This window comes from Thalassobaculum salexigens DSM 19539, assembly GCF_000423805.1.
GTDB lineage: Bacteria > Pseudomonadota > Alphaproteobacteria > Thalassobaculales > Thalassobaculaceae > Thalassobaculum > Thalassobaculum litoreum.
Genome location: NZ_AUIR01000012.1, coordinates 511,751 through 614,184, shown reverse-complemented (window position 1 = coordinate 614,184; position 102,434 = coordinate 511,751). Strand labels below are relative to the sequence as shown.

Genomic DNA, 102,434 nt, shown 5'->3' with positions numbered 1-102,434 from the left:
TTGGCAAGAAGAGCGCGGTGTCGAGTGGCATTACATCGCGCCCGGCAAACCGATGCAGAACGGCCTGGTCGAAAGCTTCAACGGACGGCTGCGCGACGAGTGCCTGAACGAGCACCTGTTCTCCAGCCTGCGCCATGCCCGCCAGTTGATCGGCGCCTGGCGCGACGACTACAACCAACACCGCCCCCACACGAGCCTCGGCGGGCTCACACCGTGGGAATACCGCAACCGGTCAATCGAGGACCAAAACCGGAACAGAACTAACTTCTGAACGAGGACATATCGGGGAGCAGGTCAGAATTAACTTCTGAACGGGGACAAATCGGCGAGCACATCACAACGAGGCGATACCCTCGAGAGGTACGCTTCCGCGATGTGCTTAGCTGCTCGGTTCCATCCTGAACAGATGTTCTCGATCGCCGCTCACTCCGACCCAAGACGGACATGGCGTTTTTCTACCGGCTCGAAATCTGGAGCGCTCTTCGCCGGACTTGATCGGGCTTCGCTGCTGGTACGGACCAGAACGTGGCCCCCTTTTCGACAATATGGTAACGCAATAGGGTTATTGCCGCGTCGAGATTGCCTGCTTCCACGTGTGCAAGCAGGTCTCGATGTTCGGTGCGAGATTTTGCGACGTGCTCGGGTGATAGCCCCAGGCGGTTCCGGATGGCTGCTAGTCGGGCAGCGAAAGGCCGACGTGCGGTCTCCAGATAGGGATTGTCGGTGAGTTCGAACAGGACATCGTGGAACTGCCCGTCGGCCGCTGAATAGGCTCTTGTGTCCCCCATTTCAGCGGCGCTCTCCATCGTTATCACCAAGGCGCGCCAGTGCTCGACAAGGTGCCCATGGTTTCGGTCGAACGAGAGTCGGAGAGCGGCACCCTCCAGGATGGAACGGGCCTCGCTGATCTGCTCGAACTGGTGCCGGTCAATGGTGAAAACGTATGTCCCGCTTTGTGGTTCCGTGTGGACGAGTTCTTCCAGCTCGAGCCGTGCGAAGGCCTCGCGCACGGGGGTGCGCGAAACCTCGTAACGTTTGGCAATTTTAGCCTCCGACAGAGCCTGCCCCAGTTCGAACGCACCTTCTACGATCTCTTGTCTGAGACGGTTGGTGACAAGCGTGGCAAGTGACGCTGGAAATCGAGCCGATGACATACACCGATCCTAGCCAAGCTCGTGCCGTCCACCAAACATTGGCTTTGACTGGCCAAGACCAGGTAGGTCCCAAATACCCGCACCACCTGGATTGGACTCGGCTCCGATATTGGCGTCGATGACATAAGGCCGGTTGGCGGCAATAGCTTGGCGAATTGCGTCTGCGAGGTCTTCCGGTCGGTCGATCGACACGCCGTCAACGCCGCAGCTCCGTGCCATGGCGGCGAAGTCCGGGTTATAGGGCTGTCCGGTCTCCGGATGTTTGAAATCTGTCGCCAGTTCTCGCCCCTCCAGATAGCCGCGCTGCAGGCCGCGGATCGAGGCATAGGCGTAGTTGTTCCAAACCACCCAGACGGCAGGAATATTGTACTCGACCGCGGTGCCGAGCACAGTGTTGTGCATGAAGAATGCCCCGTCGCCAACCACGGCGACGCAGGGCCGTTCCGGTGCCGCGAGCTTGGCGCCGAGCACACCTGCCACGCCGAAGCCCATCGGCCCGAAGCCCATGCAGCCGATCAGACTGTCCGGCCGTTTCGGCTTGCAGTACTGGATCAGCCAGTTGTGGTGGATGCCGATATCGGAGACGAGGATGCCGTCATCCGGCATCGCGAGGTCAATCTCGCGGGCCGCGCGCTGAGGGTTGATCGGTGAGGCCGGATCCTTGAACCCAGGCTCGACGAATGCGTCCCATTCCTTGCGCCAGCCATCGATGGAGCTCAGCCAGGCTTTGCGTTGCGGCGTCGCGCCGGACTCGTACTTGTCCAGGGCGTCTAGAAGTTGGCCCAGGAACGTCGTGGTATCCGCCATCAACCCGAGTTCGACCGGATAGTTTCGGCCGATCTCCTCCGGGTCGATGTCGACGTGGATCAGCTTGGTTGGCGGAATATTGAACGAGTAGCCTGGGATCCAGCTTGAGCTTGTGCGGTCGTCGAACCGGACGCCCAGCGCCAGGATCAGATCGGCCTGCCGGGTTGCCTGGTTGGCCTGGTACATGCCGTTGCGGGCCACCAGACCCAGCGCCAGCTCGTGCTCGGCCGGCAACGCACCAAGGCCGGATGCAGAGGCTGCGACAGGGATGCGGTACTTTTCCGCCAGTTCGATCAGGCGCTTGGAGGCCTCACCGAAACGGCAGCCGGAGCCGACGAGGACAACCGGGCGCTCCGCTTCCATCAGCAGCTTGGCCGCCTTGTCGACGCCCTGGGGATCGGCGCCGACCTTGCAACTGATGCCCTCGACCCAAGCGCGGGGATCGGGCGTTTCAGCGCCGGTGCTCTCCTTGAAAATGTCGAACGGCACATCGAGGACGACTGGCCCCGGCCGTCCGGTGACCATGGTCTTCCACGCCTCACGGATGGTGTGCGGCATCTGTTCACCGCGGGTCGGTTGGAAGACACGCTTGCAATAGGCGCGCACTGTCGACGGGAAGTCAGCCTGATAGTGGCGGTACAATTCTTGAAAAGCGCCTCGGTTGAACTGCGACGTCGGCACGTTTCCGGTTACGGCCAGAAAGGGAACGCTGTCTAGGAAGGCGTTGCCGAGAGCGATCGGCATGTTCGCCGAGCCGGGACCACAGGAGGTGAAGGTCGCCGTTGGCTGGCCCGAAACCCGATAGTAGACGTCAGCCATAAAGCCGGAAACCGACTCGTGATGTGTGGAGATCGTCTTTATGTCCGACTGCCGCTCGTAGAGAGCGTCGATGAAGCCGATATTGCCGTGGCCGCAGAGCCCGAACGCGTACGGAACGTTGTTGCAGATCAGGTAGTCGACGATCATCTGGCCGCCATTCAGCGCATTAGTTTCGGACATTAGAACTCCCTCCATGGAATTGGTTGAATTCGCTGCTTTTCGTTAAGCTTTAGCAACAATTTTCAAGTGGTATGCTAGTATGTCAGTTATTCATGCAAGCGGTCTACCGTAGCGAATTGCCGTCAGGGGTGAGCGGACTTTCGTGTTGATGACATTGCCATCACCGCATTTCGTCCTCTCAAGCGGACAGTAGACGCCATATGCGGCTGCGGCGCGGGATGTCGAAGACCTTCGCGTTCCGCCGGGCAACTGGTTGAAGAAGCTGTGGGGAGACCGTGAAGGTCAGTACGGCATCCGCGTCGACGACCAATACCGGATCTGCTTCAACTGGTCCGATGGCGGAGCCGAGAATGTTGAGTTGGTCGACTGTCACTGAGGGGGGAAGCATGCGCTTGGAAGAGAGGCCAGCTCCGGCAATTCCTCTGGAGCACCTGAGCGTATCAGCCTACAGGCTGTCGAAGGATGTCCATGTGCCGAAAAGCCGGATCACCGTCATTCTCCGCGGGGAGCGGGCGATCTCCGCCGACACCGCCTTGCGGTTTGCGCGCTATGTCGGAACCTCGGTCGAGTTTTGGACGAATCTCCAAGCTCGATATGATCTCGGCAGTGCCGTTCGCGAGAAGAAAAGCGATGTCGAGGGCAGCATCACGCCCCTGGTCGCCGCCCACTGACGGTCGATCGCATGAACCAACGGCCCCGACCCTAAAGTTCGATCCGCTCGGAGAACATCAGGGCATCGTCCGCATCGATGCCGAGATTCCGCGCGGGGCTCTCCATCAGAGGAACGGACTGACCAAAGAGTGCGGAGGTTCAGGTCGGGGCACTCGATAAACCGAGCGAGAACGGCCGCCCTAGGCGTCTCCAAGGTCGAACGGCATCCGACGCGGCTGGATGCCGGTGAGCCTGCGCACCGCGTTGGCGACGGCGCCGCCGGTCATCGGCACGCCGATCTCGCCGCCGCCACTCGGCGGGGACCCCGACTCCACCAAGGCCACCTCGATCTCCGGAACGGCGTCGATCCGCAGGATCTCGTAGTCATAGAAGTTGTTCTGCTCGATCATCCCGTCGGTGAAGGTCGACCGCTCGCCCAGCAGGCTCGACAGCCCGAAAATGATGCCACCCTCGACCTGGCCCACATAGCTTAGCGGATGCACGACGATCCCCGGATCGACGGCGGCCCAGAACCGGTGCACGCGCAGGCGCCCCTCGGTGACCGAGACCTCCGCCACCCCGGCGCCGAGCGTCGCCTTGTATCCGGCAAAGGCCAGACCGTGGGCACGGCCCTCCGGTGGGTTGCCGAACCCGGACATCTTCACGACCTTGTTGAGCACCTCTAGGCCCCGCGGGCTGTCGCGCAGCAGGTCCCGGCGGAAGGACACCGGGTCGCTGCCGGCAGCGTCCGCCAGTTCGTCCATGAAGCATTCGCGGGCGAAGCAGTTGGGCGCCCAGCCGATGCCGCGCCAAGCCGACACCCGGGATCGGCGGTCCACCAGGACCTGTTCGGCGAGGAGATTGGGGATCGCGTAGTCGGCACTCTCCGTGCCCTCCATGACCAGAAGATCCCGCCGGGACTCCGGATCCCAACGGTTGGGAAACGCGAACTGCATGATCGACGGGCTGGCGACCCGGTGGCGAAGCGCCTCCAGGCGCCCGGTCTCGTCGAGCACCGCATCCAGGCGATGGACGGTCGCCGGGCGTAGCCACCCGTTCTTCACGTCGTCCTCGCGGGTCCAGATCAGCTTCACCGGACGGCCGACAGTCTTTGACAGCAGCAGCGCGTCCCGAAGCAGATCCCGCGCGAACACCGTGCGGCGGCCGAAGGCGCCGCCCATCTGCATGGCATGAAACCGGATCCGGTCCGGCGTGGTGTCCAGCACATGGCTGGCGACGGCGAGGGAAATCGTCTGGCTCTGCGATCCGACCCAGACATCAGCCCCTTTTCCGTCGGGATCCACCGAGGCCACGGCGTTCAGCGGCTCCATCTGGGCGTGATAGACATGCTCCGTCGTGTAGTGAGCGGTGACGGTTCGCCGACCCTCCGCACTCAACGCGCCGGCCGCGTCGCCGCGCGCCTCCCAGGTCACCGGCTCGGTCGAGACATCGTCGGTCGCCTGCGCCAGTTGGGCGAGTTCGTCTGCGCTGTCCGCCGACCGGAAGTCCGATCCTGTGGACCAGGAGACCCGCAGCCGGTCCCGCCCGGCCAGCGCCGCCTCGAAGGTATCGGCGACCACCCCAATGCTGTTGGCCAGGGGCACCACCGCGATGACACCGGGAACCGACAGGGCGTCGGCGTCGTTGTCGACCGTCGGCGCCTCGCCCTCCACAGGGGCCAGCAGCTGGGCCGCATACACCATGCCGTCGACGCGCACATCGATCGAATAGATCGCCTCACCCCGTGTCTTTCCCGGAATGTCGCGGCGCCCGACACCGGAGCCGATCAGCCGCCACGCCTCGCGGGGCTTGAGGTCGTCTTCGAAGACCTGCAGAACGTCCGTGCGGATCTCCTCCAGCGCCACGATCTCGCCGAACCGGAGCCGCCGGCCGCTCGCTTCATGTACCACCACGCCGGGCTCCGTCGACACCTCGTCGACCGGCAGGCCCCAGGCGGCGGCCGCGGTATGGATCAGCACCCGCCGCGCCGTCGCGCCGGCGATCCGCAGGGCGGTGAAGTATCCCTCCAGCGAGGTACTGCCGGCGGAGAACAGGTTTCCGCCGAAGGCCGGGTTGCCGTAGAGCCTCTGCGGATCCTGGCTCACCTGTTCGACCGTGACCCGGTCCCAGTCCGCGTCCAGTTCCTCGGCGACGATCAGGGGCAGCGAGGTGCTGACGCCCTGACCCATCTCGGCCGCGCCGAAGCGGATGATCACCCGGTCGTCGGGAAAGATGGTGACCCAGGCGTCGACCGCAACGCCGGGATCCGAGGACCCCGCCGCCAGGGCGTCCGTTCTGAGGACGGAGATGCCGCCGCCGGACAGAACGGCAAACGCCAGGCCGCCGGCACCGGCGAGAAAGCGACGCCGGCTCGGATGGATCGTGACGGTCATGGTCAGCCCTCCCGCGCAGCGCGTTCGATGGCGCGGATGATCCGCGGATAGGTACCGCACCGGCAGAGATTGGCGGACATTTCGCCGACGATCTCGTCCCGGCTCGGGGTCGGGTTGGCGGCCAGCAGTGCTGCCGCCCGCATGATCTGGCCGGACTGGCAGTAGCCGCATTGCGGCGTCTGCTCGGCGACCCACGCGCGCTGCACCGGATGCGATCCGTCGGGGGATAGGCCTTCGATCGTGGTGATCTGCTGGTGGGCGGCGTCTTCCACCGCCGTCAGACAGGAGAACGTGGCGACCCCGTCGAGATGGACGGTGCAGGCACCGCACATGCCAGCCCCGCACCCGAACCGGGTGCCGACCAGCCCCAGGTGGTCACGCAGCACCCAGAGCAGGGGGGTATCCGGTGCTGCCTCCACCTCCACGGCCCTGCCGTTGACGGTCAATCGGATCACGATACAGCCTCCTCGCATGCGGTCTTGGAACGGAACGAGCGGTTCTGAACCCAACTTGGGGCGGATCGATTGACAAGAAAATCCTCGCCTTTCTTACTTTGGTGTTTAGAAAAACTAACGAAATAGCTGGAGGCCGACCCGTGGATATTCGTCACAAGGATCTCGAAGCGTTTCTGGCCGTCGCCCGCGCCGGGAGCTTTCGCCAGGCGGCCACCGACCGCGGCGTGACACCCTCGGCGCTCAGCCAATCCCTGCGCGCGTTGGAGGAGCGGATGCAGGTCCGGCTGCTGAACCGGACCACCAGGAGCGTGGCGCTGACGGAGGCCGGCGACCTCTTGCAGGCCCGACTCACACCGGCCTTCGCCGACATCGAGGCCGCCGTCGACGAGGTCCTTTCGCTCGGCGGTCGCCCCGCCGGCCGGGTCCGGATCAACGCGCCGGCGCCGCCGATCGAGCACATCCTCATGCCGGTCGTTCCCGGCTTCCTCGCTACCTATCCGGAGATCTCCCTGGAGATCATCGAGGACGCGGGATATGTCGATATCGTCCGCGACGGATATGACGCCGGCATCCGGTTCGGCCTGGAGATGGCGCAGGACATGATCGCCGTTCCGCTCGCCGACGAGGTGGAGTACGCGGTCGTGGCCTCGCCGGGATACCTCGAGGTCCGAGGCGTGCCTGAGCATCCGGACGATCTCCTGGCACATGACTGCATCCGCCATCGGTTTCCCGGCGGCAGCATCTTCACGTGGCGCTTCGCCCGGGACGGCGTGGACGTGGCCTTGACCCCCAACGGCCGCCTCACGGTCAACCATGCCCATTACGCGCGCGCTGCGGCGGAAGCCGGATCCGGTCTGGCCCGCCTCGCGCTGCCGTATGTCGAACCGCAACTGACCGACGGCCGATTGATCCGCGTTCTCCAGGACTGGTCGCCGACGATCGGAAAGTGGCACCTCTACTACCCGAGCAGGCGGCAGGCCCCGCCGGCTTTCAAGGCGTTCCTGAGCTACATCCGGTCTGCGCAGCCGCGTTGATTGGCCTCGCCGCCCAGATCTTCACCGTCCTGCGCCCCGAGCGGGTCAGCCACGCGATCCTGATCGGCACCACCCCACTCGGCCCGCAGCCGCACCGATCTTTCTGCAACCGGCATTAAGGCCGTGAACACGCTTGAGGACGACCATATCCCGTTCTTTGAGCCTGCCTCCACGGCCAGCCGTGCCGCGGCAGACGAGTCCCATGCCCGTATCGCCGCGCGTCAGGCGGATCGCAGCCCGTCGGTTCTGGAGGCGACCGTTCTCGCACTGTGGAACGGCCCCATGATCGCTGACGGCAGACAATGTCCCTGTCTTCCGTCCCCGTCTTTCTCGGCGATTGGTGGCACGGATAATGATGGCTCAGTCGGCGAAAGACTCCGAGATTTCTCTCAGCTTGTCGGCCACCGTCATGAAGGCGTCCACCACGTCCGGGTCGAACTGGGTGCCGCGTCCGTCCTCGATCTGCCGCACCGCGACCTCATGGGGATAGGCGGGCTTATAGACCCGTTCGGAAATCAGCGCGTCGTAGACATCGGCCACCGTCATGATCCGTCCGGACAACGGAATCGCCTCACCGGCCAGGCCCTGGGGATAGCCGGCACCGTCCCAGCGCTCGTGGTGGGTCAGCGCGATCTCCCGGGCGTAGCGCAGGAACGACATGTCGGTGTTGTCCAGGCTGCGTTCGGCGGATTTCAGCGCCTCGTAGCCGAGCACCGTGTGGGTCTTCATCGTGGCGAACTCTTCATCCGTCAGACGGCCGGGCTTCAGCAGAATGGAATCCGGGATGCCAACCTTGCCGATGTCGTGCAGGGCGGCCGAGCGGTAGAGCAGGTCGACGGTCTCCGGCACCAGAATGTCCCGGAACCTCGGCATGGCGGCCATCGCGTCCGCCAGGATACCGACGTAGTGCTGGGTGCGCCGGATGTGATTGCCGGTCTCGTTGTCGCGGGTCTCGGCAAGCGACGCCATGGCGACGATGGCGGCGTCGCGGATCGCGCGCACGTCCCTGGTGCGGCGCTCGACCTCGTCCTCCAGGAACGCGTTCTGGTTCCGCAGCACGTCGCTCGCGTGCTTGAGCTGGAGATGGTTGCGGACCCGGGCGACGACGATCGGCGGGCTGATCGGTTTGGTGATGTAGTCGACCGCCCCGAGCTCAAGACCGATCTGCTCGTCCACCTGGTCGGTCCGTGCGGTCAGGAAGACCACGGGAATGTCCCTGCTGGCCGGGTCCGCTTTCAACTGGCGGCAGACCTCGTACCCGTCCATCACCGGCATCATCACGTCCAGCAGGATGAGATCCGGCTGCGGGTCGGACCGGGCGATCACCAGGGCGCGTTCGCCGCCATTGGCCACCCTGACCCGGTAGGTATCCTTCAGCAATCCGCTCATCAGGCTCAGGTTGTCGGGCGTGTCGTCGACGACAAGGACGGTGCGCCGGTTGTCACCGGTAGAGGTCATGAGGCGGCTCCCTCGCGTTGCGCCTCTGCGGCCTGACCGCAGAGGCGACGCGCGGCCTCGAAGTCGAAGGCCTGAACGGCCTTGGCCAGCGGCGCGTAGAAGCGGTCGCCGATGCCGGCGCGGATCGTCGGGCCGTCGGCGGTAAGCAGGTCGAGGGCCTCGGCGTCGTCTTCCTCCAGCAGCCGCTGCAGCCGCGCCAGAAGTGCGTCGATTTCGGCGGCGCCATGCGCGGAGGCCGATGTCTCTGCCGACGAGGACGGCCCGCACAGCGCCCGGATACCGTCGAGGACCGGTGGGATCAGGCTCCGCAGGGCGTCGATCAACGGCGCGATCTCGTGGGTCGGCCGGCTTGCCTGGATCGCTTTCTCGATCGCCTCGGCCCGACCCGCGATCCCGGCGGCACCGATATTGCCCGCGACGGCGCGGGCGGTATGTGCCTCGCGCTCGGCTGCGGCCATATTCCCGGACACGACCAGGCCGGCGATCCGGTCGGCCACGTCCGCCTGACCGTCGGCATAGCGTTCGAGCATCTCGAGATAGCGGTCCCGGCGACCGAGGACCCGGCGCAGTCCGGCTTCCGCGTCGACCTCGGCATGGACAAAGGGGATTGCCCCGGCGTCGTCCGCGGACTGGGCCGTGGGATCGGCGGTCGGTGCCGTGCCCAGCCAGCGGGTGAGTACGGCGTAGAGATCGTCCGGATCGATCGGCTTGGCCACGTGGTCGTTCATGCCGGCCTCAAGACAGCGCTCCCGGTCGCCGGACATGGCGTTGGCGGTCATGGCGATGATCGGCAGGTCGCTGTCGGGCATGCGGCGGCGGTATTCCCGGGCGGCCGTGTAGCCGTCCATCACCGGCATCTGCACATCCATCAGGACGGCGTCGAAGGAGGCCTCGGCGAGGGCATCGAGGGCGAGGGCGCCGTTCTCGACGGTGTCGACGCTGAGGCCGACGGCTTCCAGGAGGTCGATGGCAACATCGCGGTTCAGGTCGTTGTCCTCGACCACGAGCACCCGACGGCCCTCCATGGAGAGCCGTTCGGTTGGCGCGGTATCGCCCCGGACGGTTGCTGCCTCGTCCGCGATCCCGGCCCGGTGCCGCAGAACCCGGACGACGGAGTCGAACAGCTGCGACGGGTTCAGCGGTTTGATGAGGATGTCGTCGACATCGGCGATCTCTGCCTCTCGCAGGACATCCTCGCGTCCATACGCCGTCACCAGAACATAGGCCGGCGCCGGCCGGTCCGAGGCCAAGCCTTGCGACGCCAGGCCCTTCATGGTCCGGATCGTCTGGATGCCGTCCATGCCGGGCATGCGCCAGTCGACGAAGATCGCGTCGTAGCCGGGATGGGTGCGGACCTGCTCGAGGCCCTCCGGGCCGCTGGCCGAGGAATCGACTGTGAAGGTCATCGACCGCAGCATGTCGCAGAGCGCCTGGCGGGCCGAGGGATTGTCCTCGACGACGAGTGCCCGGCAGCCGCGCAAGGTGGGTTCGGGCAGGAGGATCGAGGCGTCCTTGCTGTTCTTCTTCAGCGGCACGTCCAGCCAGAAACGGCTGCCCTCGCCGAAGGTGCTGTCGACCCCGACCTGTCCGGCCATGAGTTCGGCGAGGCGTCGCGAGATGGCGAGGCCCAGGCCGGTGCCGCCGAACCGGCGGGTCGTCGACTCGTCGGCCTGCTGGAACGACTGGAACAGGCGGCTTTGCTGCTCCTCGGTGATGCCGATGCCGGTGTCGCGCACGGTGAAGCGCAGCCGCACCGTGTCGGCGGTATCCTCCAGCAGCGCGACGCTGACCTCGATCTCGCCCGCCTCGGTGAATTTCACCGCGTTGTTGGCGAAATTGATCAGGATCTGACTCAGGCGCAGCGGATCGCCGCAATAGTGCCGCGGGATGTCCAGCGGCACGTCGAACACCAGTTCGAGCCCCTGGGCCGAGGCCCGCTCGGAGACCACGGAGGCGATGCTTTCCAGTACCTCGTCCAGGTCGAACGCCGTCTGCTCCAGAGTCAGCTGCCCGGCCTCGATCTTGGAGAAATCCAGGATGTCGTTGATGATCTTCAGCAGATGGCGGCCGGACTGGTGGATCTTGCGGGCGTATTCCGCCTGCAGCCGGTCCAGATCGGTCTTCTGAAGCAGGTGGGCCATGCCGATGATCGGATTCAGCGGCGTGCGGATCTCGTGGCTCATATTGGCCAGGAACATCGACTTGGCCCGGCTCGCCGCATCCGCCTGCTCGCGGGCGCCGATGAGCTCCTCAAGGATCCGCTTGCGTTCGGTGATGTCCCGCATGATTCCCGTAAACAGGGTGCGTCCGTCCACATCGGCCCGGCTGATGGTCAACTCCAGGGGCACCGGGGAGCCATCGCGGCGGCGGCCTTCCACCTCGCGGCCGAAGCCGATGATCTTGGCCTCGCCGGTGCGCAGATAGGCGTCGATATGCGTGTCGTGATCCCGGGCGATCTCGTCGGGCATGAGCAGGGAGACGTTCCGGCCGATGACCTCCTCGGCGCTGTAGCCGAAGATGGCGGTGGCGCCGGGCGACCAGTGCACGATCGTGCCCGTCTCCTCGATCGTGATGATCGCTTCCTGCACGTTGTCGATGATGGTCTGCAGTCGGGTGTGGCCGGCCCGCGCCTCCTGCTCCAGCGCCGTGCGCCGGGCCATCTCCTCGCGCAGATGCACCGCCGTGTCGAATTGCCGGCCGGCGAAGGACGCGGCCAGGGTCGCGATTCCGAAGCATACGATCAGCAGCGCGATGACGATCGCCATGACGGTGGGATCGAAGGCACTGGTGACGGCCTGTTCGCCGGGCAGCGGGAAGAACAGGGCCGCCTGCATCGCGGTGTAGTGCATCCCGGCGACGCTACAGCCCATGATCGCGGCGGCCAGCGGGATGGCGAGAGGGCGCAGGACGGCGCTCCGGCGCAGCAGGAAGAGGGCCGTCAGTGAGATGAACGCGAGCACCACGGCCACGACCACGGAGACCGCAACCATGACGGCGTCGTAGGTCAGTACGGCCGGCAGCCGCATGGCCGCCATTCCCGAGTAGTGCATGGCACCGATGCCGGCACCCATCAGACCGGCACCGCCGATCAGGTCGGCGAGACCGGCAGAACTGCCCCGGCTGATCACCCACAGGGCGGTGCCGCTGGCGATCATGCCGGGAACCATGGAGCCCAGGGTGATGAGCGGGTCGTAGGTGATGCCGCAGGGCAGGGAAAACGCGAGCATGCCGACGAAGTGCATGCCCCAGATGCCGCCGCCCATGCAGCCTCCGCCCGCTACCAGCCAGGCGACACGACCGCCGGTGCTGGCCGCCGCGGAGACCCGCTCGGAGGTCGACAGCGCCACCGTGGCGGCGAGGATGGCGATGAAGACCGACAGCCCGACCAGCCCCGGGCTGTAGGTGCCCGGTAGAGCGGCGGCAGGATTGAAGATCGAGTCGGCCGGTAGGAGGAGCCGGTCTAGCTGCATTATGTCGTCAATCTGCCGTGGCCGGAGTGGCTGGATATCCCGATTTCCGGCCGCGAACAGAGGTTCACTCAGGTCGGATCGCTCGAGGTCAGGCAAGGCCTGACGACGATATTTTATGGAAGCGGACGTTAATTTTTTCTTTCGCGTCTGCGGTACGGCGATCCGGCGAGCCCTGTGCAGATGCAATTGCAGCTGCCGTTGGAGGCGCCGTCAGCGACAGGTACGGCACTGGAGCCACGGTAAGCCGGTCGGTCTTATCTGGTGGGCAGCCGCCCGGCAGACGGGCGGCTCCCTGTTTGAGTGTTCGGACGGGTCGGCCGGCCTCGCGGATCAGAGACCGGCGGCCTTCACCGCGTCACCGAACGCCTTGTGCTTGCCGGCGAGCCAGGCCCCGAACTTCTCGCCCAGCAGAACGTAGGGTTCGGTGCCGGTCTTGGTGATGTGCTCGACGAACGCCGGATCCTCGGACGTCTTGCGGCAGGTCTCGATCAGGACGTCGAGAACCGGCTGCGGCGTGCCCTTCGGCGCGCCGATCGCACGGAACGAGCCGATATCGATGTTATATCCGCTCTCCGAGGCCATCTTTACGCCGTCGATGCTGTTCGCCGGGTCATCGGTGAAGACCGTGATCGCTCTCAGGCGACCGTCGGAGATCCACGGCGCGACCTCCGCCTTGTCGGCGACGGCGACGTCGATGTGCTTGCCGTAGGTCGCGGTCAGCGCTGGGCCGGAGCCCTTGTTCGGCACATAGCGCACCTCGATGCCGGCCTGGTCGGCCAGCGAGGCGGCGATCAGGTGGGTGTTGCTGCCCGGACCGGCCGTGCCGATGGTGATCTTGCCCGGCTCGGCCTTCGCCTTGGCGATCAGGTCCTCCAGGCTGGTGATGCCGCTGTCCGGATGGACCGCGAGGGTCGCCGGCGGGGCAGTCAGCAGGCAGACCGGGGCGAAATCCTCATAGCTCACCGGATACTGGTCGATCGTGTGCGGGGCGGCCGCCAGGGTGGTCACGACCATCGTGATGACATGCCCGTCCGGCTTCGCCGCCGCACCGTAGGCAAAGCCCACCGCGCCGCTGCCGCCGGTGCGGTTGCTCACGAAGATCTCGGTGCCGAGATACGGCTCGGCATACTGGGCGAATATCCGCCCGACCTGGTCGGTGCCGCCCCCCTGGGAGAACGGGATCACCAGTTCCACCGGCTTCTGTGGGTAATCCGCCGCCTGCGCGGGCGCGGAACCGAGGCCGAGCGCAACGCCGGCCAGGGCAAGCGCCTTTCCGGCGCCGGTAAGGTGGGTCAATCGCATTGTCTTCTCCCTCTAGTTTTTCGTTTTGATACGGCTTCGAAGCTGCCGGGTCGCGCGGCGGGCGAGTGGCAGAACGAACGGGGCGATGGCGAGCAGCCAGATCACGCTGCTGATCGGGGTGAACAGACCGGTCCAGTCGTTTCCGATCAGGATCAGCGAGCGGGCGAGCTCGCCCTCCAGCATCGGGCCCAGAATCAGCCCGATGATGAGCGGGGCGCGCGGAATGCCGGTCTTGACCATCACGTAGCCGACCATGCCGGCGATGAACATGATCAGAACGTCGACCGGATTGGTCCGCATGGCGAAGGCGCCAATGGCGCACAACAGCAGGATCGCCGGGATCAGGATGCTCTCCGGGATCTGCAGCACGCGGGCGAACAGCTTCGAACCGCTGAGGCCGAAGACCAGCAGCAGGATATTGGCGACGAAGACGCCGGCGAAGATCTGGTAGACCAGCTCCGCGTTGTTGTGCAGCAGCAGCGGTCCAGGCTGCAGGCCGTGGGTCATGAAGGTGCCGAGCATGATCGCCGTTACCGCGCCGCCCGGGATGCCGAGGGTGAGCAGCGGGATCAGCGACCCGCCGGTGGCCGAGTTGTTGGCGGATTCCGCGCAGGCTATACCCTCTTCCGAGCCGGTGCCGAACCGCTCCGGATGGCGCGACAGCACCTTGCCCTGGCTGTAGCCGACGATGGCGGCCACGTCGCTGCCGGCGCCGGGAACGGCACCGACGATGGTGCCGATCACCGCGGAGCGGAGCTGCGCCGGCAGGAGCGAGAGGAGGATGCGGCGTCCCGGCAGGATCTTGTTGACCCGGATCGCCCGGCGCGGAGCGAGCCCGATCCGTTCGATGCTGAGCAGCGTCTCGGGAATGGCGAACAGGCCGATGGTGACCGGAATGAACGAGATCCCGCCCATCAACATCAGGTAGCCGAAATGGTAGCGCGACACGCCGTAGGTCTCGTCGATGCCGATCCCTGCGAGGAACAGTCCGATGAAGCCGGCGAACAGCCCCTTCAGGAAGGCGCCGCCGGACAGAGCCGCCATCGCGGTCATGGCGAAGACCACCAGGGCCAGATATTCCTGCGGCCCGAAGGCCAGCGCGAAATCGGCGATCGGATAGGACAGCAGCATCAGCGCCACGGCACTCAGCGTGCCGCCGAGGAACGACGACAGGGTGGCGATGCCCAGCGCGATGCCCGGCTTGCCCTGACGCGACATGGCGTAGCCGTCGAGCGTGGTGGCCACTGCGCCGGGTGTGCCCGGAATGCCTAGCAGAATGGCGGAAAGCGAGCCGCCATAGACCGCGCCGCAATAGACCCCGACCAGGCTGAGGATGCCGATCAGCGGATCCATCGTGAAGGTGAGGGGCGCCAGCAGCGCCACGCCCATGGTGGCGGAGATCCCGGGGATCGCGCCCGCCATGATCCCGAGCAGCACCGCGCCCGCCAGATAGATCAGGGTCTGCAGCTCCAGTACGGCGGAGAAACCATCGACCAGCAGGTTCATCGCAGGATCCCCTCGATCAGATCGGAAGCCGGCAGGAGGATGCTGAACACCTTGGTGAACAGCAGATACGTGCCGAGGGCGAGACCGGCGGCGCAGACCAGGGACAGCACCGCCCTACGGGTCGTCAGCTTCGGCCACAGGATCAGCATCAGCGCCGCCACATAGGCGAAGGCGGTGACGACAAAGCCGATCTCCACCATGACGAACGGGAACACGGCCAGGCCGACAATCGCGGCCACCAGGGCGGCGATCTTGCCCCGCGGCGCGTGCGGCGCTGTGGCGGCATCCTGAAGCCGGCCGAGATTGGCGCGCTGACTGTCCATGACCCGGTGCATGGTCTCGGCCGGTAGATAGGACCAGCCGCGCAGGCTGGCTTCATCCGCCGGCAGCTCCGCCATGGCATCCGCCAGCGCCTTCTCCAGCACCGTTCTCTTCGCCGCCGCCATGTCCGCCGGCACCATCAGCGCCGCCCAGTGCCCGGAGGCGACCGGATACTCCCAGCCCCCGAAGCGCGAGACCTCGTCGGCGCCGGGGTGCAGATGGGGCTGCGAGAAGATCGCGATGCAGCGCAGCGCGCCGGTGCCGAGCGCCTGACGGATCTGGGACAGCCGAAGCACGGCGGCGTCCAACCGACCCTCGGCCAGCGCCTCGGCCAGGACGCCTGCATCCTCGCTGTAGGAGGCGTCGAAGGCGAAACCCTGGGTCGCGGCGAGCCAGCGATCGAGCGCGTGGTCGACATCCTCGTGATGTCCGAAGCCGAGCCGCAGACGACCTTCCGTCCGATCGAGGTCGCTCGCGTCCTGCCAGGGACTGTCGGCGGCGACGACCAGGAGGTCGGGATCGAAGAACAGCCCGCCGATCGGCTCCAGCCGACCGTCGCACAGGGCGGAAGCGTGAAAATTCGGCAACGTGGTCAGGTCGGATCCGACGACGGTCAGGGCGCTGTCGGCCCCGCCCCGCCGAGCGCCGGCCCAGAGGGCGGAGAACCGGCCCTCCCCATCCTTGGTCACGACCCGCACGCGGATGCCGATCTGCCGGCCCATGGTGGCGGCGATCCGCTGCAGGCGGGTGTCGTCCAGCAGCCCGGGCACGAAGGGGGAGTAGATTAGAAGCTCGCGAACTCTGAGCGCCTTGACGATCAGAATCGTCGTAAGCCCGAGCAGACCGGCCAGCGCGAACACCGGATACGCGCCGGGCCCGATGGTGCCGTCGCGCCAGAGGTCGAGCGATAGGCCATGCCAGAGCAGGCCTGCGTCCAGGACCCACACCAGCCCGAGAAAGGCCAGTTCCAGCCCTGACCCGCCCCGGCTGGTATAGGAGGAGCGTTCGGCCGGCAGCGGACCGGTGTCGCCGGTAATTCTTGGATAGCGCCCGGGCGTGCACTGCCCCGCCACCGTGTCCATGACGGGAGGGTCATGCCACTCGGGTCTTCCCTCGGAAGGCCTGCTCTCCACCATATCAACCTGTCCCGATAAGATCGTGCCGCTCCGAACTGCCCGAGGGCGGCCCGCCGCAATCCGGCGACCCGCGCTGGGGCGAAACCGGATGCGGGCGCCCCCTCGGATGGGTCCGTGAGGTTCCGTCAGTCCCGATCAAGCGGCCTGGACGTACCCGGACGCGGGAACCGACCCGCGCCCGGTCCGGCCTCAGGAAACTGCGGCGACGGCCTGGACCATCGCGGCGCGGTCCGTGACGCCGGTATTGCCGCGGTCGACGAAACGGCCGGTCTCCTGCTCGCCCTCGAGCGAACAGCGGTGCAGTACCCGCGGCTTGGTCTGATCGAAATCGCCCAGAGCGACATGGCAGGTGCAGCGGTTGTCCCACATCACCACGTCGCCGAGGCTCCAGCGGTGGCGGTACACGAACTCCGGCGAGGAGGCGTGCCGGTTCAGCAGGTCCTTGAGCGCCTGGCTTTCCTCGTCGCTCATGCCGACAAAGCCACGGATACGCTCACCGACCATATAGGATTTCCGACCGGTTTCCGGATGCACCCGGATCACCGGATGGATGACCGGGGGATTGCGCTGCTTCATCTCGGCGATGACCTCGGGCTCGCGCTGCTCCAGTCCGCGGATCAACGTCACGTCGTGCACCGCTTCCAGACCTTCGAGCAGGTCCTTGATGCGCTGCCCCAGGGTCTCATAGGCCAGGTACAGATTGGCGAACATGGTATCGCCGCCGACCGGGGGCTTTTCCCGGCAGTGCAGGGTCGCGCCCTTGGCCGGCCGCAGCGTGTAGCTGAGGTCGGTGTGCCAGTTGCGGCCGGAATTGTGGGTACCGGACTTCTTGCCGCCGACCATCTTGTTCGAGAGCACCAGGATCTGGCTGTGATCGGGGTGCAGCGTCGAGGAGGCCTGACTGGTCTGTGGGTCCAGATCGCCGAAATCCTCGGAGAAGCGGATCTGCTCCGTCGGGCTGAGATCCTGCTCCGGGAAGACCAGCACGAGATGCTTCAGCCAGGCCGCGTGAACGGCCTCCCGATCCGCCGAAGACAGTGGCTTGCTGAGATTGACGCCGGTTACCTGGGCACCAGCGGCAAAGCCCATCGGGGTGATTTTCAGGTCACTCATTTCCATCCCTCAGGTTTGAACTTCTTGCTTTCTGAATCAGTAACCGACTGTCGATTGTCTGACAATAATGATTCTAAATCGGATCGTGGAGGGTGCTTTCGCCTTGCCGATAAGGCCGCTAGATGCCTAAAAGTGGTTGTGAACGAAGGCGCATGTCACCACCAGCGTGGGCACCTTCCGCGCGGGATGGTACGGGCGTCGCGCGGGACTGTCGCAACCGGGGACACCCGCTCAGGTGGAACGAGTGATGGACAGACAGGATCAGAATCAGGTGAGCGCGGTCCCGCTTGGAAAATCCGCCAAGTCCCTTCCGGCCCAGCTTGCCGATATCGTGCTGGCGGAGGTCATGACCGGAAAGCTGGCGCCCGGCGACCGGCTGAAGGAGGAGGCCCTGGCGCAGCGGCACGCCGTCAGTCGTGCGACCGTCCGCGAGGCGCTGATCGAACTCGAGAGACAGGGATATGTGGTCCGAATCCCGCGCTCGGGCGCCCGGGTGGCCGAGTACTCCCAGGCCGATGTCAGCTATATCTTCGAGATCCGGGCCGCTCTGCTGGGCGTTGCCGCCGGCCGATGCGCCCGCCTGAACGATCCGGCGATGCTGTCCGAACTGGGCCGGGCGGTGGAGGATCTGGAACGCACCGCTGCCGACGACAGCGCGGATCCCCAGACCTTTTCCAACCAGTCGATCCGCGCCCAGAATCTGCTGGTCCACTATTCGGGCAATCAGCGCCTTCCGGAACTGTACGAGCGTCTGGCGGGGATGGGGACGTGGCAGCTGATCCGCGGCCGGGCCGTCAGCTTCCTGACGGCTGAAGACCGGCGCCAGTCGGCGGCCGACTGGCGGCAACTGGTCGAGGCCGTCGCCCAGCGCAGCCAGCAACGGGCAGAGCGCGCGGCCCGCCAGCTTCTCACCCATTCGGCCGAGCGCGTGGGCTCCAACCTGTCCCGGCTCGGGCAGGAAGCGCCGCGCGACGACATCAGCGAAGACACCTAGAGCGGATCGTGCGGTGACGGGATCACTCCGTGATCGCGTCAACGTGCGTGAATCTGTTCCATCTCATTGTTTTAGAGACAAATTCATTGACCCAAAACAATCACCGAGCTCGTCGCGTGATCCGACTCAGAGCGGACGCTATCGTCTCTTTGCAAGCTTCATAAGGTGTAGAAGGTGGGCGACCTATCCTTGGATCTGGGGGAATTCGCAGTGCTCAGATCAATCCGGTCCGATCTACGAGGCGAGCGGAAACCGGAGGGGCGTGGGGCCACGATAAACTTCCGATGGCCTACTCTGACCGTCCTTGGTCATTGGGGGCGCGGTTCCTGCAAAAAATACCGACGCGCTGGTTCCCTGGCGCACAGTGTTGGTGCCGCTGGCACGGCAAACTAGCCATATGATTTTTTATCAACATACAGATCGCGTAACGCCTGACCGGGGCTTTCGGGCACGCGCGGACCGGCCGCTGGCTCTGTTGCGTCATTGTCCGGTCTATGAACCGACAAGGCTCTGCTGCCAGCCGGATCTCGCTGCTGCGGTGGGCGTGCGGAAACTCTGGGTGAAAGACGAATCCCAGCGCATGGGGCTCGGCAGTTTCAAGGCCCTCGGCGGCGCCTTCGCCGTCGTCCAGATGATCTCCGAAGCTGCCGGTGGTGCCGGCATTCGGACCCCTGCGGCGCGGGCGACTGCTGCCGCCATGACGTTCGTGACGGCGAGTGCGGGAAACCATGGCCTGTCGTTGGCCGCGGGCGCGCATCTGTTCGGCGCGTCGGCCTGTATCGTGCTCAGCGCGAGCGTGCCGGAAAGTTTCGCCGACCGGATACGCCGGGCGGGTGGAGATGTCTATCGGGCCGGCGACACCTACGAGGAGAGCGTGGCGACGGCGGAGTACCTGGCCCGTACGAACGGCTGGCTGCTGCTGGCGGACGGCTCCTGGCCGGGCTACACCGAGCGCCCGGCCCTGGTGATGGAGGGATACACGGTTATCGCCGAGGAGTGTCGCCAGTCATTCGAGCAGGAGAACGCCTGGCCGAGCCAAGTCGTGCTGCAAGCCGGCGTAGGTGGCATGGCGGCCGCACTGGCCGGTCACATCCGCGATGCCTGGGCCGTTCAGCCGAACATCACCGTCGTGGAACCCGATCGGGCCGCCTGCCTGCAGGAAAGCGCGCGCGCCGGAAAGTTGACGCGAGCGACGGGTGCGCTGTCGAACATGGGGCGGCTGGATTGTAAGGACGCTTCGCTGCTGGCCTATGAGAGTCTGCGCGGGGATGCCGACACCTTCGTGTCGATCTCGGATAATGAGGCGACGATAGCGGCGGACCGCCTGCGCGTGGTCGGTCACCCGACAACACCGAGCGGGGCCGCCGGCTTTGCCGCACTCGCCCATCTCGATCTCAGCGATCAAGACCGGTGCCTGATCATCCTTTCGGAGGGGCCGGAGGATCTTCTGTAGCGTCGGCGTCATCGCTGAAGGGAACCGCCATGCCGACCTTGGTGCGGTCCATGACCACGTTGGTCCGGAAGCGTTTGACGTTCTGATTGGCGAAGAACAGTCGGTGCGTCAGGTCTCGGTAGTCGTCCATGTCCTTTGCCAGCGCGATCAGCGCAAAGTCCGCGTCGCCCGTGATGTAGTAGCACTGCTGGATTTGCGGTTCCGCCCTGGCCTGGCGTCGAAAGGCGTCGAGCTGGTCGATCCGTTCCCGCTCCAGCTCGACCAGGATAATGAAGGTCATCTGATATCCGACGGTTGCGGGATTGATCTGGGCTGTCTCGCTCAGAATGGCGCCGGCATCGCGCAGGGATCGGATCCGGCGCTGAACCGTGGAGACGGACAGACCTGTCTCATAGGCGATGGACTCCAGCCGTTCACGGGCATTGTCCTGTAGCAACCTCAGGATCGTCCTGTCCAAAGGTGAAAGGTCCGAGTTGGGCATTTCCGGTCACCGAATGCTTGGTGTTGGCATTTTTTCCCGTCTCAATGCTTTTCTAGACCGTATGCATGCAGATTTCTTTGTTACCATAAAAAAATAGATGATCAACGGTTTCTCTACAGAAAATCGGTAAGGTCACGGAATACAGGGCGGCGCAAAAAGCGTTCATTAGAATATAAAACAATGTCGAGGGCGGTTCGTTCTTCCGTATCTCGAAGAAATATCACAAGGGAGGCTGGAGTTGTCTGTGTGTTCGCGGGTACGCGAGCGCAAGCGGTCAATGCTGACTTGCGGGGGCAAATGCAAAATATTATTGAGTTTCAGGACGTCTCTAAGTCTTTCGGCAGCTTGCAGGTGCTCGACGACCTGAACATGCATGTCGTGCCCGGCGAGAAACTGGCGCTGATCGGACCCAGTGGATCCGGCAAGACGACGATCCTGCGGATTCTGATGACCCTGGAGGATATCAGCGCCGGCGAGATCCTGCTCGACGGCGAACCCCTTTGGCATGAGATGCGCGGCGGCAAGCGGGTCAGGGCGAGCGAGCACCACCTGCGCAAGATGCGCGATGGCGTGGGCATGGTGTTCCAGCAGTTCAATCTGTTCCCCCACCTGACAGCGACGGAGAATATCGAGCAGCCGCAGGTTCTTACCCACCGGAAGTCGAAGGCAGCGGCCCGGGAGAAGGCGGCCGAGATGCTGTCGGTCGTCGGCCTCGTCGACAAGCGCGACCACTATCCCCACCAGCTTTCCGGCGGCCAGCAGCAGCGCGTGGCGATCGCGCGCGCGCTGGCGATGGACCCGAAGATCATGCTGTTCGACGAGGTGACGTCGGCGCTCGACCCGGAACTGGTCGAGGAGGTGCTGAATGTCCTGCGCAAGCTGGCGGAAGAGACGGACACCACAATGCTGACCGTCACTCACGAGATGAACTTCGCGCGCGACTTCGCCGACCGGGTCCTGTTCTTCGAAAAGGGCAAAATCGTCGAGGCGGGTTCGCCCGAGGACATCTTCACCAATCCCAAGGAGGAACGGACGCGCAGTTTCCTGCGCAAGTTCCTCACCGGGATCAACTAGCTGAACAACAAGAAGGCTCAACAGGGGGCACTGTCGATCATCAACGAATGGAGAAGTCGATGAAGCACGTCAGAACAGGGGGGCTGTTCGGAGCCACCGTCATCGCCGCGGCCGCACTCGCAGCCGCCGTCATGCCGGCCGGCGCCGGCACGCTGGACGAGATCCGCGAGCGCGGATACGCCATCGTCGCCGTCGCCAACGAACCGCCGTATAGCGACATCAAGCCGGACGGCTTTGTGACCGGAGCAGCTCCGGACGTTGCCCGGGCGGTGATGAAGAAACTCGGCGTTCCAGAACTGCGCTCGCAGCTCGTGCCCTACGGCTCGATGATCCCGGCCCTGCAGGCGCGGCGCGTCGATATGGCCACCTCGGGCCTCTACATCAAGCCGAAGCGCTGCGAGTCCATCATCTACTCCGAGCCCGATCTCTGCGGCGCCGAGGCCTTCGCCGTCGCCGCGGGCAACCCGCACAACCTGAAGACCTATGAGGATATCGCGGCGAACCCGGAGTTGTTCATGACCACCTGCGCCGGTTGCGCAGAGGAAGCCTACGCTCTGGAGCGAGGCGTGAAGCCGGAGCAGATCAAGGTATTCACCGATCCGCCCAGCGGCATCAAGATGCTGCAGCAGGGCCGCGTTCAGGTTTTCGCGCTGTCCGGTCTCGGCACTCAGGATCTTCTGAAGAAGACCAACGACCCGAACCTTGAGCTGGTGATGCCGGTCAAGGGCGTGCCGATGGGCTGCGCCGGTGCCGCGTTCAATTCCGCCGACGACGATTTCCGCGACATGTATGACAAGGCGCTGAAGGAGCTCAAGGAAAGCGGCGAGTTCGCATCCATCGTCGCGCCCTACGGCTTCTCGGCCGAGGCGACGCTCGCGGTGAAGCGCGACGACTTCTGCCCGGGCAACTGAGCCCCACTGCAGCCTGACAGACCCGGCGGCGATGCGTCGCCGCCGGGAGCCATACGGATGACCAGTCGGAGAGAGGCGCATGGATGCGGTCCTTGAATACGCACCGTTGCTATGGCGGGGCACGGTCACGACCGTCGAGTTGACCCTTGCCAGTGCTGCGCTCGCTCTCGTCATCTCCTTCGTCGTGGGACTGGCGCGGCTGTCGCCCTACCGTGCGGTGCGCTGGCTGGCGATCGTCTACCTGGAGTTCTTCCGGGGCACATCGGCCCTGGTGCAGCTGTTCTTTATGTATTTCGTTCTGCCGCTGTGGGGAATTTTCCTGCCGCCGATCCTGGCCGGCATCATCGCCTGCGGGTGCAACCTCGGCAGCTACGGCTCGGAGGTGGTGCGCGGCGCGCTGCAGTCGGTCGCCAAGCAGCAGCACGAGGCGGCGATCGCCCTCAACTACACGACCTATCAGCGCTATCGCTACGTCCTGATCCCTCAGGCCATACCGATGATGCTTCCGTCCTTCGGCAATCTGCTGATCGAACTGCTGAAACTGACGGCGGTCACGTCGCTGATCACCATCAACGACCTGACCTACATGTCCCAGATCATCCGGGCCCAGACGGCCCTGACGCTGGAGCCGTTCCTGGCGATCCTGGTCATCTACTTCCTGATTTCAACGGTTCTGATCGGCGGCATGAAATGGATTGAGCGCCGGACCTCAAAGGGCCGCAACACCATTGTCCGGCAGGGGGCCTGAGCATGGAGTGGAGCTGGTCCGTCGCCTATGACGTGATGCCGCGCCTCGCCGCCGGCCTGGTCGTCACCGTGCAAGCCACTCTGGTCGGCGCGCTGGTGGCCTATGTGCTGGGACTGGCGCTGGCCATTCTGAAGATGTCGCCTTGCCGGCTGGTGGCCTGGTCCTCCTACTGGTCGTCGGAGTTCGTGCGCCGCACGCCGCTGCTGGTGCAGCTGTACTTCCTGTTCTACGTGCTGCCGGATCTCGGCATTTTCCTGGAGCCATTCGCCGCCGGCGTGATCGGCCTCGGCCTGCATTTCAGCACGTACACTTCCGAGGTGTTCCGTGCCGGGATCGAGAACGTGCCCAAGGGGCAGTGGGAGGCGGCGCGCTCGCTGAACTACAGCACCATCCAGACTTGGCGCCACGTCGTCCTGCCGCAGGCCATCCCGCCGATGATCCCACCACTGGCGAACTACCTGATCACCATGTTCAAGGAGACGCCGCTGCTCGCTGCGATCACCGTGGTGGAACTGTTCAACGCGGCCAATATCTACTCCAACAGCCACTACAAGTATCTGGAGCCGATGACCCTGGTCGGAACGTTCTTCCTGCTGGTATCGATCCCGGCGGCGGCCCTGGCGATCAGGCTGGAGAACGCTTTCCGCCGAAAGGCGTGAGATCGAAGAACTGGGACGGCCCTGCGGTCGGGCATTGTCAAATCTTTGGCCGATGACCGTTGCTCAACAGTATCGACCCAAGGCGGACATTCGCTGGGGGACAACAAAGCACTGTTTGGTGTGATGTCAGAAAATCTGGCCGCGAGCCGCCGCTGGCCGGCCGGCATGGGGGATATTTGGTCATCCCGGCCGGCTTCCAGCTTGCTGGGTGGCCGTCTTCCGGCCCGATGCCGATCCAGCCGCGTTGATCGCCTGTCAACGCCGGGACGTCATCCTGTCTCGGCGACCGACGCCACGTCGAGGCGCACGGCGATGCCGTCCAGGTCGGGTGCGGCGGCCGGATAGCGCTTCATGACCAGGGGGTCGTGTCCGGGGACGATGTGATCCGGCGTCGGCGCGACCGCGCGCAGCAGGTCGAAACCTTCCAGCATCTCGCCGATATGGAACGCGGTGACGAACGGCCGGCCGGACTCCATGTTCTCGTAGAAGTGGGTGACGTCCGAGGCGACCACGACCCAGCCGCGCCGCGTGTTGACGCTGACGAACTGCAGCCCGGCCGAATGCCCGCCGGCGCGGTGCACGCGGATGCCCGGCGCGACCGTGGCGTCGCCGTCGTAGAAGGTCACTCGGCGCGCGAAGTTCAGCCGCACGATGCCGCAGACATCCTCCACCTCGAAGGAATGGGCGAGGCGCGGATAGCGCATGTAGCGCCCGGTGGCGTAGTGCATCTCGGTTTCCTGGAGATGGAACGCCGCGCTGGGAAACAGATCGAAATTGCCGACGTGATCGTAATGCAGGTGGGTCAGCACGACGTCGGAGACACGGGTCGGATCGACACCGAGGCGTCCGAGCGTCTCGATCGGACAGCGCAGGAAGGTGCGCTTGCGCTGGATCGCCACGTCCTCCTTGAAGCCGGTATCGATGACGATGGCACTGCCATCGGCAATCGCGACCCAGACGAAATAGTCCATCGGCATCGGCCCCTCATGCGGATCGCCGCCGATGAAGTGGTCGCGGCGTTGCGCATCGCGGGTGGCGTAGCGGATGGCGAAGAGCTCGTATTCCGGTGTGGCTGTGGTCGGCATGCGGATACAGTCCCTGGGTCGTCGGTGGAAACGGCGGCGAAAACGGCGGCGAAAACGGCGGCCGCGGCGGCGCGCTCAGGAGAGCATCGGGACGGGCGGCGGCTGTCAGTCGGCCTCATCGGTCGACAGCAGCTTCAGCGCCGCCTCGGCGGCCATGCGGACATGCTGCTGCCCGAGCTGGCAGGCGCGCTCGCCATCGCGCGCCATCAGGGCCTCCATCAGGCTCGACAGCTCGGCGATGCTCTTCTTGATGCGCCCGGGGGCGGTCATCGACGTCGCCCGCAGCAGGCTGATGCGCGAGTTGAGAATGTGCAGGCAGCTCCCCAGCGCCTCGTTCTGGGCGCCTTCGATCATGCAGGCATAGAACTGGTTCTTCGTGCGCAGGCGGTTCTGGGGATTGGCGCGCCGCGCCGCCGCCTGCAGATCCTTGAAGGCGTCCTTCAGGGCCTGGCGCTGGATGTCGGTCGCGTTCTCGGCGAACAGCCGGCACGCCAGCCCCTCCAGTTCGATTCGCACCTGGTAGACGCCCTCGGCCTGGGCGCGGGAGAGCCGGGCGACGAACGGACCGCGATGGGGTTCGACGGTTATGACCCCTTCGGACTCCAGCTGCCGCATGGCCTCGCGGACCAGGGTCCGGCTGACGCCGGTAAGCTCGCACAGCTCGCGTTCGGGGAGGCGGTCGCCGGCCTTGAACCGACCGGCCGCGATCGCGCTGCGAATGCTTTCGGTGACGCTGTAGCGCAGCGGGGCCGCGACCTTTTCGACGCGGAAAGCGGCATCGGAATCAGTCATAGTCGCATCTGCCGTTCGCTGCCCCGTCGCTGTGTCCGCCGCTATCCCCCCGGCGGGACCTGTCGTGTCGCCTTTGCCCGGCATCGCCGCACCGGACCATCGGTTTCAGATCATACAATAATACGGGAATGCGAGCCAGCGGCAGGTGCGCCACCGGCCTGACGGCTGGTCTATTAGCTCACGCCGGTGCAGGTCGGTCGTTCGACAATATTCTCATCATACAATATGGTGATGGGTGGCGCGGGTCGATCTGGCCGTGCATCATCGTTCTCTGTCCGACACCGATCCCAGCTGACGAGAGGAACCGCGATGAGCACGAGGCCGGAATTCCAGACCGAATTGTTCGAGAAGGGCGTCGCGATGCGGCGCGAAGTGCTGGGCGACGCGCATGTCGACCGCTCGCTCGCCGGGGTGACCGACCTGACGGCCACCCTCCAGAAAATGGTGACCGAGTGGGCCTGGGGCGACATCTGGCAGCGGCCGGTCCTGTCGAAGCAGGAGCGGAGCATGCTGAACATCGGCATGCTGACCGCCTTGAACCGGTCGCACGAGCTGCGCGCCCATGTCCGCGGGGCGCTGCGGAACGGCGTCACCGAGGAAAAGGTCGTGGAGATCATCCTGCAAACCGCGATCTATTGCGGGTTCCCGGCCGCGCTCGACAGCATGCGCACGGTCGCGGAGACGATTGAGGACTACCGCAAGGAAGTCGGCGCCGCGGATTGAGCCGCCGGCCAGCGCATCGCAGGGCGCCCGCCGTCAGCCATGGCGGTGGCCGCCGGCGCTTGGCGTTCCGGGGAGAGTCATCCGGTGCGACTCCTCGCGTCGTCTCATCCCTTATCCGGCAAGACTGTTCGCGTTATCCGTGCCGGGTGCCGTGCGGGTGGCGAAAACGCCGCGTCTCGATCGTCCCGGTTTGCGGTGGTTCCAGCCGGTCGTGCCGGTTCAGATTGTAGTATTGGCTGATTGACATACCCTAATCGCCTCTTACTATGGTTTTGGACCCGGTCCGCGAACCGGTTCCAGCCAAATCAAACCGCTCCAATAAAAAATCAACGCGTGGCGGTCGGGAGGAAGTCTAGGTCGTGGAGAAGGCTGATCTGGCCGGCGGCATTGCTCTTGCGCTCGTCGGCGTACTTCTGATTTTCGTCGTCATCCCCCTCGATACCGAGGAGGGGATGTATTTCGGCCTGCCTCCGACATTCTTCCCGACTCTTCTGTCTATCGGCCTGACGCTGCTCGCGATTGCTCTGGCGACAAAGGCCTGGTTCCGGCTCCGGGCCGGCGGCACGCTGCAGCAGGCGCCGATACGCCTGCGCAATCTGCTGATGTTCGCTATCGCCGCCGCGCTGGTGGTCGCCGGCGCCGTGGTCATCGATTTCTTCGGGATGATCGTCGGCGGCCCTCTGCTGATTGCGGCCTTCATGCTGTTCCTGGGCGAGCGCAGCGTGATCCGGGTCCTGGCGACCGCCACGCTGCCGGTCGCGGCGGTCTATCTGCTGGCGACCTACGTGCTCCGCGCGCCGCTCCCCTGAAGCGACCATGGCCCTGAGGCGAACATGATCGAATACATGTCCATCGCTGCGGGAGAGATCCTCACTCCGACGGTGATCGGATACATCATCCTCGGCGTGCTGATCGGCTATATCGTCGGCGCCCTGCCGGGCATGAACCGGACGACGGCGATCGCCCTGGCCATCCCGTTCACCTTCACGATGCCGCCGGCCGCGGCGCTGTCCTTCCTCATCGGCATCAACAAGGGAGGGGCGGCCGGCGCCGCCGTGTCGGCGATCCTGCTGAACGTGCCGGGCGAGCCGTCCGCCGTGGTCACGACCTACGACGGATACCCGATGACCAAGCAGGGCAAGGCGCAGAAGGCGCTGGTCATCGCCCTCGTGGCCTCGGTGGTCGGCGACCTGCTGGCCACCGTCGTCCTGATTCTGCTGGCGCAACCGGTCGCACGCTTCGCCATCGGTCTGGGGCCGATCGAGCTGGCGTCGATCCTGATCTTCTCGATCACCTTCATCGCCGCGGTCTCGGGCGATTCCTTCTACAAGGCGCTTATCGCCGGGATACTGGGGTTGCTGCTGTCGGCACCGGGGATCGATATCGAGACCGGGCTGCCGCGCATGACCTTCGGGTTGCTCGAGCTCTATGACGGCATCCCGCTGCTGGCGGTGGCGATCGGCACGCTGGCCCTGTCCGAGATCCTGGTGCAGATCGACGAGGGCTGGCGCGGCGACCACCGCTATCCGCAGGTCGCCGCCGACAAGGCCAAGGATTCCGAGCCGGTGTTCGGCATGAAGGATGCGGTGCAGGTCGCGCCGTCGATCCTGCGGGGCTCGCTGGTCGGCACGCTGGTCGGCATTCTGCCGGGCCTGGGCGCGACGCTGGCGTCGTTCCTCGCCTATACCTGGGTGCGGCAGAGCTCGAAGACGCCGGAGGCCTTCGGGAAAGGCGCGCCGGAGGGTGTCGCGGCATCGGAATCGGCCGACAACGCGACCGTGCCGGCGGCCCTCATCCCGGTCTTCGCGATCGGCGTGCCCGGCAGCCTGTCGACGGCGCTGCTGATGGGGGCGTTCATGATGCACGGACTGACCCCGGGGCCGTTCCTGTTCAAGGAGAGCGGCTCCGTGGTGTTCGGCATCTATCTCGGCATGCTGCTCGCCTCGGCGGCGCTGCTGCTGGTCGGGCTGTTCGGACAGCGCATCTTCAGCATGGTCATCCAGATCCGCAAAAGCGTGCTGCTGCCGGTCATCGTCTTCCTGTGCATCGTCGGCGCCTACATGGAAGCCGGCGGCATGTTCGGCGTCTATCTGATGCTGGTGTTCGGGTTCGTCGGCTACTTCATGAAGAAGTTCGACTACTCGTTCGTGACGTTCGTCGTCGGCTACGTGCTGGGCCCGATGGCGGAGCTGACGATCCGGCAGTCGCTGATCATCTCCGACTCCAACCCCGCCGCGCTGATCGATCACCCGATCGCGATTCTGTTCCTGCTGCTCGCCGTGTTCTCGATCTGGCGGTTCGCGATCGCCGGCGCGCGGTCGATGCAGATCGACCGGGCGGCCACGCCGACCGACGGACCGAGCGACACACCGCCAGAAGGGGGAGACCGCTAAGCGGCAGGCACGCAGCCGGTACCCGCGTCGCGATGTTCTGCGGTTGCCGGGCGAAGAGACTGGAAACGCATACCAATAAAAAACACGAATCAGATGGAGGAAAATGATGAAACGATATCTTCACACCGCGACACGGCTCCTGACGCGACGCATGGCGATGGCCGCTCTGGCCGGATCGGCCGTGGCCCTGGCGGCGGCGCCCGGCTCGACGGCACGGGCGGCGGAATGGCCGACGGAACCGATCACCATCGTGGTCGCCTATCCGGCCGGCGGCGGCACCGACATCTCGATCCGCGCGCTGACCGACGCCCTGGGCGAGAAGCTCGGCCAGCCGATCCTGGTCCAGAACGTGGGGGGTGCCGGCGGCGGCGTCGCGGCGACCAAGGTCGCCAAGGACAAGCCGGACGGCTACACGCTTCTGGCCACCAACTCGACGTCGATCACCCTGGCTCCGCTCGTGCAGAAGGCGCTGTACGACATGGACAGCTTCGAGCACGTGGCGATCATCGGCGAGTTCCAGAACGCCTTCTTCACCGGCACCAAGCAGCCCTACGACACGCTCGACGGCCTGATCGAGACGGTGAAATCCGAGAACCGGGCGATCAAGGGCGCGAGCCAGTTGGCGCTCGACCGGCTGGTGATGCAGTACATCGCCAAGGAGCGCGGCGTTGAATTCATCCCGGTGCCGGTCAGCGGCGGCAGCGGCTCGGTGCAGGCGGTGATGGCCGGCGACGTGGACGTGGCGTTCTCCGGCGGCTCTTGGGCGCCGATCGTCAAGGCGGGGGATGCGAAGGCCCTGTTCGCAGCCTCCTACGAGCGCCTCAAGCTGGCGCCCGACCTGATCTCCATGAAGGAGCTGGGCTTCCCGTTCGGCGTGACGTCCCACATCTCCCTGCATGCCCCGGCCGGCACGCCGAAGGAGATCGTCGACAAGATCGCAGCCGCGCTGGAGCCGGCGGTGCAGAGCGAGATGGTTCAGAATGTCGGCGAGAAGCGGTTCATGGACATGACCTACCGGGGCGGCGATGCCGCGGCGGCGGTCATGATGAAGGAGCGCGAAACCTACGAGGCGCTCGTGAAGACGGTCGGCGCGACCAACTGAGCTTCCGTTCCTGGCGGCTTGCGGGGCCGGTCCTTCGGGGCCGGCCTTCGCATGTCAGGCTTCTCCGATCGCGCCCGGTGGAGACAATACGATAGAGCGGAGCCACGCAAGCTGACGCGATCCCGTCACCCCACGATCTGCTCTACGTCTCGTCTGACGCGGAGGCGGGTTTCGCCCCTCCTTGGTTGTCCTCCGTGACCACCGCGAATTCCAGCGGCCCCAGGGGCAGGCCATGTTCCTGGCGTCGGGTCACCCCGCCGGGCACCCGCATCGGCCGCCAGCATTCGTCGAGAGGCAGGAACGCCTGATCGGTGGCGAAATTGGCGATGGCGCGCAGCTCGCTGCCGGCGTGGCAGCGGCGCCAGGTGATGATCGGTGCCCGCTCCCAACGCGAGATCTGCTCGTCGCCGAAGCGCAGTGTCGGCTGGTTCCGGCGCCAGGCGATCAGACGGCGCAGGAAGTTCAGGACCGAGTCCGCGTCCTCCTCCTGCCTGTCCACCGCGAAGGACAGATGCTCCTCGGGCACCCGGAGCCAGGGCTTGCCGTCCGAGAACCCCGCCTGCGGTGCGTCGGCCGACCAGGGGATGGGGGTGCGCGCGCCGTCGCGGCCCTCGAAGGTCGGCCAGAACGCCTTGGCCCAGGGGTCGACGATATCCTCATACTCCAGGTGCGGATGTGGCAGCCCGAGCTCATCGCCCTGATAGAGGATGCAGCCGCCCTTGAGCGTGAGCTGCATGAAGAGCAGCAGTTTGGCGGCCTGCTTGGGATAGGTGTCGACGGCGAAATAGGTGAGATTGCTCAGGGCGCGGGTCGAGTCGTGGTTCGTAAGTACGTTGTAGACCCAGCTCGCGCCCATCAGCTCTTCGCGCCGCCGAAGCTGCTCCGTCAGGGCCTCCACATCGGAGGGGCAGTTGATCAGGTTGAAATCGTACACCGCATGCAGGCGGCGTCCCTGGCCGGTCAGGTCCGGCGCGGCCAGGGGCGTATCGATATCGGCCAGCTCGCCGATCAGCACGCATTCCTGCTCGTCGGCGAACTGTCGGAACCGGGCGAGGATCTCCTCGGTGCCCTCGGCGTTGCGGTCGAAGAGGTGGTGCTGACGGGCGAACGGATTGGTCGGGCCGCCGCCGAACATCACATGCGATCCCTCGCGGCCGACCGGCGGGTTGTCGCGAAGATCCCTGTCCCAGGACAGGCACTGCACCGCGTCGATGCGGAACCCGTCGACGCCCTGTGAGCACCAGTACTCCATCTCCTGGATGATGTGGTCGAGGACCTCCTCGTTGTGGAGGTTCAGCGCCGGCTGTTCGGTCAGGAAGGGATGATAGTAGTACTGCGAGCGGCGCGGCTCCCAGGTCCAGGCGGTCCCGCCGAAGGACGACAGCCAGTTGTTCGGCGGACAGCCGTCCGCCCGCTGATCGGCCCAGACGTACCAATCGGCCTTCGGATTGTCCCGGCTCGACCGGCTCTCCTGGAACCAGGGGTGCTGGTCGGAGGTGTGGCACGGCACGAAATCCAGCAGCAGCCGCATGCCCCGGGCGTGCACCGCATCGCGCAGCCGCAGGAAGTCCTCCATGGTCCCGGCGCTCGGGTCGACGAGTCGGAAATCCTCGATGTCGTAGCCGTAGTCCTTCTGCGGCGACTTGTAGAACGGCGACAGCCAGACGGCGTCGACTCCCAGCGACGCGATGTGGTCGATCTTCTCCAGCACGCCGCCGAGATCGCCGATGCCGTCACCGTTGCTGTCGCGGAAGCTGCGGACATAGATCTCGTAGATCGTCGCCCCGCGCCACCATTTCTGCTCATAGTCGCTGGTTTCCGCTTTGCCGATCTTCCGAAGTTTCATCGCTCTCCTCATAACCCTTGGCGCAACGCCGTCTTCAAGTCACCGAAGACAGGGGAAAATCACACGATCCGATATGCACTTCTGATGGTGATATTCCCTATGCCGCCTTTGCGAAGAACGCGCCCCAGGCCGGCAGATGGATCTCCCGCTCCCGTCTCACGCCACCGAAGCCATGCCCATCCAGGGGCACGCCCACCTCGATTTCCGGCATCTCCAAAGCGATCTCGGCATCGGTGAAGTTGAAGGCGCAGGTGATCGTCTCCTCGCCGAGGGTGCGGCGGAACACCAGAACCCGCTCATCGGCCTCGACGAAATCCATGCCGCCCGCCTTCAGCGCCGGCTCTTCGCGGCGCCAGGTCAGGAACCGTCGGATCCGGTTGAGGGTCGATCCCGGCAGGGCATCCTGAAGGTCCACGGCCAGGTCGAGATGCGAAGGCACCACCGGCAGCCACGGCTCGACCTCGGAGAAGCCGCCATAGGGCGCCTGCGCCTGCCAGGGCATGGGCGTGCGGGCACCGTCGCGTCCCTTATAGGCGGGCCAGAACTCACGACCGTAGGGATCGGTGATCCGGTCGAACGGGACCTCGGCCTGCGGCAGACCCAATTCGCTGCCCTGGTACAGACAGCAGGCTCCGCGCATGCAGAACAGTGCCGCCAGCAGAACGGTCACCGCCTCCGGACAGGACTCCCGCCCGAGCCGGGTCACGGCGCGGGAGAAGTCGTGGTTGTCCAGCGCCCAGCACGGCCAGCCGCTCTCGGCGCCATGTCCGAGATCCTGCGCGACGCTGCGCAGCAGGGACGGCGGGATTTCGTGGGCGCCGAGCAGCCAGTAGCCATAGGCGAGCTGCAGGCGCCTGACCGCGGTGTACTCCCGGTGCGTGTTCACCGCGTCGCTCTGGTTCAACTCGCCCAGCAGCACACGATCGCCGTAACCGTCGCAGAGCGCCCGCAGCCTCTCCAGGAAGGTGACGGTCTCCGGCCGGACGATGTCGTGGACGTGAAGCTGCTTGGAATACGGGTTGAACTCGAACGCCTCGCCTTCCGGCACCTCGGGGTTGGGCGGATTGTCCCGCAGCTGCTGATCGTGGGCGTAGAAGGTGCAGACATCGAGGCGGAAGCCGTCCACGCCGAGATCGAGCCAGAACCGGCACACCGCCAGCATCGCTTCCTGAACCTCGGGGTTGTGGAAGTTCAGGTCGGGCTGCTCGCGCAGGAAATTGTGCAGATAATACTGCCCGCGCCGCGGTTCCCACTGCCAGGACGATCCGCCGAACACCGATAACCAGTTGTTCGGCGGGGTGCCGTCGTCGCGGCTGTCGGCCCAGACGTACCAGTCGGCCTTGGGGTTATCCCGGGACTCGCGGCTTTCCAGGAACCAGGGGTGATGGCTGGACGTGTGCGACAGCACCTGGTCCATGATCACCCGCAGGCCCCGGTCGTGGGCGCCGTTGAGCAACTCGCGGAAGTCCTGCAGATCGCCGAACAGCGGGTCCACCGCGAGATAGTCGGATACGTCGTAGCCGAAATCGAACATCGGGGATTTAACGAAGGGCGAGATCCAGATCGCGTCGACACCGAGCGAGGCGACATAGTCCAGCTTCCCGGTGATGCCCCGCAGGTCGCCGATCCCGTTGCGTGTCGTGTCCAGGAAGCTGCGCGGATAGATCTGGTAGATGATCGCGCCCTTCCACCAGTCTTCGGCACGTTCTCGTTCCGTCATCGGGTCCTCAATCGTGCAAGCGCATTCACTCGGCGCCGCGGATGTCCGCGACAGCCTCTTCGGACACCGCCTCGGCGTCGTTGCCGAAGGCGTTCCGCACATAGCTCAGCGTTGCGGCCAATTCGGCATCGCTGAGCTTCCAGTCGAAGGCCGGCATGGCGACCGGGGTCGGGTACCGGTCCGTCGGAACCGCCCGGGCGCCGTCGAGCACCAGCCGGATCAGGGTCGTCGGATTGCGGGCGTGAACGAGGGACGAACCGGCCAGGGTCGCGAACATTCCAGGCACCCCCTTGCCCTCCGGACCATGGCAGGCCGCGCACTGGGTGGCGTAGATCTCCGAGCCGAGCCGCATGACCGTGTCGTCCGGTCGGTTGCCGTCCTCGCGATCCGCCTCCTCGATACTCACGCGCCTGAGCCCCCGCGGCGAGGGCCAGAGCGGAGACCCCGAGAAGGAACGATCGACGCAGCATTTGCATGATCGGATCTCCCGGTTTTCATGAAAGGGAAACGGCACGGACGGAAGTCGGTTCCGGAAGAATCCGAAGAACGCGGCCACCCGTATGCAGCCGGGGGGCGATCCCCCGTTGTGCCTTCAGGGGCGGCGCATCATCGAAACTGAGGACTGTCTTGCTGTCCGATCCGGCTGCCCTGATCCTGATCTAAGGTGTGATCCCGCTGTGGCTGGCGGCCGGCTTCGCCGACTGGCTCTGCCACGGCTCCTCTTGTGCCGATGTGAACGGCGGCTGCGGCCATCGGCGGCCGGCTCTTGGAACCACGGCTCCGGCACGACGTTTCCCCGAAAATCGGACGGGACGCTTGCAGGTCGGGCGTCGCCGAGGGCTTCAATATCCGCCTGGGCCGCTACAGGCCGGTAAGGCTCTCCGACGGTCGTCAGCAAGACCGCAACGGCCTGTCCGAAACACATGCGCGGCCTCCGCGGTCCGCTGGAGCGCACCGGGGTCTGCCCCCGGGTCGGCTCTCACGGGCCTGCCTCAGGGCCGCGCGGAACAGAACGCGGAGAGGACAAATGGCTCTCAAATTGAGTGAACTGAAGGGATACGACATCGCCGCCACCGACGGATCGCTGGGAAAGGTCAGCAACCTGTTCTTCGACGATCATACCTGGTCGGTGCGCTACCTCGTCGTCGATACCGGATGGCTGTTCGGCCGCAAGGTGCTGATCTCTCCCCAGTCGATCGCCGGCGTGAATATCGGCGGCGCCAGTGTGGCGGTCGAGATGACCCGCCAGCAGGTGGAGGACGCGCCCGGCGTGGAGACCGACCGGCCGGTCTCGCGCCAGGAGGAGGTCGCGTTGCACGGCCACTACGGCTGGCAACCGTACTGGGAGGTGTATCCCGCCGGCGTGATGGGAGCGCCGGCCGTGCCGCTGACCGAAGATGTCCTGCCGGGCCACGATGCGCCGCCAAGCCGGGTCCGGGAAGAGGCGGAAGGGCGCGGCGACCCCAATCTGCGCAGCGCCGACGAGGTGGAGGGCTATGACATCCAGGCCACCGATGGCGAAATCGGCCATGTCGAGGACTTCATGGTGGACGAGATTGCCTGGGTGATCCGCTACTTCGTGGTGGATACGCGCAACTGGCTACCGGGCGGACGCAAGGTACTGATCTCGCCGGCATCGGCCAGCGACATCACCTGGGCCGATCGCTCGGCCAGCGTGACCTTGACCCGGGAGCAGGTAAAGAACAGCCCGGCCTACGACCCCGACCGGCCGGGGCCGCTGACCCGCGATGTCGAGGCGGCGCTGCACGACCACTATGCCTTGAAATACTACTGGATGTGACGGCGCCGTCACCGCTCACCGGCATGCAGCCCATGGCGAAATCGTCAAGCGTCCGAGGCGGGCGAACGGGCACCTGCTCAGCCTCGTCGCGATGATCGAGGACGGCCGGACTCCGATAAGGTCCATGGCTGATCCGCGGCCCTGCGGCGGGCGCGGGGCTCTGCCCGGCCGATCCGGGTCGGCTCTGACGCCAACTGTCACCAAACCGTCTCCGAGTTGAAACGGTTCGGTTGCCGATTGGCGCTAGGAATCTCCCGGATCGAGCCGCCCGGTTCGGTCAGGGGCAGATATTTTCGAGGAAGCCATCCGTTATGACGATCTCCCGCCGTTCGCTGCTGAAAAGCACCGCGATCGCCGGTGTCGCGCTCGCCGCGCCCGCGATCCTCAAAACCCAGGACGCTCTCGCGTCCTCCGGCACCGTCAACGTCTTCGCCTGGGGTGACTACATCCAGGCCAACATGATCGAGAAGTTCCAGAAGGACACGGGCATCACGATCAACCTGTCCACCTTCGGGTCCAACGACGAGGCCGAACAGAAGCTGAAGGCCGCCGGCGGCAAGGGCTTCGACGTGATCTTCCCGTCCGTGACCAACGGTCCGAACTACTATCCCGACGGTCTGCTGCAGCCGCTCGACGAGTCCAAGGTCCAGATGGACAAGCTGATCCCGTCCATGGTCCGCGACAGCGTCTCGCTGGGCGCCACCTATCGTGGCGACCGCATGCTGCTGCCGTTCGACTGGGGCACCGAGGCGGTGACCTTCGACAGCAACGCGATGCCGCTCGACGAGGTCTCCTACGGCTCGCTGTTCCAGGACGGCGCGAAGTCCGCGTTCCGGCAGAAGTCGGTCATCATGGGCGTCGGCCTGTATCTGGACGCCAAGGGTGAGATCAAGTCGAACCGCATGCTCGACGTCTACAAGTCCGAAGAGGACGCCCGTCGCGTGTGGGACGCCTGCGCCGCCTACATCATCGCCAACAAGGACAAAGTCGCGGCGTTCTGGAACAACGCGACCGAGGCGACCAACGCCTTCAAGCAAGCCGGCGCCAATATCGGCCAGACCTGGGACACCACCGGCCTCCTGCTGAACCGCGAGGACGCCAAGTGGAAGTACCGGATGCCGACCGAAGGCGGCATCACCTGGATGGATTCCATGGGCGTTCCGTCCGGTGCGGCGAACATCGAGCAGGCCTATGCCTTCATCAACGCCATGCTGGACCCGAAGATGGCCGGGCTGTTCTCCAAGAACACCGGCTACAACTCCGCCGTCGCCGGCGCCGCCGAGCACGCGGGCGCGGAGTACAAGGCCCAGTTCAACGAGGTCTATAACGCGCAGAACCTCGCCAACCTGTGGTGGTGGCAGGCCGATACCCCGTGGTTCGCGCCGCTGCGCCAGGAATACGTCGACAAGATCACCAACGCCTGATCGCGTTGCCATCCTCGCCCGGGGCCGCGTGTCGGCCCCGGGCGTCCTCTTTGAGTGGGGCCGCAGCGATGCACGGGCAGGACGTCGCCCTCAAGGGCGTGAGCATGACCTATCCGAACGGTTTCACCGCCGTTCACGACACCGATCTCGACATCCATGCCGGCGAGTTCTTCTCGATCCTGGGGCCGTCCGGCTGCGGCAAGACGACGATCCTGCGGATGATCTCCGGCTTCATCGACCCGACCCGGGGCCGGGTGGCGATCGGCGGCCAGGAGATGAACGGCATCGGCCCGAACCGGCGACCGACCGCCCTGATCTTCCAGAACCTGGCGCTGTTCCCGCTGATGACGGTGTGGGAGAACGTGGCCTTCGGGCTCGAAGCGCGCGGCGTCGGCAAGGCCGCCAGGCGCAAGCGGGCCGACGAACTGCTCGAGTTGGTGGCGCTGACCGGCCAGGGCGACAAGAAACCGACCGAACTCTCCGGCGGTCAGCGTCAGCGCGTCGCCGTCGCCCGCGCCCTCGCGGTCGAGCCGGCGGTGCTGCTGCTCGACGAGCCGCTGTCCGCTCTGGATCTGAAGCTGCGCCAGCACATGCGCGCCGAGCTCAAGGCGATCCAGCGCAAGACCGGCGTCACCTTCATCTATATCACCCACGACCAGGGCGAGGCGCTGACCATGTCCGACCGGGTCGCGGTGATGAATCTCGGCCGGATCGAGCAGGTCGGCCCCGCCGCCGACATCTACAACGCCCCGGCTACCCCCTTCGTCGCCACCTTCGTCGGCGAGCAGAACGTGCTGCGCGGCCGGGTGGTCGGGCGCGAGAACGGCTATGCCTGCCTGGAGACGCCGTTGGGACGGCTGTTCGGCGTCGACAACCGGGGCCTGAGCGACGGCACCGACGCCATGATCTTCGTGCGACCGGAACGGATGCGGATCGCCAACGGTACCGGCGACCCGGCCAACCGGATCGAGGCCGAAGTCGAGCGCCGCGACCTGGAGGGGCCGTTCGTGAACCTGTTCGTGCGCGCCGGCAGTCACAGCCTGGCGCTGCATCTGACCAATTCCGGCACCGCCGGGCAGGAGTTCACCGGGACCCAGACGGTCGGCTTCGACCATGGCGACGCGGTGGTGATGCCGACGGGGGAGCTGGCCCGTGAGTGAACTGGTCCGCACCTATGGACGGGGTCTGACGGCGCTGTTCGTCGGGCTGATCGTCGCCTGGATCGTCGGGCTGATCCTGGTGCCGCAGATCCGCATGATCGAGCGTGCCTTCATCTACGAGGATCGCGGCGGCGAGACCGCCATGCTGGCCCTGGAGATCGACCGGCTCTACACCGAGAAATTCAAGCTGGAGCAGCGCCTGAAGGCGGGCGAGGGGAGCGGTGGCGGTTCCGGATTCCCGTCGCCCTCGCTGACCCCGAGCCCCACCCCGGCGCCCAGTCTTACTCCCTCACCAGGGTTGACGCCCTCACCGGGATTGACCCCCTCGCCGGGCGGGGGCCTGTCAGCAGCCGAACGCGCCGGGGCGGAAGCCAGGATCGGCGAGCTGAACGCCCAGATCGCCGAGCTTGAGGCCCAGGAGGACACCTCTTCCGGCGAGGCCGGGATGAAGGAGAGCTACTCGCTCGACAACTTCACCACCATGAGCGCGGTGCATGTCGAGATCTTCGTGATGACGCTGCTCTATGCGCTCTGCGTCACCGTGCTGTGCTTCCTGATCTGCTATCCGGTGGCCTATGCCGCGGCGACCATGCAGTCTGAGGAGAAGCTGACCCTGCTGATGGTCGGCCTGGTCATCCCTTATGCCATCAACGAACTGCTGCGGATCTTCTCCTGGGTGATGATCCTGGAGAAGCAGGGCATCCTAAACTGGCTGTTCGATGCGCTGGGCATCATCAGCATGGACGCCGGCGAGGGCTTCCGCTTCGTCGCCTCCAACGGCGCCGTCTTCACGGTGATGATCTACGCCTATGTGCTGTTCATGGTGTTCCCGATCTACAACACCATCGACACCCTGGATAAGAACCAGATCGAGGCGGCCCGCGACCTGGGCGCGTCGGTCTGGAAGATCCATACCCGCGTGGTGATCCCGCACGCCAAGCCCGGCATCGCCGTCGGTTCGATCATGACCTTCATGCTCTCGGCCGGATCGATCGCCGCCCCGGAGATCGTCGGCCGCGGCCTGCATCCGGACTGGTTCTCCCAGCTCATCTACCGGCGCTTCTTCGAGGCGGATAGCTGGAACCAGGGTTCGGCCTATTCGGTGGCGCTGCTGGTCGCCTGCGTGGCCTTCATCCTCGTCAACATGGCGATCTTCAAGGTCGGCATCCGGGACATCGCGAAATGACGGCGGCAACGGACAACACGACGATCGTCGCCCCGCGCCTCGCGCCGAAGCGCGAGACCGACTGGGCCGGCGCGGTGATGAGCGGCTATCTGGTGCTGTTCTTCGCCTACATGTTCCTGCCGCTGCTGTTCATGGTCGCCGCCGCCTTCAACGCGGCGCCGACCCCGTCGGTGACCGACTGGCAGGGCTTCACTCTGCGCTGGTTCGTCGAGCTGCCGGGCGATGCGCGCTTCGTGCAGGGGCTGCTGAATTCCCTGGCGATCGCGCTCGGGGTGATCGTCTTCGCCATTCCGCTCGGGCTGTCCGGCGCCTTCATCCTCACCCGGCTGCAGTCGCGCGGCACGACTGTGCTGTACACGGTGCTGGTCTCGCCGATCCTGATGCCCGGGATCGTGCTCGGCGTGACCACCATGATCTTCTGGCGGGACTATTTCGGCGTCCAGGCCGGGCTGTTCACGGCCATGGTGGCGCAGACCACCTTCATCGCGTCATACTGCATGCTCCTGTTCATGGCCCGCCTGCAGCGCCAGGACCGCGTTCTGGAAGAGGCGGCGCTGGACCTGGGAGCCTCGCCCGTGCTGGTGTTCCGCCGCATCACCCTGCCGTTCCTGATGCCGACCATCGCCACGGCCTGCGTGATCGCCTTCCTGCAGTCGATCGAGAACTACAACACCACCTTCTTCGCCATCGGTGGCGACTGGACCCTGGTCACCGAGATCGGCGCGCGCATGCGTTTCGGCCTTTCGCCGATGATCAACGCCATCGGCGTGATCTTCGTCGCCATCACCATCGCCGCCGCCGTCACCCATGTGCTGCTGAAGCGGCGGAAGCGCTGAATGCGGATCGCCCTGCGTTGCCTGCCGGGATATGCCGACCACCTGCCGCAACCCAGGCTGGCCCGTACAGCCCTGCCGGACTGGCTGCGCACGATGCCGGCGGAGGCTTCGGCCCCGCTGCTGTCCGGTGCGCCGGTCCGAACCGTCAAGCAGTGCCCGCCCTTCATCGACGCCATGCAGGGCGGCATCCTGTTCCCGCTCGCCGCCGATCTTGCTGTCGCGGGCGGCGCGTTGTCCTGGGACTGGAACCTGCCGCCTCATGCGCGGGCACGGCCGAGCCGCGCGCCCGTGGGCGTGCATCTGCCGGAGCAGGCGACCGGGTTTCCCGGGCTGGAGCGTCCCGGCCAGTTCATCGTGAAGTTCACAAACTTCTGGACCGTCGAGCTGCCCGAGGGCTGGTCGATGCTGTTCGTGCATCCGGTCAACCGGCTCGACCTGCCGTTCCGAACGGTCTCCGGTCTGGTCGACTGCGATGCCTGGCGCGACGGCGCCGTGCACTTCCCGGCGGTCTGGAGCGACCCCGACTTCGAAGGCACGCTGCCGGCCGGCACGCCCGTCGCCCAGGGCTTCCCGGTCCCGCGCGACGCCCTGGAACTGGAGATCGGGGAGATGGCGCCGGACCGGCTCGCCGACCATCTCGACGTGCAGGACGCGCTGCAGGCCGAGCCCGGCCTGTACCGCAAGCGCTATCGCGGCGGCGCGAAGAGCTGAGCCGGGTCGAGGGTGACCCGCCCGGCGGCACCCTGGGTCGCCACCTTGAGCCGGGCGGCGTCGATCTCCGCCCCGTGCCCGTCCAGTTCCGCCAGCAGCCGCCGGCATCCGTGGACATCGCCGCGATCCCGCAGTGCCTCCGCCCGGGCCAGCACCACGGTCGGCGCGTCGCCCTCGATCCGGGCCAGGGTGTCGGACGCCGCATGCGGCCGGCCGAGCCGAAGCTGCAGACGGCCGAGATTGAGCAGGGCATCGTCGTCGTCGGGCACCAGCGCCAGATAGGCGGCGAAGCCTTCCGCCGCCGCCTCCAACTCGCCGATGTCGAGCAGGGTCGATGCCCGCTCGAACCGGGCGTTGGCGTGCTGCGGTTCGATCGCCAGCGCCGCCTCCAGATCGGCAAGGGCGGCGGTCGGGTTGCCGAGGCGCTTGCGCACCAGCCCGCGGTTGTAGAGCAGGCTGGCCGAGCCCGGTGCCGCTCCCAGCAGTCCGCTCAGCGCCGCGTCGGCCGCCGGCCAGTCGGCCCGACCCAGGGCGGCCTGGGCGCGGGCCTGGAGGGCGGTGAGCGTCTGGGGGTCCATCGGCATAGGGGCGTTGCCTGTCCTGAGCGGGGTCCGCCGCACTCTGCCTTGCGGCCGGCGGTCCGATCAAGCGCGGTCAGGGCGTGCGAAAGCCGACCGCCGCCTGGCTCTCGCCCGATGCCTCACAGGGCGAGGTCGGCGACCGCCTGTGCCAGCAGATTGGCGCCGGGGCGGATGCTCTCCCACTCGGTGTGCTCGTTCGGGGCATGGCTGATGCCGCCGGCCGAAGGAACGAAGACCAGCCCGGCCGGGACGTGTCGCGCGAAGGTCTGGGCGTCGTGGCCGGCCCCGGAGGGCAGTGTCCGGTAGGGCACGTCCATCCGGTCGCAGAGCCGGCACAGACGCTGATGGATCCCGGCGTCCAGGCGGGTCGGTTTCAGCCAGCTGTGCTTGACGATATCCAGTCCCAGCCCGTGACGCTCGGCCGCCGCCGCCAGACTGGACCGGCAGGCCTCGGCCAGCGCCTCCATGACGCTCTCGTCGGCGTCCCGGCCGATGATGGAGAAGCTGGCGGTGCCGGCGACGCTGTGGGGGAAGTTGGGCGACAGGGTGGCCTTGCCGACCGTCAGCCGGCTCTGTTCGCCGCCCGCCTCGGCGATGATCCGGTCGATCGCGTGGCCGAAATCCGCCAGCCCGCGGAAGGCGTCGCGCCGATGGTCCATGGGCGTGGTGCCGGAGTGATTGGCCTCACCGGTCAGGGTCACCGTCCAGTTGAAGACCCCGGAGACGGCATCGACCAGGCCGATGGCCTGGCCGGCGCGCTCCAGGACCGGGCCCTGTTCGATGTGCAGCTCCAGAAAGGCCGCGATGCTCTCCGGGCTCCAGGCCACAGGACCGGTCGGATCGAGGCCCTGGGTGCTCAAGGCATCGCTGAGTCGGTTGCCGTCGCTGTCGGCGGCGGCCGCGATCCAGTCCGGCCCGACCTCGCCGCAGATCGCCTGACTGCCGAGCATGCCACCGAAACGGCCTTCCTCGTCGGCGGTGGAGACCACGACGATCGACCGCCTGGGGGTCAGTCCGGCGTCCTGCAGGGTCCGCACCGCCTCCAGCCCGGCGCAGACGCCGAGGGTGCCGTCGAGCGGGCCGCCCATGACCACCGTGTCCAGATGCGAGCCGACCATGACCGCCGGGCCGTCGCTGACGTCCCAGCGCCCGAACACGTTGCCGATGCAATCCATCCACGTGGCGAGACCGGCATCGGCCATCCGTGTCATCAGCCAGCGCCGCCCTGCCATGTCGGCATCGGAGAAACTGACCCGGTTTATCCCCGCACGCCCCGGCGCGACGCCGAGCGCATTCACCGCATCCACATCCGCCTGCAATCGGGAGAGATCCACCTCGAGTGGTGGAATTTCAATTTCTGCTTCTGAGTCAGCCAATTGGGCTTCGCCTCCCGTCCGATGATCACCGAGGCATCGGTTTATTAGGATCAATTTTTGACGAAGATAAATTTATCATGAATAATTAACCACAGTCCAACCTGGATCATCCAAGCCGCGTCTCGGAGCGCGGTGACGACAGGGGAGTTTCCGATGTTCTCACTCATTCGACGGATGCTGGTCGTGGCTGCCGCCTTCGGGGCGTTCGGCGCGACCGCGGCGGCGCAGACTCCCCCGGGGGTCCTGATCGTCGCGCAGATCGCCGAGCCGAAATCGCTGGACCCGCACGCGGTCACGGCGGTCAACGACTTCCGGATCCTGATGAACGTCTATGACGGCCTGGTGCGCTACAAGCCGGGCTCGTTGGAGGTCGAGCCGGCACTGGCCGAAAGCTGGACGGTCAGCGACGACGGCACGGTCTATACCTTCACGCTGCGCGACGGCGTGACCTTCCATGACGGATCGGCGCTCGACGCCGAGGCGGTGAAGTTCAACTTCGACCGCATGCTCGACGAGTCCCATCCGTTCCACGATACCGGGCCGTTTCCGCTGAGCTTCTTCTTCGGCTCGGTCGACAGCGTCGAGGCGCCCGATCCCAAGACCGTCGTCTTCCGGCTGAAGGAGCCTTATGCGCCGTTCCTGTCCAATCTGGCCTATCCGACGGGGCTGATCGTCTCGCCGGCCGCGGTAGAGGAGCATGGCGAGGATTTCGGCCGCAACCCGTCGGGCACCGGTCCCTTCAAGTTCGTCGAGTGGGAGTCCAACGCCAAGGTCGTGGTCGAGGCCAATCCGGACTACTGGGGCGGGGCGCCGGATCTGAAGGCCGTCGTCTTCCGCCCGATCACCGACGCCAACACCCGGGTCGCCGAGATGCTGTCCGGTGGGATCGACGTGATGGTGGAGGTGCCGCCGGACAATCTGTCGACCTTCGCCGACGACGCCTCCTACACCGTGTTCGAGCAGGCCGGCCCGCATCTGTGGTTCCTGATCCTGAACGCCAAGGAAGGCCCGATGGCCGACAGGAAGGTGCGCCAGGCGGTGAACTACGCGATCGACAAGAAGGCGCTGGTCGAGAACGTGCTGCAGGGCACCGCGGCGATCGCCGCCGGCCCGACCCCGCCGGCCTTCGCCTGGGCCTATAACGAGGCGCTGGAGCCCTATCCGCACGACCCGGAGAAGGCGAAGGCGCTGCTGAAGGAGGCCGGAGCCGAGAGCGCCAGCCTGACCTTCTACGTCACCGAGGGCGGCTCCGGCATGCTCGACCCGATCGCCATGGGCTCCGCCATTCAGGCGGATCTGGCCGAGGTCGGCCTCGACGTGACCATCGAGACCTACGAGTGGAATACCTTCCTGGGCAAGGTGAACCCGGGCCTGGAGGGCAAGGCCGACATGGCGGAGATGGCCTGGATGACCAACGATCCGGACACCCTGCCGTATCTCGCCCTGCGCACCGACGCCTTCCCGGACAAGGGCGGCTTCAACTCGGGCTATTACTCAAACCCGAAGGTGGACACCCTGCTGGAGGACGCCCGCAAGGCGACCGACCAGGCGGAGCGGGCCAGGCTCTACAAGGAGATGCAGGAGATCGTCCATGAGGATGCGCCCTGGGCCTTCATCGCCAACTGGAAGCAGAACGCGGTGACCAGCACCCGGGTCGAGGGCTTCGAGCTGCAGCCGTCGTTCTTCCTGCTGCTGGACGGTGTCACCAAGAACTGACCGTTCGCACCCAACGAGAGGAGGATCGGGGCGATGTGGCTCTATATCGGCAAACGGCTGCTCGCCACCGTCCCGATCCTGCTAGGCCTGTCGGTCATCGTCTTCGCAATGATGGCCGCCATCCCCGGCGACCCGGCGACCGCCATCCTCGGCAGCTACGCCACGCCGGAGAATGTCGAGCGGCTGAACCGTCAGCTCGGCCTCGACCGCTCCCTGGTGGAGCAGTATCTGACGTGGCTCGGCAACCTGCTGCAGGGTGACATGGGGCGCAGCTACGCCCTGAACCGCCCGGTGGCCGACGAGGTGTTCGAGCGGTTCGGCGCGACCCTGGTCCTGGCCGGCGCCTCCCTGCTGCTGTGCTCCCTGTTCGGGCTGCTGGCCGGGGTGATCGCGGCGGTCGGCCAGTTCGGCTGGCGCGACCGGATCGTCACCTTCCTGGTGCTGATCGGCATCTCCACCCCGTCCTTCTGGCTCGGCCTGCTGCTGATCATGCTGTTCGCGGTCGAGCTGCAGTGGCTGCCGGCCTCCGGCATGTTCGCGATCTATGGCGGCGGCGGGCCGCTCGACCTGCTGGCGCATCTGGCGCTGCCGGCGATCACGCTCGCCGTCGTGGCGACCGCCGTGATCGCCCGGTTGACCCGCACCGCCATGCTGGAGGTGCTGCGCCAGGACTATGTGCGCACCGCCCGGGCCAAGGGCGTGTCCGAGCGCCGGGTGATCTACCGCCATGCCTTCAAGTCCGCCCTGGTCGCCGTCATCCCGGTGATCGGCATCCAGACCGGCTTCGTGCTCGGCGGGGCGGTCTATATCGAGACCGTGTTCCAGTGGCCGGGCATAGGCCGGATGCTGGTCAACGCGATCTCCACCCGCGACCTGCTGCTGGTGCAGGGCGGGGTTCTGGTGGTGGCCGCCAGCTACGTGTTCTTCAACCTGCTGGCCGACGTCGCCCAGACGCTGGTCGATCCGAGGCTGCGCTGATGGCAACCGCGACGCTGTCGCGCCTGTTCGCGCGGGACCGGGGCGGGCGGCCGTCGCCCTTCGCCCTGCTGGTGGCCAACCCGCTCTCGGCCTTCGGCCTGGCGCTGCTGACCGTGATCGTCGTGCTGGTGATCGCCACGCCTTTTCTGCCGGTGCCGGACCCGGACATCACCGACCCGGCGAACCGGCTGCTGCGCCCGGGGACCGACGGTCATCTTCTGGGCACCGACCATCTCGGCCGGGACCTGCTGTCGCGCATGCTGTGGGGCACGCGGGTGTCGATCCTTGTCGGGCTGTCGGCGACCCTGATGGCCGCCACCATCGGCTCGCTGATCGGCCTCGTCGCCGGCTATGCGGGTGGGCGCACTGACAGCCTGCTGATGCGCGGTATCGATCTGGTCATGGCCTTCCCCTACATCCTCCTCGCCCTGGCGATCGTCGCCGTGCTCGGGCCGGGGCTGCTGAACGCGCTCTACGCCATCGCGGTGGTCAATATCCCGTTCTTCGCCCGCAACATCCGCGGCATCACGCTGGGCCTGTCGCGGCGCGAGTTCGTCGATGCCGCCCGGCTGTCCGGCGCCTCCCATGCCGAGATCCTGTTCCTGGAGGTGCTGCCCAACGTGCTGCCGACCATCGTGGTCACCATGTCGACCACGGTCGGCTGGATGATCCTGGAGACCGCGGGCCTGTCCTTCCTCGGTCTCGGTGCCCAGCCGCCCCAGGCCGATCTCGGCTCGATGCTGGGGGAGGGGCGCAAGCTGCTGTTCACCGCCCCCCATGTCTCGGTGGTCCCGGGGTTGATGATCTTCGCCCTGGTCATGTGCATCAACCTCGTGGGCGACGGGGTGCGCGACGTCCTCGACCCCCGCCTGAAGTCCGGCGCGCTGGCCGCGCCCGGCGCGGCGACCCGAGTCGCACGCGAGACGGTTCCGCCGGCACCGTCGACCGACGTCGTGCTGTCGGTGGAGGGACTGCGCACCGAGTTCCATGTGGGGTCGCGGGTCTACAAGGCGGTCGGAGGCGTCGACCTGGATCTGGCGCCTGGCGAGTGTCTGGGCCTGGTGGGCGAGTCCGGGTCGGGCAAGTCGGTGACGGCGCTGTCGCTCCTGCGCCTGGTGCCGACCCCGCCGGGGGTGATTACCGGCGGCCGGGTGACGATCGAAGGCGCGGACCAGCTCGCGGCCACAGCCGAGGCGCTGCGCCGGCTGCGTGGCGGCCGGGTCGCCTATGTGTTCCAGGATCCCCTGACCACCCTGCATCCGCTGTTCACCGTGGGCGATCAGATCGTCGAGGCGATCCGGGCGCACCAGCCGATCTCCCGCGCCGAGGCGGAGGCGCAGGCGCTGACCCTGCTGGAGAAGGTGCGGATTCCGTCGGCCAAGGCGCGGTTCTCCGCCTATCCGCACGAGCTGTCCGGCGGCATGCGCCAGCGGGTCTGCATCGCCATGGCGTTGGCCAACGACCCGGACCTGATCGTCGCCGACGAGCCGACCACCGCCCTGGACGTCACGGTGCAGGCCCAGGTGCTGAAGCTGCTGCGCGACCTGTCGCGCGAGCGCGGCTCGGCGGTGCTGTTCATCACCCATGATTTCGGCGTTGTCTCCGAACTCTGCGACCGGGTGGCGGTGATGTATGCCGGACGCATCGTCGAGATCGGGCCGAGCGGCGATGTCCTCGACGCGCCGGGCCACCCCTATACCGGCAAGCTGATCGACTGCGTCCCGGTGCTGGGCCGGCCCGAGCGGCGCATGGAGGCGATCGACGGCCTGCCGCCTTCGGTCGACCGGCTGCCGGCGGGCTGCGCCTTCGCCGACCGCTGCGACCGGGTGCAGGAAGACTGCCGCCATGGCGACATCCCGCTGGATCCCTTCGGCCCCGGCCGCGCCGTGCGCTGCCTCCACCCGCTACAGGAGGTCTCATGAGTGCCGAAACGGCATCGCCGGCGGTGGAGGCGGTCGAGGTCACCCGCACCTTCGGTGGCGGGCGAACCTTGTTCGGCGGCAGGCTGCCCGGCGTGCATGCGGTACAGAGCGTCAGCCTGACGGTGGAGGCGGGCGAGACCCTCGGCGTGGTCGGAGAGTCCGGCTGCGGGAAGTCGACCCTGGCGCGGATGCTGGTCGGGCTCGACCGGCCGACCGGCGGCAGCATCCGCCTGGAGGGAGCGGATGTGGCCGCGATGGCCCGGCGCGACTCCAACGCCCTGGCCCGACGGGTGCAGTACGTGTTCCAGGACCCGGTCGCCTCGCTGAACCCGCGCAAGACGATCCGCCAGATCCTGGAGGCGCCGATGCGTCGGCTGCATGGAATGGCCGAGGCGGAGCGCGCGGCGCGGCTGACGGAACTGATGCAGGTGGTCTCCCTGCGCGAGGAGTTCCTGGATCGCTACCCGCACGAATTTTCCGGCGGGCAGGCCCAGCGCATCGGCATCGCCCGGGCGCTGGCGGCCGGTGCCCGGGTGATCGTGCTGGATGAGCCGGTCTCCGCCCTCGACGTCTCGATCCAGGCCCAGGTGCTCAACCTGCTGGATCGCTTGAAGCGCGAGCTGGGACTCACTTATGTTTTCATTAGTCACGACCTGAGCGTGATTGAAAGCGTGTGCGAGCGGGTGGCGGTGATGTATTTCGGACGTATCGTCGAAATCGGCCGCGCCCGGGATCTCTACGCCGCGCCCCGGCATCCCTACACCGCCCTGCTGATGCGCTCCGCGCCGGCGCCCGGCGTGCGGCGCATCGAGGCCGAGGAGACGCCGGCGGAACTGCCCGATCCGCTGAACCCGCCGCCGGGCTGCGCCTTCGCGTCGCGCTGCCCGCGTGCGAGCGTACGCTGCCGCGAGCGCCGCCCCGAACTCGCCGGTGACGGCGGCCACGCCGCGGCGTGCTGGCATCCGCTGGATGGCGATGACTGACGACGGCCCCCCTCCGACGCCGCGCCTCGCCCGGGCCCGGCGCAAGGACAGCATCAGCGAGCAGGTCAAGGAGCTGATCATCGAGCAGCACCTGCGCCCGGGCGACCGCCTACCGGCCGAGAAGGAGCTGATGACCCGCTTCCAGGCCTCCAAGGGGTCGGTGCGCGAGGCACTGAGCGCGCTGCGCTCGGAGGGTCTGATCCGCACCCGCACAGGTCCCAAGGGCGGGGTCTTCCTGGCCGATATGGACCCGCAGCGGGCGATGGCGCTGCTGTCGAGCTACTTCCTGTTCCGTTCCCCGACCGTGAACGACATCTACGCGGTGCGCTGCGAGCTCGAGCCGGAGCTGGCCGCCTCCGTCGCCGGCCGGCTGTCGGCCGAGGATTTCGCCAGTCTGGAGCGGACCATGCGGCTCTACGACGCCGAGCCGAAGACCGCGGAGGAGGAATACGACCAGCGCATGGCCGAGCTCGACTTCCACAGCGTGCTGGCCGGGCTCTGTCCGAACCCGGTGCTGGGATTGTTCTGCGGCTTTCTGCAGACCCTGCTGCGCGAAACGGTGGTGTGCCGGCGGATCTACGATGCGCCGCATCCCGACCTGCGCGACACCGGCCTGCACTATCAGATCCGCCTGATGCGGGCCCTGAGGGCCGGAGACGCCCAGTCCGCCCGCGAGATCATGAGCGAGCACATGGCTGCGGCGCGCGACTACATGGTGCGCATGGAAGCGGACATCGTCGGCCGGTTCCTGTGACCGCGTGCCATTGATCGGCCGCCTTCGAACGGGCGCCGCCGCGAAGGTGTGGCACTTGTGAGTCTTACGTCAGTCTTTGGATGGATCTCTTCGGAACCCGGCGGCGCGGCTCGGGTTGTTGGTTAAGAGATGTTTAACGAGGCGGTGCAGTACCGCCGGCTGAAGGACGCCGACCGGGTGTCCGGCCTTTTTCGCGGCATCGGCAGAAGCCGGGCCGTTTGATCAGCTGATCGGCTGAAAACGTGGGGGCGTTCGCGAGGGCGGAGTCTCGCCGGGGAAACACGGCGGGCCGACCCCTCAAGGTAAATCCGTGGCCGGAACCCGGCCGCGGCAGTGCGGCATGACCGTCGGGAACGACCCGGCCATGTCCGTCAGATGGAGGAGAGAACCATGCACCACAGCAGCAGCCGGATCGCACTGGCAACCATCCTCAGCCTCGCGGCCGCTTCCCCTGCGCTTGGTGTGGAAACGCTGTCCCGCAGCGGCACCGCCCCGATTCCGGTCGAGCGTCCGGACCTGGACGCCGAGATGGCACGCGAGTTCGTCGGCGCCAAGGTGGTGAGCAGCGACAACAGGATCTCCGGCGAGATCGAGGACATCGTCGTGGAGGACGGCGCGTTGAGGGCCGTCATCGGCTACGGCGGCCTGCTGGGTCTGGGCGATGCCCGGGTCTCCCTGCCGCTGTCGGACCTGCGGATGGTCGCCCGCGGCATCGCCCGCGTGCGGATCAGCGACGATCAGGTCAGGGGCCTGCCGCGCTACGAGGGGTGATCCCGATCCGAGTGACCTGCCGGCGATGTAACTGCCGTCACTGACACAACAAAAACGGCGGCATCGCTCAGGAATTTTGAACGCCGCACCGCGTCACACGGTTAACGAAATCCCAGAGAGAGCAAATCAGCAGAGTTTTTCTGCCATGGATTATTGCGGCCAGACTTATGGGCGCGACACCGACGAGGGGACTGAGATGGACCGCATCGAAGCCAGCATTCCGAACAGGACGCGCCACGGCGATCGGACCGGTCCCAGTCGGGCGAGCCTGCGTGCGAAGCGCGACCGCCGACGCCCGATCGGATGCATTCCATCCGGCGAAACCCGCGCCTTACCGACGGCCGTCCCGTAGCCTGACCAGTTTCTGAAGAAGGGGTCGATCCTATGACCGACACCAATGACCCGGACTTTGCCGTCGGCGGTACCCGATGGCAGCCAACCACCGCTCCCGGCAGCGAGCGGCTGATGATGACCGTGGTCCTGCTGGCAGCCCTGACGGGCCTCGCGGTCTCCGTCCCGAAATCCGTGTTCGATCCGCTGAGCGACACGTTTCTGCTCAGCATCGGGATCATCGGTGTGTGGCGCTATTCCTGGTGGATCTTCCACGCCCTGCGCGCCTGCTATTACCTGCGCGTCCGCTTTCCCCGCATCCGCCGCCACGCCGAGGCCGCCGGCGGCGAGCCGGTGGACCACGTCTACTGCCTGGTCACCTCCTATGCGATCGACCCGCAGGTCAGCTGGCCGGTCTACGAGGCCCTGTTCCACGAGGTGGCATCCTACGGCCGGCCTGCGACCATCGTCGCCGCCGTCAGCCATCAGAGCGATATCGACCTGCTGGAACGCGTCTGCGAGGCGGCCGGCCTCCCGGACCACGTCGAACTGGTCAGCATGTTTCAGGAGGGCACGGGCAAACGGCCTGCGATGGCCGAGGCGCTGCGCGCCATCTCGCGGCGGATGCCCACGGAGAACGCCATCTGCATCTTCATGGACGGCGACGTGGTCGTGCGGCCCGGCGCCCTGTCCAAGGTCGTGCCGGTGCTGCAGGCGAACCCGCAGATTGGCGCGGCGACCGCCGACAACCGCGGCATGACCGAGGGCGATGGCTGGACCCGGGAATGGTACGACCTGCGCTTCGCCCAGCGGCACCTGCTGATGTCTTCCATGAGCCTGTCCGGCAAGCTCCTGGTGCTGACCGGCCGGTTCAGCGTGATCCGCGCCCATCTGGCCACCGACCCGGACTTCATCCGGCAGATCGAGCACGACGCCATCGACCACTGGCGGCTCGGCCGCATCAACTTCCTGAGCGGCGACGACAAATCGACCTGGTTCTGGCTGCTCCGGCGCGGCTGGGGAATGATCTATCTGCCCGATGTCCGGGCCGACAGTTTCGAGGAACTTCCCGCCTCCAATCTGGTCGTCGGCGCGGTGTCCCTGCTGAAGCGCTGGTACGGCAACATGCTGCGCACCAGCGACCGGGCGATCGCGCTGGGCCCGCACCGAATCGGCCTGTTTCCGTGGTGGTGCCTGGTCGATCAGCGGCTGTCCATGTGGACCTCCCTGGTCGGCCCCGTGGTCGCGATCATCCTGGCGATCACCTACGACCCGGCCTTCCTGCTGGTCTACGGGCTGTGGATCCTCGGCACCCGGACCTTCATCGGGTCGGTCCTGTGCCTGGTGGTGCGCGGCCGGTGGGCCCCGCACTGGCCGTGGATGCTGTTCATGAACCAGATCCTCGGCGGCGTGGTGAAGACCTTCGTGTTCTTCCGCATGGACCGTCAGAAATGGACCCGGCAGGAGATCGCCACCGCCGGTGGCAGCGCCGGAGGGCTCAGCAGCGCCACCCTGCACGGCCTGGCGCTCGCCTGCTTCGCCTCCCTGCTGGTGCTGTATTCGGGAACGGTCGGATGGCCGAATGCCGCGACGCTGAGGGTCTCGTTTCCGGAAAGCCGAGCCGCTCCGGGGCAGGATGACTCAAGCTGGCTGGACGTCGCGCTTGAGCGGCTGCCGACCGACCGCGCGCTTCCCCTGACGGAAGGGGAGTACCGGCTGACCCGGTTCACCCGATCGGAACGGCCGGGCCGGGTTCTGGTCGGTGCCGGGTCGCAGACCCGCGTGGACGTCGGCGCGGCGCAACTGGTCGCGGCAACCGGCGGGTCAGGAAGAACGACCTTCTGTCCGAAGGACGGTTCCCTGCCGGTCGAATGTCTGGTGGGCGCTCCGAAGCCCGTCGAATTGCGAAACCTGGTCGTTCGGCCGGGCGCCGGCGGACCGTCGGACGCCACGGCGGCGACGATCCTGCCGTAGGCGCGCGGTCATAACCGCCCGGCCTTCGCCCCGCAATTCGCACCCGCGCCAATCGCACGCCCGCCATCTGCAAACGTGAGAAGGAACTCATCATGGATCTCGAGAAGACGGAGCCACGGTTGTTAGACCGCGGAAACCGCCCCCATTCGCGCGACCTGGGCCCGGCTGGACGCCAACCGGTCAATCCCTCCGGCGCCCGCCGGCGGGATGCGGGTCAACCGGAGGCGCAGGACTGGAAGGGCAACATCACCGGCGAACGCCGTGACGAGCGGCGGCAGGTCCGGGTGCGTCTGCCGTTCGAAGTGTCGACCGAGCACGGCACCTTCGAGGGCCGGGACCTGTCGGTGAATGGCTGCGCAGTCTCGGGCTGGCTCCCGCAGGATGCCGCGGAACCGCTGGCCGTCGAAGCGACCGTGCCTTTCAAGGGGTTCCGGCTGCAGCTTCCCTTCACGGCCACGATCCATCACCGCTCCACAGTGGACGGCGAGCAAGTGACGGGGCTGGAGATCGTCACCATGGACGACCGGGAACGGGCGCTGCTCAGCCGCCTGATCACGGCCCAACTGTCCGGGCGCCTGATGTCCTTCGACGGGCTGCTCAGCCCGGCTGACGGCCAGATGGCCCGAAAGAGCAAGACCACCGCCGGCGGTGCGTCGGACGGCAGCCAAAAAGGTGGACGCCGGTTCGGCCGGCTGTTCGGCATCGGGCTGCTGATGCTGGGCGCCACCGCCGTGGCCGCCGCCGCGATCTATGACTCGGTCTTCGTGATCGAATCCCCGTTCGCCGCGACCACGGCGGCGCGGATCGACGTGAATGCCCCGGGCAAGGGGCGCTTCACCGGGGTCGAGCTGCGGCCCGGCGACAGGGTCGAGCGCGATCAGGAGATCGGCCGGGTCAGCAATGCCGACCTGAAGGCGGATCTCTCCCTGGCCCAGGCGACCCTGCGCTACAACGAACAGCTGCTCAGCACCCTGAACACGGCCGTGGACGAGGGCCGGGTCGATGCCGGCAGCACGATCGACGCCGCCCTGTCGCGATCCTCGCAGGATGGCGGCATGAACGTGGTCGACCTTTTGAGTATCGAGAAACGCCTGGAGCAGCTCGACGCCCAGACCAACCTGCAGCGCGCCAAGGTCTCGGCACTGGAGACCCGACAGAGCGAGAACGTGCTCTACAGCCCGTGCGACTGCATCGTGCACTGGGCCCATGGCGGCGCCGGCGAGGCCTGGGTCGAGCCTGGAGACAAGGTCTATTCGCTGGTACCGCGCGGCGCCGGCGAACTGCTGGTCGAAGCGCAGATCCCGATGGATGCCGTGCCCCGGCTGACCCGGAGCCAGCGCGCCAACATCTACTCGCCGAACACCGGCCAGAACGTCTGGGGCCGCATCGTCGACCTCAGCGTCGAAGGCAGCCGACGTCCCCGGGCCGGCTTCCCGCGCTGGGTCCGTCAGGACCTGTCGAAGGCGACACTGCTGATCGCGCCGGAAGATCCGCTGCGCGGCATCGGCGTGGGCACGCCGGTGGAGGTCTCCTTCTCGGACATCTCCTCCAAGGTCGATACCTGGCAGGCCGAGGCGTCCGAGTTCTGGGACGAGAGCGTGACCACCCTGTCGGACGTCTCCGGCGTCGACATCCGAGCCATGTTGCCCTGGACCGACGAGACGTCGGGCGACCCGGCAACCAACCCCGGGTCCACGGAGGAGAACGCGATCTCCCTGGCCCGGCCACCCGAGACACCGGCGGGTTCCTAAACGCGGGACCCGCACCGCTGGGGGGCGGAATCCAAGGATTTTCAGGAGAACGACCCATGAAAGTGACCGTTATCGGAACCGGCTATGTCGGACTCGTCGCAGGCGCATGCTTCGCGGATTTCGGCTTCGACGTGACCTGCATCGACAAGGACGAAAGCAAGGTGGCGGCATTACGGGCCGGTACCGTGCCGATCTATGAGCCGGGCCTGACGGAGATCGTCGGCCGGACGCAGACCAACGGGAACCTGCATTTCGTCAGCGCCTATCAGGACGCGATCCCGAATGCCGACGTGATCTTCATCGCCGTCGGGACGCCGACCAAGGACGAAGGCGGCAGCGCCGACATCTCGGCGGTGATCGCGGCGTCCGAGGAGCTGGCCCCGCTGCTGCGCGGCCGCACCGTGATCGCGACCAAGTCCACCGTGCCGATCGGCACCGGCCAGCGTCTGGACGCGCTGTTCCGTTCCGCCGCGCCGGACGCCGATGTGGCCATCGTCTCCAATCCGGAGTTCCTGCGCGAAGGCAGCGCGGTACGGGATTTCGTCGAACCGGACCGGGTGGTGATCGGCGCCGAGGCCGACTGGGCGGCTTCCACGATGCGGGCGCTCTATCGCCCGATCGAGGATCGCGGCATTCCCGTCCTCGTGGTCGACCGGGCCACGGCGGAAATCTCGAAATACGCGGCGAACAGTTTCCTCGCCACGAAGATCGCCTTCATCAACGAGGTGGCCGATCTGTGCGAGCAGGCCGGCGGGGATGTGCGCTCCGTTGCCGACGCCATCGGCCTCGACACCCGCATCGGCAACCAGTTTCTGAAGGCGGGACCCGGCTTCGGCGGCTCCTGCTTTCCGAAGGACACCCGGGCCTTCGTGTCCTCCTCGGAGCGCCTGGGGATCCGTCAGCGCGTCGTCTCGGCGGCCGTCCATGCCAACGAGGCCCGCAAGCTGCACCTGGTCCAGCGGGTGGCGGACGCCTGCGACGGCGACCTGTCGAACGCCCGGGTGGCCGTGCTGGGTCTCGCCTTCAAGGCCGGCACCGACGACCTCCGGGAATCTCCCAGCCTCTTCATGGTGCCTGAACTGGTGCGTCTCGCCGACGAGGTGCGGGCGCATGACCCGGTCGCGATGCCGGTGGCGCGCGACACCTTCACAGGCGTGCACTACGGCGAGACGGTCGAGGAGTGTCTCGACGGCGCGGACGTGGCTGTGATCCTCACCGACTGGCCGGAATACCGCGAGCTCGATCCGAAAATGCTGGCCGGAACCATGCGCCGCAACGTGATCGTCGACCTGCGCAACATGATGGATGCCGACACGCTGGAGGCGCACGGCGTTTCCGTCGTGGGGATCGGACGCCGGGAGCCGGTCGATCCCCCGGTGGCACACGAGACGTCGGGCCTCGGCCAGGCGGCGGAGTGAGGCCATGGGACAGCGCTTTGAAAATCTACGCTCGGCGCTGACCGGGAGAGGGCCGAACGCGGCCCTTCCCGCGATCGCCATCGTCGCCGCCGCGGGTGTCGCTGCCGGAGCCGTCTTCGGACTGTCCGGACCGGCCAGTTCCGGCGGCCTGCAGAAGATCGACAAGAAGGCTTCGGAGCCGACCGAGATGACGGCGCCCTGCGCCACCCGCTACGGCCGTGCCTGGTCCATGGACCTGCCCGACGAGACCGTCGGCAAGAAGGAGATGGAGGATTTCCTCAGCGGCCGCGCCCGGAAGATCGACCGGGTCTGGGGCGTCGAGGAGAACATCGCCATCGACAGGGGCGAGCGGGGCGGCCGGATGACGGTCCGCTATCCCAAGGGCTCGATCAATCCGTCGAGCAAGGACGAACGTCCGCTCGGCGGCGCCGGTTTCGTCGCCCGGCTGCTGCCCGAGGACACCTCGAAGGCCTGCCTGCGCTACCGGCTGCGCTTCGAGGACGGCTTCGAGTTCGTGCGCGGCGGCAAACTGCCCGGTCTCTACGGCGGCGAAGCTCCGTCCGGCGGTGAGGAGGTCGACGGCACCAAGGGCTTCAGCATGCGGCTGATGTGGCGCCGCGACGGCGAGGGCGAGGTCTACGCCTACGTGGCCAACAAGAACTCCGACTACGGAGCCAGCATCGGCCGCGGCAACTGGACGTTCGAGCCGGGCCGCTGGGTCGAGATCCAGGAGGAGGTCATCCTGAACGAGCCGGGCGCGGCCGACGGCATCGTGCGGCTGTGGGTCGACGGCCGTCAGGTGATCGAGCAGCGCGACCTCGTCTACCGCACGGTCGACGGCGTCGGGATCGACGGCCTGATGTTCAGCACCTTCTTCGGCGGCAGCAGCCCGAAATGGGCCAGCCCGAAGGACCAGAGCATCGCGTTCGACGGTTTCGAGCTGTTCGCGGGAGAGAACCGATGAGACGGCTTCTTTCCGGACCCTGGTCGGGCCTCGCCGTCGCCTCCGCGGCGGCGGTCCTGATGGCCGCGACCCCGGCCTCCGCGGCGGATGACTCCGCCCTGGAGGGCGTGGATCTGGTGACGCCGGAGGAACGCCAGGACTTCGATCTCTCCGGCTATACCGTCACCGATCCGTCGGCCGGCTATTTCGACGTGGACGAACGCCGGACCTGGCTGAAACAGCAGGACTCCGCCCTGATCAACCAGGAGATCGAGAAGCTCCGCCTCGGCAGCAGCTGTCAGAGCCTGAAGAACCTTCCGGTGCTGAGCGACCGCTTCGCCCTGCCGGGCTTCTACCCGCAGCCCGACTCGTGGCGGCTGGCGGCGGAGCCGTTCTTCAAGTTCGAGGACGCGGTGTCCAAGCTTGCCGGCCGGTACGTGGTTACGGGCGAATCCTACTACGCCAAATGCATCGCCGACTTCCTCAGCCGCTGGGCCGAGGAGGAGGGTTTCCTGCATTTCGAATACAAGCCGATCACCCCCCAGGCCTGGTTCGCCGTGGAGTCTTCCCTGTTCGCCGCCGGGTTCAGCTACTCCATCGTGCGCGAGGAGATCCGGGAGTCCTGGCCGGAGGCGGCGCGGAAGGTGGAGGACTGGCTGAAGGCGGCCTCCGAGCGCCACGCGGGTTTCCACACCATCGCGCTGTCCTGCTGCAACAACCACTTCTACCGCCGCGGGCTGCACGCCACGGTGATCGGCATCGCGACCGACGACGACGATCTGCTGCGCTTCGGCGTCAGCGCGATCTACTCGGCCCTGCGGGAGATGAACCCGAACGGCAGCCTGCCCAGGGAGATGCTGCGCGGATCGCGGCGCATGCACTACCAGAACTACGCCGCCCTCTATCTGGTGTTCATCGCCGAGCTGCTCGAGCGCCAGGGGTACCCCGTCTACGATCTCACGGTGGACGGACGCTCCCTGCACCGGATCATCGACTACACCCTGGACGCGCTCGACGATCCGGAGGCCTACGAGGAGGAACTCGGCGAGGCTCAGGACCTCTGGTTCATGGACGATCCCCAGTACTTCGCCTGGATGGAGGTCTACGGCGCCCGCTTCCCCTCCGACCGGGTCGACCGCATCGTGCGGAACCACCGACCGATCTACAACCGCAGCGCCGGCGGTTTCGTCACCCTGTACTTCTACCGACCCAGCGCCTCGGAACAGGAGACGGAGATCGCCACCCTGGCGGACCGCTCCTTCCGGCTGCGCGACGACTACTGCGCCAAGCACCCGCAATGGCGTGACAAGCGGGACACGGCCTGGCGCGTCGAATGCGAGGCGCGCCTGCACGAGCTTCAGGAGGGCAAGAAGGCCGACCTGGGCGTTCCCGATCCCAAGCTCATCGACAAAGGAGGCTGACCATGCCCCTCGAGATCCCCCATCGCGCGCCGCGCCATCTTCTGGCGACCGCCGCTCTGATCACCCTGACGGCCTGTGCCGGAGCGACCGGCGGCTACTGGAAACTGCCCGGCGGCCTGAAGGACGATTACCGGGCGGCCGAAGCCATGACCGATCGCGGCCAGTTCGAGGCGGCCCTGCCCACCTTCCGACAACTGGCCGAGGACGGCTATCCCCAAGGCAACTACGAGCTCGGCCGCGCCTATCTGAACGGCTGGGGCGTGGAGCAGGACAAGGCCAAGGCGGCGGAATATCTGGAACGGGCGACGCAGAAGCTGTCGCGGCGCCGGGGCCATGCCGCCTTCCAGCTTGGCCAGCTCTATGCCGAGGGCGAGGGTGTGCCGCGCGATCCCGGGCGGGCGGCGGAGCTATTCCGGCTTGCCCTCGACCCCAACAAGACGGTCGTTCCCTATGACCGGGCGGCCTATCCCCTCGCCGAACTCTACGAGGCCGGGGACGGTGTGCCGCAGGACAAGGCGCTGGCCAGGGAGCTCTTCCGTCGCGCCGCCCGAACCGGCGATGCCGACGCGCATCTGCGTCTGGCGGAGATCGGCGCCGGCGCGCAGGAAGGTCTTTCCTCCGATGCCGAGAATCACGCCCGCGAGGCGGTCAGGCTTCTGGAGATGAAGGCGGCACAGGGCGAGACCTGGGCCATGACCAAGCTCGCCCGGCTGTACGAGGATGGCGAGATCGTGCCGGCTTCGCCGGACAGGGCCCTGACGTGGCGGCGCCAGGCCGCCGAGGCCGGGCATCTGCAGTCGCGCACCGATTTCGGCCGCCGTCTGGTCGAAGGCGAGGGCGTCGCCCAGGACCCGGGGCGCGGCGTGGCGATGATCCGGAAAAGTGCGGAAACCGGCCATGCCTACGCTCAGTCTCTGCTCGGCCGGTACTATGCCGAGGGCAGGGGCGTCGCCGCCGACCCGACCCAGGCCTTCGCCTGGCACGAGCGGGCCGCGGCCAACGGACAGGTCGGCTCCACGCTCTATCTCGCGCGCGCCTATCGCGACGGCAACGGCGTGCAGCCGGATCCGGTCGAGGCGCGGCGCCTGTTCGAGACGGCGCGCGACCTCGGGCACGACTCCGCCGATCGTGACCTCGGTCGGATGATGATCGCCCAGCCGACCGGCCCGAACGACCTGCGCCAGGGCGTCGATCTTCTCACCAAGGCGGCGAAAGCCGGCGATGCGTCCAGCGCCGCGGCCCTCGGTCGGCTCTACGACAAGGGCGAGCAGGTGTCCCGTGACGAACGCAAGGCCCTGCGATTCTATCGGATGGCGGCGGAGGCCGGGGACGAGAACGTCTATGGCGAGATCGGCCGGCTGTATCTTGACGGGATCGACGGCCAGCCCCCCCGTCCCGCCGAGGCGATGCGGTGGCTGGAGAAGGCGACCGCCGCCGGTGACGCCAGCGCGCTCACCCAGGTCGGCCGGGCCTATCTGGAGGGTCGGGGCGTCGAGCCTCAGCCGGCCAAGGGTGCCCGTATCCTGGCCAAGGCGGCGGCGAGCGGCGATCCCTATGCGATGGTCCTGCTCGGCGACGCCCATCGCGACGGCACGATCCCGTCCGCCGACCCGCAATCGGCACTGCGCTGGTACGATCAGGCGATCGACAACGGTCGCGCCGATGCGATGCGCCGTCTTGCCGGCCTCTATCTGACCGGCGACGGGGTCGGGCGCGATCCGGCCCGGGCGGTCGACCTGCTGGAGCGCGCGGCATCCCAGGGCGACATGGCCGCCAAGGCCGATCTGGGCCGGCTCTACCTTGAAGGCGAAGCGGTCGCCGCGAGACCGGAACGCGGGGCACGCCTGCTGCGCGAAGCGGCGCGGACCGGGAACCCGATCGCCATGCGGGTGCTCGGTGAAGCGCTGCTCGGCGGGCAAGGCCTCGCCGCCGACGAGCAGGATGGCGAGCGCTGGCTGCAGCGGGCCGTGGGCAATGGTGACGTGCCGGCCATGGTGACCCTGGGCAGCGAGCGGATCTCCGGCAAGCGGCTGGAGAAGGACGAGCGCGAGGGCGTGGCGCTGCTGCGCCGGGCGGCGGATCGCGGCCACGTCTATGCCCGCACCGCTCTGGCCAATGCACTGCTGGAGGGTATTGGCGGCGAGAAGCGCCCCGATCGCGCCCTGGCGCTGCTGCGGCGCAGTGCGGCGCAGGATCATGCCTACGCCAAGGTGGTGCTCGGCCGGCTCTATCTGGACGGTAAGGTGGTGGAGCAGGACTATCAGAAGGGCGCGGAATACCTGCTGGAGGCCGCGCGCAGCGGACATCGCGGCGCCCTGCTGACCATCGCGAAGGCCTATCTCGAGGTCGCCGGCGTGGAGTCGAACGAGGACGCGGCGATCCTGTGGCTCGACCGGGTCCTGCGTACCGATAACACCGCCACCATCAACAGTCTCGGCAACGCCCTGGCGGAAGCCGTAGAGGCGCGGCGGTTGCTTGCCCAGGGTTAGCCCCGAGGGCTGGACCGTCGGGTACCGGTAAAAACATCGGGTTCGCCTCCTCCATGGAGGCGGATCCCGTGTTTCTTGCTCCATGTTAAAGACAAACGGTCATTGTCCTGCAATTAATATCGCAAAATATATCAAATGTTGGCTCAGCAATTTGTGTGAGTTCTTTGTTATGCATGTTCAATGCATTGCGTAAACGAAAACGGAGAGAAGAAATGAGACATGGAACCCTCGCCGCAATAGCCTTTATTGGTTTGGCCGGATGCGTCGATACGTCCTCGACCGACTATCCGAGGCTCGACGTGCTGTCGCCGGAAAATGTCCCGGTCACGGATTCCACCGCCATGCGGCCGCCGATCCGCGCTGATGTGTCCTATGCCGTCCAGTGGACCTGCGTTTGGGACACGCTGCCGACGGAGTGGCAGCTTCCGGGCATTCAGATCGATAAGGGCCGCGCCTATGCGATCAACGAGTGGACCCGCCTGAGCGGAGATGTCACGGAGTCGGACGCCGATGGCCGCATGCTCAATCTGGCGGGAGAGCGTCTGAGCAACGACGGCCACTGGTATCCGATGGAAATGGAGGGGCCGATCTACCCGGATCGCGAGTCGACTCTCTTCGGTTACTGGAAGGGCGCCTCCTGCGAGGCCGACGTTTCACCGGTTCGGGTGGAAGCGCCGGAGGAGGAGTCGCCGGTGGCCTCGTAACGGCCGACCGGACTTCCGTCGACTCGGCCAGGATCTTCTGATCGGCAAACAGGAAGGCTTCCGAGGGAGCCTTTCGGCCTTTTCGCTCGCCGCTATTCGGGACAAAGTCGTATCGAGGCAATACGATACGACTGCTTGGCCTGGAGGTGGCGATGCTCCGTAGAACCGTCCTTCAACTTCTCGCGTCGACCGGACTGGCGTCCCTGTGGGCCGGCTCTGCGAGCCTTGCCGCCCGGGGGAGCGTGGACCGGATTCGGCCGAGCGAGGCCAACTGGCCGACGGCGCAGGAGTGGGAGGCGCTGGCCGGACGGCTCGACGGCGCGTTGGAGGAGTCGCGCTCGGCGCTGGAGGCCGTCATGGAGCAGAGCGGCGGCGCGGTCACCGAAGAAGGCCTGAATAAGCTGGTCAACCCGTTCTACCTTCAGGATTTTTCCGGCTCGACCCAGTCCCAGGGCTGGCTCGACGGCTGGAAGAGCGTCCAGAGTGCCAAGGTCGGCATTCCCAAGACCGCGAAGGACGTGTCCGAGCTGGTGAGCTTCGCCCGCGCACACAATCTCCGCCTGGTGATCAAGGGCGGCGGGCATTCCTATTACGGCCAGTCCAACGCGCCGGACAGCCTGCTGGTCTGGACCCGCGACCTCACCGGCATCGAGCTGCATGACAGTTTCGTGCCCGAGGGTGGCGGCGGGGCCGGCGTGCCGGCGGTCAGCGTCGCGTCCGGCGAAAAGTTCATCGACCTCTACGGCCAGGTGGTGGTCGGCCAGGGACGCTATGTCCAGGGCGGCGGCTGCACGTCCGTCGGGGTCGGCGGCCATGCCCAGAGCGGCGGGTTCGGACACTTCTCGAAATTCGGCGGCATGACGTCCGCCAATCTGCTGGAGGCGGAGATCGTCGTCGCCAGCGGCGAGATCCTGATCGCCAACGCCTACCAGAACAGCGACCTCTTCTGGGCGCTGAAGGGGGGCGGGGCCGGATGGGGCATCACCACGCGCCTCACCCTGGCCACTCGGGACCTGCCGGCGCGCTTCGGCTTCATCGGCTTCGGGGTCCAGGCACAGGACGAGCGGGCCTATCGCGCGCTGGTCGAGGCCGTCATTGCCGTCGCCCGGGACAATCTGGTCGATCCGGCCTGGGGCGAGCAGATCCACTTCGCGCCGGACCACAAGATGTTCGTGAAGATGACCTTCATCGACCTGGCCCTCGACGAGGTGAGGCGCATCTGGGCGCCGGTGCTCGACCTGGCTGCGGGCGAGGGCTACAGCTTCACCGAGGAGCTGGTGCTCTACGACACCCCGGCCCGCAAATGGTGGGACCTGGAATTCCGCGCTCGGGAGATGCCCGAGACCATCGTCCTCGACCAGGCGTCCAGCAAAGCCGGCACGCGCTTCTTCTGGAACGGCGACAACGGCGAGACCAACGTGTTCTGGGCCGGCTACGAGTCCGCCTGGTTGTCCCAGGGCCTGCTGGGCGAGGCGAAGGCCGCGATGCTGGCCGACACCATCATCGACGCGGCCAAGCTGGTGCGCTTCGCCTTCCACTTCCAGAAGGGGTTGGCCGGCGCCAGCGAGGAACGGCTGGCCGATGCGCGGGACACCCCCGTCCATCCCTCGGTTCTGGACGCCTTCGCCCTGCTGCTGGTCGCGGGCGCCCAGCAGAACGTGATCGAGGATGTCGCCGGCCAGGAGCTGGACGAGCCCGCCCTGCGCGAGAAGGCGGCGCGGATCAAGGGCGTCTACGAGCGGTTCCGTGCGATCGAGCCGGACACCGGCTCCTATTCCGCGGAGATGAATTTCCACGAGGAGGACTGGCAGGGCATGGCCTGGGGCGACAACTATCCGCGCCTGCTGGCCATCAAGAACCGCTACGATCCCGACGGCCTGTTCACCGGCCATCACCAGGTTGGCAGCGAGGTCTGGAGCCGGGACGGATTCGTGCGGATCGGCGGGGATTCCGGCTGACCGTCCAGGGGCGGTGAGACGTTAGGAGCCCTCGGGTTCCGGCCGTTCCCGGTCGTAGAGATGCTCGACCGGAAAGGGCGGCAGCCAGGATTCGCGGCGTACCGTCCAGAGTTCGTAGCTCGGTACGAACTGGTCGGGGGCGTCCAGGGCGCCGAGATGGACCTCGATCTCGCCTTCGCTGCGCGCGAAGACCGAGCCGCCGCAGTGCGGGCAGAAGAACCGTCCACGGTATTCGCTGGGGTCGCCCTCGATGGACACCGCCTCCGGCGGATAGACCGCCGCCGCGTAGAACAGGGCGCCGTGGTGCTTGCGGCAGTCCAGGCAGTGACAGATGCCGACCCGGTCGGGGCGGCCCAGCGCCACGAACCGCACCTCGCCGCACAGACAGCCGCCGGTAACCCGCTCCATGTCTTCAACTCCTCCGTGAGCGCCCCGGCCGCACGGTCGCACTGAACGGGTCCGCTGTCACGGCACAGCCGTCACGGACCGGTCTTCATGGGCCCGCCTTCATGGGCCGGGCGGCAGGATCCCATGCACGCCCCGGTCACTCCGCGACCGGTTGTTTCATTCACCGGATCGCGCGAAAAATCCCGCGGTGCGGGAAACGATGAGATTGAATATCCTTTTTGTGTTGATACGATTGAATGCGCTCAATTCTGGGGGGTGTGGGGCCTCTGGGAGCCGGTCGGATCGTCGGTCCGATCGGGTGTTGCGCATCGGTGCCCGGGCAGTTGCGTCCAGGCCGAAGCGTTCACGAGGGGAAGGCCGACGTGCCCAGTGCAGGTCAGTGTCAATGTCCGCTGCTTCTCGGCCTCCTGGAATACCATCCGGACTCGGGGCGGTTGCTGGACCGAACCGGGGGCGATGTATTCCTGCGCGCCCAGTCGGCCCGTGTCCTTCATCTACTGGTGGATAACCTCGGACAGCTGGTGTCCCGCGATCGGCTGATCGAGGAGGTCTGGCCGGATGTCAGCGTCACCGACGACAGCCTGACCCAATGCATCGCCGATATCCGCCGCGCCATCGGCGACAGCAATCGAGAGATCCTGCGCACGATCCCGAAGCGCGGCTTCATCCTGCAGCCTGCGGCCGGGGTGCCGCGTCTGGCACCGGCACAGACCGCGGCCGGCGACACGGTCGAGCCGACCGCCAGGGCGCCGATGGCGCAGTCGCTGACCCTGCCGCGCGTGGCGGCGCATCACTGGACCGAAGACCTGCTGCCGACCATCGCGGTGATCCCGTTGCGCTCGCGGCAGATCCGCGGCGAGGACGGCGTCGCCGAGGAGGTCGTCGGCGAGGTGGTCGCCGAGGAGATCATCTACGCGCTTTCCCGCTCCCAGGAGGTCTATGTCGTCTCCCGCCTCTCCTCGACCTATTTCCGCTCGCGGGAGGCCTCCCTGGAGGAAATCGGCCGGACGCTGAGTGCCGACTACGTGATCTCCGGCTCGCTGATGGGAAATGCCGACCGGGTGATCCTGGGGCTGGAATTCGCGGAGTCGGAGACCGGACGGATCCTGTGGTCGGACCGGGTCGAGAGCACGGTTCCGGCCCTGCTGAACGAGCCGGACACGATCCAGATGATCGTCGGCCGCATCCGCAAGGCGATCTTCCTGCGCGAGAGCCAGCGGGCCCGCAGCATGCCCTTCACCTCGCTTCCGGCCTATTCCCAACTGATCGGCGCGGTGGGGCTGATGCACCGGCTGTCGCCGCCGGATTTCGAGGAATCCCGCAGCATGCTGGCCGCGCTGATCGAGCGCTGGCCGGAGCAGCCGGCGCCGCTCTCCTGGATGGCCCGGTGGCACGTCCTGCGGGTGCAGCAGGGCTGGTCGGACGCGCCGGCACAGGATGCCGATCTGGCGCTGACATGCTCCGGACGGGCGCTGGAGATCGATCCGGACAATTCGCTGGCGCTGACCAGCGAGGGTTTTGTGCTGACCAACCTGCTCAAGCGGCTCGACGACGCGGAGGACCGGTACAACGCGGCGCTCGATATCAATCCGAGCGACGCGGTGGGCCGGCTGTTGCGCGGCACGCTGTATTCCTTCGAGGGCAAGGGGGCGGTGGCCGTGCGCGACACCGAGCGCGCCCTGCTGCTGGCCCCGCTGGACCCGCACCGGTACTTCTTCCTGGCGCTGGCCGCCGGCGCGCATCTGGCCAATGGCGACTATGTCCGGGCGCTGGAGCTGGCGGATATGTCGCTGCGTCTGAACCGCACCCATACCTCGACGCTGCGGATCAAGACGGTGGCGCAGATCAATCTCGGCCAGGAGGAGGCGGCCCGCGAGACCGCCCTGGAACTGCTGCGGCTGCAACCCAGCCTGCGCATCGGCACGTGGCTCGGTTCGTCGCCCAGCGCCGAGTTCGAGATAGGACGGCGTATCGCAGACGCACTGCGCGCCGCGGGGGTGCCCGACTGACGACTGACTGATCACATTGGGGGGAGAGATGAGCATGAGCAACGCAGAGAGCGGATCACCCGAAGGCAGCTTCGGCAGTTTCGGAAGCTTTGGCAGTTTCGGCAGTTTTGGCAGCTTCGGGAGTTTCGGCAGCTTCGGGCTGCCGGCATCGCCGCTGGCTGCGGAAGCGCTGATCACCAACCGGGAAGGGATCGTCGGGCCGACCATCCCGTTCCTCGACTACGACCCGCGGCCGTCCACCGACCCGGTGCACGGTCTGCCGCATTTCTCGCCGGCCGTCAGGGCCAGCATCTTCCTGTTCGAGTTCGCCTCGCGGCTGGCGGTCACCGTGAAGGACGACGGAGAGACGCCGGTCGCCGAGGTCCTGAGCACCAGCCTTCACGGCGGGCCGAAGCATCGCATGTCGGCCGAACCGCTGGTGACGGTGGTCGCCCCGACCATCGACCAACTGCGCGAGCAGACCAAGTTCCTGTCCGCCTATGCGGATCTGCGGCAGGACCGGGCGCGCGAGATCCTGGTCCAGACCTCGGCCCTGATCCCGTTCTATGCGTCGATCCTGTACATGGATCCGGGGCGCACGCCGCACACGCTGGAGTTCCTTCAAACGGCGCTGAGCTGCGCCAACATGGTCTACATGCGGGTGAAGTACGGGCTGGCTCTGCCACGGCCGCTGCAGTTCTCGCCGCAGATCCAGCCGGCGATCCCGACACCGACCCATCCGACCCTGCCGAGCGGCCATGCCACCGAAGCCTTCCTGCTCGCCCGGCTGATCTGGAAGCTGCGGCGCCACGCGACCCACCACCCGGACTCCCGGCAGGAAGCGACCTGGGGCGAGATGCTGATGCGCCAGGCGTCGCGGATCGCCATCAACCGGACGGTCGCGGGGGTTCATTTCCCGGTCGACAGCGTGGCCGGCGCCATCCTCGGCCTGACCCTGGCCGATTTCATCTGGGATCTGTGCGACAAGACGATCCAGCGGCGCGCCACCGCGGAATTCGACGGCCGGCGGTTCCCGGTGGAGGACGATTTCCACTGGCACGCCCTCTACGAACCGAAGGACGACGAGCAGAAGCCCTGGGCCGGGAAGAAGAGCCAACCCTGGATGACCAGCGGCACGAAGAAGCTGAAGTCGGAGGAGCAGGGATCGGCGGCCTTCCACTGGCTTCGAAACCGTGCCTTCAGCGAATGGGAAAAGCCGCTGAACTGACGGCGACGACCCCTTTTCCTCTTCAGGCTGCGGGAGGTACCCATGCAGGCCGACTGGCAAGACGATGGCGATGCGGGCGCGATAGACCCGGTCACCGACTACCGGCTCACCCGGGATCCAAGCTCCTATCCCCGTCCCCTCGACGAGATCTGGTGGGCGGCGATCTTCCATCTGGAAGAAACGAGCCTGGACGAGTTCCGGCAGCGCGTCGAACAGGCCCATCCGGGGCAGATCCTGATCCCGGACGTCTACGATGCGGCGGACTGCGCCGCCCGGCCGCCGCTCCAGAGTGTCACGCTGATCGCTCGCTCCCCGGTGGTCCGGACCGCCAACACGGCGGGCAACGGATGGGGCTGCGGGGGCGTCTATCTGGGCTGCATGGTCCCGCAAGCGCATCTGCCGCTGCACCTGACGCCGCAGGAGCGGGAACGGCCGGCGCCGAAGCCGATCAAGTGCGACGACGACACGGTGGTGACCGCGGTCATCGACGATGCGATCGGTTTCGCCAACGCCCTGTTCCGCGATCGCGAGACATCGAGCCGCGTGCATCTGGCCTATATCATGTCCTCCGCGTCGGATGTTCCGCACCGGCCGGGGTGGCGTTGGGAGGTGCAGGGCCGCTCGCTCGACAAGCGGGCCATCGACAGGTTGCTGAAGACGCACACCTCCTTCGGCCTGACCGACGAGGATGCGCTTTATGTCGATGCCGGCGCGATCGACTTCGCCGGCGGCGGGTTTTCGCCCCTGGCCCTGCGGGAATCCCACGGCACCCACGTGGCGGCACTCGCGGCTGGGCACCAGATGCACAAGGCGCCGAAGCATCGGCCGCTCCTGGTGGCGTCGCTGCCCTGGCGGGTGACCGAGGACACCTCCGGCTTCAACCTGTACCCCAGCCTGCTGCTGGCTCTGCACCGGCTGGAGCGGGAAGGGCGCCGGTTCCGCCGGTCGGATGGGACGATCGTGCCGATGGTGTTCAACTTCAGCTACGGCACCCTCGACGGGCCGCATGACGGCTCCGGCCTGATACCCCGGCTCATCCAGCACATCGTGGACAAGGGGGACGGCCCCGTCCGCCGCATGGTCCTGCCGGCCGGCAATACCAACCTGTCGCGCACCCACGCGCATGCCGAGGTCGGCGAGACCGGGTCGGTCGCCCTGGACCTCAAGGTCCTGCCCGACGATCGTACCGACAGCCACGTGGAAATGTGGCTGCCGGAAATCGAGCATCCGGGCTGGGACCCGGTGCATGTCACGGTCAGCCCGCCCGGCGGCCGGAAGGGCGCGACCATCGTCGTCGGGTCCCGTCGCGTCCATCGCCTGCGCGACGGCGACGGACGGGAGATCGCCCGTCTGTCCTACGCCCCGGCGACCCGCACCGTGAAACGGGCGTCGATCGTCCTGTCGGTCAACCGGACGGTCGGCTTCAGCGGAGCGGCCGCGCTGGCGCCGGCCGGGGACTGGCGGATCGAGATCTGGCGCCGCCGCGACGGCGCGGCGGAGCCGCCTCGGCGGGACCAGCACGAGGGTGCGGCGGTCGAGGTCTGGATCCGACGCGACGACACCCTGCCCGGGTTTCCGCCGCGCGGGCGTCAGGCGCATTTCAACAACCCCGACTACCAGAAATTCGATGCCTATGGCGCGCCGCTGCCGGTGGACCCGCCGGGGACCCATTGTCCGGTCCGGCGGGCCGGGACGTTGAACGGCCTCGCCACCGGGGAGGCGCCGCTGGTGGTCGCCAGCTTCACCGGGAGCAACGGCCTGATTTCCGACTATTCCGCGTCGGGGCCGGTGCCCAGCCGCAAGGGACCGGATGCGGCCGCCCTGGGCGACCAGTCGCCCGTGCTGCGCGGGGTGCTGAGCGCCGGGTCGCGCAGCGGGTATCTGGTGCGTCAGTCCGGCACCAGCGTGGCCGCCCCCCGGGTCGCCCGGCTGGCGGTGGAGGCGATCGCCGGGGACAAGAAGAAGAGCAGGAAGAAGGCCGCCGACCGGGCCTGGCTGCACGGCTATGCGGAGAAGAGCGACAAGAAGCACTTTCCCCAACCCCGCCCGGAATTCGCCCGCGGCGGGGCCGGCCGGGTGGATGTCCCGGTGGATCTCGGCGCGCCCGACACCGACTGACCACGCGACGCGATCGGCCTGGCGGCGTTGCGGCCCGCCGGGCCTTTGGTCTTCGGAGCGATTTCGGGTGCCGATCAGGATTGCGGAGGCGATCTCGGGCAGGGTTGTGCCATCGCGACGGACGCGACCGCGCCGTCGCTGCAACCCGGAGGATCCAATGAATCTTCGCCCCGACTTGAACGGCATGCTTCTGCAGCTGCCCGACGGTATCGAGATCTACCAGGTCGCCAACGGAAAGCGCCAGCGCGTGCCCAAGACCTCCAGCGTCACCATGCTCTTCATTCCCGGTGCCCGGATTATCTCCCAGGCGGGCCCGGACGAGCCGACGACCGCGATCCGCTGGGCGTTGTCGACCGACTGACTGCCCGGACCGACTGCCCGACCGACTGCCCGACCGACTGCCCGACCGACTGCCCGACCGGCCACCGACACTTCGGGCGATTTCGTCTGAATTTCGTGCCGATCTCAGGATTTCGCCCCGCGGTTGCGGCACCGTCTCAGGGTCAGGGACGACGCCGGTCTGCTCACCGAACGGTCCCCGCAAAGACTTGCCGAGAGGGGAGAACAGCGATGGCACGGCGCGACGATCTCAATGGAATGCTGCTGCGGGCGCGCGGAGACGACACGACCTATCTCGTATTGGGCGGGCGGCGCCATCTGGTTCCCGACGCCCGGATCCTGGCGCTGCTGTTCAGGACCATGCCGCCGCTGCGCACGGATATCGATGTCGAGACGGTGGACGAGGGCGACCCGCTGCCGACCGGGGCCTGCCTGGTCCGCGCCACGAACAGCGCCGAGGTCTATCTGGTTCCCGGTTCCGACAAGCTCTGGTTCGTCGGGCCGGAGGATCTCGCGGCGAACGCCTTGGGCTGGGGCAAGAACGTGACATGCCCGGACATCGAGCGTGGCGGATGCACCGCTGACTAGGGGCTGCTGATGAGCGACGACTGACGAGGCACCGCAGCCGGAGAGGGGCCGGCTGCAGGTCGCGGGGTCAGCCGATTGGGGAGAGATCGGCTGGCTACGAGGGGGGGACCGGGCGTGTGATGGGCGCCCGGTCTTTCCCGTTCGCTTTCAGCCGACGAGGAAGCTGTCCGTCCCGAACTGATCGGCGGACAGCCCGACAAGGGTCACGGAATGGCCGCCGCCGAGGTCGAGCACCGTATTGCCCGACCCGTCGTTGAACAGCCGGGCAAGCAGGTTGTCGGCACTGGCGATCCCGGTGCCGTTCGCATTGGCCGCCACCATCAGCCTGTCCTCGCCGATGGAGAAGCCGTAGAGGGCGTCGGCCCCGTCCGCCTCGCCGAAGCGGAAGACATCGGCGCCGGAATTACCGAAGAGCCGGTCGTCGCCCGCGCCGCCCGACAGGGTGTCGGCGCCCTGTCCGCCATAGAGCGTGTCGGATCCGTCGTCGCCCCGGATCCGGTCGTCGCCCTCGTTGCCGTAGATCCGGTCGGCCCCCCCATTGCCGTACAGGTGGTCGTCGTCCCGGTTGCCCCAGAGCAGATCATCGCCCGTGCCCCCATAGGCCGTGTCGGCGCCCTGGCCGCCACGGAGCGAGTCCGCATCCTGGTTGCCATAGAGCAGGTCGTCGCCGAGGTTGCCGTACAGAATGTCCAGTCCGATCCCACCGCTCAGCGTGTCGTTGCCGGCGAAGCCGTACAGCGTGTCGTTGCCGGTGGTCCCCCGCAGGACATCGCCTGACGTCCCGCCTGAACTCAGCGTTTCGCCGCCCACGGAAGCGCCGCCGCCATCGGAGCCCCCGGGCTGTGGCGTGACGTCCGTCAGGGTCACGTCGTTGCCGGTGCCGCCGACATAGCTGATCTGGAGCGTCCGGCCGCCGGCCGTCAGGGTGGCGCCCTCGGCCAGGCCGCTGAAGGTTCCGGTGACGGCGTCGACACCGTCGTTGTTGACCAATGTGTAGCTGTCGCCCGCGGCCGGCGTGTAGCCCAGCACCACGTTGAGGGTCGCGTTGCTGATGGTCACCGTGCCGGTGACGTTGATCTGGTCGTACCCGGTGCCGGCGGCGGTGCCGTCGAGTTCCATCGTCGCCGTGGAACCGTTGGCGAGGGTCAGGTTGCCGGTGGCGATCGTGCCGGGGCTGTTGCCGGGCGCGATGGTGCCGCCGCTCGCGACCGTGACCGCCGTCGAAAAGGTGCTGGTTCCGCCGAGCGTCGCGCCGGAGGCGACGGTGTAGGTGCCGCCCCCCGCGATCGTGCCGCTGCCGCTGATCGTGCCGGAGAAGGTGGTCGAGGCGGAATCGGTCAGCGTGAGCGTGCCGCTCCCGATATTGAGCGTGCCGCTGCCGGTAAGGCTGCCGATGGTCTCGTTCGTGTTGCTCAGATCGAGCGTCGCGCCGGACGCGACGGAGACGGCACCCGCGTCGGCCAGAGCGTTGCCGCCGGAGACCTGCAGGGTGCCGCCGTTGATCGTGGTCCCGCCGGAATAGGTGTTGGTTCCGCTGAGGGTGACGGTGCCGCTGCCGGACTTCGTCAGGCCACTGGTGCCGGAGATGTCATTGTCGATCGTGGTCGCGCCGGTCACCGTCAGCCCGCCGCCGTTCAGGGCCACGTTGCCGGTGCCGAGATTGCTGTCGGTCGAGACCGAGAGTGTGCCGCCGGTGACGGTCGTGGTGCCGGTATAGGTGTTCGTGCCGCTCAGCGTCAGCGTGCTGGCACCGGTCTTGGTCAGGTTGCCCGCGCCCGAGACCACCCCGCTCATCGTTACATTGGCGCCGACATTCACCGTCCCGTTCGACGCCCCGAGCACGATGGCATTGTCGATCGTCGTCGCCCCGGTCACCGCCAGGGTGCCGCCGTTGATCGTCACCGTGCCGGCGCTCAGGTTTCCGTCCCCGGCGACCGAGAGCGTGCCCTGGCTGACGGTCATCGAGCCCGAGGCGGTGTTGGTGCCGGTCAGCGTGAGCGTGCCCGTGCCGGTCTTGGCCAGCACGTTCGTCCCGTCGTCCGTCACGGTCCCGCTAATGGTAACGGTGTTGGCGCCGGTATCGATGGTCGCCGTGTCCTCGACTTCGATGTTCGAGGTGTAGGCACCGCTGGTGGTGAACCGGACGGTCGAGTTGCCCAGGATATCGATCAGGGGCGCCGAGGTCGTCGTGCCGATCTCGGCGGTCGTGCCGCCGAGAACCCATACCCTACTCGTCCCGCTGATCGAGCCGTTCAGAGCGATGGTTCCGCCGCCGGCCGTCTGAAGGACGAATGAGCCGCCGGTGAAAGAAACCCCGGAATTGAGCGTCAGCGACTGTCCCGCGGAAACATCGAAGTAGAGATGGGAGTCCGCGACGATGTCCGAACCGCCGATCGTCAGCGAATTTGTTGTTCCGGTGAAGCCGAAACTCGTGGCCGCCCCATTCGTGAAAGTCGGCGAGGCAGCGAGGTTGATCGTCGCGGTCGCGCCAAGATTGCTGAAACGCACGATCTGATCGACAGCCGCGGCGGCCGCCCGAAGCGTCCCTGCGCTCGCATCCCCGAGCGTGCTCGTGACGTTGACAGCGAGCAGGCCCGGCCAGCGCGCGGCCCGCTGCGGATCGATCAGGCACGGGAAGGCATCCGGTGCTCCGCCGGCGGCCACATCGAGTTTCCAGTCGCCCCCATAGAGGCGGCCTCCGGTCGGCGTCGACGACGCGAGGACCGGCGCGACCAAGACACGTGACAGGGTTTCGACGAAGCGCCGCCCGACCTCGTCACGCCCGACCGAACAGCCGTAGAGGACGAGCGACCGCCCGGCGAGGGCACGCCTCAGACCGGCGATCCCGGCGTGGTGGCGCTGCAACGTGGCCAGGGATATCCGCTCTCCGCCGAGATGCAGGACGCCCGGTTCGCCGTGGCTGAAGACATGGACGGAGGTGGCTGGGGCGTCGGGCCGGGACAGGGCGTCGGCGAGCGACTGGAATGGGTCGGATGTGTCGCCGAGCAGACAGATCCGATGACGTCCGACCAGGACGCCGGCGAGCGCAGCGCGCGCCGGTACGGCCAGGTCGATGACGGCAAGCGTCCCGTCTGTGGAGTCCGGCACGGGCGCGTCGGGCAACGACAGGCGGTTGTTGCCCATGCGGTTTTGCATCAGCTGCAGTCCGTTTATATGGTAAAAGTAAGAATTCGCTTTTAGAATGATAATCTTCTGGTCATTTGAGCGTCCGTCGGAAAAATCGGAATTCCTATTAAGACGGCGATGGGAAGTTGTATTATGATTTCTGTGATTCAGCTTATTCGGATGCATTGAGGTGCCCGCCCGCCGAGCAAGAAGCATGAAGAGAGAAAGAAGAGGGAGGAGCGGGCTTGTCGATGCGCCATGAGGGCTGGCCGGGGCCGTCCTCGGGGCTCGGCAGCCGGCACTTCGATCTCAAATTGCGATTGATCATGCGCACCCTCGGCACCGGCTCCCAGAAGGAACTCGGAAGCCTGCTGCAGGAGATCAACCCGCAGACCGGATTCCTGCCCAGTCGGGCCTATAAATGGGTGACCGGCCGCGCTCTGCCGCGCGATCAGTCGATCTTCGACGACCTGGCCCAGCTCCTGGGGCTTGAGGCCGACGGCGGTCCGGCGGGCGGGGAATGGCTGCGCACGGTGGATTTCGCCGGGTTCCGGTCCGCGATGATCGCCCGCTACGGGACCCGCGCCGGCCAGGACGCGGACCCGGACAGAGGGGCGCCGCTTCAGAGCGAGACCATTCGCCGGTCCGGAGTCCCGGACGCCGGCGTCCAGGCGATCCCACGCTTCGTCCACGGCAGCTATCTCGTCGTCAGCCCGGCCTGGTCGGCCTATCGCCACGATCAGTTCGTGGTCGGCGAGATCGTCATCGGCGAAGGCGACCGCGGGACCGTCATGATGCAGTATCGCGAGCGCCTTCCGGGCGGCGATGTCGTGATGCGCGGACTGGTGTGGCGGCTTGGCCAGTGCCTGCACGCCACGATCACCGAGCCGGAAGGCGAGCATGTCATGAGCATGGTCTTCGCCGTTCCCGTCCCGCCCGGCGTGGCGCTTGCAGGGTTGATGAGCGGGACGCCGGTTCACGATGCCGAGACTCGGATGGTCAGCGGACGGTTCATCGCCCTCGATCTTCCCCAGTTGCGCGGAGCGGATCCTGCGGCGGCGGAGCCCGGGGAGGGCGATCTCGAGGGTTATTGCGAGGCCTCGGTCGCGGGGGTGGAGCGGCTGCTGGAGATGGCGGGAGCGACGGTTGGGAACCGCACGCTCCTGGCGGCCGGCATCTGCGCCTATCTGGGCGAGACGGCGGGGGACGGCCTGATCGACGTGCGGCAGGCCGCCGTCAACGATCTCGTCGGTCACCTGATCGGCTGACGGTCCCGGACCGTGCTCACGTCTCAAAACAGCTGAACAGATGGGTCAGCCTAGGAATGTCGCGGGCGATCTCCTGGGCACGCCGGCCGACCTCCCCGGACGGGCGCGCCGGATTTCTGTCCAGCGGGTTCGGCAGGATGGCGGCGAGACGGGCCGCCTCGGTGCGTGTGAGGCCGCTTGCCGGTTTGCCGAAATGCCGCTGGGCGGCCGCCTCGACCCCGTAGATGCCGTCGCCCATCTCGACCACGTTCAGATAGAGTTCCAGGATCCGGCGTTTCGGCACCAGCAGTTCCAGCCCGAGCGCCAGCGGGATCTCCACCGCCTTGCGCAGGATCGAGCGCGAGGGCGGCAGATACAGATTTCGGGCGAGCTGCATGGTGATGGTGCTCGCCCCCCGGCTCGGCCGGCCGGTCTCGCGGAACTCGTCCAGCACCTTGTTCATCTGGCGCCAGTCGATGCCGTTATGCGCGCAGAACGTCTGGTCCTCGGAGACCACGACCGCCCGGGCCGCGTTGGCCGACATCTCGGACATGGGGACCCAGCGAAAGTCGGCCGAGGCCTCGCGCCACAGCATCAGCGGCGTTCCCGGTGGCGGCACCACCCGGTAGAGCAGGATGACCAGCACGGGAAGGACGACGAAAACCACCAGCATCGCCAGGAGAATCCGCCGGATAAGTCGTGCCATGATGCGCATCCCCCACGATGGACGGCGAAGTGCCGGCGTTGGCGACCGCCCGTCCTCGTCTGCGTCAGTCGGTCCGTGATGGGTCGTCCGACCGGTCCTGTCAACCGACCCGGCCACGGAGCGGGCCGGTGTGGTAACGCGCTTTGTCGCCGTTCGTCCCGGCGGTACTACTTCTTTTGTTGCGGTCCTGATCAACCGAGCTCGGGCCGCGTGCGGGAGGGGTTCGGGTAATGCGATCACCCAGAGCGGCCGTCGTCGGCGCTGTCATAGCCGGCGCCCTGATCCTCGCCTCTCTGGCGGTGCTTGAGGCGGCGCGCACGCGCGTGGAGACGCGGGACCTGACTGTCGGCGCCACCCCGGTGACCGCCTACGCCAGATCCGGGGCCGAGGGACCGGTGGTCGTCATCGCCCATGGCTTTGCCGGGTCGCGGCAGATGATGCAGGGCTATGCCCTGCCGCTGGCCCGTGCCGGCTACCGGGTCTTCAGCTTCGATTTTCTCGGACACGGGCGCCATCCGCTGCCGATGTCCGGGGACGTCACCGCAGTGGCGGGCACGACACGTCTGCTGATCGCGCAGACCGAGGCGGTCATCGATGCCGTCTCCGACGGGCAGGCACCGGTCGCGCTGCTGGGGCATTCCATGGCGACGGACGTGCTGGCCCGTGTCGCCGCCGAGCGGTCCGATATCGGGCCGGTCGTCTTGCTGTCGGCCTACTCGCAGGCGATCACGCCGGACACACCGCGCACGCTGCTGCTGTTGGCGGGGGAATGGGAGCCGGGCCTGCGCGCTGCGGCGCTGGACTATGCGCGGCAGGTCATGCCGGAGGCGGTCGAGGGACAGACGGTGACCGCGGACGAGGTCACCCGCCGTGCCGAAGTGGCGCCCTTCGCCGAGCATGTCTCCATCCTGCATAACCGGGCGGCCCGGCAGGCCGCGCTCCGATGGATCGACCAGGCCTATGGCCGGCATGCCGAGACAACCATCTGGCCCACCGGCTGGGCGATCCTCGGTCTGTTTGCCGGCCTGGTGCTGATCTTCGGGAGTATCGCGCCCCTGGTTCGCGGCATCGAGGCGACGTCGGGTCGACTGACCGGCCGGCAGGTCGCCGCGGCCTCCCTGCTGCCGACGCTGGTGGCGCCGTTGGTTGCCGTGCCGCTCAATCCCCAGCTCCTGCCCGTGCTGGTGGCCGACTATCTGGCCCTGCATCTGGCGGTGTTCGGGCTGGTTCAGCTTGCGCTGATCCGATGGTGGCGGGTTTCCGTGGGCCGGATTTCAATGCCGGCCTTCGTGCTGCTGCTCGGGTGGTGCTGTCTGTTCGGTGTGGCGCTCGACCGCTACGTGGCGAATTTCTGGCCGACACCCGGCCGCTTCTGGATCATCGCGGCCATGGCGCTGGGCGCGGTTCCGTTCATGGTGGCGGATTCGATGCTGACCCTGCGGGCCGGCCTTCTTCAGCGTCTGGCTCTGCGCGGCGCCTTCCTGCTGTCCCTGGGACTGGCGGTCGTGCTCGATTTCCAGGGGCTCTTCTTCCTGCTCATGATCGCGCCGGTGGTGCTCCTGTTCTATCTTGTCTTCGGCACGGTGGGGCGGGTGGCGGGTCTGCGGGCCGGTCCCCTGGCGTCCGGCCTCGCCCTTGGGCTGGTCCTCGCCTGGGCGCTGGGGGTGAGTTTCCCGCTGTTCGCGCCTTAGACGGCGCCGGTCTTCCTGGGGCAGCCCCGCTTCAGCCTTAGGACTATCGCCTCCGCCAAGGGGTCGTCTTGCGGGCGTCGTCGGCGGACGACGTCACAAAACTGCAGCCGAGGGGTCACAGAATCGACCGGCCGACTGCAACAAAGAGTCCGCGAAGCTCTCACATAAACAACACCGGCTCCTGCGACACTCCAGGTCTGTTCACATACTGGAGTATGAGCCATGAGAGGCTTCTTCCGCCTGGCCGCAGGCGCGCTCGTCGCGCTCGGCCTGATGGCCGGACCGGCATTGGCCGACGACCGGCCGGAGCTGGTCGTCGCGGTCAATGACCTGCCCGATACGCTCGAGCCGGCCGACGGCATGGGCAACGTCCATGTCCGCATCATCTACTCGATGTTCGACAGCCTGATCCGCCGCGACTTCCTGGCGAACGGCAAGGGCAGCGGCTCCAAGCTGGTGCCGGGCCTGGCCGAGAGCTGGAAGCGGATCGACGACAAGACGATCGAGTTCAAGCTCCGCGAGGGCGTGAAGTTCCACAACGGCGACGAGGTGACCGCCGACGACGTGGTCTTCACCTTTACCCACGGCCGCATGCTGGGCGATCGCCCGATCGTCCCGACCGGCCGTCAGGAGATGAACACGATCAGCCATGCCGAGCGGGTCGACAAGTACACGGTTCGCATCGTCAGCCGTGTGCCCGACGTCATGATGGAGCAGCGCCTGGCCGGCTACGCGAGCTGGATCGTCAACGCCCGCGACTACCTGACCCGCGGCTACGACCAGGTGCGCCGCAGCCCGGTCGGCACCGGCCCGTACAAGATCGCCGAGTTCGTCGATGGCGAGTACATCAAGCTGGTCGCCAATGACGACTATTTCGGCGGCAAGCCCACCGCCAGCAGCATCACCTTCAGGGTGGTGCCGGAGACCTCGGCCCGTGTCGCCGGTCTGGTGAGCGGCGAGTTCGATATCATCGTCAACGTGCCGCCGGACCAGGTGCCGGTGCTGGAAGGCTATGACGACATCGAGGTCAAGCAGGTGGTGCTCGACAACACCCACATGCTGGTCTTCTACATGGACGCCCCGTTCATGAAGGACAAGAACGTCCGTCAGGCCCTGTCCCTGGCGATCGACCGGGCGCTGCTGCGCAAGGCGCTGTGGAACGACAAGAACTTCACGCCGAACGGCCACCAGCTGCCCGACTACGAGATCTATCTGGCCGATTATCCGGATTTCGAGTTCAACCCGGAGAAGGCCCGCGCGCTGGTCGAGGCGTCGTCCTACAAGGGCGAGGAAATCGTCTACCGTCTGCCGCTGAACTACTACCTGAACAGCCTCGAGGCCGCTCAGGCGATGCAGCAGATGTGGAAGGATGTCGGCCTGAACGTGAAGGTCGAGCCGGTGGAGAACTGGTCCCAGGTGACCAAGGCCGAGGGTACCAACATCCGCCCGTGGTCCAACACCCACCGCATCCCGGATCCGAGCGGATCCTTCGTCTCCCAGTGGGGCCGGATCAGCGACGTCCAGAACAACAAGGCGTTCCCCGACCGTGCCTGGAAGGCGCCGGAGGAGTTCAACAAGCAGCAGGACCGGCTGGTCTCCAGCACCGAGACGGCGGACCGCAAGGACGCCTACCGCAAGGCGCTGGACATCTGGACCGACGAGGTTCCGGGCACGATGCTCTACAATCCGCTCGAGACCTACGCGCACAAGAAGTCCGTCAATTGGGAGCCGTACTCGCTCTACTACATGGACTTCCGTCCCTACAATCTGACCTTCGGGGTCGGCGGCTGAGGATGGCGCTTGCGGCGTGGCGGTCGGTGGACCGTCGCGCCGTGGCGCATCCCGCCCCGAATATCAGCGGTTGATGAGTACACTTCTAGAAATTCGCGACCTGACCGTCCGGATCGATCTTCCGGGCGGTCCGGTCTTTCCGGTCCGCGACGTGTCGCTACGGATCGGCCCCGGCGAGACGCTCGGCCTGGTCGGAGAAAGCGGCTGCGGCAAGACGCTGACCTGTCTCTCGGTCATGGGACTGTTCGGCCGCCGCGTGTCGGTGGAGAGCGGCGAGATCGCCTTCAAGGGCACCCCGCTGGACCCCAAGAGCCGTGCCGACCGCGCCCGTCGCGCCCGCGGCATGGGCATGATCTTCCAGAATCCGATGACCGGCCTGAACCCGGTGCGCACCCTGGGCTGGCAGGTGGCGGAGGCCTATCGCATCCGCACCGGCTCCAGCCGCCGCGCCGCCGCCGCCCGCGCCGTCGAACTGCTCGACCTGGTCGGCATTCCCGAGCCGCGCCGCCGGTCCCGCGACTACCCCCACCAGATCTCCGGCGGCCAGCAGCAGCGCGCGATGATCGCCATGGCCATCGCCGGCGAGCCCGCCCTGCTGGTTGCCGACGAGCCGACCACCGCCCTGGACGTCACCGTGCAGGCGCAGATCGTCGAGTTGCTGTCCCGGCTTCAGCGCGATCTCGGCATGGGCATGCTGTTCGTCACCCATGACCTGGGACTGGTGGCCGAGGTCGCCGACCGGGTGGCGGTGATGTATGCCGGGCGCGTGGTCGAGATGGCGCCGGCCGCCGAGCTGTTCGCCCGACCGCGCCACCCCTACACGCAAGGTCTGCTCACATCCCTGCCGTTCCTGGACGACGAGGTGGAGCGGCTCAGTCCCATCGACGGCACCGTGCCGTCCCTGCGCGCCATGCCTCGGGGCTGCGCCTTCGCGCCGCGGTGTCCCCATGCGTCGGAGATCTGCCGCACGGCAGTGCCCGATCTGTCCGGCGCGGTGGCCTGCCATCATCCGCTGGCAGTGCGGACGGAGGCGGCATGAGCGCGGTTCTCGCCGAGGCCACAGAGCCGGCTGAGCCCACGCCGCTGCTGCGGGTGGCAGGCCTGGCACGGCGCTTCATCCTGCCGCGCACCAGCCTGTTCGGACCGCGTCCGGAACTGACGGCGGTGGCGGATGTCTCCTTCGACCTGGCGGCGGGCGAGACCCTTGCCGTCGTGGGCGAGAGCGGCTGCGGCAAATCGACGGTGGGCAATCTGGTGCTCAACCTGCTCAGCCCCAGTGCCGGGTCGATCCGGTTCGACGGCGAGGATCTGGCGGCGGCGGACGATACCCGCTGGCGCGACCGGCGGCGGGACCTGCAGCTGATCTTTCAGGACAGCCGCAGCGCCCTGGATCCGCGCCTCACCGTCGAGGCTCAGGTGGCCGAGGGACTGGAGATCCACAAGGTCGCCACTGCCGCCGACCGGAAGATCATGGTCGCGGCCATGCTTGAGGCGGTCGGGCTCGGCGGCGATCTGGCCAGGCGCTATCCGCACGAGCTGTCGGGCGGCCAGCAGCAGCGCGCGGTGATCGCCCGCGCCCTGGTGCTGGAGCCGAAACTGGTGGTTTGCGATGAGCCGGTGGCCGCCCTGGACGTCTCGGTCCAGGCCCAGGTGGTCAACCTGCTGCGCGACCTGCAGCGCAATCTGGGGCTCGCCTATCTGTTCATCTCGCACGACCTCAGCCTGGTGCGCCATGTGGCCGACCGGGTGGCGGTGATGTATCTCGGCCGCTTCGTGGAGGTGGCGGAGTGCCGTGATCTGTTCGCCGCGCCCGCGCACCCCTATGCGAGGGCGTTGATCGGCGCGGTGCCGGCGGCGCGGTCCCGCCGCGGCCGTCTGGTGCGGCCGCTGCGCCTGGAGGGCGAGCCGCCGAGCCCGATGAACCCGCCCAGCGGCTGCCCACTGCATCCACGCTGCCCCTTCGCCACCGACCTCTGCCGGACCGAGCTTCCCGCTCTGCGCCCCCTGGCCGACGGCCGCTCGGTCGCCTGCCACCACGCCGAAGCCAGCCAGGCCGACGGCCTGGAGGCGCAGGGCGGCAGCGACGCGTCCCAACCCCTGAAGGTCTTCCCATGAACCTGCGCTATGCCGCGATCAAGCTGCTGCGGGCGATGATCACCCTCTGGCTGGTGGTGACCTTCGTCTTCGTCGTGCTACGCCTCACCGGCGATCCGACCCAGCAGCTGCTGCCGGACGATATCGGCCCGGAGATCCGCGACTATTACCGCGCCGCCTGGGGCCTCGACCGGCCGCTGTGGGAGCAGTACCTGCGTTATTTCGAGGCGGCGCTGCGCGGCGATTTCGGCATCTCCTTCCGCAACAGCCAACCGGCCATCGACCTGATCTGGCAGCGGGTGCCCAAGACCCTGGAGCTGGGGCTGGCGACGTTCTTCTGTTCGCTGGCGCTCGGCATCCCCCTGGGCGTGCTGGCGGCGGTGTGGCGGGACAGCTGGGTCGACCGGCTGACCATGTCCTTCGCGGTCTTCGGCTTCTCCATGCCGAACTTCTTCCTCGGTATCCTGCTGATTCTGCTCTTCGCCCTGAACCTGCGGGTGCTGCCGAGCTCCGGCTACGGGACGTGGCAGCACATGGTGATGCCTGTCTTCACCCTGGCCACCGCCTTCGCCGGGGCCATCGCCCGCTTCACCCGCTCGGCCATGCTGGAGGTGCTGTCGCGCGACTACATGCGCACGGCCGAGGCGGAAGGGGCCTCGCGCTTCCGGCAGGTCTGGTGGCACGCCTTTCCCAACGCAGCGATTCCGGTGGTGACGATCGTCGGCTTCAGCCTGGGCGGCATGATCGGCGGCGCGGTGGTGACCGAGAACGTCTTTGCCTGGCCGGGCGTGGGCCGGCTGCTCACCAGCTCGGTCGCCGACCGCGACCTGTCCATCGTCCAGGGCATCGTCGTGCTGGTGGCGATCACCATGGTCTCTGCCAATCTGCTGGTCGACCTCGCCTATGGCTGGCTCGATCCGAGGGTCCGCGTCGGCGGCCAGGAGCGCTCGCGATGAGCGCCGAGACCGCCGACAATGCCGCTTCCGCCCCGAAGCCCGCGGCCGCGCCGGCGGGCAGGCCGGTGGGCGCGTGGCGCATGCCGCTGCTGGTGCGGATCGCCGCCGCGATCCTGGTGCTGGTCTCATTTGTCGCCCTTCTGGCGCCGCTGCTGACCCCGTACGGCTATGAGGAAACCAACCTGCTGTATCGGCTGAAGCCGCCTTTCTGGTCGTCCCTGTCGATCGAGGGGCATCTGCTGGGCACGGACAAGCTCGGACGGGACCTGCTGTCGCGACTGCTGATCGCCACCCAGGTATCGCTCGCGCTGGCGCTGCTCGGTACCCTGATCGGTGCGGTGCTCGGCACGTTCCTCGGCATCCTCGCGGCCCATCGCGGCGGCTGGGTCGACGAAGTCGTGATGATGCTGGTCGACTGGCAGGCGGCGATGCCGTTTCTCATCATCGCGCTGGCGGTGCTCGCCTTCCTCGGCAACAACTTCTACCTGTTCCTCGCCCTGATGGGGCTGGCCGGGTGGGAGACCTATGCCCGCCTGACCCGCAGCCTGGTGCTGTCGGCCCGCGAGCAGGGCTATGCGGTGGCGGTGCGGGCGCTTGGCGCGCGGCCGCTGCGGCTGTACGGCCGTCACATCCTGCCCAATGTCATGGGGCCGCTGATCGTCCAGCTCACCCTGAATTTCCCGCAGACCATCCTGCTGGAGACCTCGCTCAGCTTCCTGGGCCTCGGCATTCAGCCGCCTCTCACCTCGCTGGGCCAGATGCTGGGAGACGGGCGCGACTATCTGCTGACCGCCTGGTGGCTGGCGGTGCTGCCGGGCGGGGTGATCTTCCTGACGACCCTGTCGATGAGCCTGTTCGGCGACTGGCTGCGGACCCGGCTGGATCCCACGCAGCGCTGAGCCCTAAGCAGCGCTGAGAACCGCGCGGCGTCCGAGGGCGGGGTCGTTGACCAGCAGCCCGTCGACGCCGGCGGCGATCAGCCGGGACAGGTCGTCGGTGCTGCAATCGCCGACCTCCCGGTCGGTGCCGGTGCCGCCGGTGGTCACCCAGACGGTGCAGCCCTGGCCGTGCAGCGCCGCGATGGTGTCGGCATCGGCATCGCGCTCCCACAGTCGGATGAGGTCGACGCTCTCGGCCAGGAAGGCGTCCACGGGGGTGGTCCCGCTGTTCAGGGCGAGGATCCGCGCCGCCGGCAGATGCGCCCGCGCCGGACCGACCAGGGCAGGATCGCGCAGGCCGAGCGCGATCCGGCGCGGGTCGAACGCCGCCGCGGCGAGGTCGGCGGCGATCTTCTCGATCACGGCAGGGATCAGCGACTTCACGTCCAGCATCAGCGGAATGCGTCCGTGCGCCGCCTCGAACAGGGTCGCCAGCGGCAGCACCGACGCCCCGGCCGCGGCGGCGGTCCTGGCCAGCTCTTCGGCCGGCGTGTCGTCGATCAGCACCGAGCGACCGGCGATCCGGGACAGGTCGGCATCGTGGGAGACAACCAGGGTGCCGTCGCCGGCGATCCGCACGTCGCACTCGACCCGGTCGGCCCCGGCGGCGATGGCGCTGTCCAACGCGGCCAGGCTGTTTTCCGGTGCGTGGGCGCTGTCGCCGCGATGGGCGATGATATGGGCCGGCAGTCGGGTCATGCGGCCCGGTCCAGGGCGTTGACGTGGCGGGCGAAGGCGCGCAGCCGGGTCAGGCTGTCGCCCAGCATCGCCCGCGCATGGCGCTGCAGTTCCAGGATGGCATAGGTGCCGGGCAGCACGTCGGAGACATCGGCCAGGGCGTCCAGGTCCATGCAGCCGCTGCCGAGCGGCGCGTGCATGTCGCCGATGCCGAAATACATCCAGTCATGCTGGGCGGCGATCGACGGGATGGCCGGCCGACCGCTGGCCTCGCTGATATGGATATGGCCGGTCACCGGCGCCATCGCCCGGGCGCCGGCGACCGGATCCAGGTCGAGCAGCCCCGCGCCCTGGTTGGCGTGGCTGTAGTCGAGGCAGCCGGTCACGCCCGGATGATCGACCAGGGCAAGCTGGCGGGCCAGCGCTGCCGGATCGAGCGAGTAGCTGGTCAGGCGTCCGGCGATCACCGCCGGGTTCGGGCTGATGTTCTCCAGTGCGATCCGCAGGCCAGCATCCCGGGCGATGTCGCCCAGCGCCGAAAGCTCGTCGCGCTCGAAGGCGAGCAGTCCGTCGGCATCGCGGGCCCAGGCCTCGGGGCTGGCGCGGCCGGCATGGATCACCACGATGCCAGCGCCGATCTCGGCGGCCAGCTCCACCGACACCCGGGCGGCGGCGCGATGCCGTTCTATGTTCTCGCGGTCCATAAAGTCGATCGGGATCGGGGCGTGAAGGGTGATGGCCAGGGGGCGCTCGGCGCAGATCTCGCGCAGCTCGGCGACCCGGCCGGGGATCAGCCCGGCATCGGCCACCACGCCGAGATCGGAGGCGTAGCACTCCACCACCTCCGCGCCCAGGGCGATCAGTTCGTTCATCTGCGCGCGCACGGCGTCGAGATCCCCGGCGACGCCGCCGAGATTCGCGCCGATGCCGGCGATGCGGAGCGGATTTGGCACGGCTTGTGACCCCATCTGGAACGGTTGATGCGGGTGACCTTGCCACGTCTTGATGACCATTGAGTGAAACCACTGGGATTCCTTGGTTTCACCGGCATTTCGGGGCGCGCCGGCCACGCGCCTGTCGGCCGGAGACAGGGCTTCTCGCCTGGAAGCAGACGGCATGTAATGCGAATCGTTCTCATTCGCAAAATTGTCGGGTATGGTGCCTTCGGATTTCGACATTCATCGGCGGAGCGGGCGTTGCAGTTCAGGCCAAGGATGACATCGACCGTCGATCGGATCGTGCCGATCGACGCGGTCAGCTGCCTCAAGTTCGAGTGGATGGCCATCGACCTGTGGCGGGTCGAGGCGCGGCAGGGTGCGGGTGGCCGGTATGTATCGCCGGACCCGCGCTTCGTCGTGTTTTTCGACGGTGCGCAGATCGCCCTGGGTCCGACCGGTACGGCCGACCCGTCCCTGTGCTCCGCCTTTTTCGTGCCGACCGGCGTGCCGCTCTGCGGCCGGCTGGCGACCGTCGGCGATCTGGAACATATCGATATCCATGTGGACGAGAGCCGGTTGCGCCGGATCGTCGGCCCCTCGGTCGATCTCGACTCCGCGCTGTTCCTGCCGGACAGCATGGAACTGCGCCGGCTCTGCGCGCTGCTGGCCGACGAATGCCGACGCCCGGAGCGGCCCGGCGGCTACAGCGAGGCGCTGGCCTGCGGCGTGATCCACGAGTTCTTCCATCTCGGCGCCCGTCACAGCGCGGAGCGCGCGGCCCCCGCCTGGATGGACCAGGTGATGGACCATGTGCTCGATCGCCTTGACCGGCATCCGAGCGTCGACGAGCTCGCTTCGGTGGCGGGCATGTCGCGCTCGCGCTTCACCCGCCGGTTCAAGGAGGTCGCCGGCCTGTCGCCCCATCAGTGGGTGATGGGCACCCGGATCAAGCAGGCCCAGCGTCTGCTCAGCGAGGGGGCGCTGCTGTCCCAGGTCGCCCATGACACCGGCTTCGCCGACCAGGCGCATTTCAGCCGCTGCTTCCGCCACGCCACGGGCATTTCGCCGGGCCGCTGGACCAAGCGGCACGTTTGTTCAAAAGCCTAGGCGTTCGTTCAAGACAGGCTTCCGGCGCGACTCTAAGCAGGGCGGATGATCGTTTACCGCCGTCCGCGCCCTTGGCGCCCGGTTCTGACGGCGTGCTTTACTGGGGGAATTGCGAGATGAGCAGAACGGCTTCGCGGCGGGGCTTGGCCCTGCGTTTTGTCCTGTCCGCCCTGATGGCGTCGACCGCGGGGTCAGCCCTGGCGCAGGACGCCGACAAGGTCCTGGTTCTTGAGCCGGTGAAGGTCCTGGGCAACCAGGAGGACGCGACCGGTCCGGTGGGGGGCAGCAACAATCCGCCGACCGTGACCGGCTCCAAGGTGCCGGTCTATGCGACAGAAGTGCCCCAGTCCCTGTCGATCCTGGGCAGGGCGGACCTGGAGCGGTTCAACGCCGACAGCGTCAGCGAGACGTTGCGCTATACCCCGGGCGTGACCGCCGATGTCTTCGGCAACGACACCGATTACGACTGGCTGCGCATCCGCGGCTTCCAGGCGGACCAGACCGGCACCTATCTGGACAATGCCCAGAACCTCTCCTTCGCCTTCGGGTCGTTCTACATGGACACCTACACGCTGGAGCGGATCGAGGTTCTGCGGGGCCCGTCCTCAGCGCTGTATGGCGGCTCCAATCCGGGTGGTATCGTCAACTACATCTCCAAGCGCCCGGGCGAGCTGGTGCGTGAGGTGGTGCTGGGCATCGAGGATGCGCCGGCGGCCTCGCTCTCCTTCGACTACGGCGATCCGCTGGAGAACGGCCAGGCCTATCGCGTGGTCGGCAAGATCAAGGGCGGCGACAAGTATGACGACCTGAACGAAGGCGTGCGCGGCACCCTGGCCCCATCCTACAAGTTCGAGACCAGCCACGGCACCGAGGTCACCCTGCTGGCCAATGCCCATATCGCCGACGAGAAGCATAACGGCAGCAGCTTCCTGCCCTATGCCGGCACCGTCACCGCGACCGAGCAGTTCGGCCATATCGACCGGGACGCGAACTTCTCCGACGAGGACTGGGACAGCTACAAGCGCGAGCAGTTCTCCGCGACGGCGATCGCCGAGCACACCTTCGACAACGACTTCACCCTGACCGGCATCGGCCGCGCCGGGGTCGCCAGCGTGGAGGAGAGCTACTACTACCCGTTCGGCTATGCCGGCTATGCGACCACGCCGAGCGATGCCCAGGGCACCCTCAGCCTGATCGCCTTCGAGCACGACACCCTCGTCCGCACCGCCCAGACCGATATCCGCTATTACGGCACGGTGCATACCGGCCCGGTCAGCCACGATCTGCTGTTCGGCCTGGACGCCCGGTACTACTGGCTCGACGAGACCCAGGCCTCCGGCTTCGGCACGAACCAGGTGGTCAACCCGACCAACCCCGGTACCCCGACCCTGGGCGCGCCGTATCAGGACGCCACCACGACCCAGTCGCAGACCGGTCTGTATGTGCAGGATCAGCTCCGCTTCGGCGACGGCTGGATCGTGACCGGCAACCTGCGCCACGACTTCGTGGAGACCGAGCAGGACGGGGCCGCCGGCTTCGAGCGCAGCGACAGCGAGAGCTCCTGGCGCGCCGCGGTCGGCTACGAGTTCCCGCTCGGCATCACGCCCTATGTCAGCTACTCCAGCTTCTTCAACCCGCTGATCACGTCGCCGGCCAACGGCGTGACCGAGCCGGAGAGCGGCGAGCAGGTCGAGGCCGGTGTGAAATGGGCGCCGGAAGGCGAGAACTTCTACCTGATGGCCGCTGCCTTCCAGATCGACCGCGAGAACGTCGTGACCGGCGCGTTCCCGAACTACAACCAGCTCGGCGCGGTACGCTCGACCGGATTCGAGTTCGAGGGCGGCTACCAGTTCGGCTTCGGCCTGACCGTCGTCGGCACCGCCACGGTGCTGGACGCCGAGGTCACCGAGGACACCGACGCCTCGCTGATCGGCAACACCCCGACCCTGATCCCGGAACACGAGTTGACCCTGCGGGCGGAATACGCCTTCCAGGGCCCGCTGGACGGCGTGTCGATCGGTGCGGGCGTGCGCCACCGCGGCGAGAGCTACGCCAACGACGCCAACACGCTGACCGTGCCGGACGCCACCCTGTTCGATCTCTATGCCGGCTACGAACTGTCCGAGAACCTGGATCTGAACCTGTCGGCCACCAACGTGGCGGACAAGCGTTACGTGACCGGCTGTCAGACCGAATACGTCTGCTCCTACGGCGCCGGCCGCGAGGTCATGCTGACCCTGAAGGCGACCTGGTAAGCCTCAGGAAACCTACGTCTCACGCGAAGAGGCGGCCCGAGGGTCGCCTCTTTTGCCTTTGAACCTGCGAGGGGATTTAAGCCTGCTTGCGGGTCTCGAACATCGACCACACGCCGTCGGCGCCGTCCCAGCTTCCGCGGCTGGCGGCCTTGGAATACTCGGTCGCCCGTTGTTCGAAGAAATTGGCGTGCTCGACCCCGTTCAGGATCTCCACCAGCCAGGGCAGCGGATGCGGCTTGAGCTGGCGGTAGCCGCCTTCCACCGCCTCGAAACAGCCGAACACGGTGGGCAGCTTGAGCTGGGTCAGGCGCCAGTCGGCGATGTAGCGGACGTAATCCTTGATGTCCTGCGCCGTCATGCCCTCGATCTCGCCGAGCTCGAAGGCGAGATCCACGAAGCCTTCCTCCAGCCCCACCATGGTCTTGGCCACGTCGACGATGTCATCGCGTACCGCCGGGGTCAGCGCGCCGGTCTCGCGGTTCCACTCGTGGAACAGCCGCACGATGCCCTCGCAGTGCAGGCTCTCGTCACGCACCGACCAACTGACGATCTGGCCCATGCCGTTCATCTTGTTGTGTCGCGGGAAGTTCAGCAGCATCGCGAAGCTGGCGAACAGGGCCATGCCCTCGGTGAAGGCGCCGAACATCGCGAGCGTGCGGGCCACGTCGCCAACCGTGCCGACGCCGAAGGTGTGCATGTAGTCGGCCTTGGAGCGCATGGCGTCGTAGTCGCGGAACGCCTCGAACTCCGCCTTCGGCATGCCCAACGTGGTCAGCAGCAGGGCATAGGCGTCGATATGGACGGTCTCCATGTTGGTGAAGGCGGCCATCATCATCTGGATTTCCAGGGGCTGGAAAATCGGGATGTAGCGCTTGAGGTAGTTGTCGCCGACCTCCACGTCCGACTGGGTGAAGAAGCGGAAGATCTGGGTCAGCAGGGCCCGCTCCGCCTCGCTCACCCGCGGCGAGGCCCAGTCCTTGAGGTCGCCGCCCAGCGGCACTTCCTCGCCCATCCAATGGGTCTGCTGCTGGCGCTTCCAGAACTCGTAGGCCCAGCCGTAGCGGCTGACGTCGTAGGTGCCGGTCGAATCCAGCAGGCCGACCCGGCCGGTGCCGATCAGCTCGCGCGGGTCGAGATGGACCAGGGAGGTCGCAGCGGGGTTCACTGACATGACAGGCACTCCTCGTAATCGGTCGGCTCGACGGTGAAGGCCTGGCGCTCCACGGCTTCGAGCTGTCCGGCGAACCCGGCCCGGCTGACCGATTTGGAGCGGCAGTAATACAGGCTCTTGATGCCCCGCTCCCAGGCGGTCCAGTGCAGCATGTGCAGGTCCCACTTGTGGATGTCGGCCGGCAGGAACAGGTTGAGCGACTGGCTCTGGCAGATGAACGGCGCGCGGTCCGCGGCGAAATCGATCAGCCAGCGCGGATCGATCTCGAAGGCCGTGCGGAACATCGACTTCTCGTCTTCCGTCAGGCAGTCGAGATGCTGCACCGAGCCCTCATGCTCCAGGATGCTCTCCCAGGTCTCCGACGTGTCAGCACCCTTGGCCGCCAGCAGCTTCTTGAGGTGCGGGTTGCGCACGGTGAAGGCGCCGGACAGGGTCTTGTGGGTGTAGATGTTGGCCGGGATCGGCTCGATGCAGGCGCTGGTACCGCCGCAGATGATGCTGATCGAGGCGGTTGGGGCGATCGCCAGCTTATGGCTGAACCGGCTCTGCATGCCGCGCTCGGCGGCGTCGGGGCAGGGGCCGCGCTCCTCGGCCAGGGTCACGGAGGCGGCATCGGCCTCGCGCCGGATCTTCTTGAAGATCCGCATGTTCCAGGACTTCGCCAGCGCGCTCTCGAACGGGATGCCCTGAGCCTGCAGGAAGGAGTGGAAGCCCATCACGCCCAGACCGACCGAGCGCTCGCGCATGGCCGAGTAGCGCGCCCGGGACATGCCGTCCGGGGCGTTCTCGATGAAGCTGGTCAGCACGTTGTCGAGCATCCGCAGCACGTCCTCGACGAAGCCCGGCTCCTCGTTCCACTGCTCCCAGGTCTCGATGTTCAGCGAGGACAGGCAACACACGGCGGTGCGCTCCTCGCCCAAATGATCCGCACCGGTCGGCAGAGTGATCTCGCTGCAGAGATTGGACGTCGAAACTTTCAGCCCCAGCTCGCGCTGATGCTTGGGCAGGTTGTTGTTCACGCTGTCGATGTAGAGCAGGTACGGCTCGCCGGTCTGCAGGCGGGTTTCCAGGATGCGCTGCCAAAGCTGGCGGGCGTCCACCTGGCGCATGACCGCGCCGTCCTTCGGGCTCTTCAGGTCGAACATCGCGCCGTCGCGCACCGCCTCCATGAAGGCGTCGGTGACGTTGATGCCGTGATGCAGGTTGAGGCCCTTGCGGTTGAAGTCTCCGCTGGCCTTGCGGATCTCCAGGAACTCCTCGATCTCCGGGTGGTGGATGTCGAGATAGACCGCCGCCGAGCCGCGCCGCAGGGAGCCCTGGCTGATCGCCAGGGTCAGGCCGTCCATGACGTGGATGAAGGGGATGATGCCCGAGGTCTCGCCGGTGCCCTTCACCGCTTCGCCGATCGAGCGCACCTTGCCCCAATAGGTGCCGATGCCGCCGCCGTTCGCCGCCAGCCAGACATTCTCGTTCCAGGTGTTCACGATGCCGTCGAGGGAATCCGGCACGGTGTTCAGGAAGCAGGAGATCGGCAGGCCGCGGGTGGTGCCGCCGTTGCTCAGGATCGGGGTCGCCGGCATGAACCACAGGCGGGACATGGCGTCGTACAGCCGCTGGGCGTGGTCGATGTCGTCGGCATAGGCGCAGGAGACCCGGGCGAACATTGCCTGGAAGTCCTCGCCCGGCATCAGATAGCGGTCGCGCAGGGTGGCCTTGCCGAACTCGGTCAGCAGCGAATCACGACCCCGGTCGAGCACCAGATCGTCGGGGGTGGGCGCCTTCGCCAGCGGACGCGGCAGGGGCGCGCGCTGCGGCTCCGGCCGGGCCGGTGTCACCGCAGCCGCCGGAGCCGTGGGCCGGGCGGTCGCCGGCGCCCTCGGCGCGGCGGGAGCGGGCGAGAAATTGCCAGTTTCGTCAAAGTCGTAGGCCAGCTGCGTAGACATGGACACCCCTCGTGTCGGTGGAGGGGGAGTCGGGAGGGCCTGCGGGAACGGGCAACAGCCCAGCAAGCGCCTTCCGGATCACCCCGCCCGGGACGGATATGCGCGCACGGCAGGTCTCCTGGCTCGCGGGTCCGGACGACTGTCTGGCCTTCCCAGCGTCCCATGGACACCAGTGACCCCTCATCGACAGCCGCTAGCCGCTTACAGTTGCGGGGGCAGCTCCGGTCTTGCACCGGAATTCCCTCTTAGCCCTAGATATTGGTTATCCAGGGACCGTGAACGCTGCATTTAGTAACGATTGCGCCATGGCGTCAATGCTTTCCTGCGGTACCTGCACGGTCCATGTGACGTCCGGCCAGACCCACATGGTCCATAACGGCGGCATCCGCGAGGACGAGGTGGAGGAGGGCCATGTGCTCGCCTGCTGCACCCAGCCCATCGGAACGATCGAAGTCGAGGTCTGAGGGGGGCCACTCACTCCTCTTCCCTCACTCCCCGGATTTAGTCCGGGGCCCACGCGTGAGGCCGCACGGTCCTCCGTCAGATCACGCGGAACAGTAACTAAGTCCGGGGAGTGTAGAGAAGGGCGAGGGAACTAGCTCTTCGTCCCGTCCCGCACGATCTCCACGATCCGAGACAGATCCTGATCGGCCCGCCCCTGGAACTTGCCATGCAGCATGACCAGCCGGGCCGCCTGACACACCCACATGGGCACGCCCAGCGACTCGCCCTGCTCGATGGCGAGGTTCACGTCCTTCATCAGGATCTCGACCGTCGCGCCGAAATCGAAGCTGCCCGGGACGATGTTGTTGGGGAACACGTTGGTGGTGGCGAAGTTCTTGCCGGTGCCGTTGTTCAGCACCTGCAGCATGGTCTCCGGCGCGATGCCGCCCTTCTCGGCCATGGTCATGGCCTCGGACGTCGCGACAAGGCCGACCGCGAACAGGATGTTGTTGGTCAGCTTCATGGTCTGGGCCGCGCCGGGTGTGTCGCCCGCCACCACGACCGTGGGCCCCCAGGCGCGGAACACCGGGTCGAGCCGGGCCACCGTCTCCGGATCGCCGGACACCATGACGGCGAGGGTGCCGGCGGCGGCACCGGCCGGTCCGCCGCTGATCGGCGCGTCGATCACCGTCACGCCGCGCTCGGCGCAGAGCCGTTCGACCTCGGCGACGAAGGGCCCGCCGACGGTACAGGTGTTCACCAGGGTCTTCAGCGCGCCGCCGGCGAGCAGGTCGTCCAGGGCTTGGCGGAAGATCGCCAGGGTCGGCAGCGAGACCACCACCGTGTCGCAGGCATCGGCCAACTCCGCCGGCGAGCCGGCCCGACGCGCCTGGCGGTCCAGCAGCGGCTGCATCGCCTCGTCACGGATGTCGTGGACCCAGAGCTCGTGGCCGGCATCGAGCAGCTTGCCCGCCATGGGGCGGCCCATATTGCCGATGCCGAGAAATCCGATGCGCATTGTCGTCCTCCCATGGGCGGCCGGGAGGGTCATCGCGGTCGGACCGGTGCCTCCCTTGTGCCGAAAGCCAGCAGGTCCCGCCGGAGCGTGTGCCGGCGGGACCTGGTATCCGTTACTTCTTGAGGCGCGGCTTCTCGATGTTGGCGAGGTCGCAATGGGCGTCGACCATGGCGGAGAAGTCCTGGGCGCCGAAACCGCGGGCGCGGGCGGCGCTGAACATCTCGCGGGCCGCCGCCGCCATCGGCATCGGCACCTTGGCGGTATTGGCCGCCTGCATGATCAGCGACAGGTCCTTATGGGCCAGGTCGATGGTGAAGCCCGGGCTGGTGTCGCCGGCCAGCACCTTGTCCGGCCAGTTGATCTTGAGCTGACCGTTCATCGCCGTGGTGCCGTAGATCACGTCCAGCGTGCTCTCCAGGTTCAGCCCCAGGCCCTGGGACAGGGCCAGCGCCTCGGCGTTGAACTGGCAGGAGGCGACCGCCAGGAAGTTGTTCACCAGCTTGGTCCGCGTGCCGGTGCCGACCCCGCCGCAGTGATAGATCGTCGTGCCCATGGCCTCGAGCATCGGCTTGACCAGCTCGAAGTCCTCCAGCTCGGCACCGACCATGAACAGCGACTCGCCGCGATCCGCATGGGCCGCGAGACGGCCGACCGGCGCATCCACATAACGCAGGCCCTTGGCCTTGGCCTGGGCGGCGAGATCGTCGGTGGTGCCCGGCTCGACGGTGCTCATGTCCATGATGAGCGCGCCCTTGGGGGCGTTGGCGATGATGCCGTCCGCGCCGCCGACCACCTCGCGCACGACCGGGCCGTCGGGCAGCATGGTGATGATGACGTCGCTCTTCTTCGCGACCTCGGCCGCGGTGGGCGCGCTGGAGGCCTGAAGCTCTTCAAGCTCCTTCACCGCGTCCGGATTGATGTCGTTGACGACGAGGCGGAAACCCTTGCGGGCCATGTTGGACGCCATCGGCCGCCCCATGCGTCCGAGCCCGATAAAACCGACATTCATAGAGATAGTCCTCCCGATTTGGTTGGCCTTCCTTGTAGGGGGCGGGCGGACCCCCTGACCATACGGGAAATGACCGGTGCGACCTCAGAGTCCGGCGCGCGCCCGGGCCTCCTGGTCATAGGCGAAATACTGCCGGTGGGTGGCGATGTGGTCGGCCACGTAGAGCGCGTCGTGCCACACCCCCCAGATGAAGGAGGAGCCGCGCCGCGACAGCCAGGGCAGCCCGACGAAATACAGACCCGGCTCGGCCGACACGCCGCGCTTGTGCTGCGGTTTGCCGGCGGCGTCGAAGGCGTCCACCTGCAGCCAGCCGAAATCGTATTCGTAGCCGGTGGCCCACAGGATCGTGCTCACGCCCGCCCCCGCAAGGTCGAGCTCCAGGACCGGATCGGTGACGCAGGCCGGGTCGGCCGGAATCACCCGCATCTCCGGCTCCTCCGGCAGGTCGAGACCGTTGCGGGCGATATAGGCGTCGGCCTGATCCAACTCCGACATCAGGCTCGCGTCGCCGCGCGCCAGGTTGTCGGCCAGGTCGGGGGCGAAGCGGATCGTCCCGTCCTCGTACCCCGCCGTCATGCCGACCAGGGTCATGCCGCGTTCGGCCAGCCGCCGGAAATCGACCGTGTGGCCGCCATAGGCGCCGCTGACCGCGATGGTGACATGCTGGGTGTCGGGGTCGGGCGTCTCCGCGTCCCAGCGTCCGAGCACGCCGAGCCACCAGCAGTAGTCGCGCTCCCGGTAGCGGCGGGGATAGCGGTTGTGCGGTCCGACCGAGAGATAGACCCGGCGCCCGGCACGCAGCAGTTCGTCGGCGATCTGCGCGCCCGACGACCCGCACCCGACCACCAGCACCGCCCCCTCGGCAAGCTGATCCGGGTTGCGGTAGGCAGCGGAGTGCATCTGCGTCACCGGGGCGTTCTGCGGCACGATGCGGGGGATGACCGGCCGCTGGAACGGACCGGTGGCGGCGACCACGTATGTCGCGTCGATCGGCCCGTCGGAGGTCTCCACGTGGAAGCCCGGCCGGTCGGGGTGGCGGGTGACCTTCGTGACCTCCACACCGCAGCGGATCGGGGCCGACACCTTCGCGGCATAGTCGGCGAAATAGGCCGCCACCCGCTCCTTGCCCGGGAAGCCGTCCGGGTGCACGTCGTCGAACTCCAGCCCGGGGAACCGGTCGTGCCAGGCGGGGCCGTTCGCGACCAGCGAGTCCCAGCGCCCGGTCCGCCAGCGCTCGGCGATGCGGCCGCGTTCAAGCACCAGATGCGGGACGCCGAGCGACCCCAGATGCGCACTCATCGCGACGCCGGCCTGGCCCGCACCGACGACCAGCGTCTCTACCTTCTCAACCGTCATGCCCATGCCCCCTGGCGATCCCGATCCGCAGCCGACTCAAGCAGCTTCGGGCGGCCGCGCAAAGAGACTTGCTGTCGCGCCGGTCCGCTCAGTCGATCGGTTCGCCCGGACGCGGGTCGATCGGCAGCTTGCCGGCGAGGCCGGTCAGGTCCTCCAGCAGGGCGGCCGCCGCCAGCAGGCCGGCATCGTCGTGCGGCTTGCCGACCACCTGGATGCCGACGGGACGCCCGTCGTCGGTGAAACCGGCCGGCAGGGAGAGCGACGGGCAGGCGGTCAGGGTGATCGACGAGGTGGTCATCGAGGCGGCGATGTAGTTGTCGAACTTCACCCCGTCGACGCCGTCGATCCGGGTCTTGTCGACGTCGTAGGGCGGCAGCACGGTGACCGGCAGCAGCAGCAGGTCGTAGGTCTCGAAGAAGTCGGCGACGCGGCGGTAGAAGGCGGCCCGTTCCCGCTCGGCCCAGGCGATCTCCTCCGGCGACAGGGCGAGCCCCTTCTCGGTGTTCCAGATGATGTCCTGTTTGATCCGGTCGCGGTGGGTCTTCAGCCGCTCGCCGTGGTTCACCACGAAGATCATGGCCCGCAGGATCTGGAACGCCTCGCCGATTCCGCCCATCTCCGGGCAGGCTTCCTCGACCGGAATCCCAAGCTTTTCGAAGTTGCGGACCGCATCGCCGATCACCCCACGCACCGCCTTGGAGATCGGGGCGATACCGCCGAGATCGGCGGAGAAGGCGACCCGCTTCGGCCACCACGCCTTCTTGTCGGCGAGGGCCGCGTCCACCGTGCCGACGAAGCTGCGGTCCGGGGCCGGGCGGCTCATCGGGTCGCGCGGGCATTGGCCGGCCATGGTGTCCAGGAACAGGGCGATGTCCGGCACGTTGCGCGCCATCGGCCCTTCCACCGAGCTGGGGCTGAACAGGTTGTTGACGGTGCCGCGCGTCACCCGGCCGGGCGAGGGACGCAGGCCGACGACGGAGGTATGGGCCGCCGGACCGCGCAGGGAGCCGCCATGGTCCGAGCCGTGGGCCAGCCAGACCTCGCCCGTGGCCAGCGCCACCGCCGCCCCGCCGGACGATCCGCCCGGGGTGAGGGAGGTGTTCCAAGGGTTGCAGGTCTTGCCGAAGACCTCGTTGTAGGTGTTGCCGCCGGCACCGAATTCCGGGGTGTTCGACTTGGCGATGACCAGTCCGCCCCGGTCCTCGATCTTCTCGACCAGGGGATGGGAGCTGTCCGGCACGTGGTCGGCATAGATCGGCGAGGCGTAGGTGGTGCGCACGCCCTTCACGTCCATCAGGTCCTTGATCGCCACCGGCAGGCCGGCGAGCCAGCCGGGCTCGCCCTTGCCGGCGCGCTCGGTCAGGGTCTTGGCGGCTTCGCGGGCGCGGTCCAGACACAGGGTCGGCAGGGCGTTGACCGCCGGCTCGACCTCGGCGATGCGGGCGGCGGCGGCGTCGATCAGCTCCAGCGGCGAGACCTCGCCGAGGTCCAGCAGCCGCACCGCCTCGCGCGCCGTCAGCTTCGTCAGTTCGGTACTCGCCGCCATCGTCTTCCCCTGCATGTGAGGAGGAAACTCAAGCAAGCGCAGGCCGAGGGGTAAAGATGCCAAATCGGCAGGACAGGATGCGGGCGTGGAACCCGGCTTGTGGCCGCCGGAACAGGCTCCTATCGTCGCCCGATACCGAAAATCATAATCGTGAGGAAACAGCCGTGACCGCTCCCGAAAGACTGCGCGCCCTCCTGGCCGAGCCGGGTTTCATCGTCATGCCGGCGGCCTGGGACGGTCTCTCCGCCAAGCTCGCCGCCCAGGCCGGGTTCAAGACGGCATTCCTGTCCGGCTCCTGCGTGGCGGCGAGCCGCCTCGGCGGTCCGGACCTGGATCTGGTGTCCTTCGGCGAGATGTTCGACTCGTTCAACATGGTCCATGCCGCCGCCCCCGAGACGCTGGTGCTGGCCGATGGCGACCACGGCTACGGCAATGCGATGAACGTGCAGCGCACGGTGCGGGCCTATGGCCGGGCCGGTGCCGCCGCCGTGCTGATCGAAGACAAGATCACCCCGAGGGCGCTCACCGCCGCCGGCAAGCCCTGCCTGTCCCGCGACGAGGCCCGGATGAAGATCCGCGCGGCCGTGGAGGCCGCGAAGGAATCCGGCATCCTGGTGCTGGCGCGCACCGACTGCCGCCCGACCCAGGGCATCGACGAGGCCGTCGCCCGGATCGAGATGTATGTGGAGGAGGGGGCCGACATCCTGTTCCTCGACTCGCCAGCCGATAACGACGAGATCCGCCGCGCGGTGGAGGCGGCCGACGGGCGGCCGTCCTTCTCCGTGCTGTCTCCGGGCGCGCCGCGCGCCTGCCCGAGCCAAACCGAGGCGGCGGAACTGGGCTTCAAGATCGGCACCTACCCGACCGGCATGCTGTCCCCGGCCATCGCCGGCATGAAGGCGGGCCTGGCCGCCCTCGCCGCCGGCCAGGCTGAAACCTCCAGCGCCCTCACCCCGGCGGAGTTCCGCGACACACTGGGCTACGGGGAGTACGACAGCCAGGCCAAGCCGTTCATCGTGCCGGCCTGACCGTCGCGGGTTCGTCCGCTGGGGCGTAACAGCCTCAGCGGATGAACTGGTCCACGTAGTCGGCGCCGAGGCCGACCTCCTCGAAGTGCTTGCGGCACATGTCGATCTTGGTGAACACGTCCTCGTAGCCGATCGGTTTGCCCCAGGGGTCGCAGTAGGACATCACGCCGTTGACCTGGAAGTAGGTGATCATCTCGTCCACGTCGTCCGGCACGACGAGAGTGTGGGTCTCGCCCGGCGGCTCGTAGACATAGCCGCCTTCCTCGGCGACCCAGTCATGCTCCAGGTAATACCAGCGGCCCTTCAACACGAAGCCGTGCACCGCGTTCGGATGCCGGTGGCGCGACAGCACGCCCGACTTGGTGACCTTCAGCAGGTTCATCCAATAGCCCTGGGAGGCGTTGAGGCAGAGCGGCCGGAAGAACACGTTCTCCGCCTGCTTGACCCAGAACCGGTCGTCCGTCGGGATCGCGGCGGGGACGACGATCTCCTGCTGGGCTTCCTTGGGAAAGGGAAGCTGGTAGGGGACCATCGGGTCCTTGTCTGCGGATTCCAAAGGCATGGCTGTCTCTCCGTGTTTTTGATTGTCGGTCGAGTCTGTGTCGGTCACATGGCCGCGTAGCCGCCATCCACGTTCAGGATGGTGCCGGTGATGAAGGAAGCGGCGTCGCTCGCCAGGAACAGGGCCGGGCCCGCCAGTTCCTCCGGCTGACCCCAGCGGCCCATCGGCGTGCGGCCGGTGATGGCGGCGTTACGGGTCTCGTCGGCCCGCAGATTGACGGTCAGCGGCGTGGCGATCCAGCCCGGAGCCAGCGCGTTCACCCGGATGCCGTCGGCGGCATAGGCGATGGCCAGCGACTTGGTGAGCTGCGCCACCCCGCCCTTCGACGCGGAATACCCCGGCACCAGCCCGCCGCCGAAATAGCTCAGCATGGAGGCGATGTTGATGATGCAGCCCTTGGCCGACGCCAGCGTCGGTCGCATGGCGGCGCACATCCGCATGGTGCCGTTCAGGTTGATGTCGATCACCTGGGCGAAGACCTCCGGCTCCAGCTCCTCGCCCCGCCGGATCACCCCGGCGGCATTCACCAGCACGTCGAGCCGGTCGTGGCCGGCGGCGAGATCGGCGATCGCCGCTGTGTCGGTGACGTCGAGGGTGCGGAAGGACAGGTTCGCCTCCGGCTCCGGCAGGGTGCCGAGACCGGCGCCGGTGACCGATTGGCCGGCTGCCGCGAAGCCCCGGGCGATGGCGAGGCCGATGCCGCTGGTGCCTCCGGTGACGAGGACGGAGCGAGACGCGGGCGCGGATCCGGTTGACATGATCGGTTTGTCCATATTATGGATTAACATCTATTATATGAGAATTTGCATGGAGCCGCAGCGCTGTCAATTCCCGCTGATCGGTCGATGCAATGTGCGCAGGAGCAGGCGATGAAGCCGGGACCGGTCCAGGGGGCGCAGAGTTTCTCGCGCAGCATGGCGGTGCTGCAATGCGTGGCGGATGATCCAAGCGGGCCGAGCGTGGCCGAGCTGGCGCGCCGGCTCGAGCTGACCCGGCCGACCCTCTACCGCATCCTCGCCTCGCTGGAGGCCGAGGGGCTGATCCGGCAGGGCCGGGATAGGCGCTATGTCCTCGGCAGCCGGCTGATCGGCCTCGCCCATCGGGCGCTGGCCCAGCAGGACATCCGCGCGCTCGCCCGTGGCAGGCTGGAGGCGCTCCGGGACGAGACGGGAGAGACGGTGCACCTCGCGGTGCGGATGCTCGACGAGATGGTCTATATCGACAAGGTGGAGAGCCCGGAACTGGTCCGCATGGCCTCCACCGTTGGGACGCGGGTCCCGTTCCATACGAGTTCGGTCGGCAAGGCGTTCCTGGCGGCCCTGCCGGCGGCGGAGGCCGAGGCGCTCATCGGCCGGCTGGAGCTGGCGGCGGTGACCGACAGGTCGGTGACCGACCGGGACGCCCTGCACGCCCGGATCGAGACCGCCCGCCGCCTCGGCTACAGCGCCGACGAGGAGGAGAACGAGACGGGGATCGTCTGCTTCGGGTCGGCGATCCGCGATGCGGCAGGCCTGCCGGTGGCCAGCGTCAGCGTGTCGGTGCCGAACTTCCGGCTCCGGGCGGATCGCGCCGCGTACTGGCGCCCGCTGCTGGAGCGCTGCGCGGCGATCTCACGGCAACTCGGTGGGTGAGGGGTGAAGCCTCAATCCCCCTCCACACTCTCCGGCCTTGTGCCGGGATCCAGCCATCCGCTTGACGGAACCGTCGAGAAAGCTTCGGAAGCGCTCCTGCGTGCTGCACCCTCGGTCCCGGCGCGAGGCCGGGAAGACGATCGGGTGGGGCGTGCGCTTCTACCCCCGCGCCACGATCGCCTGCCACACACGCTCCGGCGTCGCCGGCATCTGGATGTGGTCCACTCCCAGAGGCGACAGCGCGTCCACCACCGCATTGATCACCGCCGGCGGGGCGGCGATGCAGCCGGCCTGGCCCACACCCTTCGCCCCAAGCGGATTGGCGCCGGTCGCCTCGCCGGCGAAGGTCACGTCGAACATCGGCAGGTCGACCGCCCGCGGCAGGGCGTAATCCATAAGCGAGCCGCTGAGCAGCTGGCCGCTGTCCGGGTCGTAGGCGATCCGCTCGCCCAGCGCCTGGCCGATGCCCTGGACCACGCCGCCATGGAGCTGACCCTCGGTGAGCTGCGGGTCGACGATGGTGCCGTAGTCGTCCACCGCGATGTAGCGGGCGAGGGTCACGTGCCCGGTGTCCGGGTCGATCTCGACCTCGGCGATGTGGCAGCCGCCGGGGAAGGTGAAGGGCACGTCCCGGCGGAACACGGCCGTGTCGAGCCCCTTCTCGGAGGTTTCGGGTGAGGCGTCGCTGCTGCGCGCGGCCGCGGCGACCTCCAGGAGCGACACAGACCGGTCGTCGGCGCCGGCGCTGAACCGGCCGTCGGCGAAGGTGACCGTCTCCGGATCGGCCTGCAGCAGCCGGGCGGCCAGCGGCACCGCCTTCTCCAGCATAGCGTCCATCGCCAGCATCAGGGTTCCGGCGCCCATATGCATGGTGCGCGCGCCGCCATGGCCGGCGCCGGTGCGGGTGGCGAAGGTGTCGGCCTGCACGAAGCGGAAGGCGTCCATCGGCAGGCCGAGGCGTTCGGCGGCGAGGCGGGTGAAGACCGTCTCGTGCCCCTGGCCGTTGGACTCCGTACCGGTGGCCAGTTCCACCTTGCCGTCGGCGGCGAAGCGCACCTCCACCTCCTCCTGCGGCGCCCCGCGGGAGCTTTCCAGGAAGCAGGCGATGCCGAGACCGAGCAGCTTTCCGGACCGGGTGGCCTCCTGGCGCCGCGCCTCGAAGCCGTCCCGGTCGGCCAGGGCGACCGCGTCGTCGAGATTGCCCCGGAACCGGCCGCAGTCGAGCACCGCGCCGAGCGCCTTGGGGTAGGGGAAGGTATCGACGATGTTGCGGCGGCGCAGGTCCACCGGGTCGAAGCCGCAGCGCCGGGCGGCGGCGTCGATCAGCCGTTCGATGACGAAGTTCGCCTCCGGCTTGCCGGCGCCGCGATAGGCGTCGACCGGGGCGGTGTTGGTGAAGACGCCGCGGCTGCGCATGTGGATCGCCGGGATCCGGTAGACGCCGCCCATGGCCGTCGATGCCGCGTTGGTGGAGGCGTTCGGCCCGCCGCTGGAGAGATACGCGCCCATATCGGCGACCATGTCCACGTCCAGCGCCAGGAAGTCGCCTTCGGCATCGAGGGCCAAGCGGGCTTTGGAGGTCACCGCGCGACCGTGGATCGAGCCGGCCAGTTCCTCGCCGGTGGTCGCGAGCCAGCGCACCGGCCGTCCGGTCCTGCGCGCGGCCCAGAGCAGGCAGACCCATTCGGCGAACAGGAAGTTCTTCAGCCCGAACCCGCCGCCCACGTCGTCGGCGCGCAGGTGGAAGCGGTCGGCCGGCAGTCCGAAAACCGGCCCAGCGACGTCGGCGCGGATGCCGTGCAGCCCCTGGCCTGTGAGATCCATGGCGAAGCATCCGGTGTCGGCGTCGTAATCGGCGACTGCCGCCCTGGGCTCCAGCGGGAAGGCGGAGACCCGGTGGTTGTCCAGGTCGAGTTCGACCACATGGGCGGCCGTCTCCATCGCCGCCGCCACCGCCTCGGCATCGCCCTTGGCGAAGCGGTAGGCGCAGTTGCCGGGCGCCTGCGGCCAGATCTGCGGCGCGCCCTCGGCCTCGGCGGCGGCAGGGTCCGCGACGGTCGCCAGGTCGCCGTAGTCGATGGTCACCGCTTCGGCCGCGTCGGCGGCGGCCTCCGCGCTGTCGGCGACGATGAGCACCACCGGCTCGCCCACATAGCGCACCCGGTCGACCGCGAGGGCGTGGTGCGGCGGGATGATGATCGGCTCCTGCGTCGCCGCGACCACGCTGCAGGGCATCGGGCCGATGCCGTCGGCCACCAGATCCGCACCGGTCCACACGCCGACCACGCCGGGCATTTCCGCCGCCGCCGATACGTCGATGCCCGCGATCTCCGCATGGGCGAGGTCGGCGCGCAGGAAGCGGGCGTGAAGCTGGCCCGGGCGCTGCTGGTCGTCGACATACCGCCCGTTGCCGGTCAGGAAACGCTGGTCTTCAAGGCGCAGGGAGGGCTTGGCGGCGGCTGAGGTCGTCACGGTCGTTTCCCGAATTGGAGATCGCGCGGGTGAGGGGGAGCACCATAGCAGGAAAGTCCCGGCGGATAAGGGGGGTGCGCCGGACCGGCCTCGGCCGCTCTCTGCGGCCGTTGCACAGAGGGCCCGGTCGCTCTAAACCGCTGGCGACATTACCCGCTGGAGTTCCCATGAGCGCCGCATCCCAGACCTCCGACGACAAGCGGCTTGAGACCGCCCGCCGGGCCGCCGAGGAGGCCGGGCGCCTGGCGCGCCGGTTCTTCGAGGACCGCGAGACCCTGCTGATCGAGGCCAAGGGGCCGCAGGACCTGGTCAGTGCGGCCGACCGGGAGGTGGAGGAGCTGATCCGTCGGGAGATCGCCCGCGACTTCCCCGACGACCGGGTGCTGGGCGAGGAGTTCGGTGCCGGCGGGTCGGACGGCGATAGCGCCACGGGATGGGTGGTCGATCCGATCGACGGCACCCAGAACTTCCTGCGCGGCATTCCCCAGTTCGTCGTCTCCATCGCCTATCGCCGCGACGGCGAGGCCAGGGTCGGGGTGATCCACGATCCCAATGCCGGCGAGACCTTCTGGGCCACGGCCGGGGGTGGCGCCTTCCGCGACGGCGCGCCGATCCGGGTGACACAGGCGACCCGGCTGGAGGCGGCCGTGATCGGCGTCGGCCACTCGCCGCGCCACGAGCCCGACGTCTTCAACCGCACCATCACCGCGCTGATCGACGCCGGTGCGCAGACCCGCAACTACTGCTGTGCGGCGATCCAGCTCGCCTATGTGGCCGACGGCCGGCTCGATGCGACCTGGGACCCGTATCTGCTGGACTGGGACGTGGCCGCCGGCATGCTGATCGTGCGCGAGGCCGGCGGCGACGGCGTGCCGTTCCGACCTGGACGCAAGGGGCCGCATGCCGACACTCTGATCGCGGGTACGTCGGGGGTGCTGGCGGAGTGCCGGCGCCGGACCCGGATGTTCGACGACTGAGCAAGGGACCGACATGTTCTACGAACCCCGCAGCGGGCACGGCCTGCCGCACGATCCGTTCAAGGCCATCGTCGCCCCGCGGCCGATCGGCTGGATCTCCACCGTCGACAGGGA

General features: G+C 67.3%; 84 protein-coding genes, 1 pseudogene and 1 riboswitch (1 of these 86 cut by a window edge). Of the genes and pseudogenes, 53 read left to right on the top strand and 32 right to left on the bottom strand.

All coding sequences use genetic code 11. From position 1 onward, the window contains the following. A partial coding sequence (locus G578_RS0102775) for an integrase core domain-containing protein (protein ID WP_028792950.1) occupies positions 1-271 on the top strand: 271 nt, incomplete at its 5' end. 184 nt (positions 272-455) lie between these two features. On the opposite strand, the gene G578_RS0102770 is transcribed toward G578_RS0102775, so the two are convergent. Continuing rightward, a complete protein-coding gene (locus tag G578_RS0102770) occupies positions 456-1,154 on the bottom strand; it encodes a GntR family transcriptional regulator (protein WP_028792949.1) in 699 nt (232 codons plus the stop codon). A 9-nt stretch (positions 1,155-1,163) separates the two neighbouring features. Beyond that, positions 1,164-2,960, bottom strand: coding sequence for a thiamine pyrophosphate-binding protein (locus G578_RS0102765; RefSeq protein ID WP_028792948.1), 1,797 nt, complete (start codon positions 2,958-2,960; stop codon positions 1,164-1,166). Between the two features lie 220 nt (positions 2,961-3,180). Between G578_RS0102765 and G578_RS28930 the strand changes: the two are divergent. After that, positions 3,181-3,336: pseudogene (locus tag G578_RS28930) on the top strand (type II toxin-antitoxin system RelE/ParE family toxin); the annotation flags it as partial. A gap of 10 nt (positions 3,337-3,346) precedes the next feature. After that, positions 3,347-3,631 carry a HigA family addiction module antitoxin gene (locus tag G578_RS0102760; RefSeq protein WP_028792947.1) on the top strand — a complete coding sequence of 95 codons (285 nt, stop codon included), beginning with the start codon at positions 3,347-3,349 and terminating at the stop codon, positions 3,629-3,631. Between the two features lie 180 nt (positions 3,632-3,811). On the opposite strand, the gene G578_RS0102755 is transcribed toward G578_RS0102760, so the two are convergent. Both G578_RS0102755 and G578_RS0102750 read right to left on the bottom strand, forming a co-directional pair. Next, positions 3,812-6,004: a xanthine dehydrogenase family protein molybdopterin-binding subunit gene (locus G578_RS0102755; RefSeq protein ID WP_028792946.1), complete on the bottom strand. Its 2,193-nt coding sequence runs from the start codon at positions 6,002-6,004 to the stop codon at positions 3,812-3,814. Positions 6,005-6,006: 2 nt separating this feature from the next. Then, positions 6,007-6,459, bottom strand: a complete 453-nt coding sequence (locus G578_RS0102750) for a 2Fe-2S iron-sulfur cluster-binding protein (RefSeq protein ID WP_028792945.1) — start codon at positions 6,457-6,459, stop codon at positions 6,007-6,009. A gap of 140 nt (positions 6,460-6,599) precedes the next feature. On the opposite strand from G578_RS0102750, the gene G578_RS0102745 reads away from it, so the two are divergent. Then, positions 6,600-7,493: a LysR family transcriptional regulator gene (locus G578_RS0102745; protein WP_245565542.1), complete on the top strand. Its 894-nt coding sequence runs from the start codon at positions 6,600-6,602 to the stop codon at positions 7,491-7,493. Between the two features lie 360 nt (positions 7,494-7,853). On the opposite strand, the gene G578_RS0102735 is transcribed toward G578_RS0102745, so the two are convergent. The 6 genes from G578_RS0102735 to G578_RS0102710 all read right to left on the bottom strand — a co-directional run bounded on the left by G578_RS0102735 (position 7,854) and on the right by G578_RS0102710 (position 17,799). Next, positions 7,854-8,951, bottom strand: coding sequence for an HD-GYP domain-containing protein (locus G578_RS0102735; RefSeq protein WP_028792943.1), 1,098 nt, complete (start codon positions 8,949-8,951; stop codon positions 7,854-7,856). Continuing rightward, positions 8,948-12,421 (bottom strand): response regulator, encoded by a 3,474-nt coding sequence (locus G578_RS24420; RefSeq protein ID WP_051243698.1) that lies wholly within the window; start codon positions 12,419-12,421, stop codon positions 8,948-8,950. The genes G578_RS0102735 and G578_RS24420 overlap by 4 nt, the downstream gene beginning before the upstream one ends. Positions 12,422-12,751: 330 nt before the next feature. After that, complete coding sequence (locus G578_RS0102725) at positions 12,752-13,723, bottom strand: Bug family tripartite tricarboxylate transporter substrate binding protein (RefSeq protein WP_028792942.1); 972 nt, start codon at positions 13,721-13,723, stop codon at positions 12,752-12,754. A gap of 12 nt (positions 13,724-13,735) precedes the next feature. Then, on the bottom strand, positions 13,736-15,229 hold the full coding sequence (locus tag G578_RS0102720) for a tripartite tricarboxylate transporter permease (RefSeq protein ID WP_028792941.1): 1,494 nt from the start codon (positions 15,227-15,229) through the stop codon (positions 13,736-13,738). After that, complete coding sequence (locus G578_RS0102715; RefSeq protein WP_028792940.1) at positions 15,226-16,632, bottom strand: tripartite tricarboxylate transporter TctB family protein; 1,407 nt, start codon at positions 16,630-16,632, stop codon at positions 15,226-15,228. Before G578_RS0102715 ends, G578_RS0102720 begins: the two co-directional genes overlap by 4 nt. A 243-nt stretch (positions 16,633-16,875) precedes the next feature. Continuing rightward, on the bottom strand, positions 16,876-17,799 hold the full coding sequence (locus G578_RS0102710; protein WP_028792939.1) for a TauD/TfdA dioxygenase family protein: 924 nt from the start codon (positions 17,797-17,799) through the stop codon (positions 16,876-16,878). Between the two features lie 247 nt (positions 17,800-18,046). On the opposite strand from G578_RS0102710, the gene G578_RS24415 reads away from it, so the two are divergent. Both G578_RS24415 and G578_RS24410 read left to right on the top strand, forming a co-directional pair. Next, positions 18,047-18,793 carry a GntR family transcriptional regulator gene (locus tag G578_RS24415; protein WP_051243695.1) on the top strand — a complete coding sequence of 249 codons (747 nt, stop codon included), beginning with the start codon at positions 18,047-18,049 and terminating at the stop codon, positions 18,791-18,793. A 397-nt stretch (positions 18,794-19,190) separates the two neighbouring features. Further along, on the top strand, positions 19,191-20,246 hold the full coding sequence (locus tag G578_RS24410) for a diaminopropionate ammonia-lyase (RefSeq protein ID WP_084618636.1): 1,056 nt from the start codon (positions 19,191-19,193) through the stop codon (positions 20,244-20,246). Here the strand turns inward: G578_RS24410 and G578_RS24405 are convergent. Then, entirely contained in the window at positions 20,212-20,727 is a 516-nt protein-coding gene (locus G578_RS24405; protein ID WP_038013092.1) for an Lrp/AsnC family transcriptional regulator, read from the bottom strand. The genes G578_RS24410 and G578_RS24405 overlap by 35 nt on opposite strands. A 246-nt stretch (positions 20,728-20,973) precedes the next feature. On the opposite strand from G578_RS24405, the gene ehuA reads away from it, so the two are divergent. The 4 genes from ehuA to ehuD all read left to right on the top strand — a co-directional run bounded on the left by ehuA (position 20,974) and on the right by ehuD (position 24,119). Next, positions 20,974-21,801, top strand: coding sequence for an ectoine/hydroxyectoine ABC transporter ATP-binding protein EhuA (gene ehuA / locus G578_RS0102690; RefSeq protein WP_281169148.1), 828 nt, complete (start codon positions 20,974-20,976; stop codon positions 21,799-21,801). A 59-nt stretch (positions 21,802-21,860) separates the two neighbouring features. Further along, on the top strand, positions 21,861-22,712 hold the full coding sequence (ehuB, locus tag G578_RS0102685; protein ID WP_028792937.1) for an ectoine/hydroxyectoine ABC transporter substrate-binding protein EhuB: 852 nt from the start codon (positions 21,861-21,863) through the stop codon (positions 22,710-22,712). 79 nt (positions 22,713-22,791) lie between these two features. Continuing rightward, positions 22,792-23,460: an ectoine/hydroxyectoine ABC transporter permease subunit EhuC gene (ehuC, locus tag G578_RS0102680; protein WP_038013088.1), complete on the top strand. Its 669-nt coding sequence runs from the start codon at positions 22,792-22,794 to the stop codon at positions 23,458-23,460. 2 nt (positions 23,461-23,462) lie between these two features. Further along, entirely contained in the window at positions 23,463-24,119 is a 657-nt protein-coding gene (gene ehuD / locus G578_RS0102675) for an ectoine/hydroxyectoine ABC transporter permease subunit EhuD (protein ID WP_028792935.1), read from the top strand. Between the two features lie 269 nt (positions 24,120-24,388). Here the strand turns inward: ehuD and G578_RS0102670 are convergent, their stop codons facing one another. Both G578_RS0102670 and G578_RS0102665 read right to left on the bottom strand, forming a co-directional pair. Next, positions 24,389-25,204 carry an N-acyl homoserine lactonase family protein gene (locus G578_RS0102670; protein ID WP_028792934.1) on the bottom strand — a complete coding sequence of 272 codons (816 nt, stop codon included), beginning with the start codon at positions 25,202-25,204 and terminating at the stop codon, positions 24,389-24,391. Positions 25,205-25,309: 105 nt separating this feature from the next. Next, positions 25,310-25,996, bottom strand: coding sequence for a GntR family transcriptional regulator (locus tag G578_RS0102665; protein ID WP_028792933.1), 687 nt, complete (start codon positions 25,994-25,996; stop codon positions 25,310-25,312). Positions 25,997-26,305: 309 nt separating this feature from the next. Here G578_RS0102665 and G578_RS0102660 point away from each other — a divergent pair, with 309 nt between their 5' ends. The 4 genes from G578_RS0102660 to G578_RS0102645 all read left to right on the top strand — a co-directional run bounded on the left by G578_RS0102660 (position 26,306) and on the right by G578_RS0102645 (position 30,214). Then, positions 26,306-26,719 carry a carboxymuconolactone decarboxylase family protein gene (locus tag G578_RS0102660; RefSeq protein ID WP_028792932.1) on the top strand — a complete coding sequence of 138 codons (414 nt, stop codon included), beginning with the start codon at positions 26,306-26,308 and terminating at the stop codon, positions 26,717-26,719. A gap of 359 nt (positions 26,720-27,078) precedes the next feature. Beyond that, positions 27,079-27,528 carry a tripartite tricarboxylate transporter TctB family protein gene (locus G578_RS0102655; RefSeq protein ID WP_028792931.1) on the top strand — a complete coding sequence of 150 codons (450 nt, stop codon included), beginning with the start codon at positions 27,079-27,081 and terminating at the stop codon, positions 27,526-27,528. A 24-nt stretch (positions 27,529-27,552) separates the two neighbouring features. Then, entirely contained in the window at positions 27,553-29,112 is a 1,560-nt protein-coding gene (locus tag G578_RS0102650) for a tripartite tricarboxylate transporter permease (RefSeq protein ID WP_028792930.1), read from the top strand. Between the two features lie 106 nt (positions 29,113-29,218). Next, positions 29,219-30,214: a tripartite tricarboxylate transporter substrate binding protein gene (locus G578_RS0102645; RefSeq protein WP_028792929.1), complete on the top strand. Its 996-nt coding sequence runs from the start codon at positions 29,219-29,221 to the stop codon at positions 30,212-30,214. A 142-nt stretch (positions 30,215-30,356) separates the two neighbouring features. On the opposite strand, the gene G578_RS24400 is transcribed toward G578_RS0102645, so the two are convergent. The 3 genes from G578_RS24400 to G578_RS0102630 all read right to left on the bottom strand — a co-directional run bounded on the left by G578_RS24400 (position 30,357) and on the right by G578_RS0102630 (position 34,186). Beyond that, positions 30,357-32,060 carry an alpha-amylase family glycosyl hydrolase gene (locus tag G578_RS24400; protein WP_051243694.1) on the bottom strand — a complete coding sequence of 568 codons (1,704 nt, stop codon included), beginning with the start codon at positions 32,058-32,060 and terminating at the stop codon, positions 30,357-30,359. 97 nt (positions 32,061-32,157) lie between these two features. Further along, positions 32,158-33,780 carry an alpha-glucosidase family protein gene (locus tag G578_RS0102635; protein ID WP_028792928.1) on the bottom strand — a complete coding sequence of 541 codons (1,623 nt, stop codon included), beginning with the start codon at positions 33,778-33,780 and terminating at the stop codon, positions 32,158-32,160. 25 nt (positions 33,781-33,805) lie between these two features. After that, positions 33,806-34,186 (bottom strand): c-type cytochrome, encoded by a 381-nt coding sequence (locus G578_RS0102630; protein WP_028792927.1) that lies wholly within the window; start codon positions 34,184-34,186, stop codon positions 33,806-33,808. Between the two features lie 621 nt (positions 34,187-34,807). On the opposite strand from G578_RS0102630, the gene G578_RS0102625 reads away from it, so the two are divergent. From G578_RS0102625 to G578_RS0102600, 6 genes are all read left to right on the top strand, one after another. Continuing rightward, complete coding sequence (locus G578_RS0102625; RefSeq protein ID WP_028792926.1) at positions 34,808-35,581, top strand: PRC-barrel domain-containing protein; 774 nt, start codon at positions 34,808-34,810, stop codon at positions 35,579-35,581. A 311-nt stretch (positions 35,582-35,892) separates the two neighbouring features. After that, positions 35,893-37,005: an extracellular solute-binding protein gene (locus tag G578_RS0102620; protein ID WP_028792925.1), complete on the top strand. Its 1,113-nt coding sequence runs from the start codon at positions 35,893-35,895 to the stop codon at positions 37,003-37,005. Positions 37,006-37,073: 68 nt separating this feature from the next. Continuing rightward, positions 37,074-38,165: an ABC transporter ATP-binding protein gene (locus tag G578_RS0102615; RefSeq protein ID WP_028792924.1), complete on the top strand. Its 1,092-nt coding sequence runs from the start codon at positions 37,074-37,076 to the stop codon at positions 38,163-38,165. Beyond that, the gene (locus G578_RS0102610) at positions 38,158-39,351 is read left to right on the top strand and encodes an ABC transporter permease (protein WP_028792923.1); all 1,194 of its coding nucleotides are present in this window, start codon (positions 38,158-38,160) and stop codon (positions 39,349-39,351) included. The genes G578_RS0102615 and G578_RS0102610 overlap by 8 nt, the downstream gene beginning before the upstream one ends. Continuing rightward, positions 39,348-40,187, top strand: coding sequence for an ABC transporter permease (locus G578_RS0102605; RefSeq protein WP_028792922.1), 840 nt, complete (start codon positions 39,348-39,350; stop codon positions 40,185-40,187). The genes G578_RS0102610 and G578_RS0102605 overlap by 4 nt, the downstream gene beginning before the upstream one ends. Continuing rightward, positions 40,188-40,898: a hypothetical protein gene (locus G578_RS0102600; protein ID WP_028792921.1), complete on the top strand. Its 711-nt coding sequence runs from the start codon at positions 40,188-40,190 to the stop codon at positions 40,896-40,898. Here G578_RS0102600 and G578_RS24395 read toward each other — a convergent pair. Together G578_RS24395 and G578_RS0102590 are read right to left on the bottom strand one after the other, a co-directional pair. Further along, positions 40,874-41,482 carry a tetratricopeptide repeat protein gene (locus tag G578_RS24395; RefSeq protein WP_051243691.1) on the bottom strand — a complete coding sequence of 203 codons (609 nt, stop codon included), beginning with the start codon at positions 41,480-41,482 and terminating at the stop codon, positions 40,874-40,876. The genes G578_RS0102600 and G578_RS24395 overlap by 25 nt on opposite strands. 116 nt (positions 41,483-41,598) lie before the next feature. Then, complete coding sequence (locus G578_RS0102590; protein WP_281169147.1) at positions 41,599-42,813, bottom strand: Zn-dependent hydrolase; 1,215 nt, start codon at positions 42,811-42,813, stop codon at positions 41,599-41,601. Positions 42,814-43,008: 195 nt separating this feature from the next. Here G578_RS0102590 and G578_RS0102585 point away from each other — a divergent pair, with 195 nt between their 5' ends. From G578_RS0102585 to G578_RS0102520, 14 genes are all read left to right on the top strand, one after another. Continuing rightward, entirely contained in the window at positions 43,009-44,571 is a 1,563-nt protein-coding gene (locus G578_RS0102585) for an ABC transporter substrate-binding protein (protein WP_038013084.1), read from the top strand. Between the two features lie 33 nt (positions 44,572-44,604). Continuing rightward, positions 44,605-45,549 carry an ABC transporter permease gene (locus G578_RS0102580; protein WP_028792918.1) on the top strand — a complete coding sequence of 315 codons (945 nt, stop codon included), beginning with the start codon at positions 44,605-44,607 and terminating at the stop codon, positions 45,547-45,549. Further along, positions 45,549-47,471: a dipeptide/oligopeptide/nickel ABC transporter permease/ATP-binding protein gene (locus G578_RS30110; protein WP_028792917.1), complete on the top strand. Its 1,923-nt coding sequence runs from the start codon at positions 45,549-45,551 to the stop codon at positions 47,469-47,471. Before G578_RS0102580 ends, G578_RS30110 begins: the two co-directional genes overlap by 1 nt. After that, positions 47,468-48,454, top strand: a complete 987-nt coding sequence (locus G578_RS0102570) for an ABC transporter ATP-binding protein (RefSeq protein WP_038013081.1) — start codon at positions 47,468-47,470, stop codon at positions 48,452-48,454. Before G578_RS30110 ends, G578_RS0102570 begins: the two co-directional genes overlap by 4 nt. Further along, on the top strand, positions 48,447-49,208 hold the full coding sequence (locus G578_RS0102565) for a FadR/GntR family transcriptional regulator (protein ID WP_093152421.1): 762 nt from the start codon (positions 48,447-48,449) through the stop codon (positions 49,206-49,208). The genes G578_RS0102570 and G578_RS0102565 overlap by 8 nt, the downstream gene beginning before the upstream one ends. A gap of 390 nt (positions 49,209-49,598) precedes the next feature. Beyond that, positions 49,599-49,979: a PRC-barrel domain-containing protein gene (locus G578_RS24390; protein WP_051243685.1), complete on the top strand. Its 381-nt coding sequence runs from the start codon at positions 49,599-49,601 to the stop codon at positions 49,977-49,979. 384 nt (positions 49,980-50,363) lie between these two features. Then, the gene (locus G578_RS24385; protein ID WP_051243683.1) at positions 50,364-52,283 is read left to right on the top strand and encodes a glycosyltransferase; all 1,920 of its coding nucleotides are present in this window, start codon (positions 50,364-50,366) and stop codon (positions 52,281-52,283) included. 92 nt (positions 52,284-52,375) lie between these two features. Next, on the top strand, positions 52,376-54,034 hold the full coding sequence (locus tag G578_RS0102550) for an alginate biosynthesis protein Alg44 (RefSeq protein WP_028792914.1): 1,659 nt from the start codon (positions 52,376-52,378) through the stop codon (positions 54,032-54,034). A gap of 56 nt (positions 54,035-54,090) precedes the next feature. Next, complete coding sequence (locus G578_RS24380; RefSeq protein ID WP_084618633.1) at positions 54,091-55,452, top strand: UDP-glucose dehydrogenase family protein; 1,362 nt, start codon at positions 54,091-54,093, stop codon at positions 55,450-55,452. Between the two features lie 4 nt (positions 55,453-55,456). Further along, positions 55,457-56,416 (top strand): polysaccharide lyase, encoded by a 960-nt coding sequence (locus tag G578_RS24375; protein WP_051243680.1) that lies wholly within the window; start codon positions 55,457-55,459, stop codon positions 56,414-56,416. Continuing rightward, entirely contained in the window at positions 56,413-57,816 is a 1,404-nt protein-coding gene (locus tag G578_RS24370) for an alginate lyase family protein (RefSeq protein WP_051243678.1), read from the top strand. Before G578_RS24375 ends, G578_RS24370 begins: the two co-directional genes overlap by 4 nt. Before the next feature lie 2 nt (positions 57,817-57,818). Then, complete coding sequence (locus G578_RS0102530) at positions 57,819-60,305, top strand: tetratricopeptide repeat protein (RefSeq protein WP_028792913.1); 2,487 nt, start codon at positions 57,819-57,821, stop codon at positions 60,303-60,305. 173 nt (positions 60,306-60,478) lie between these two features. Beyond that, a complete protein-coding gene (locus G578_RS0102525; RefSeq protein WP_139189382.1) occupies positions 60,479-61,009 on the top strand; it encodes a hypothetical protein in 531 nt (176 codons plus the stop codon). 152 nt (positions 61,010-61,161) lie between these two features. Then, positions 61,162-62,967 carry an FAD-binding oxidoreductase gene (locus G578_RS0102520; protein ID WP_028792911.1) on the top strand — a complete coding sequence of 602 codons (1,806 nt, stop codon included), beginning with the start codon at positions 61,162-61,164 and terminating at the stop codon, positions 62,965-62,967. 21 nt (positions 62,968-62,988) lie between these two features. Here the strand turns inward: G578_RS0102520 and G578_RS0102515 are convergent, their stop codons facing one another. Further along, positions 62,989-63,375, bottom strand: a complete 387-nt coding sequence (locus tag G578_RS0102515; protein ID WP_028792910.1) for a GFA family protein — start codon at positions 63,373-63,375, stop codon at positions 62,989-62,991. A 236-nt stretch (positions 63,376-63,611) separates the two neighbouring features. On the opposite strand from G578_RS0102515, the gene G578_RS24365 reads away from it, so the two are divergent. From G578_RS24365 to G578_RS0102490, 5 genes are all read left to right on the top strand, one after another. Beyond that, on the top strand, positions 63,612-65,384 hold the full coding sequence (locus G578_RS24365) for a winged helix-turn-helix domain-containing tetratricopeptide repeat protein (protein ID WP_084618631.1): 1,773 nt from the start codon (positions 63,612-63,614) through the stop codon (positions 65,382-65,384). Positions 65,385-65,418: 34 nt separating this feature from the next. Then, on the top strand, positions 65,419-66,591 hold the full coding sequence (locus tag G578_RS28105; protein ID WP_051243671.1) for a phosphatase PAP2 family protein: 1,173 nt from the start codon (positions 65,419-65,421) through the stop codon (positions 66,589-66,591). Positions 66,592-66,633: 42 nt separating this feature from the next. Further along, the gene (locus G578_RS0102500) at positions 66,634-68,709 is read left to right on the top strand and encodes a S8 family serine peptidase (RefSeq protein WP_028792909.1); all 2,076 of its coding nucleotides are present in this window, start codon (positions 66,634-66,636) and stop codon (positions 68,707-68,709) included. A gap of 157 nt (positions 68,710-68,866) precedes the next feature. Continuing rightward, complete coding sequence (locus G578_RS0102495) at positions 68,867-69,070, top strand: hypothetical protein (protein WP_028792908.1); 204 nt, start codon at positions 68,867-68,869, stop codon at positions 69,068-69,070. Between the two features lie 209 nt (positions 69,071-69,279). Beyond that, on the top strand, positions 69,280-69,636 hold the full coding sequence (locus G578_RS0102490; RefSeq protein WP_028792907.1) for a hypothetical protein: 357 nt from the start codon (positions 69,280-69,282) through the stop codon (positions 69,634-69,636). Between the two features lie 147 nt (positions 69,637-69,783). On the opposite strand, the gene G578_RS28100 is transcribed toward G578_RS0102490, so the two are convergent. Next, a complete protein-coding gene (locus G578_RS28100) occupies positions 69,784-72,948 on the bottom strand; it encodes a DUF4347 domain-containing protein (protein ID WP_169400810.1) in 3,165 nt (1,054 codons plus the stop codon). A gap of 59 nt (positions 72,949-73,007) precedes the next feature. Between G578_RS28100 and G578_RS0102480 the strand changes: the two genes are divergently transcribed. Then, a complete protein-coding gene (locus G578_RS0102480; RefSeq protein ID WP_156907177.1) occupies positions 73,008-74,030 on the top strand; it encodes a hypothetical protein in 1,023 nt (340 codons plus the stop codon). 16 nt (positions 74,031-74,046) lie between these two features. Here the strand turns inward: G578_RS0102480 and mtgA are convergent, their stop codons facing one another. Further along, positions 74,047-74,715, bottom strand: coding sequence for a monofunctional biosynthetic peptidoglycan transglycosylase (gene mtgA, locus G578_RS24350; protein ID WP_051243668.1), 669 nt, complete (start codon positions 74,713-74,715; stop codon positions 74,047-74,049). Between the two features lie 230 nt (positions 74,716-74,945). On the opposite strand from mtgA, the gene G578_RS0102470 reads away from it, so the two are divergent. From G578_RS0102470 to G578_RS0102445, 6 genes are all read left to right on the top strand, one after another. Beyond that, entirely contained in the window at positions 74,946-76,406 is a 1,461-nt protein-coding gene (locus G578_RS0102470; protein WP_028792904.1) for an alpha/beta hydrolase, read from the top strand. Between the two features lie 222 nt (positions 76,407-76,628). Next, entirely contained in the window at positions 76,629-78,197 is a 1,569-nt protein-coding gene (locus G578_RS0102465; RefSeq protein ID WP_028792903.1) for an ABC transporter substrate-binding protein, read from the top strand. Between the two features lie 73 nt (positions 78,198-78,270). Then, positions 78,271-79,236, top strand: coding sequence for an ABC transporter ATP-binding protein (locus G578_RS0102460; RefSeq protein WP_028792902.1), 966 nt, complete (start codon positions 78,271-78,273; stop codon positions 79,234-79,236). Beyond that, complete coding sequence (locus G578_RS0102455; protein ID WP_051243666.1) at positions 79,233-80,312, top strand: ABC transporter ATP-binding protein; 1,080 nt, start codon at positions 79,233-79,235, stop codon at positions 80,310-80,312. The genes G578_RS0102460 and G578_RS0102455 overlap by 4 nt, the downstream gene beginning before the upstream one ends. Further along, positions 80,309-81,247, top strand: coding sequence for an ABC transporter permease (locus G578_RS0102450; protein WP_038013078.1), 939 nt, complete (start codon positions 80,309-80,311; stop codon positions 81,245-81,247). Before G578_RS0102455 ends, G578_RS0102450 begins: the two co-directional genes overlap by 4 nt. Continuing rightward, positions 81,244-82,146 (top strand): ABC transporter permease, encoded by a 903-nt coding sequence (locus G578_RS0102445; protein WP_084618628.1) that lies wholly within the window; start codon positions 81,244-81,246, stop codon positions 82,144-82,146. Before G578_RS0102450 ends, G578_RS0102445 begins: the two co-directional genes overlap by 4 nt. A gap of 3 nt (positions 82,147-82,149) precedes the next feature. Here G578_RS0102445 and G578_RS0102440 read toward each other — a convergent pair whose 3' ends face one another. Next, a complete protein-coding gene (locus tag G578_RS0102440) occupies positions 82,150-82,884 on the bottom strand; it encodes a glycerophosphodiester phosphodiesterase (RefSeq protein WP_051243663.1) in 735 nt (244 codons plus the stop codon). Continuing rightward, positions 82,881-83,816 (bottom strand): sugar phosphate isomerase/epimerase family protein, encoded by a 936-nt coding sequence (locus tag G578_RS0102435; protein ID WP_169400808.1) that lies wholly within the window; start codon positions 83,814-83,816, stop codon positions 82,881-82,883. The genes G578_RS0102440 and G578_RS0102435 overlap by 4 nt, the downstream gene beginning before the upstream one ends. A gap of 261 nt (positions 83,817-84,077) precedes the next feature. Between G578_RS0102435 and G578_RS0102430 the strand changes: the two genes are divergently transcribed. Both G578_RS0102430 and G578_RS0102425 read left to right on the top strand, forming a co-directional pair. Further along, positions 84,078-84,908 carry a helix-turn-helix domain-containing protein gene (locus G578_RS0102430; protein WP_028792896.1) on the top strand — a complete coding sequence of 277 codons (831 nt, stop codon included), beginning with the start codon at positions 84,078-84,080 and terminating at the stop codon, positions 84,906-84,908. A gap of 116 nt (positions 84,909-85,024) precedes the next feature. Further along, positions 85,025-87,163: a TonB-dependent siderophore receptor gene (locus G578_RS0102425; protein WP_051243656.1), complete on the top strand. Its 2,139-nt coding sequence runs from the start codon at positions 85,025-85,027 to the stop codon at positions 87,161-87,163. A gap of 76 nt (positions 87,164-87,239) precedes the next feature. On the opposite strand, the gene G578_RS0102420 is transcribed toward G578_RS0102425, so the two are convergent. Beyond that, entirely contained in the window at positions 87,240-88,334 is a 1,095-nt protein-coding gene (locus G578_RS0102420; protein ID WP_038013075.1) for a ribonucleotide-diphosphate reductase subunit beta, read from the bottom strand. Beyond that, positions 88,325-90,277, bottom strand: a complete 1,953-nt coding sequence (locus G578_RS0102415; protein ID WP_028792893.1) for a ribonucleoside-diphosphate reductase subunit alpha — start codon at positions 90,275-90,277, stop codon at positions 88,325-88,327. The genes G578_RS0102420 and G578_RS0102415 overlap by 10 nt, the downstream gene beginning before the upstream one ends. A 91-nt stretch (positions 90,278-90,368) precedes the next feature. After that, positions 90,369-90,570, bottom strand: a riboswitch (cobalamin riboswitch). 12 nt (positions 90,571-90,582) lie between these two features. Between G578_RS0102415 and G578_RS28925 the strand changes: the two genes are divergently transcribed. Then, positions 90,583-90,741: a 2Fe-2S iron-sulfur cluster-binding protein gene (locus tag G578_RS28925; protein ID WP_084618625.1), complete on the top strand. Its 159-nt coding sequence runs from the start codon at positions 90,583-90,585 to the stop codon at positions 90,739-90,741. Between the two features lie 131 nt (positions 90,742-90,872). On the opposite strand, the gene G578_RS0102405 is transcribed toward G578_RS28925, so the two are convergent. From G578_RS0102405 to G578_RS0102390, 4 genes are all read right to left on the bottom strand, one after another. Next, positions 90,873-91,739: an NAD(P)-dependent oxidoreductase gene (locus tag G578_RS0102405; protein WP_028792892.1), complete on the bottom strand. Its 867-nt coding sequence runs from the start codon at positions 91,737-91,739 to the stop codon at positions 90,873-90,875. A gap of 112 nt (positions 91,740-91,851) precedes the next feature. Beyond that, positions 91,852-92,748, bottom strand: coding sequence for an NAD(P)-dependent oxidoreductase (locus G578_RS0102400; protein ID WP_038013074.1), 897 nt, complete (start codon positions 92,746-92,748; stop codon positions 91,852-91,854). 84 nt (positions 92,749-92,832) lie between these two features. Further along, on the bottom strand, positions 92,833-94,104 hold the full coding sequence (locus G578_RS0102395) for a flavin-containing monooxygenase (RefSeq protein WP_028792890.1): 1,272 nt from the start codon (positions 94,102-94,104) through the stop codon (positions 92,833-92,835). 88 nt (positions 94,105-94,192) lie between these two features. Beyond that, complete coding sequence (locus tag G578_RS0102390; protein WP_028792889.1) at positions 94,193-95,650, bottom strand: amidase; 1,458 nt, start codon at positions 95,648-95,650, stop codon at positions 94,193-94,195. A gap of 164 nt (positions 95,651-95,814) precedes the next feature. Between G578_RS0102390 and G578_RS0102385 the strand changes: the two genes are divergently transcribed. Next, entirely contained in the window at positions 95,815-96,678 is an 864-nt protein-coding gene (locus G578_RS0102385; protein ID WP_028792888.1) for an isocitrate lyase/PEP mutase family protein, read from the top strand. Between the two features lie 34 nt (positions 96,679-96,712). Here the strand turns inward: G578_RS0102385 and G578_RS0102380 are convergent, their stop codons facing one another. Both G578_RS0102380 and G578_RS0102375 read right to left on the bottom strand, forming a co-directional pair. Continuing rightward, positions 96,713-97,240: a 2,4'-dihydroxyacetophenone dioxygenase family protein gene (locus G578_RS0102380; protein WP_028792887.1), complete on the bottom strand. Its 528-nt coding sequence runs from the start codon at positions 97,238-97,240 to the stop codon at positions 96,713-96,715. Between the two features lie 44 nt (positions 97,241-97,284). Continuing rightward, on the bottom strand, positions 97,285-97,998 hold the full coding sequence (locus G578_RS0102375) for an SDR family NAD(P)-dependent oxidoreductase (protein ID WP_038013296.1): 714 nt from the start codon (positions 97,996-97,998) through the stop codon (positions 97,285-97,287). A gap of 111 nt (positions 97,999-98,109) precedes the next feature. Between G578_RS0102375 and G578_RS0102370 the strand changes: the two genes are divergently transcribed. Continuing rightward, entirely contained in the window at positions 98,110-98,871 is a 762-nt protein-coding gene (locus G578_RS0102370; protein ID WP_028792885.1) for an IclR family transcriptional regulator, read from the top strand. A gap of 159 nt (positions 98,872-99,030) precedes the next feature. Here G578_RS0102370 and G578_RS0102365 read toward each other — a convergent pair whose 3' ends face one another. Then, a complete protein-coding gene (locus G578_RS0102365; RefSeq protein ID WP_028792884.1) occupies positions 99,031-101,343 on the bottom strand; it encodes a xanthine dehydrogenase family protein molybdopterin-binding subunit in 2,313 nt (770 codons plus the stop codon). Positions 101,344-101,510: 167 nt separating this feature from the next. Here G578_RS0102365 and G578_RS0102360 point away from each other — a divergent pair, with 167 nt between their 5' ends. Both G578_RS0102360 and G578_RS0102355 read left to right on the top strand, forming a co-directional pair. Continuing rightward, on the top strand, positions 101,511-102,320 hold the full coding sequence (locus G578_RS0102360) for an inositol monophosphatase family protein (RefSeq protein WP_028792883.1): 810 nt from the start codon (positions 101,511-101,513) through the stop codon (positions 102,318-102,320). 13 nt (positions 102,321-102,333) lie between these two features. After that, positions 102,334-102,434, top strand: the 5' portion of a protein-coding gene (locus G578_RS0102355) for a flavin reductase family protein (protein WP_028792882.1). 505 nt of this gene lie beyond the right edge of the window; the window shows 101 of its 606 coding nt (coding positions 1-101); its start codon is at positions 102,334-102,336; its stop codon lies beyond the right edge, outside the window.

Bases quoted from the DNA above. Each gene is read 5' to 3' on its own strand.
- G578_RS0102770 (WP_028792949.1), bottom strand. From the start codon at position 1,154: ATGTCATCGGCTCGATTTCCAGCGTCACTTGCCACGCTTGTCACCAAC.
- G578_RS0102765 (WP_028792948.1), bottom strand. From the start codon at position 2,960: ATGTCCGAAACTAATGCGCTGAATGGCGGCCAGATGATCGTCGACTAC.
- G578_RS0102760 (WP_028792947.1), top strand. From the start codon at position 3,347: ATGCGCTTGGAAGAGAGGCCAGCTCCGGCAATTCCTCTGGAGCACCTG.
- G578_RS0102755 (WP_028792946.1), bottom strand. From the start codon at position 6,004: ATGACCGTCACGATCCATCCGAGCCGGCGTCGCTTTCTCGCCGGTGCC.
- G578_RS0102735 (WP_028792943.1), bottom strand. From the start codon at position 8,951: ATGACCTCTACCGGTGACAACCGGCGCACCGTCCTTGTCGTCGACGAC.
- G578_RS24420 (WP_051243698.1), bottom strand. From the start codon at position 12,421: ATGCAGCTAGACCGGCTCCTCCTACCGGCCGACTCGATCTTCAATCCT.
- G578_RS0102725 (WP_028792942.1), bottom strand. From the start codon at position 13,723: ATGCGATTGACCCACCTTACCGGCGCCGGAAAGGCGCTTGCCCTGGCC.
- G578_RS0102720 (WP_028792941.1), bottom strand. From the start codon at position 15,229: ATGAACCTGCTGGTCGATGGTTTCTCCGCCGTACTGGAGCTGCAGACC.
- G578_RS0102715 (WP_028792940.1), bottom strand. From the start codon at position 16,632: ATGGACACGGTGGCGGGGCAGTGCACGCCCGGGCGCTATCCAAGAATT.
- G578_RS0102710 (WP_028792939.1), bottom strand. From the start codon at position 17,799: ATGAGTGACCTGAAAATCACCCCGATGGGCTTTGCCGCTGGTGCCCAG.
- G578_RS24415 (WP_051243695.1), top strand. From the start codon at position 18,047: ATGGACAGACAGGATCAGAATCAGGTGAGCGCGGTCCCGCTTGGAAAA.
- G578_RS24410 (WP_084618636.1), top strand. From the start codon at position 19,191: ATGATTTTTTATCAACATACAGATCGCGTAACGCCTGACCGGGGCTTT.
- G578_RS24405 (WP_038013092.1), bottom strand. From the start codon at position 20,727: ATGCCCAACTCGGACCTTTCACCTTTGGACAGGACGATCCTGAGGTTG.
- ehuB (WP_028792937.1), top strand. From the start codon at position 21,861: ATGAAGCACGTCAGAACAGGGGGGCTGTTCGGAGCCACCGTCATCGCC.
- ehuC (WP_038013088.1), top strand. From the start codon at position 22,792: ATGGATGCGGTCCTTGAATACGCACCGTTGCTATGGCGGGGCACGGTC.
- ehuD (WP_028792935.1), top strand. From the start codon at position 23,463: ATGGAGTGGAGCTGGTCCGTCGCCTATGACGTGATGCCGCGCCTCGCC.
- G578_RS0102670 (WP_028792934.1), bottom strand. From the start codon at position 25,204: ATGCCGACCACAGCCACACCGGAATACGAGCTCTTCGCCATCCGCTAC.
- G578_RS0102665 (WP_028792933.1), bottom strand. From the start codon at position 25,996: ATGACTGATTCCGATGCCGCTTTCCGCGTCGAAAAGGTCGCGGCCCCG.
- G578_RS0102660 (WP_028792932.1), top strand. From the start codon at position 26,306: ATGAGCACGAGGCCGGAATTCCAGACCGAATTGTTCGAGAAGGGCGTC.
- G578_RS0102650 (WP_028792930.1), top strand. From the start codon at position 27,553: ATGATCGAATACATGTCCATCGCTGCGGGAGAGATCCTCACTCCGACG.
- G578_RS0102645 (WP_028792929.1), top strand. From the start codon at position 29,219: ATGAAACGATATCTTCACACCGCGACACGGCTCCTGACGCGACGCATG.
- G578_RS24400 (WP_051243694.1), bottom strand. From the start codon at position 32,060: ATGAAACTTCGGAAGATCGGCAAAGCGGAAACCAGCGACTATGAGCAG.
- G578_RS0102635 (WP_028792928.1), bottom strand. From the start codon at position 33,780: ATGACGGAACGAGAACGTGCCGAAGACTGGTGGAAGGGCGCGATCATC.
- G578_RS0102625 (WP_028792926.1), top strand. From the start codon at position 34,808: ATGGCTCTCAAATTGAGTGAACTGAAGGGATACGACATCGCCGCCACC.
- G578_RS0102620 (WP_028792925.1), top strand. From the start codon at position 35,893: ATGACGATCTCCCGCCGTTCGCTGCTGAAAAGCACCGCGATCGCCGGT.
- G578_RS0102615 (WP_028792924.1), top strand. From the start codon at position 37,074: ATGCACGGGCAGGACGTCGCCCTCAAGGGCGTGAGCATGACCTATCCG.
- G578_RS0102605 (WP_028792922.1), top strand. From the start codon at position 39,348: ATGACGGCGGCAACGGACAACACGACGATCGTCGCCCCGCGCCTCGCG.
- G578_RS0102600 (WP_028792921.1), top strand. From the start codon at position 40,188: ATGCGGATCGCCCTGCGTTGCCTGCCGGGATATGCCGACCACCTGCCG.
- G578_RS24395 (WP_051243691.1), bottom strand. From the start codon at position 41,482: ATGCCGATGGACCCCCAGACGCTCACCGCCCTCCAGGCCCGCGCCCAG.
- G578_RS0102585 (WP_038013084.1), top strand. From the start codon at position 43,009: ATGTTCTCACTCATTCGACGGATGCTGGTCGTGGCTGCCGCCTTCGGG.
- G578_RS0102580 (WP_028792918.1), top strand. From the start codon at position 44,605: ATGTGGCTCTATATCGGCAAACGGCTGCTCGCCACCGTCCCGATCCTG.
- G578_RS30110 (WP_028792917.1), top strand. From the start codon at position 45,549: ATGGCAACCGCGACGCTGTCGCGCCTGTTCGCGCGGGACCGGGGCGGG.
- G578_RS0102570 (WP_038013081.1), top strand. From the start codon at position 47,468: ATGAGTGCCGAAACGGCATCGCCGGCGGTGGAGGCGGTCGAGGTCACC.
- G578_RS0102565 (WP_093152421.1), top strand. From the start codon at position 48,447: ATGACTGACGACGGCCCCCCTCCGACGCCGCGCCTCGCCCGGGCCCGG.
- G578_RS24390 (WP_051243685.1), top strand. From the start codon at position 49,599: ATGCACCACAGCAGCAGCCGGATCGCACTGGCAACCATCCTCAGCCTC.
- G578_RS24385 (WP_051243683.1), top strand. From the start codon at position 50,364: ATGACCGACACCAATGACCCGGACTTTGCCGTCGGCGGTACCCGATGG.
- G578_RS0102550 (WP_028792914.1), top strand. From the start codon at position 52,376: ATGGATCTCGAGAAGACGGAGCCACGGTTGTTAGACCGCGGAAACCGC.
- G578_RS24380 (WP_084618633.1), top strand. From the start codon at position 54,091: ATGAAAGTGACCGTTATCGGAACCGGCTATGTCGGACTCGTCGCAGGC.
- G578_RS24375 (WP_051243680.1), top strand. From the start codon at position 55,457: ATGGGACAGCGCTTTGAAAATCTACGCTCGGCGCTGACCGGGAGAGGG.
- G578_RS24370 (WP_051243678.1), top strand. From the start codon at position 56,413: ATGAGACGGCTTCTTTCCGGACCCTGGTCGGGCCTCGCCGTCGCCTCC.
- G578_RS0102530 (WP_028792913.1), top strand. From the start codon at position 57,819: ATGCCCCTCGAGATCCCCCATCGCGCGCCGCGCCATCTTCTGGCGACC.
- G578_RS0102525 (WP_139189382.1), top strand. From the start codon at position 60,479: ATGTTCAATGCATTGCGTAAACGAAAACGGAGAGAAGAAATGAGACAT.
- G578_RS0102520 (WP_028792911.1), top strand. From the start codon at position 61,162: ATGCTCCGTAGAACCGTCCTTCAACTTCTCGCGTCGACCGGACTGGCG.
- G578_RS0102515 (WP_028792910.1), bottom strand. From the start codon at position 63,375: ATGGAGCGGGTTACCGGCGGCTGTCTGTGCGGCGAGGTGCGGTTCGTG.
- G578_RS24365 (WP_084618631.1), top strand. From the start codon at position 63,612: ATGCGCTCAATTCTGGGGGGTGTGGGGCCTCTGGGAGCCGGTCGGATC.
- G578_RS28105 (WP_051243671.1), top strand. From the start codon at position 65,419: ATGAGCAACGCAGAGAGCGGATCACCCGAAGGCAGCTTCGGCAGTTTC.
- G578_RS0102500 (WP_028792909.1), top strand. From the start codon at position 66,634: ATGCAGGCCGACTGGCAAGACGATGGCGATGCGGGCGCGATAGACCCG.
- G578_RS0102495 (WP_028792908.1), top strand. From the start codon at position 68,867: ATGAATCTTCGCCCCGACTTGAACGGCATGCTTCTGCAGCTGCCCGAC.
- G578_RS0102490 (WP_028792907.1), top strand. From the start codon at position 69,280: ATGGCACGGCGCGACGATCTCAATGGAATGCTGCTGCGGGCGCGCGGA.
- G578_RS28100 (WP_169400810.1), bottom strand. From the start codon at position 72,948: ATGCATCCGAATAAGCTGAATCACAGAAATCATAATACAACTTCCCAT.
- mtgA (WP_051243668.1), bottom strand. From the start codon at position 74,715: ATGGCACGACTTATCCGGCGGATTCTCCTGGCGATGCTGGTGGTTTTC.
- G578_RS0102470 (WP_028792904.1), top strand. From the start codon at position 74,946: ATGCGATCACCCAGAGCGGCCGTCGTCGGCGCTGTCATAGCCGGCGCC.
- G578_RS0102465 (WP_028792903.1), top strand. From the start codon at position 76,629: ATGAGAGGCTTCTTCCGCCTGGCCGCAGGCGCGCTCGTCGCGCTCGGC.
- G578_RS0102460 (WP_028792902.1), top strand. From the start codon at position 78,271: ATGAGTACACTTCTAGAAATTCGCGACCTGACCGTCCGGATCGATCTT.
- G578_RS0102455 (WP_051243666.1), top strand. From the start codon at position 79,233: ATGAGCGCGGTTCTCGCCGAGGCCACAGAGCCGGCTGAGCCCACGCCG.
- G578_RS0102450 (WP_038013078.1), top strand. From the start codon at position 80,309: ATGAACCTGCGCTATGCCGCGATCAAGCTGCTGCGGGCGATGATCACC.
- G578_RS0102445 (WP_084618628.1), top strand. From the start codon at position 81,244: ATGAGCGCCGAGACCGCCGACAATGCCGCTTCCGCCCCGAAGCCCGCG.
- G578_RS0102440 (WP_051243663.1), bottom strand. From the start codon at position 82,884: ATGACCCGACTGCCGGCCCATATCATCGCCCATCGCGGCGACAGCGCC.
- G578_RS0102430 (WP_028792896.1), top strand. From the start codon at position 84,078: ATGACATCGACCGTCGATCGGATCGTGCCGATCGACGCGGTCAGCTGC.
- G578_RS0102425 (WP_051243656.1), top strand. From the start codon at position 85,025: ATGAGCAGAACGGCTTCGCGGCGGGGCTTGGCCCTGCGTTTTGTCCTG.
- G578_RS0102420 (WP_038013075.1), bottom strand. From the start codon at position 88,334: ATGTCAGTGAACCCCGCTGCGACCTCCCTGGTCCATCTCGACCCGCGC.
- G578_RS0102415 (WP_028792893.1), bottom strand. From the start codon at position 90,277: ATGTCTACGCAGCTGGCCTACGACTTTGACGAAACTGGCAATTTCTCG.
- G578_RS28925 (WP_084618625.1), top strand. From the start codon at position 90,583: ATGGCGTCAATGCTTTCCTGCGGTACCTGCACGGTCCATGTGACGTCC.
- G578_RS0102405 (WP_028792892.1), bottom strand. From the start codon at position 91,739: ATGCGCATCGGATTTCTCGGCATCGGCAATATGGGCCGCCCCATGGCG.
- G578_RS0102400 (WP_038013074.1), bottom strand. From the start codon at position 92,748: ATGAATGTCGGTTTTATCGGGCTCGGACGCATGGGGCGGCCGATGGCG.
- G578_RS0102395 (WP_028792890.1), bottom strand. From the start codon at position 94,104: ATGACGGTTGAGAAGGTAGAGACGCTGGTCGTCGGTGCGGGCCAGGCC.
- G578_RS0102390 (WP_028792889.1), bottom strand. From the start codon at position 95,650: ATGGCGGCGAGTACCGAACTGACGAAGCTGACGGCGCGCGAGGCGGTG.
- G578_RS0102380 (WP_028792887.1), bottom strand. From the start codon at position 97,240: ATGCCTTTGGAATCCGCAGACAAGGACCCGATGGTCCCCTACCAGCTT.
- G578_RS0102375 (WP_038013296.1), bottom strand. From the start codon at position 97,998: ATGTCAACCGGATCCGCGCCCGCGTCTCGCTCCGTCCTCGTCACCGGA.
- G578_RS0102370 (WP_028792885.1), top strand. From the start codon at position 98,110: ATGAAGCCGGGACCGGTCCAGGGGGCGCAGAGTTTCTCGCGCAGCATG.
- G578_RS0102360 (WP_028792883.1), top strand. From the start codon at position 101,511: ATGAGCGCCGCATCCCAGACCTCCGACGACAAGCGGCTTGAGACCGCC.